This is a genomic window from Desulfovibrio sp. SGI.230, from assembly GCF_050313065.1.
Taxonomy (GTDB): domain Bacteria; phylum Desulfobacterota; class Desulfovibrionia; order Desulfovibrionales; family Desulfovibrionaceae; genus Desulfovibrio.
This window is the reverse complement of sequence record NZ_JBNPKS010000007.1, coordinates 1-105,116: the sequence shown is the minus strand read 5'-3', so window position 1 is coordinate 105,116 and position 105,116 is coordinate 1. Positions and strand designations below refer to the sequence as shown.

The window sequence follows — 105,116 nt, the reverse complement described above, 5'->3', positions numbered from 1 at the left end:
GACCATGTAGCTGAGGCATACAGCAACGAAGCTGATCAGGCAGGCACCCACAAAGAAACCAAGCAGGGTACCCACAGGACCGGCCTGGGGCAGGAACATATCACCGGGAAGCACAAAGCAACCCCAACCGACAATGGAGCCCAGAGCCAGTGCGCACATCTGCAATGGCGAGAGGGACTTTTCCAACTTGACCTGTTCCGACATACCATTTTCTCCGTTATGAATTTGATACCGCTGCGGATTGCTTGTTATGGCTGCCATACATGCACATGAAGCCTGGTCGTTACACCCTTTGGCGAACTCCCGGGCGAAAACTATAGTCCCTCCCTGCACAGCAATAAGCGTGCCATATGTGAAAAACTTCCCTATGTCGGACAATATCCCGTTTTCTCACGAAAAAAGGAATAATAACCATTATTTTAATTTAAAAAATGATAATTAAAATAAAAAAATTTTGATTTTTATATCAAAATTTATATTACATTCTGTAAAAAAAGACCTGCTTGTGATTATTTGGCTAACCATACCCTCCTGAGGCCCCTTCAGTCGGTCCCCCCTCCAGCACCTTGATTTATCTGCCTTATGCAGCCCATCCCTGCAGACAGACCCGCGACAGCGGCATCGGTCACCGGCCATGAATGCCCTGAGCCAAGGGCTCCCGGCCCGCAAGATAAAGGCAAAATAACCTTACGCAGCCAATATAATTGAAGATCGTTCAAATCACCCTGATGCGGCATGGAAATTGCTGCCCTCAGGCAAGCTTGTGCCTGACGGCACAGCCTTGTGACCCATATCACCGGCCTGTTCATGCGGACTGGCGAACGTCCTTACAGATGGAGTTGACGTACCATGAGCATCTCAGCGAGCCCCGGGCGGCTCTCCTGCGGCTCTTCCCTGCTGGCCGGCGGCCCTTTGTGCATCATCCTCGGCGCCCTGTGCTTCAGCACCACCGGCACCGTGCAGGCCCTGGCCCCGGATGGCAGCCATCCTCTGGGCATCGGGGCCCTGCGCATGCAGATCGGGGCGCTGGCCCTCTGGGCCTGGTGCGCCTGCCGGCATTCCCTGCCCGCGGGGCTGCGGCACTGGCAGTTGCGCTGGCTCATCCCCGCCACGCTGGGCCTGCTGGGCTTCCAGGTCTTTTTCTTCTGGGGCGTCCAGCAGGCGGGCGTCGCCGTGGGCACGGTGACGGCCATCGGCTTCTCTCCCGTCATGGCCGCCATCCTGGCCCGCATCATCCTGGGCGAACGCCCTGCCCGCATCTGGTACCCGGCCACGGGCCTGGCCCTGGCCGGGCTCGTGCTGCTCAATCTGGGCAGCAGCCAGGACACCAGCACGGCCGCCCTGCTCCTGCCCCTGCTGGCGGGGGCCTGCTACGGCGCCTACTTCGTCTTCAGCAAGCCTCTGGGCCGGACCCACGCGCCGGAGCACATCATGCTCCTGCTCTGCGCGGGCAGCGGGCTCCTGCTGCTGCCCGTCCATTTCTGCACGCCGCCGCTCTGGCTGCTGCACCCCCAAGGGATGGGGATGGCCCTGTATCTGGGCGTCGTGACCGCCGCCCTGGCCTTCAGCCTTACCCTGGCCGGGCTGCGCCGCACCCCCACGGCCATGGCCGCCACGCTGGCCCTGGTGGAGCCGCTGGGCGCCGCCTGCTGGGGCATCTTTTTGCTGCATGAGCCTGTCGGCGGGCAGGAGCTGGCAGGTATGGGACTGCTTTTCGGCGGTGTGGCCCTGCTGGCCCTGGGCAAGAAAACGGAGAACACGCCCCCGACGGAGGAACATGCCTCCTCCCGGCCCCTGAGCGGGGAAGGCGCCCCCCAGCACTGATAGACAGGCAAGATCCCGGAGACTGTCGGCTGCAGACGACAGCTCCCAAGGGTCCGGGAAGGATGTTCTCCGTGTCCTCCCGGGCCCTTGTTTTTTTACCGGCCTCCGTACCGGCCGCCTGGCTCCGAAACACCAACGGGCCGCCCCTTTCGGGACGGCCCGTTTCGTTATCCGCGGGACACAGGGGCCCCACAGACGCAAAAAGCCCCTGACGCTCTCGCATCAGGGGCTTGCATGCAATGGTGGGTCGTGCGGGGTTCGAACCTGCGACTCTCTGCTTAAAAGGCAGATACTCTACCTACTGAGTTAACGACCCGTTGAGACGTTTCAGATATACAAATCCCCACATGAAGTCAAGGATTATTTTCCACAAATCCGTTTTTCCGGCCGTTCCATGCCACAACGGCACGGCTTTGTCCCCCCCCTCATCGTGCGGGGCACCGCCACGGCCGGACACCCTAACGTCTTTTGCCGGGGCTAGGCGTTCTTCTTTTCCTGCTTGGCCCAGGAATCGCGCAGGCCCACGGTGCGGTTGAAGACCGGGCGCTCGTCGGTGCTGTCCTTGTCCTTGCAGAAGTAGCCCACGCGCTCGAACTGCACCTTGGCGCCCACTTCCTTGGCAGCCAGGGCCGGTTCCAGCATGGCGGTCACTTCGCGCAGGGAGTCGGGATTGATGGCATCCAGGAAGGTCTGGCCTTCGGGCATGGCATTGGGGTTCTCGGCCGAGAACAGATGCTCGTACAGGCGCACGGTGGCGGGCACGGCATGGCGCGCGGAGACCCAGTGGATGGTGCCCTTGACCTTGCGGCCGTCGGGGCTCTGGCCGCCGCGGCTCTCGGGATCGTAGGTGCAGCGCAGTTCCACCAGATTGCCGGCATCGTCGTACACGGCTTCGCGGCAGGTGATGAAATAGGCGTAACGCAGACGCACTTCCGCGCCGGGCGCCAGGCGGTGATACTTCTTGGGCGGATCCTGACGGAAGTCGTCGCGTTCGATCCACAGTTCACGCGAGAAGGGCACGGTGCGGCTGCCGTAGGCGGCATCTTCGGGATGCCAGGGCATCTCGAATTCTTCCACCTGGTCTTCGGGGTAGTTCTCGATGACCACCTTCACGGGATCCAGCACGGCCATGGCGCGCGGGGTGTGGGCGTTGAGGTATTCGCGGATGCAGAATTCCAGCACGGCGTAATCCACCATGGAGTCGGAGCGGGCGATGCCGATGCGGCTGCAGAACTCGCGCAGGGCCTCCGGCGGCACGCCGCGGCGGCGCAGGCCGCTCAGGGTGGGCATGCGCGGGTCGTCCCAGCCCTTGACGTAGCCTTCCTTCACCAGCTGGATGAGCTTGCGCTTGGACAGCACCGTGTGGGTGAGGTTGAGGCGCGCGAACTCGATCTGCTGGGGATGGTACACTTCCAGGGCGTCCAGCACCCAGTCATAGAGCTCGCGGTTGTTCTCGAACTCCAGCGTGCAGATGGAGTGGGTGATGCCTTCCAGCGAGTCCGACAGGCAGTGGGTGAAGTCGTACATGGGATAGATGCACCACTTGTTGCCCGTGCGGTGATGTTCGGCATGGCGGATGCGGTACAGGGTGGGGTCGCGCATGACCAGATTGGGCGAGGCCATGTCGATCTTGGCGCGCAGCACATGCTCGCCGTCGGCGAATTCCCCGGCGCGCATGCGGCGGAACAGGTCCAGGTTCTCTTCCACGCTGCGGTTGCGGCAGGGGCTCTCCTTGCCGGGACGGGTCAGGGTGCCGCGGTACTCGCGGATCTCGTCGGCGCTCAGGTCGTCCACATAGGCCTTGCCCTTGAGGATGAGCTGCTCGGCGTATTCGTAGAGCTTGTCGAAATAGTTGGACGCATAGAATTCGCGGTCGTCCCATTCACCGCCCAGCCACTTCACGTCCTCGCGGATGGAATCCACGTATTCGGTGTCTTCCTTGACGGGGTTGGTGTCGTCGAAGCGCAGGTTGCACATGCCGCCGAACTCGCGTGCCACGCCGAAGTTCAGGCAGATGGACTTGGCATGGCCCAGATGCAGGTAGCCGTTGGGTTCCGGAGGAAAGCGCGTGTGCACCTGACCCCCGAAACGACCCGACGCGTTGTCGTCCATGATGCGGGCGCGGATGAAGTCCACACCGGCTTTGGGATTGTCGTTGCTTTCCGCGGCAGCGGCCACGGTCTCGGCCTTGTTTTCGCTCATGGCGTTGTTCCTCCGTAAGATATTGAACGCAGCAGGATACGCCAAGCCGGTACGGGGGTCAACGCCGCCCGCCGGGCCTTCCCGGCAAAGACGAAGATTTTTTTGTGCCTTTACCGGATTTTCCCTTGACAAGTAGGCCCTTCCCGACTAATGTACAGCCTCACGCGGGAATGACGATGTCTTCCCTGAGCGGAGAGGTGTCCGAGTCGGCCGAAGGAGCTCGCCTGCTAAGCGAGTATACGGGCTTAAACCTGTATCGAGGGTTCAAATCCCTCCCTCTCCGCCACTAAGGCAGCAAAGCCGGTAGGTTACAGCATGTAGCTTACCGGCTTTTTTCGTGCCTGAAAAATGGCCTCCCCGGCGAAGATGTATACCAAGGAGTATACCGGCGTACCGAAACAGCCGTTTCCAGGGGGGCACGTAAACAGGCTGCCCAGCCTTGCTTATGGCGGCCTTTTTGAGCGTGGGAAACGCTTCGGCTGGTGGTACGGTGTGCGAAGCCGACAAAAAAGGCCGGAGATTGTCTCCCCGGCCTTTCGGTTGTCTGGTTGTTAGCTGGCCTTCAAGGGCTGGTTCATTTCTTCAATCACCCCCGCCAAGTGATCTACTGGGGGGCACAAGCTGTGCAAGTAGGTGTCCGTGGTGGTGGCGCGCTGGTGGCCCAGCATGTGCTGAATGTCGCACAGCGTCACCTTGTTCGTGCTTACGAGCATGGAGGCGAAGTAGTGCCGCAGCGCATGAAAACCGAACTCCCTGACACCAGCTTCACGGCACAGCCGTTTCAGCATGCGGCATATGGAGGGCTGATTCCGTCTGTACGGCCCATGCGTAGCGGGATTGACGAAAACATACGGGCTGCCCTCTGATAGCGGGTGAAGCCGCGTCAACACGTCACGCAGCGTATGGCCGACAGGAACCAGACGGGCAGTCTTGGAGCCATTCCGGCTTTTGTGCGTCCACAGCCTGATGGAGCCGTCCAAAACGTCTTCCCATTTCAGGTTGAGCACTTCGCTGAGGCGTGCCCCCGTGTAGCTGATGACCGTCAATATATCTCTTTCCTGCTGCGTAGCAGCGGCGAAGACTTTCTCAACGTCATCCTTTGAAGGGACGTACTTGACGAACTCCTCTTCCGGGAAGGGCTTGACCGCCTGCCAAGGATTGCCGTTGAGCTCTGATTTGTGCCAGTTCCAAAGGGCCTTGAGCGTACGTATACGCCTGTTGGCCGTTTTGGCACCGCTACGGGCCATGACGCCGTTGCTAAAGGCACGCGCCATGCTCAAGGTAACGTCATCCATAGCGCAGTCCTGCAAGCGGCAGTCTTTCCTGATGTAGCTGGCGAACTCCCGCAGGTGCTTCTTCTTCTCCCTAAGGGTGTTGGAAGCTATACGCAGCTCGCAGTCAGCTATGTACTGGCTACAGGCCAGCGAATACATCAAACGGGGCTGTGCTACCATTGCTGGGGCTTGCCTCATTGCCAACTCCCATATCTTTGCTTCTTGGAGCGTCAGAAAGCGCTTCTTGCGTATTACACCACCTACTTTGACGCTTGCCTCGTACCGACTGCACGTCTTCATCTCTATCTTGTTGATAGCCATAATAGCTGTACCTTCCTTGTTTTGTGTAGTTCAAGACTTCCACAGGGTCAAAACGGACGCTTCTGAGGTCTCTACCATGCGTTACAAAGTAGTGGGGGAACTCGCGCCACGTCTTTCTGAAGGTAGCTGGGGAGATTTGTAAAATTTCTGCTATCTCTCTATATCTCTTTAACTGCAGATCCATCACGCGCCGCCTCGCAAGCTTTTCTAATGGCTTCAACAAGAATCTTATTATCAGCATAGCATATCGATGCGGTCTTTTTATTCTTAATATCATCAAGGTATCTTGTATTTCAATTTACGTAAGAAAATTGAGCAGGCCCTTTCACTAACCTTAGCGGTAGTCTTTGGCGCAAATTTGATATTATTTTTCCCGATGCATCCCCACATGTGCGATTTGCCAGACATCTTGATGAATCCTATATCGTAAGACCATTTTTCAGGCTTTGTGATATAGCCAACATGCTTGTCAAATTCACATGGCTTGATGCAACAGGCCGTTGTCGTGTCTGGAGCTGTACGTATTTTGGCTGATGCGAGTGACGCATCCCACAGCTCTTCGACGAACTGATGCTCTTCTTGAGAGAAGTTGAGGCTGCTTTTCTTGAACAGGTTCCCTAGCATGTGAAAGTGGAATCCTACGTTTTTCTTCCACTCGCACTTGTAGATGAACCAGCTTTTTTTGAAGTGGTACTTCAATTTCTTCGTAAAAGAATTGAGGACCTTCCGATAGGTGGGGTAGTCGAATGGCTGGCGGCCATTATTAGGAATGATAAGCGTGATGAATAGCTTTGGCGGGACTGCCAAGGAGCAAAGTGTACGGCGTAAACCGGCAAGACGCTGTTGCCTTGCCTTACCGAGGGTGTATTGGTTGCGATACTGGCCGTTACGCCGAATAGGGGTGCGCTTTCCTTCTTCCGTCGTGATGCTGCAATACTTTCCAGCAATGCTGAGGCATTTCATAGGTCGTCCTTTTTTTCATGGTTTTATACTCCTAAACAGTAAATATTATTAAAAACTTTCTATTATACCCAGGCATAAGGCCAACTTCATGCCCACTACGGCGGGTTAAGGCAGGAAACGTATTCCATATCAGTTCTCCTTTCTTGGCATATTTTTTGCTTGCTAGGCATCAGCTTGTGCCAGTAGGGCTAGCGAACAAAAATCGCCTTACCATACCACAGATTCCAAGGGATAACTAACATAAATAATGTTATATTTTGCCAATAACACACCGTAAAAATGTACTTTTTATCTTTTTTTGCCTTTTTTCAAAAAAATTTTCTCCTGTATAAACAGGTAGTTAGACGAGCTGATTAAGCCATTTTTCCCTAGTCTACCCACCTCCCCACAGGAAACTTCGCTGAAAGCTGCATCCTTGCGCCTCAACTTTCCCCCTTGGTCAAACGCGACCTTCAGGAACTTGACACGGGCCTCAGCTCTCCCCTTTCTGCGACCAGCCAAGACGTATCCCGTTCGCGCGGCTTGAAGACCCGCTTCCTTGACACGTGCCTTTTACTCGTGGAGCTCCCCAGCTACCTTCTTTCTTATAGGGAAGAGAAGAGCTAAAAGACTCAGCCCTTTCCCCTTCTGATGCATCAAGTTCAGCGTTTAGACGGTTAACAAACGAATTGGCATATAACCCTCCTTAAAGTAGTTCTTTTTCATATAAAAGTAATATTGTCGTATAGTTATACGTATACTACTACAGACAGTCTCCTTGGCACGTTTGCCGTTTTGCGAAGACAAGCCCTTAATCTTTCCCCTTAACCACGCCTCTTGAGCGTTCTTTGGGCAGGAAAGAAGAAAAGGAGGCGTGTAAAACGACACGCCCCCCTTTTTCCTCTACTACTGCTTCGGCGGGTAAACGGCCTTCACGAGCTTGTCAAACTCCGGTTTCAGCTCGAACAGCTTCTCAAGCACGGCCTTCATGGGAGCCAGCGACATTTTGAGGTCGGGGAACTCCTTTTTGACTTCGCCGGGAACCAGCGTGAACGGCATGAAAATGGATCCTCGTTGGTGCAGCTTGAAGCCAGCCTCCTTGAGCCGGGCGTTCTGCTCGTAGAACTCCTTCATGGCCTTCTTTACCTTATATAAGGAAGGCCCGCCGGTCTTACCGACCATCCTGAACTCGAAGCACATGGAGCCGCCGTTCACACCAAGCGCCTGGGACAGCCAGTAACCGTTGTCGCCTTCGTTCTCCCACAGCCGAAAGCACACAAGGGGATCACCGTTAGCTTTGTACGGCCAGTGAGCGCAGGCAAACCACGTTTCTTCGTGCTCCTCGTCGTCGCCGGTCACAAGCGCGTACTGGCCGCGCCACGGCGTTCTGTCGCCAACACGCATGGATATGGCCTTATTCATGGCTTGGAAGACCTGCCGCTCAACGCTCTCGGTAAGCGATTCGGCTTCAATGTTGCCGGGGTTGTCGAGAAGGTACAGACACATTTCTTTCGTGTAAGACATAAATAACTCCTATCTTATAATAAATGAAAAGCCCCCTGCGGGAATGCAGAGGGCTTTAGCCGAAAGCCATTTTCGGCTTTTTACTATTATATCATATTTTATAAAAAAGTCAATATAGAATCAATATTAAACCTTAGAGCGTGTTTGGAAACTTCAGCTTTTATAGTTACAAGAAGGCATGTGGACAAAAAAAGACTGTGCGCGGCAGCAAAAACTCGCGAAGACTGTCAAACGGTACCCCAGCGATCTGACGGACAAAGAATGGGCGCTTGTACGTCCTCTCCTGCCCCCTGCTTCTGGAGAAGGTCGGAGGCGCAAAACAGACCTGCGTGAGATCATCAATGCGTTGCGCTATCTTATACGTTCTGGATGTTCGTGGAGGATGCTCCCGCAAGAATTCGGGCCGTGGCAAACTGTCTACTGGTGGTTTCGACGACTGATGAGGCGTTTCCTCTTTGCAACGATACTCGATATTTGTACCATGCTCGACCGGCATCGCCAGAAAAAGACTCTCGCCCCTTCTCTTGCAGTCCTGGACAGCCAGTCAGTGAAGGCCCCACATGCTTCGGATCGTGGGATCGATGCCCACAAGAAGATCGTTGGTAGAAAACGGCATGTAGCAGTGGATTCCGACGGTCGTCTCCTGCTCGTCAATATGACCCCGGCCAACGTGGCAGATAGTACAGGAGCGCAAATGATCCTGGATGCAATGTATCGCAAGTGGCCATCAGTAAAACATTTTTTTGCAGACGGGGCCTATGAGCGCAAGTCATTGATGGACAAGGCCACCTATCTTGGATTTGTTGTGGAAGTCGTGAAACGCACACCAGGGCAGACAGGCTTTCAGCCAGTGGCGAAGCGTTGGGTAGTTGAACGAACATTCGGCTGGCTGGTTCGCTGGAGGCGTCTTGTGCGGGATTACGAGCGACGCCTTGATGTGTCTGAGTCCATGACTCAAATAGCCATGGCAAGCATACTGTTGAAACGTTTCATTATTGATAAATGAGTTTCCAAACACGCTCTAAGAACATAACTTGAAAGTTAGGATCTTCTCTCTTTTTCTGAAAGTATCGTGCCATTTTATACTATTTGCATAGGGTGTACGCATCGTTTTACCTATCTAATCCGTAGCTGTTCAGAGGAGTGGAGTACCGGAGTCATCCAATTTTGATGTTGGGGTGTAATGTTGGTTTTGTCTGACTAAAAATCTCAATAGTTGTGGAGGGGAAAATGCATAATCTTATTATATTATTTGTATTTATTTTTTTTATCAACACATCATTATGCCAAGCTGGATCTGACAAAATGACATTCTTTGATTTAAAGTTTGGAATGTCTATTGAAGAAGTAAAAAATATTACAGAAAATTTTAAGCACAGCTTTACAAAGCATTCTCCATCTGAGGGGGTAGTTAGATGCAATTCTATGTTATTAAAATGGGGAGAACAAAACCCTAGGTGGGACTATATTTTTATTGATAACAATCTATCTAGAGTGATTGTAGAAGTAAAACAACATCCTGATGTTGTAATGAAAAAGCTTGAAGACATATATGGAGGATATGCACAAATAAGTTATTCTATAGATAATTTCAAAAAAAGAAAGACAGAACACTACATATGGAAAGGAAAATTTAATGATTTAGATGACACAATAAAAAAGATGAAAACAGTGTCATATCTAAAAGTAAAATCAGTAGATTTTATATCTAAATGCGATAGCTATGATATTAAATATCATAAAAAAGGAACAGGATTTGTATTTCCAGGAATACTTTACTATTCGGTAAAAAGCTATGATGAAAAAATAAATACAGCAAAAATTAAGGATAAAAAACAAAAAGAAAAAATGAAAGAGAAACAATTACAGGAGCAATACGATAAATTAAAACTGTAATTGAATATCTGCTGTGTCTTTCGTAAAGAAAAGAGAAGCGAGAGTTTGCGCCGTACCGAACGCATGGGAAGAAAGCCATGTAACGGAGGACATCTTATCTTTTTAACGGGGCTACCTGCAAGCACTGCTCTGGAGCTGAAGGCTCATGCAAGGCACACGGCTTGCAATCTCTTGAAAGAATGCTTATAAAAAAGGTGCCGGGAGAATGCTACCAACACTCCCCCGGCAGGTACGACGCATGAGCGTCCCTTTGATGTTACGTGGTTAACTGCTTGTTTCAGCCCTCGCCCGGTGCCCGCCGGACGGGGGCCTTTGTTTTATCTACAGCCGGGACGAGGCCCGGAGCATCAGACAAAGGAGCGTCAGCAGCGCCAAGAGCACAAGGCGTCTCATGCGGCTAACCTCCCTTACCCGGCAAACGGGAGTTTGCGCCGTACCGAACGCATGGGAAGAAGCCACGTAACGGGGGACATCTTAGCTTTTTAGGCCGAGAGAATCAATATAAATGCAGCTTACTGGTATACCACTCAAAAAGGAGTACCTTTATGCTAGAGCTGCAAAATGATGATATTTACGAACTCGTTATAGATAATTCTTACTTCATTTTCATTGGCAATGATAGTTTCAACGAAGAAATAGGCTATTTTAGTGAACTCAGAGTCCAGCAGCCTTTCAGCATCATCACAGATTCCGACAACAAATACTCAAAGTTTGGTGAAGTATTACTGTCGGCTGATACAAAGTCAAACAAAGATGCCTTTATTAATGACGTTATAGAAAGAATATCAAAAGTAGACAATGTTTTTATATTCTCTGATATGAGTACCGATGAAGTAGCTAAAGAGACAGCAAATATATGTGAGTTATCAAAAGATAAGCAGACAATACTCATAATCAAGCCAAATGCTATCCTAGACGAAAATACCGCCACAAACATCTCCGAACATGCCAATATAACCATACTTTCACAGGTTAGAGATAAATCTTTCAACATCTTCAAAGTAACTTACTTAGCTATCAGCCATATTCTAAACAGCCTTCGCGATACCGAAGAAGAGCATATTTTCGGAATCCTCAGCTATGGTAGCGCAAATGGCGATCTCAGCGGCATAAAGTCATGCGTTCAAGCTACCGAAGGACTGGAATCAAGCTACCGTGAAAAAATACAGGAGCTCAGTCTTATGCTTTCCGTTGGCGATGATGTATCATTTAAAGAGGTAGAGAACGCTTTCAAGTTCCCGGCAAACATGCTTGAATGTAATGGCAGTATAATAATCGACGCTGAAAAGAACCCGCAAAGTGCTAGCCTGGATGTGTTGGCGCTTGCTTTTGTGGGCTGATTGTCTAACGTATTTTTTCAAGTTTTATGGTACGTATGGCGTAGCGCAGCGCCATAACGCGCAGAACGTGTTGAAATTGAAAAATAAATACCAAGTATTCTAGATAGTTAAAAACAAAATCAATCGACTGCTAAGCGAGTATACGGGCTTAAACCTGTATCGAGGGTTCAAATCCCTCCCTCTCCGCCACTAAGGCAGCAAAGCCGGTAGGTTACAGCATGTAGCTTACCGGCTTTTTCGTGCCTGAAAAATAGCCTCCCCGGCGAAGATGTATACCAAGGAGTATACCGGCGTGCCGAAACAGCCGTTTCCAGGGGGATATGTAAACAGGTTGCCCAGCCTTGCCTGTAAAACGCTTCGGCCGGTACACGGTGTGCGAAACCAACAAAAAAGGCCGGAGATCGTCTCCCCGGCCTTTCGGTTGTCTGGTTGCTAGCTGGCCTTTGGGCTGGTTCATTTCTTCAATCACCACCGCCAAGTGATCTACCGGGGGGCACAAGCTGTGCAAGTAGGTGTCCGTGGTAGTGGCGCGCTGGTGGCCCAGCATGTGTTGAATGTCGCACAGCGTCACCTTGTTCGTGCTTACGAGCATGGAGGCGAAGTAGTGCTGCAGCGCATGAAAACCGAACTCCCTGACACCAGCTCCACGACACAGCCTTTTCAGCATGCGGCATATGGAGGGCTGATTCCGTCTGTACGGCCCATGCGTAGCGGGATTGACGAAAACATACGGGCTGCCCTCTGATAGAGGGTAAAGCCGCGTCAACACGTCACGCAGCGTTTGGCCGACAGGAACCAGACGGGACGTCTTGGAGCCATTCCGGCTTTTGCGCGTCCACAATTCGTATGAAAATACTTTGCAATATTTTCTGCAATGGAGTTGCATGAAAACTATTGCAAGTTATTTTAATAAACTTATCTGTATTGAAATACCGCTTTTATCGGAGATATTATTCCATATAAATGTAAATATGAGGATACATGTATGCTCATCAGAGATGCTATATCCTGTCTCAGGGATCAAACAGGACTATCCAGAAAAGAATGTAAATTTATCCTAAAACAAGAAGGAAAAATTCGCTCTGGAGGAAATACTACGAATGGCTTGCTGGCTAGCGGCAAGGGCGGGGCTAGCCTGCTCATCAATACATACCTTGCCCAGGAGCAAGGCATCTACTTTAAAGAATTAAAGCAAGAAATCGAGCGGATAAAAGCGACATCTCCCTATAGGCCAGTTGTCCATGTACATAAAAAAATAGCTGACCACTTACGCAACTGTCAGGAGTATGCACGTCCCCACCGGCTGGCGGCATGCGACCTCAAAAACGTCCTTGCCAGCCTGAACCTTTTAACTCCCGACGGAGAAACTGTCCCCGCTGTTTGCCTAAATGGCATCCCAGTACGGCCCATCACTCCCAGCATGGTTCTTTCCTGGCCAGAGGATACGATCCTCACGTCTCCCCTGCTGGCAGCCATCGCTGCCTACAAGACGGAAAACCAGGCTCCACGCTGGGTACAAAAATACCTGCCCCGTTCCGTTTAGGTCCCCCCAAGCCATCCCAATCCATTGGGATGGCTTTCTTTTTTTTGGCGATCCAGCTGTCCACGAAAGACTTTCCAAGACCCCCATTCCGAACACCATCATGCGACTTTGAAAAGCTGGTAATCTCCCCGGAATGCCCCGACCGCGGCGTTACAGCCCGCACTCCTTCATCCGGCGCCACAAGGTCGTTCGTGAGATGCCCAGAGCCTCGGCAGCCTGGGTCTTGTTGTATCTGTATTTTTGCAGCACGGCTTCCAGGCGGGCGCACGACGCCGTCTCTCCCCTGCCGGCGGAAGGCGTTTCCGGTTCTTCCTTATCCAGGATATCCGCATCGAAGAGGATGTCCGAGGCCTGGATCACAGGCTGCCGGGCCAGAGCGATGGCCCTGTCCACCACATGGAGCAGCTCCCGGACATTGCCGGGCCAGTCATGCTGTTCCAGCTTTTCGATGGCCTCGTCCGAGATCGAGAGCTTTTTGTAGCCTTCCCCGCGCAGCCTGCGCAGATAGGCAAGGACGATGGGACCGATATCTTCCCTGCGTGCTTCGAGCAACGGGATCTTGAGCAGCAGGGTATTGATCCTGTAGAACAGGTCCTGCCGGAACTGCCCCTGCCTGGCCATGGCAAAAAGGTTCCTGTTCGTCGCACAGATGATGCGCACGTTCACCTGCACGAAACGGGTGCTCCCCAGACGGGTCACGACCTTGTCCTGCAGGACCCGCAACAGGCGGGCCTGCAAGCGCAAGGGCATCTCCCCTATCTCGTCAAGGAACAGGGTCCCCCCATGCGCCAGCTCCACCAGCCCCGTCTTGCCCCCGCGTCTGGCCCCGGTAAAAGCGCCTTCTTCATAGCCAAAAAGTTCGCTTTCCAGCAGGCTTTCGGGCACGGCCGCACAGTTGACGGAAACAAAGGCCGCCTCCTGCCGCCGGCTGTGCGCATGGATGGCCTGGGCGAACATTTCCTTGCCTGTGCCCGTGTCTCCGATCAGCAGCACGGGCCCGTCACTGTCCGCGAAACGCTGCCCTATGAACTTCGCCTGACTGATGGCGGCACTGTCGCCGATAATGTCGTTGAACATGAAGTAACGGCGCTTCCCTTTCTGGTAGATATTTTGCCGCACCTGCCGTTCATTCTTCTGGATATCGACGGTATTGTTCAGGCTTAGGACATAGCCGTCAAAATTCCCCTTGAGCTTGATATCGACGATGGTGAAGAGGAACTCACGCTTTATCATGTCTTTCAGGATAAAGGAGTCCGATGCACCTTTCCTTTCTCCCATGATGCGTGAGAAATCCGTCCTGGGGAATATCCTGCCCAGATCCATGCCGATGATCTGCTCCGATATGACGCCAAAGACCCCCTGGGCTTTGTCATTCGCGTAGCGTATCGTATAGTTTTTATCTACGACTATGATGATATTCGGATTGATATTCAAAACAGTATTTATGAAATCTCGTCTCTGTATATTCAGAGCATCCATTTCTATGATGTGTTTTGCCTCCAAAAACACCTTGTAGACAGCTTCCTGATTTTCAGAAAGCAGGGGAATGGCGTGGAATCCTTCCTCTCTTGCCTTGCTTATCAGGCCAAATCCCCCCACAAGCAGAGATATGTTTTCCTCCCTGACCTTCTTCAGAGCCGCTTCGATATTGTTCCTGTCCTCGACTTCCAGCCTGTAGCCCCGCAGACCGAGCAGCTGTGCTATCCGCATGAATTTGAGCCCCTGGCCGGGAAAGCAGAGATGGCCCACACGCATGTTGCTGTTCTGAAAAGGCAGGAGGGTCTCGAAAAAATTCTCGGCCGAGTATTCGATGGAAAGGATGGGGATGGAGGTGGAATTCCTGAGGATGTGGAGCGCATGCCCGCGTGTGGCCAGCAGTTTGATCTTTTCCGTATTGAGGAGGTGCAGGGCGACCTCTACGTCATTGTCGAACTTCGATACCGCGATGCAGGTCCGCATGTTGAGCTGATGGGCCGTCTCCTCGGCATACTTGGCCAGCGTCTTGAACGGAGTGACGACACAAAAATCCGCAGGCTGCTCACCTACATGGATGATGGACTCACAAAATCCGGGGTGCATGGAGACTCCTTTTGTGAAAGGACGGCGGATCCCGCCTGCCCATCCGGCAGGATGGACATTGCGTTTCAAATGTTTCAAAAATAATATAAAATAATTTCAATAGATTGTCTAAGATTATCTGCAACATTATGTTTATTTTGTTATTTCCGTTTTAATAAAATACTGATTTTAATAATCTTTTTAAAATGGCACGCTTATTGATGTTAGTGAAAAAAAGAGCGTTCTACCGAAAGAAAAAATAAAACCAATCTTGTCGGTATATTATAATGGAGGTCATCATGGTCCAAGGTAACTGGTGGAAGTGGGCTCTCAGCCTGGGCTTGCCCCTGATCGTATTCTTTACCGTTCCGGAAATGGAGATCGCCAGCCCGAAGACGCCGCTTTTCCTGGCGATCACCCTGTGGGCCGTCATCGCCTGGGCCGTGGAGATCCTGCCCTCCGCGATCGTCGCGGCCATCCTCACGTTCCTGTATGCGCTTTTTGTCACCAAGCCTGCCGTCGCCTTCTCCAGCTGGTGCACCTTCCTGCCGTGGATGTGCTTCTCCGCCCTCATCATCGCCCAGGTGCTCAACCGTACGGGCCTCGGCAAGCGCATCGCCCTGCACAGCATGATCCTGATGGGCTCCTCCTTCACCAAGACCATGATAGGTCTCATGGGGGCCGGCATCATCCTGACCCTGCTCGTCCCCTCCGGTCTGGCCCGCACGGTCATCTTCGTCGCCATCGCCCAGGGCCTGATTCAGGCCCTCAACGTGGACACCCGCTCCCGCATGTCCTCGGCCTTGATCATGGGCGGTTATCTGGCGGCCATCGCCCCCGGCCTGTTCTGCATCACCGGTACGGAGATGAACCTTCTTGCCCTTCAGGTCGTCACCAACACCACCGGTGTTCCCGTGGAGTATGTCGACTTCATCATCCAGATGGCGCCCTTCTCCATCTTCTACATGGCCTGTTCCATCATGATGGTCTTCATCATCCGCGGCAAGGAGCGGCTCCAGAACGAAGAATCCCTCAAGACCGTCCTTGAGGAACGCCTGAAGGAGATGGGGCCCGTCTCCGCTGATGAAATCAAGATCTTCCTGGTGCTGTCCATCGGCTTCATCGCCTTCGTGACCGAACAGTGGCACCATCTCCCCGGCGCGTTCGTCTTTGCCCTGGTGGGCATGGCCTGCTTCATGCCCGGCATGAACCTGGCTACCGAGCAGGATCTGCGCAAGGTCAACCTTTCGTTCCTCATCTTCCTGGCGGCCTGCATGTCCATCGGTGCCGTGGCGCAGGACCTGAACATCCCCAAGTGGATCTCGGCCCACATGTCTTCCCTGTTCGAAGGACGCGGCGCGGTCATGGCCATCAGCTTCTCCTATGTGCTGGGCGTGATCGTGAACTTCCTGATGACCCCCATGGCGGCCGTCGGGGCCCTGGGCAGCCCGCTGGCCCAGCTGGCCGTCAGCCTGGGCATGGACCCCTATACCCTTGTCTACGCCCTGCTGTACGGTCTGGACCAGCTGCTCTTCCCCTATGAGATCGGCTACCTGCTGTACACCTTCATGAGCGGCGCCGTCACCCTGCGCCACATCATGGGCGCTTTCGCCATCCGAATGGTGGCCTTCGCGTTCTTCATCCCCCTGATACTCGTGCCCTACTGGAAGATGATCGGTTTCCTCAAGTAAAGAGAAATGGCCATGAACATCATCGATTGCAGATACAGACCCAATACGCCCGAATGGATGGCGACCTTTACCCGCAACCCGGTCTACGCGGAGTATGTCGAACTCACGCACTTCGACCGGAAGCCCACCCAGTCCCTTGCGGCCTGTGCGGCCCAGCTGGCCTCGCTTGGCATCAGCAAGGCCCTTGTCTCGGGCAGGGATATCGAAAGCACCTATGCCAGCCCTTCCTCCAATGGGCTTGTGGATGCCTGCGTAGCGGCCTTCCCCGACCTTTTCATCGGCATCTACGGCTATGATCCGCACAAGGGGATGCGGGCCTACAAGGCCATGCGGCAAGCTTTTGCCGAAGGGCGCAGCCTGGGGGCATCCATCGAACCGGCCATGGCCCATTGCGCTCTGGACGATGCCCGCTACTATCCGCTGTACGCCCTGTGCTGCGACCATGACCTGCCGCTCCTCGTCACCGCGGGCCTGTCGCCCCACATGCCCGGCGTCCTGCTGAGCCCCACATCGCCTGCGGCCCTGGACAAGGTCGCCACCGATTTCCCGGACCTGCGCATCCTGGTCAGCCATGGCGGCTATCCCTGGGCCGGCGAGACCATCGCCGTCTGCCTGCGGCACCGCAACATCTACCTGGACTTTTCTTCGTCCATCAACAAACCGGGTGGCGAGCTTTATGTCAAAGCCGCCAATGACTGCCTTGCCGACCGCTTCGTCTTTTCCAGCGCCAATCCTTTCGTGGATGTGGACAAGGCCCTGGAGCAGATCGGCCGCCTCGGGCTCTCGGACGAAGCCCGGGACAACATGCTCCACAAGAACGCCCTGCACCTCATCGGCCATTCCCTGCACAACGCCTAAGGAGCCTTGCCATGTCATCCCGTACCATCTATGCCCTCACCGCCGGCCAGAAGCCTGTCGTCATCACCAACCATTTCTACATGCGTCCCGACATCAAGGAATCCCTGTGCACCCAGTTCTTCTTCTGGTGCATCCTGGACGAGAAGGAAGGCCCCATCCTGGTCGACCAGTCGTTCACCCAGCGATGCCTTGACGAGATGAAGATCCCCTATCAGGTCAAGGAAGGCCCCCTTGAGCTGCTCGACCGTATCAATGTCCGTCCCGAGGACGTGCGCCATGTCATCCTGTCGCACCTGCACTGGGACCACTACGCAGGCGACGAGTTCTATCCCAATGCCCGCTATCATGTGCACCAGAAGGAACTGGAATATGTGACCGGCCCCCTGATGCGCTTTACGACCTATGCGCAGCACTACAACTTCAAGGCCATCGAGCATCTGCTCCACCTGCATTTTTCCGGACGGGTCCATCTGGTCCAGGATGAACGCGAGGAGATCTGCGAAGGCATCACCTGCCTGAGGACGGGCGGCCATACGCCCGGCCTGATGTCCGTGGCGGTGGAGACCGAAGGCGGGACGAAGATCATCTGCAGCGATGTCGTCCCGCGTTACCGGAACATCAGCGAGATGACCCCCTGCGGCATCCACTATGATGTCACCGAAGCCCTCCAGGCCCTCGAGACCGTCAGCCGGATGACCCGATCCGCGGACGACATCCTGCCCGGACACGACCCGGCCATCACGGAACGCCATCCCCAGGTGGCCCCCGGCGTCTACCGCATCATCTGACATCCGGGGCATGACCGGCCATATAGTCAAGGAACGAACATGACATATACGACATTGCTCCCGGCCCGCATGGGACGGCTGGAACTGCGCAACCGCATCGTCTTCCCCGCCATGGTGACGAACTACTGTTCCACCCGGGGCGAAGTGACCGACAGGCTGGTGGCCTACCACCAGGAAAGGGCCAAAGGCGGTGCCGGTCTCCTGATCACGGAAGCCACCTACATCAGCCCCGACGGCAAGAGCTTCCCGCATCAGCTCGGTATCGATGACGATGGCCTGCTGCCCGGCCTTAGACGTCTGGTGGAGTCCGTCCACGCGGCGGGGGCCCGCATCGCCGTCCAGCTGTGCCATGCCGGCAGACAGACCTCCCGGGCCGTGACCGGCCTGCCGCTCCTTTCGCCCTCGGTGACCCGTTTCGGCAATGACGAGACCAGCGCCATGCGGCAGGAAGATATCGACAGGGTCCTGCGTGACTATGCCGGCGCGGCCCTGCGGGCCCAGAAAGCGGGCTTCGACGCCGTGGAGCTGCATGCGGGCAACGGCTATTTGCCCCAGCAGTTCCTTTCGCCCTTCACCAATGCCCGGCAGGACGGTTACGGAGGCAGCCTGAAGAATCGCGTCCGCTTCACCGTGGAGGCCATCCGGGCCGTCAGGGCGGCTGTCGGACCGGACTTTCCCATCATCCTGCGCCTCGGTGTGGCGGAACCCGTCAGCGGAGGCCTGACTCTGGAAGACGGCGTGGCCGCAGCACGCATCCTGGCCCGGGAGGACATCGACGCCTTCGACGTGACGGCCGGCATGCGGGAAGGCGGCATGTGGGTGACGCCGCCCCTGGCCCTGCCCCAGGGCACGCATATCGAAAAGGCGGCAGCCGTACGGCAGGCCATCCAGGCCTCCAGGCCCGTCATCGGCATCGGCAGGATCACGTCCGCTTCCCTGGCCGACAGCTTCATCGCGGCCGGAAAGGTCGATTTCGTGGTCATGGGGCGCGCCCTGCTGGCTGATCCCGAACTGCCGCTCAAGACATTGCAGGGCAGGGAGGAAGACATCCGTCCCTGCATAGGCTGCAACGAGGCTGCATCGGCCGCCTGTCCCGCGGGCTCGACATCTGCTGTGCCGTCAATCCCCGTGTGGGCAATGAATACCGCCCCCTGCCGCGCCGGGTCGCCAGCCCGCGGCATGTCCTCATCGTCGGTGCCGGTCCGGCCGGGCTCGTGGCTGCCTGTACGGCACTCCGGCGGGGCCACCGGGTCACGGTCCTGGAAAAAGAGGCCGCCTGCGGCGGCAAGATCCCTCTTGCGGCCCGGCCTCCGTTCAAGGAAGAGCTGGCAGGCTACGCCGTCTGGCTGGAACGGCAGGCCCGGGATCTGGGCGCCGACATCCGCTGCTCCACCAAGGCCACGCCCTCACTGGTGTCCGAACTGGCACCGGACGTCGTGCTGCTGGCTGTCGGCTCCGAGCCCGTCATCCCGCCCATCCCCGGGCTTGCACCGGAACGTTTCCTTCTTGCGGAACAGGTCCTGCAGCAGGGGCCCACCCCCGGACAGGACGTCCTCATCATCGGCGGCGGACTGGTCGGCTGCGAGACGGCGCTCTTCCTTGCCCGAAACGGCTGCCATCCTCTGGTGGCAGAGATGCGCGAAGATCTCTGCATGGACATCGAGCCCCGTTCCCGGGCCGTCATGCTCCTGCATCTGAAGGAATACGGCATCAGGACGCTGATCTCCTGCCGGGTCGACCGCATCGGGGAAGGGGAAGCCGTCCTGTGCAGGGCGGGACATGCCGAAGAGCACCTGCCCTGCTCCCGCATCGTGCTGGCTACGGGCTACCGCCCCCGTACGGCGCTTGCCGAAGCCCTGCGCGGCATGGCCGTGCCTGTCCACAGTATCGGCGACTGTCACGGCGGGACGCGCATCTGTGATGCGGTCTGGCAGGCCACGGCCACAGCCGAAACCATCTAACCCATCGCCCGGGAAACACCGGGCCGGAAACGGTAATGAAACAGTTCGTCTGCAAACCGACCATCCACATGTTCCCCACCTGCAAGGACTTCCTGGCAGGCTTCGACATCGGTGAGGAAGACCTCGTCCTCAGCAACGCGTATATCTTCAAACCTTTTTTTGACGGTCTCGACTGCCGTGCCAAGGCGCTTTTTCTGGAAGATTACGGCCAGGGAGAGCCCAGCGACACCATGGTGGACGCGTTGCTGGCAGCGGCCTCCCGCTATGATTTCCGCCGCATCATCGCCATCGGCGGCGGTTCCGTCATCGACGTGGCCAAAGTCCTGGCGGTGGCTCCGGCCGGCAGTGATACCAGTGCCGTTTTTGACTGCAAGGAACTGAAGCAGGAAAAGGAACTCATCATCCTGCCCACCACCTGCGGTACGGGCAGCGAGGTCACCAATATCTCCATCATCAACCGCACCTGCCTCGGGATCAAGGTGGGTCTCGTCCACGACAGCCTGTACGCACGTCATGCCGTCCTGGTGCCCGAGCTGCTGGAGAAATTGCCCTATCCCGTCTTTGCCACCAGTTCGCTCGATGCCCTGGTCCATGCCGTGGAGTCCTACCTGTCCACCGCGGCAAGCCCCTTTACCCGCATGTTTTCCGCGGAAGCCATCCGGCTCATCCTGACCGGCTACACGGACGTGGCCCTGCACGGCAGGGACAGCCTGCGTCCCCGCCTTGGCGACTTCCTGCTGGCGAGCACCTATGCCGGGCTTGCCTTTGGTACGGCAGGATGCGCCACCGTGCATGCCATGAGCTATCCGCTGGGCTCCACGTTCCATATCCCGCACGGGGAGTCCAACTACGCCGTCTTTGCCGGTGTGCTGCGGCATTACGAACAGCAGCAGGTCCCGGGCCTGGCAGACCTGCAGGAGCTTCTGGGCCGGGAGCTGGGCTGCCCCGCCTCCGGCGCCATGGACAGCCTCGATGCCCTGCTGCAAAAGATCCTCCCGCTCAAGAGACTGTCCGCCTACGGCATGGAGCCTTCCCAGGCCCAGCCTTTCGCAGAGGCCGTCCTGCGGACCCAGCAACGCCTGCTGGCCCACAGCCCCAAGGAAATGACGGTAGCCGACATGAGCGGCATCTATACAGCCCTGCTGTAGCATCCATCTCCAGGCCGGAGGCATCCTTTCGTCCCTGATCCGTCATCCGGCCTGGCGTCCTCCTTCCGGTGGGGGGGCGGCCTGATCTCCCACCCCTACAGGTCGTCCCCCTCTTCAGGCAGCCTTTCCAGAAGCACGAGGCATGCCCCGGATACATCCCCTGCCCCACCGCGCCAACGGTGGGAGCAGGGGTGTGTTTTCCATAACAGCCATGATTTCATGGATATTCGTGATGCCCTTGCGAATGCGGGCATGATGATTACTCTGTGGATATGCTGCAGACCAGCAGGCAGCTCCCGGCAGCCGTCCAGGGAAGGGGCGGTTGCTGTTTCCCGGACATGCCGCGTGCAAGGGGGCCATCGTGAAAACTTCGGATGTCGTCAAACGGTATGGTTGTCTTTCCGTCTCGCTGTTCTTCAACGCCCTGGGCATTGCCCTGATCACCCAGGCCCACCTGGGCACCACCCCCATCACGACCCTGCCTTATACCCTGGCCGCCATCTTTGGCCTGACCCTGGGCACCACGACCTTTGCCTGCAACCTGCTCTTCCTGCTGCTCCAGCGCATCCTGCTCCGGCGCAGGCTGGGCATCGCGGAGCTCTTGCAGATCCCGGCCGTGCTCATCTTCAGCGTGTTCATCGACTTCTGGATGCACCTCACCGGCGCGCTGGTCACGGACATCTATGTCTGGCAGATCGTCATGTGCATCGTGGGCAGTGCCGTGCTGGGCGCGGGCATCAGTCTTGAGATCATGAGCAATGCCACGGTCATCCCCGGCGAAGGCCTGGTCATCGTCATCGCGGCACGTTCCCGCAAGAACTTCGGCAACATCAAGGTCCTGTTCGACTGCTCGCTGGTCCTGGCCTCGTGCCTTCTCGGGCTTGCCGTGCTGGGCAGCATCGTGGGCCTGCGCGAAGGCACCGTGCTCTCGGCCGTCCTGGTGGGCATGTTCGCCCGCCTGACCTCTCCCTGGACACGCAAGCTGAAGCCCCTGCTCTGGTCCCCGGAACAGCGCCGGCTCCTGCGTCAAATCAAGGCCGAGATGCCGCCCCGGCAAAAGTAAGCCTCTTGCCGAAAGGCTGCCGCCCCTGTCTGCCGGCGCCGGCAGCACGGGACAGGCCTTCCAGAACCACCAATTACCGGGGCAGCTCCAAACGCACCGTCACCGCGAACCAGGACACTTTTCCCCAGTCTTCCCGCTGTGGTGCGAACGTCCCCTGCTGCGGGACCTCTCCCATGCTTACCGTGCAGGACGGCCCCTCCTTTGGAGCGCTGTCCGCAAGGGCCGCCGTCCCCTCCTTAGCTGCGGCACCCGGTACAGCGGCCGGGCTCCCCTCTGCGACGCTTCCGGCAGCTCCGGCCATCCCGTCATCCTGTGCCGCAGGGACCGAGCGCCCGGCAGACGGGAGCGTGCCGGCGTCGCTGCCGGTGGCGCCATCCCCGGAAAGACCGTCCCTCAGCCCCTGGACCGAAAAAAACGTGCCCGCCATTTGTCCGCCGGGCCTGCCCTCCCCTGCGCTCTGCCGCAGGACGAACCGACCTTCCCCGCCTTCCGGCAGCTGCCAGATACCCATCTGGCGTTCCAGAGCGGCCATGCCGGTGCGCTCCCGCAAGGCCGTCTCCACGGCGGCGGCCTGCGGCCCCGGCACACGATAGCGGGCCGTGAGGGTCCGGCGTCCTGTACGCGGTTCCGTAGCAGGACGGCAAAAAAGATATTCCAGCCCTTCCGGCCTGAGGCCCGCCTCTTCCAGAAAATCGGCACAGCGGTAGCCCGGCGCCGCTTCCGCCGTCGGGCCGGACAGCCCCGGCAGGAGCAGGACCGGCCCGCCGTCGGCCGCCCGCGCGGGCACGACCAGATACAGGCCCAGCAGCAGGGCCATCATCACGCGCATGATGCGTCTCCTTCCTTCTTATTTGCCGGCGTCCCGCCTTTCGGGGACGCGGCCGTGTCTACCACGGCCAGAGTACGTTCCTTGTCTTGTGCCGCACTGTACGCAGGCCATCCGGCATGTCCCGCCCTGCAACACAGAGCTTCCTCCGCCTGTCCGCCGCAGCGCCCCCTCCGGCCTTGCGGACAAACCGGCAGCAGGGAAGACGGGCCCTCCGCAGACGGCCGGACATCACGGGTATCGAAGCAACAGCAGCACAGTACCCCATCCGCCAGGGATGACCGGCAGGACGAAAAAAGGGGAAGGACGCAGGATGCTTCCTTCCCCCAATACAAGTCAGGATTATGCCGCGAGCGGGCCGTTACGCACGGCCTTCCCAGGCCTGGACGGTGTTCTTCAACAGCATGGCGATGGTCATGGGGCCCACGCCGCCGGGCACAGGCGTGATGGCCGCGGCCTTCTTGCTCACGGATTCGAAGTCCGCGTCGCCGCACAGGCCGTCGTCCGTACGGTTGATGCCCACATCGATGATCACCGCGCCTTCGCGGACCATGTCGCCCGTGATCATGCGCGGGCGGCCGATGGCCAGGAAGAGGAAATCCGCGCTGCGGCATTCCGCCGCCAGATCGGGCGTGCGGGAGTGGCACAGGGTCACCGTGGCATCGCCGAATTCGCCGGGACGGGCCAGCAGCAGGGCCAGGGGCTTGCCCACGATGTCCGAACGGCCCAGCACCACGGCCTTCTTGCCGCGGGTGGGCAGGTTGTAGCGGCGCAGCAGCTCGATGACGCCCGCCGGCGTGCACGAGACCATGCCGGGCAGGTTGAGGGAAAGGCGCCCCACGTTCTCGGGATGGAAGCCGTCCACGTCCTTGGCCGGGTCGATGGCCAGCAGGCAGGCGGAGGCGGAAAGATGTTTGGGCAGGGGCAGCTGCAGAAGGATGCCGTCCACGTCGTCACGGCCGTTGAGCTCGGCGATGAGGGCCAGCAGGGCCTCCTGCGTGGTATCGGCAGGCAGACGGTAGGGGAAGGAAAGGATGCCCGCCTCGGCGCAGGCACGTTCCTTGTTGCGCACGTAGACCTGCGATGCGGGATCTTCTCCCACCAGGATCACGGCCAGGCCGGGAGCGCGGCGGCCGGCCGACACAGCGGCCTCCACCTGGGCCTTGAGTTCCGCGCGGATGTCGCGGGCAGTCTGCTTTCCATCAATAAGGATCATGGCGACCTCGTGGCTGACGTTGGCGCCGGGGCCGGCGCGTGGAAGGGGCGGAGTATACTCCGGGAGCGCGGCAAGCTCAAGTCCGCGATATCCCTGACCCATAGGCCCCGCAGCGTCTTGCGCTCCGAGCATGATGCGTTGTACATTCATACTTTGAACGGCCCTTCCCGTCCCCGGGAAGTCCCTGCCGTGATGCCATGTCTCCGATGCGGCGGCATGATGTGAGAACGTACCATGCTCCGAACTTTGCTGCTTTTCCTGCTTTGCCTGCTCCTGCCCGTTCCCCAGGGAGCTCTCGCCGCCGCCTCCGGGAAAACCCCGGTCCAGGCGGAAACGAGCCTGCCCCTGAACAGGACGACTTTCCATTTTTTCTCTCCCGAAGACATCGCCGCCAATTATAAAGCATCCAAGATCATCCGTGTAGGCTATTTCGACCAGCACGGCGTTTTCGAAGGTGAAGGGGAACACCTTTCCGGCTATGCCGTGGCCCTGCTCACGGCCATCTCGCGCTATACGGGATGGGAATACAAGTGGGTCAAGATCCGCTTCGACGAGCTGGCCCAGCGCCTGGACGACGGCACCATCGACCTTTCCTGCGGCATCAGCTTCACGCCCGAGCGTTCCCGGCTCTACAGCTTTTCCAAACTGCGTGCCGGATACGAGAACACCTGTCTGCATGTCTCCAGCATGAGCGACATGCATTACATGGATCTGGAAGCCTTCAACGGCATGCGCATCGGCTTTTTCACCGACTCCCTCCAGTATGACGTGATGAAGCGCTTTGCCGCCCAGAACGGTTTTTCCTTCGAGTCGTTCTTCTTCGAGGAAAGCAACGAGATGTCCCAGGCCCTGGCCGAAGGCCGCATCGACGGCTATGTGGACGGCGTCCTCCAGGGCAAGGGCACCAAGGTGGTGGCCACCATCTCCACGGACCCCTTCTTCTTCGTCACCCGCAAGGATGACAGTGCGATCATGGACCCGCTCAACGAGGCCATGCGCCAGATCCTGCTGAACCACCCCACCTATCTGGCCCGCCTGTACGACAGTTATCTCAACATCTCCTCGGACGTGCCCGTGGTCTTCACCCGGTCCGAATGCCGGTGGCTGGCCACCAAGCCCGCCATCCGCGTGGCCTACAGCCGCGAACAGGACATGATGGACCCCGAACACGGGGGCAATTTCCTCTATGCCTTCCTGAAGATGCTGGAACGCCAGAGCGGCATCCGTTTCGAATTCCTTCCCCTGCCCTCCTATGACGCCTGCCTCAAGGCGCTGGCCGACGGTACGGCGGACATCATGCCCGACGTCTATCCCCAGCTTTCCTTCCTGCGCAGCCAGAACATTTTTTCGGGCAGGACCTTCTATAACGCGCCCATCACGGTGGTGGGCCGGCTCCATGACAAAAATATCCCCGGCCAGTCCTGCACGGTGGGCTTCACCCGCGAGATGCGCAGCGTGATGCTGGCCTACCAGAGCGCCTACCCCGAGGACATCCCCAAGATCTTCCCCAATATCGACGCCTGCCGCAAAGCTTTTGAGAAGGGGGAAGTGGACGTTTACCTCTGGCCCTACCCTGCGGCCTCCCTCCAGGACGATCCGCCCAAGGACGGGCTGCTGCTCCCCACCCGGGCCATGTATCCCATGGCGCTGGGCATCTCGCCCCATGCCTCGCCCTTCGTGACTTCCGTGCTGGACAAGGTCATCACCTCCACCACCACGGCCACCATCGACGCCCTGCTCCTTTCCGCCGCGCCGGATTCCCTGCTGGACGTCATCCGCCGTTTCCTGCGCCGGAACCTGGTGGAGACGCTCTGCGGCCTGGGCCTGCTGCTGGGCCTGATCATGCTCCTCGTCATGCGCCACAACAGGCGGCGTCTGGCCGATCTCCGCGCGGCGGCGCTCACCGATCCCGTGACGCAGGGCCCCAACCGGGCCAGGTTCCTTATAGATGCGGCCAAGATCCTGCAAAAGGACCCGCGGCGTTACTATCTGTCCACCATCAACATCCGCAAGCTCAAGCTCATCAACCGGGCCTGCGGCCTGCGCACCGGGGACAGCCTGATCCGCTTCTGCAACCGCGAGTTCGCCCTGCGCAGCCGCCAGGGGGAACTGGCCGCCTACAGCGGCTCGGGACAATATCTCCTGCTCTGGAGATGCCCTGACGAGACCACCTTCACCCAGCGCATGGAAGAGCTGTTCAGCGTCGCGGACATGGCCCGCAAGCTGTACCAGCGCCCGGTGAGCTTCTCCTGCGGCGTGTACGTCATTCGCAACGACGCCGACATGGAAGAACACGAACCGCAGCCCACGTCGGGGACGGGAAAAAACATCAACGAATCCGAGCGCTTCGTCTCCCGTTATCTGCTCTATGCCGAAACGGCGGAAGCCAGTATCGCTTCCGGCGGCTACCGCTCGCAGTTCCTGATTTACAACGAGCTCATCGGGGCCCGGCAGCTCAAGGCCAACGACATCGAAAACCGCATGGTCAACGCCCTGGAACACGGGGAGTTCACCGTCTTCATGCAGCCCCAGGTCTGCCTTGCGGACAGGAAACTGCTCGGGGCCGAGGCCCTCATCCGCTGGCAGGGCCCGGACGGAAAGATGGTCTATCCCGACGAATTCATCCCCTGTTCGAGCAGAACGGCTTCATCCGCGAACTGGACCTCTTTGTCCTGGATACGGTCTGCGCCTGGATACGCCGCCGCCTGGACGAAGGCAAAAAGGTGCCCCCCATCAGCATCAACCAGTCCAAGGCCCTGTTCTTCCACGACAACTATGTCGAGACCGTCCTCGGCATCGCGGCCCGCCACGATGTTCCCGCCCACCTGCTGCATGTGGAGGTCACGGAAAGCATGGCCTGGCTGGATGAAGAAGCCTTCATCCGCACCCTTGATGCCTTGCGCCGTGCGGGCATCGGCCTGAGCCTCGACGACTTCGGCAAGGGCTATTCCTCCATGGCCATGCTGCATTCCTTCGGCTTCGACACCATCAAGCTGGACCGGGCCTTCCTGGCCCCCGGGCAGGAAAAGCAACGCTCGGTCTGGATCATCATTTCCTCGCTCGTGGACATGGCCCGCCGCCTCGGCATCGAGATCCTCTGCGAGGGAGTGGAGACCGAAGACCAGCTGCAAAAGCTCCTTGCCTCGCACTGCAAGTACGGACAGGGCTATCTCTTCTCCCCGCCCATGGATCTGGAGACCTTCGACACCTACGTGGATGCCCACGAGCTGGAGCGGAAATAGCCACATGCTCCGGAGGCCTCTCCTCCGACGGAGAAGGGCTCCGTCTGATGCCCCTCCCCCAAATGCAAAGCGCCGCCTTCTCTTGATGAAGGCGGCGCTTTTGTCCGGCAAGCTTTCCCTGCCGCATAAAAAAGGGGGCCTTGCGGCCCCCTCGGGAATACGGATGACGGCAGGCCGTGCCTGCGTCCGCCGGATTAGTCTTCGCTCTCGTCCAGGGCGTAGTATTCCGCCAGCATGGGACCGAAGAATTCGGCGCCGTCGCCCAGTTCTTCTTCGATGCGCAGCAGCTGGTTGTACTTGGCCATGCGCTCGGAGCGGCACAGGGAGCCGGTCTTGATCTGGCCGGCGTTGACGCCCACGGCCAGGTCGGCGATGAAGCTGTCTTCGGTCTCGCCGGAACGGTGGGAGACCACCGTGGTGTAGGCGGCTTCCTTGGCCATCTCGATGGTGTCCAGGGTCTCGGTCACGGTGCCGATCTGGTTCAGCTTGATGAGGATGGAGTTGGCCACGCCTTCGGCGATGCCTTCAGCCAGGATGGAGGGGTTGGTCACGAACACGTCGTCGCCCACCAGCTGGGTGCGTTCGCCCAGGCTGGCGGTCAGCATGCCCCAACCGTCCCAGTCGCTTTCGGCCATGCCGTCTTCGATGGAGATCAGGGGGTACTTGCTGGTGAACTCGGCCAGCCACTGGGCCATTTCGGCATTGTTGAAGGTCTTGTTCTCACCCTTCAGCACGTACTTGCCGTCCTGATAGAATTCGGAAGCGGCGGCGTCGATGGCCAGGGCCACTTCACTACCGGGGATGTAACCGGCTTCTTCGATGGCCTTGACGATGTAGCTGAAAGCTTCGTCGTGGTTCTTCAGGTTGGGGGCAAAGCCGCCTTCGTCGCCCACGCTGGTCACGTGGCCGTCCTTTTCCAGCAGCTTTTTCAGCACGTGGAAGATCTCGGAACCCATGCGCAGGGCATCACGGAAGCTCTGGGCGCGCAGGGGCATGATCATGAATTCCTGGATGTCCAGGTTGTTGGGGGCGTGGGCGCCGCCGTTGATAATGTTCATCATGGGCGCGGGCAGCACCTTGGCGTTGACGCCGCCCAGGTACTTGTACAGGGGCAGGCCCAGGTATTCGCTGGCGGCACGGGCGCAGGCCATGGACACGCCCAGCATGGCGTTGGCGCCCAGACGGCTCTTGTTGTCGGTGCCGTCCAGGTCGATGAGGGTGTTGTCCAGCTGCACCTGCTGCAGGGCGTCCAGGCCCAGCAGGGCGTCAGCGATCTCGCTGTTGACGTTCTCCACGGCCTTGGTCACGCCCTTGCCGCCGTAACGCTTGCCGCCGTCACGCAGTTCCAGGGCCTCACGGCTGCCGGTGGAGGCGCCGGAAGGCACGGCCGCGCGGCCGCTGTGGCCGGACTCCAGAGAAACTTCCACTTCCACGGTCGGATTGCCGCGCGAATCCAGGATCTCGCGGGCATACACAGACGCAATGCTGCTGCTCATAATCGCTCCTTTGAAGGTTGATTCTTCCGCCGCGCGAAAGAGTCGTTTTCTCCGCTGCGCCCCCACGGGCGGTGGCGGGGCCATTGTCCGGCGGCAGGGAAGCCCTGCCGCAAAAATCTTTCTTCCCCACAAGGGGGCATCCGGGCCCTGCGCGCGACGGCAGGCCCGGGCCCACTGCCGCACGGGGCGGCACGGCCGGTACGGCCCTCAATAGGGGTGACGTTCGTAATACAGGCGGCGCAGGCCCTCCAGCAAGAGCGAGGGCAGCACGGCATCGAAGACGTCGGGGCTGATGCGCGCGATGGACGGGGCAAAGCCGCCCGTGGCCAGCACCAGGCAGTCACCGGGCAGGCCCTTTTTCAGACGCTGCGTCAGGCCTTCCACCATGCAGGCGAAGCCGAAGACCAGACCGTGCTGGATACTCACCGACGTGCTGCGGCCGGGCGCGGGCTCCAGGGCGTCCACGTCCAGGTTGACGCGGGGCAGCTGGGCCGTTTCGCGCGCCAGGGCCGAGATGGCCGTGCGCGGGCCGGGAAAGATCAGGCCGCCGAGGTAGGCATTGCCGCTGATGCAGTCAAAGGTGACGGCCGTGCCGAAGTCCACCACGATGAGGGATTCCGGGCCGGGATGCAGACGGCGCGCCTCATAGGCGCCCACCAGGCGGTCGGCGCCCACTTCCTGCGGGCGCTCGTAATGGTTCTGCAGGGGGATGGGCATGTCCTGCGGCACCATCCACAGGGGGCAGCCCAGATAGCGCTGGACGGCTTCACGTAACAGGGGATCGAAACCCGGCACCACCGACGAGGCCACACAGGCCGTGAAACGGGGCTCGGCACCGGCGTGGCGCAGCAGCTCCAGCAGGGTCAGGCCCAGACTGTCCGAGGTCTGGGCGGGGTCCGTGCGCAGATTGTAGGAGGTCATCACCCCCCGGGAGTCGGCCAGACCGACCTTGATGCAGGTATTGCCGATGTCGAAAAGAAGAAGCTCTGGCTGCATGTCATACTCCTTGGGGAACAGATGCCCCGCGCACAGGAATCCGCAGGCAGAAAGTATGCCAGAAAGCCCGCCCGTTCGCAAGGAAGGGCACGGCCCGTTGCCTGCCTGTCTGCGGGGCGGCCTGCCCCACATGGTATCTCCCCGATGGCCTGGCGCTCCCGCCCTGTTCGCCTTCCCCTTCCCGGAGACCGCGGTCACAGCACCATAGTTCCCAGCCCCTCAAAAAAACGTTCCTGTCCCCTACCCGCCAAACCACTCCGGCCGGGCCTCCGCGGCATCGGCGCGACAACCCTGCCAGAGACCGCGGGCGGCCAGGGCCCGGCGCAGGTCGGTGATGATGCCGCGTTTTTCCAGGGCCCAGGCAGGGGCCAGCAGCTCGCCCGGCGCGGGGTCGGCCTGGATGCGCTGCATGACCACGGTGGAGGGGATGCGCGGCAGGGCGGCGCACAGCATGTCCACATATTCGTCCCGGGCAAGGGGACGGTAGTCGCCCGCCCGCCACTGCCGGGCCAGTTCCGTGCCCTGCGGCACATAGACGTTGTGCAGCTTGAGGCCCTGCATGCCCAGCGAGACGGCCCAGTCCACACCGTCGAGGAAATCGTTCTCGTCCTCGCCGGGCAACCCGGCCATGAGGTGCCCGCAGACCAGCAGCCCGGCATCCAGCGCGGCGCGTACGGCCTCTTCGGCCTGACGCGCCGTGTGGCCGCGGTTGATACGGCGCAGGGTGTCGTCCCGGCAGGTCTGGAGGCCCAGCTCCAGCCAGACCTCGTCCAGCCCGCAGCCGGCCAGCAGGGCCAGCTTTTCCCCGTCCAGGCAGTCCGGCCGCGTGCCTACGGCGATGCCCCGGCAGCCGGGCAGGGCCGCCACCTGTTCCAGCAGATGCGCCAGCCGGGAGGCCGGGCCGTAGGTATTGGAAAAGGATTGCAGATAGGCCATGAACAGGCGGTCGCTGTCCGTGGTGGTGTACTTGGTGTACCAGGCGTCCCACTGGGCGCGCAGGTCGAGACCGCGCAGGCCCATGCCGGAACCGGAGCCGCTGTCGTTGCAGAAGATGCAGCCCCGCGCGGAGAGCGTGCCGTCCCGGTTGGGGCAGGTGGCGCCCGCATCCAGTGGAATTTTTTGCACCCGGACGCCGTATTTGCGCCGGAAATAGGTGGCCAGGGTATGCCAAAGCAGCATGATTCACGCCTTTTTAGCGGATTTTTCAGGGCCGCGGACAGGAGAAAAAATTTGTACTGTGTCCGCAACAGCTTGACTTCAAGCCCATTTTAGCCGAACAAGTTTTGTCTGCTGCCGTGCGCTTTTCGCCTTCAAGGCCATGGTTCCCGCGGGAACCGGCCCGGAGCCTTACGGCATCCCCCACAGGTTCCGCCCTCCCTTCTCCGCACGACCGGCAGCAACATACGCATACCAGTAGAACGAGGCAAGCTAGCGTAATGTCCAAAATTGTGGATTTCTTCTTGGGAATGTTCTCCAATGACCTGGCCATCGACCTGGGCACGGCCAACACCTGTGTCTATGTCAAGGGTCAGGGCATCGTCCTGCGTGAACCGTCCGTGGTGGCGGTCAAGAAAGATTCGCGCGGCAACACCGTGGTCCTGGCCGTGGGCGCCGACGCCAAGCGCATGCTGGGCAAGACCCCCGGCAACATCAAGGCCATCCGTCCCATGAAGGACGGCGTCATCGCCGACTTCGAGGTGACCGAGGCCATGCTGCGCCACTTCATCACCAAGGTGCACAATTCCCGTCATCTGGTTCGCCCCCGCATCATGGTCTGTGTGCCCACCGGCATCACGCAGGTGGAAAAGCGTGCGGTCAAGGAATCGGCCCAGTCCGCCGGTGCCCGTGAGGTCTACCTCATCGAGGAGCCCATGGCCGCCGCCATCGGCGCCGACCTGCCCATCCAGGAGCCTACCTCCAACATGGTGGTGGACATCGGCGGCGGTACCACGGAAGTGGCCGTCATCTCCCTGGCCGGCATCGTCTATGCCCGCTCCGTGCGCGTGGGCGGCGACAAGATGGACGAAGCCATCATGACGCATGTCAAACGCAAGTATAACATGCTCATCGGCGAAGCCTCGGCGGAAGAGATCAAGATCAAGATCGCCTCGGCCTATCCCATGGATCCCGAACAGCAGATCGAGGTCAAGGGCCGCGACCTGGTGACGGGCATCCCGCAGAACATCATCATCACCTCCGAGGAAGTGCGCAAAGCCATCTCCGAACAGGTGGAAAGCATCGTGCAGGCCGTGCGCATCGCCCTGGAACAGACGCCCCCGGAACTGGCCGCCGACATCGTGGACCGCGGTATCGTGCTGACCGGCGGCGGCGCGCTGCTCAAGGGCCTCGACCAGCTGCTGCGCGAGCAGACCTCCCTGCCCATCACCGTGGTGGACGACCCCCTGTCCACCGTCGTCATGGGTACGGGCCGGGCCCTGGACAACATCCACGTGCTCAAAGACGTCTGCATCGACTAATCTTTGCAAGTGCAGGACGGCCCGTCGCCTTTTTCCGGCACGGCCGTCCTTTTTTTTCCTGCTGCTCTCACGGGTGCCACTGTGACATTCCGACGCTTTCTCCTCATGGCGGGCGGCCTTCTGGTGCTGTTTCTGGGCATGTATTCCTGGAACCAGCGCACGCACACGCTCGATGACATCGCCGCCAACGTCGGCCTGGAGATGAGCGGCACGGTGCTGGGCACCTTCGATTCCGTCAAGGGCAGCGTCATGGACGCCTGGCGGCGCTATGTGGATCTGGTGGGCGTGCGCGAAGAGAACGAGCGCCTGCGCGCCCAGGTGGCCGAACTGCAGGCCCGCATCGTCTCCCACGGCGAGGATCTGGCGGAACTGGCCCGGCTGCGCGAGCTGGTGCAGCTGCCCGTGGACAGCGCCTGGAAGCCCGTGGGCGCCCGCATCCTGGCCGGACGCATGGGCCCCAACGCCATCCAGGACAGCATCACCATCAACCGGGGCTACACCTCGGGCGCCCGCCCCGGCACCCCCATCGTCACCAACATGGGCCTTGTGGGCCGCGTGCTGCGGGCCAGCCCCCATGCCGCCACGGTCCTGCTCATCACCGACCCGGGCAGCCGCATCGCCGTGTTCGCCCAGCAGAGCCGCTCGGCCGGCATCCTGAGCGGACAGGGCCTGGAACAGCCGCTGGAAGTGGGCTTTGTGGAACGCGACGCCCCGGTGACCGCCGGGGAGATCCTCATCACCTCCGGTCTGGACGGCAAATATCCCAAGGGCATCCCCGTGGCCACCGTGGACAGCGTGGCCCCCTCGGACTCCACCCAGTTTCTGGCCGTCACGGCCCGGCCCCTGGTGGACGTGCGCCGTCTGGAAGAGGTGCTGCTGCTGGAGCCCAGCGGCATCAACCGGCCCCTGCGCCCCAGCGAGCCCGCCCCGGACTTCGTGGGCCCGCCCCGGCCCCCCAAAAGGGAGCGCTAGCCCATGCAGGCCGTGCGCAACATCTTCTGGTGGCTGTGCTTCGTGGCCCTGGGCATCTGCGTGCAAAGCCTCGTCCCCTGCCTCGATGCCCTGGTGGTGGGGCTGGTCATCCTGTTGCAGGAAAGGGACTACAAAAACCTTTGCTGGCTGCTGCCGCTCTTCGTCCTGCTGCAGGAAGGCATCGGCACCAGCCCCTTCGGGGCCACCATCGTCTGGTACGCGCTGGTCTGCCTGATCTACCGCCTGCTGCGCTGGCTGCTGGGCCTGGGGAACTTCTTCCTCGTGCTGCTGCTCTCCATCTGCCTGGGCGGGGCCTGCTTCGGCCTGGGCTGGCTGTTCTCCCCGCTCTATGCCGTGCATTTCGATCCGCAGGAATTTTTGGACAGGAGCCTGATCCAGGCCCTTTACCTGCCCGTGGCCTGGTTGCTTCTGACGGCCACGCGGCCCCTGGCATGTTCGCATGACGAAGAATAGGCGTATCTTCCCCTCTGCCGCTCCGGAACCGGCCTCTCCCCTGACGGAGGCCCCCCGCCGCAAGCGCAAGAACTGGCGTTCCTGGCTGACCATACAGGTGGAAAGCGAACGCTACCAGCCGCCGCGCAGCGGCATCCTGCTCCTGCAGGTGCTGGTGGGCATCTTCTTTTTCGTCTTCGTCACCCGCTTCTGGTACCTCCAGCTCCATCTGGGGCCGGAGATGACCACCCAGGCCCAGAAAAACCGCCTGCGCACGGAGCGCATCTTCGCCCCGCGCGGCCGCATCTTCGACGATCACGGCAATATCCTGGCCGACAACCGCACGGCCTACGGCCTGGCCATCATCCGCGAGGACTGCCCGGACATCCCCGCCACCCTGGCCCAGATCAGCCAGTGGACGGACACGCCGCTGGAGCAGCTCCAGAACCGCTACAACCAGGACCGCTTCAAGACCAAGCCCTTCGAGGCCCTGCCGCTGGTCTCCGGCCTGGATTTCGGCCAGGTAGCCCGCATCGAGGCCGAGCTGGTCAACTGGCCCGGCCTGGAGATCATGGTCCGCACCAACCGCTACTATCCCGAAAAAGACCTTTTCGCCCACGTGCTCGGCTATGTGGCCGAAGCCAACAGCGCCGAGATGGAAAAGGATCCCGATCTGGCCATGGGCGATCTGGTGGGCAAGGCCGGTCTGGAACTGGAGCTGGAAAAGCGCCTGCGCGGCCACAAGGGCCTGTACCAGATGGAAGTGGACGCCCACGGGCGCATGCTGGCCAAGAGCCTGAGCGAGGCCCCCAGCGCCGGACAGGAGCTGGCCCTTTCGCTGGACCGCGACCTGCAGCAGGCCGCCTGGGACGCCCTTGCCGGCGAGGCGGGCTGCGTGGTGGTCATGGAGCCGGACACCGGCAAGCTGCGCGCGCTGGTGACCTCCCCGGCCTACGACAACAATTTGTTCGCCGCGGGCATCTCCCGCCGCGACTGGGAAGCCCTGCGCACCAGCAAGCGCTATCCCCTGCAGAACCGCGTCATCCAGAGCGTCTACCCGCCGGGATCGGTCTGGAAGCTGCTCATGGCCGTGTTCTTCCTCGAGAACGGCGTGGATCCCCGCGAGACCGTCTTCTGCGGCGGCCAGACCAAGCTGGGCAACCAGATCTTCCGCTGCTGGCGGCGCGGCGGGCACGGCAGCCAGACGCTGGAGCAGTCGCTCATCAACTCCTGCGACGTGTACTATTACATCATGGCCGAACGCCTGGGCATCGACAAGATCTCGGCCTTTGCCAAGCAATGCGGCTTCGGCCGCCCCACCGGGGTGGACCTGCCCCACGAGCGTTCGGGCCTGGTGCCCTCGCGTGACTGGAAGCAGCGCTACCGCAAGCAGGTCTGGGTGCGCGGCGATACGTTCAATACCTCCATCGGTCAGGGCTTCACCCTGGTCACGCCCATCCAGATGGCCGTCTATGTGTCGGCCATGCTCAACGGCGGCGACCTGCTCAAGCCCCAGCTGCTGGAAGATGCCCCCCGCGAGGTGCGCGGCCGCATCCCCGCCGAGCTGGGCCATCTGCGCTTCGTGGTCCAGGCCATGCGCCGCACGGCCGGGGGCGGCACCGCCAAGGTGGTGGGCCGCCACGATGCCGACATGGGCGGCAAGACCGGTACGGCCCAGGTGACCAAACTGAAGATGACCGCCAACGACCGCCGCCTGCGCACCGCGGAGCTGGCCTACCTGCACCGCGACCATGCCTGGATCGCCACCTGGGGCAGCAAGAACGGCAAGACCTATGTGGTCATCGTCATGGTGGAACACGGTGGCGGCGGTTCCAGCGTGGCCGGCCCCGTGGCCAAAAAAGTCTACGAATATCTTTTCGGGCCGGATACCGCCGCGCCCGGCTACAGGGCTCCGGAAGCGCCCCAGCCCGCCGGCAGGATGCTGGGCACCGTATCAGGCCCCCTGCCGGGCATGACCAACGACAGCAACGATCCCCCCAAGCGCCGTCGCCGCTGACGACAACAGGAACGCCCCATGGACAAGCGCCTTCTCGGCTATATCAACTGGGCACTGCTGGCCTGCATGCTGCTGCTCTACTTCACGGGCGTGGCCAACCTCTATTCCGCCAGCGGCACCCGCGTGGAGACCGGTTTCGCCTTCGAGAGCTTCTACCAGCGCCAGCTGGTCTGGGGCCTGTGCGGCCTGGGCTGCATGCTGCTGGCCACGCTGTTCGACTACCGGCAGCTGCGCAATCTGGCCTGGCCCGCCTATCTGATTTTCCTGGTGCTGCTGATGCTGGTGCCCCTGGTCGGTTCCACCTTCTACGGCGCCAAGCGCTGGATCTCCTTCGGCCTGTTCACCATCCAGCCTTCGGAACCCATCAAGATCGCCGTGCTCATCCTGGTGGCGCGCCTGCTGGCCCGCGACAGCCAGCCCCTGGGCTGGAAGAACTTCTTTTCCGTCCTGGCCGTGGGGCTGGTGCCCGTGGTCTTCATCCTCAAGCAGCCCGACCTCGGCACGGCCATGATGGTGCTGCTCATCATGGGCGGCATGATCCTGTTCCACGGCCTGCGCCGCTATGTGCTGGGCACCTGCCTGCTGGCCGTGCCCGGCGTGGCCGCCCTCATGTGGTGCGTGCTCATGCACGATTACCAGAAGCAGCGCGTGCTCACCTTCCTCAATCCCGGCGACGACCCCCTGGGCGCGGGCTACCACATCCTGCAGTCGCGCATCGCCATCGGTTCCGGCGAGCTGTGGGGCAAGGGTTACATGGAAGGCATGATGAACAAGCTCAACTTCCTGCCCGAGCGCCACTCGGACTTTGCCCTGGCCGTATTCGGCGAGGAATGGGGCTTTGTGGGCTGCGTGGCCCTGGTGACGCTGTTCTGCCTGTTCCTGCTGTCCATCTTCTCCACGGTGGTCCAGGCCAAGGACCGTTTCGGCAGCATGCTGGCCGTGGGGGTCTTCTTTTACTTTTTCTGGCAGATATGTATCAATATGGGCATGGTCATCGGGCTCATGCCCGTGGTGGGCATCCCCCTGCCCTTCATCAGCTACGGCGGCAGTGCCACGGTAGTGAACTTCACATTACTGGGCATCGTGCTTAATGTTTCTATGCGGCGCTTCATGTTCAAGAGCTGAGCCTGAGGCATGCCTGCCTGGACAGGCATGCCGGACAGGAGACCTCCCACCTCCTTTCCCGGGGCACAGCCGGGAACCCGCCGCATGTCCCATCCGGATATCCCGTTGCCGGGCGACCGGCCGACGACTATCCCATCCCCGCCGTCCCGCGCGCGTCCGTCATCCCCGGTAACGCGCCTGCGCCCGGGGCGGCCAACGGCAATCACCGACGCCTGCCGGGGAAGGCGTCACCCCATCCAAAGGAGGTCTTCCATGCCCCAGGATTATTTCCGCGCCCTGCGTGATGTGGCCCTGGCCATCAATGCCAGCCTTGATCCCAAGGACGTGCTGCACAAGATCAGCGAGCACACGGCACAGACCATGAACTGCAAGGCTTGCACCATCCGCCTGCTGGACAGCACCGGGCACTTCCTGCTGCCCAGCGCCGCTTACGGCCTCTCCGCCACCTACATGCGCAAAGGCCCCGTGGAAGTGAAACGCAGCGGCCTGGACAGCGAAGTGCTGTCCGGCAAGGCCATCCACCTGAAGGACGCCACCTCTGACGGCCGCTTCCAGTATCCCGAATCCGCCAAGGCTGAGGGCCTGGTCTCCGTGCTTTCCGCACCCCTGAGCGTGGGCGGCAAGGTCATCGGCCTGATCCGCGTCTACTCCTCCGAAGAACGCGAGTTCACCGACGACGAAGACAGCTTCATGATGGCCGTGGCCGCCATCTCCGCCGTGGCCATCGAAAATGCCCGTCTGCATGACGCCCTGCGCAACAACTACGAGCTGATGGCCAAACACGCCTACTCGGTCTACGAAGACTAGCCGGCCCTGCCGCACGTCCCGATCCGCCGGGCCAGGCGGCATGCGCCCCGGCATGACGGCATCAGGGGCCCTGCCCGCCGCCGTGCCGCTCCGCCCCCATCAAGACAGTATGCCCGCAAGGGCAAAGGTGAATACAATGAAAAAAGTTCGTGTCGGTATCAATGGTTTCGGCCGCATCGGCCGCCAGGTGTTCCGCGCCCTGCGCCAGAGCTACGCTGATCGCGTGGAAGTGGTGGCCATCAACGACCTCTTCGACGCCACCACCAACTTCCAGCTGCTGGAATACGACTCCGTCTACGGCCGCGCCTTCCTGGACGCCCAGGTGGACGGTCAGGAAGTGAAGGTCGGTGACTGGAACATCCACTGCTTCGCCGAGCGCGATCCCCATCAGCTGGCCTGGGGCCAGTATGACGTGGACGTGGTGGTGGAAAGCACCGGTATCTTCCGCAAGGCCTCCCAGGCGTCCGTGCACATGGACAACGGCGCCAAAAAGGTCATCATCACCGCTCCGGCCAAGGAAGAAGACATCACCATCGTCATGGGCGTGAACCACGACCAGTACGATCCCGAAAAGCACCACATCGTGTCCAACGCCTCGTGCACCACCAACTGCCTGGCGCCCGTGGCCCTGGTGCTGCAGCGCAACTTCGGCATCAAGCTGGGCAACATGACCACCATCCACTCCTACACCAACGACCAGCGCATCCTCGACATGGCCCACAAGGACCCGCGTCGTGCCCGCGCCGCCGCTTGCAACATCATCCCCACCTCCACCGGGGCGGCCCAGGCCGTGGCCAAGGTCATCCCCGAACTGGCCGGCAAATTCACCGGCTACTCCCTGCGCGTGCCCACCCCCACGGTCTCCGTGGTGGACTTCAACGGCATCCTGGAAAAGGAGACCGATACCGAGACCCTGCTGGCCGCCCTCAAGGACGCCAGCGAGACCTACCTCAAGGGCATCCTGGGCTATAACACCCTGCCCCTGGTCTCCATGGACTTCAAGGGCGACCCGCATTCCTCCATCCTGGAAGCGCCCTACACCACCGTGCAGAACGGCAATCTGGTGAAGGTCGTGGCCTGGTACGACAACGAATGGGGCTACTCCAACCGCGTCTGCGACCTGGTCTGCCTGATGCAGGAAAAGGGCCTGTAAAAAATCCCCCGGAGCGGGCCTGCCCTGCTCCGGCATCCCCATGAACACAAAAGGCCACCCGCTCGGGTGGCCTTTTGCATATATTTCAAGCCCGTCAGCCTCAAAAAGCGGACGCTATCCGAACTGCCCGCTCCCCTGCCTTTCTTTCCATCCCAAGACGTCCGCGCCATCCTCCCCGCCCCGCTCCCGTCCTGCCTGCCCCATCCTGTGGTATCTGTCCCCGGCCCATCCTTCCCCCCCGCTCCGTCCACCGGGCACAAAAAAAGTCCCCCGCACTACCGGGGGACCATCAAACACGGTACGGACAGGGGCGCCACGCTCCCCGCCCAATGACCGGAACAGCGTTTTTTGAAGGGAAAGGGGGAGCTTGAGGGGGAGAGGGGAACTTTTACCCAAAAAAGTTCCCCTCTCCCCCTCAACACGGCATCACTCTACCCCAGGGCCTCGCGGGCCAGCTCGGAAACGGTCTTTTCCACTACCTTCTCGCCGTCGAAGACCTCGCAGATTTCCTCATGTCCGGCTTCGGCCAGACGGCGCAGGGCCGGGGCATCCATGAAGTCGCGGGGCAGCTGGGCAAGGGCCCAGGCGGCCATGCCGCGGCAGGGAATGTCCTCGTCCTCCAGCCCCTTGAGCAGCCAGGGCCGGGCGATGACGGCCAGGTCCCGCCGGGCCTGCGCCAGACGGCCGATGGCCCAGAAGCAGGAGCGGCGCAGCGGGCCGTAATCGCAGAAGTTGTCGTCCCGGCCCAGGTCGATGACATAGGAGATGAGCACCCGGTGGAACTCCTTGGCCGCGCGGGGACAGGCGGCCAGCACTTCGCCGAAGGCTTCGGGGATGCCCCAGCCGATGTTGCCGGACTCCTCGTTCATGTGCCACATGAGACGGCGCATGATGTTGTGCATGTCTTCGGCGCTGCCCTCTTCCAGACCGGCCACCACCTGCCCCAGGGCCAGGGCGGCCTTGTGGCGCATGAGCGGTTCCAGCAGCAGGAAGGAGAAGAGCGGCCCCACGGCGGGCTGGCCCATGGAGCGCAGTTCGGGCAGATGGTCACGCCAGTCGGGCGCGGAAAGCAGATCTTTCAGTTGCTGTTTGACGGCACGCATACGGGCCATGGCGCAGCTCCTTGCGTTACAGGGTACAGAAGAAAGTCACCCAGAAAGGCACGCTGAAATCCAGGATCATGGCGTGCACGATGGAAACGAACACCCACTGCTTGCCCGCGAAGCGGGTGATGACCGGCAGGGTGGAATCCATGGTGGAGGCGCCGCCGCACGAGATGGCGGCCAGCGGGCTGATCCAGCGTACCATGAGCGGCGTGAAAAGCAATGTGGCCAGCTCGCGCATGATGTTGGCCAGCAGGGCCACGGTGCCCAGCTCCGCGCCCTTGTACTGGGTGATGAAGATGGACGAAAGGGAATAATAGGCAAAGCCGGAACCCACGGCCAGGCATTCGCTGAGGGAATAGGCCAGCGTGATGCTGGCCAGGGCCGCCCCGGCAAAGGTGCCCACGGTGGTGGCCAGGGGCAGCAGCAGCACCCGGGGCCGCAGGGTGCGCAATATCTCGCCCAGACGGCGGTCGTGCCCGATGGAGATGCCCACCAGGAACATCAGCACATAGAGCACGTAGAGCGTGCCGTCGTGCTCCAGAAAATAGTCCGGTATCCAGCCCAGCCAGGCCAGCAGCACGCCCAGCACGAAACAGCCCAGGATCATCAGGCTCCCGCTCATGCCCGGCCCTCCCCGTCTTCCCGGTCACGGCGCACGCTCATGGCCGCGCCCGCGTCCTCGCTGTCGGCCCCAGCGGCCGCATGGCGCCGGGGCCCGGCATCGGGAAAGAAACGGCGAACGGCCACGATGCAGATGAGGCTGCCCGCCACACAGGCCACGGTGAGGATCAGGGCCTTGCCGCCCAGTACGGGCAGGTTGGTCATCAGGGTCTCGTTGCCGCCCACGGCCACGCCGAGGGCGAAGAGCATGAGCATGATGGTGGGAGAGATGGCGCGGCCCAGCAGTTCGGGCCACTGGAAAGAGCGCAGGGCAAAGCCCAGAGCGATGCCCGTGAGCATCAGTCCGATAGCAGTGAACATGGCGTTGTTTTCAGCGTCTGGAGATCTGTTGCAGCGCCCGGCGCACAAAGGCCAGCATGGCCGCGTAGCGCTGCGGTTCATCAAGAAGGAATTCCACGTCCCAGAGCACCCAGACCAGCGTGCCGCGATGCCGCAACTGCTGGAGGGGACGCACCCCGGCGGGCAGCCCCAGGGCGCGGGCCGCCACGGAGCCCATGACCACCACGGCACGGGCATGCAGGGCCTGCACGCCGGACCAAAACACGTCGGCATTGGGCTGGTAGCGGGGCCTGTCCTCCCCCTCGGCCGGGGCCGGGGAGGCGGGCATGGCGTCAGGATCGGGCAGACAGGCGGGCCAGAAGGTGCTGGTGCCCGCCGGATAGGCCAGATCCTGCATGAGACGGCGGAAAAAGGCGCTGCGCTGCGCCTTGCCCGGGGCCTGCGCTTCGCAAAGGTCCGGGCCGAGGTTCCAGTAGGTCCAGACCACCCGTCCCTGCCGGGTGCGCGAAAGGCGCTCCTGCCAGACGGCGGGCCAGACGTGGGGCGGCAGGGGCCGCCAGCTCCTGACCGGTGCGGCGGTCTCCGGGGCCTGTTCCGCGGCTTGCGGCCGGGCCGGACGCCGCTGTTCCGGGGCGGGCGCTGCGGGAGCGGGAGAAGCCACGGGGGCACCGCCCTGCCTCACGGCCTGTGCCGGTGCGGCGGGCGCACTGCCCTGGCCTTCCTGCTGCAGCTGGGAAGGCAAAGGACGCACGGGACGGGGCGCCCGCGGGGCCGCAGGCTGCGGACGGCGCACGGGCGCGGCCGGGACGGCGTCCGGCATGACGCACAGGGAGAGCTCCGGAGGCAGATCCTCGGGCATGAGCAGCCAGTCGAGGCCGCGTGCCTGCCAGGGGGCCGCCAGCGGGTTTACAGGCGCAAAAGCCACGAACAAAGATCCCAGGCCACGTCGGCCTTGCTCTGGTTGGGCCAGATCTCTTCATGGCCGGTACGGTCCACCACGGCCATGCTGTTGGTGGCCGCGCCGAAGCCGCTGTCGCCGCTGTTGACGCGGTTGCCCGCCAGCAGATCGGCGTCCTTGCGGGCACGCTTGCCGCGGGCCAGCTCCAGCAGGCTGTCCATGTCGGGCGTGGTCTCGGCCGCGAAGCCCAGCACTTTCTGCCCTTCCCGCCGCTGGTGCGACAGGGTCCGCAAGATGTCGGGATTGGCCGTGAAGCGGATGCTGAAGCCGTCCTGCCGCCCTTCTTTCTTGAACTTCTGCGGGCCCAGCGGTTCGGGCGAAAAGTCCGCCACAGCGGCGCAGAACAGGCCCATGTCCATGCGGGGCCAGCAGTCGGACGCGGCCTCGAACATCTCGCGGGCACTGCCCACGCCGATGCGCTCCACCCCGGCGGGCAGGTCGGGGCAGCCGGGCCCGCACACGGCCGTGACCTCGGCCCCGCGCAGCCAGGCGGAGGTGGCCAGCGCCGCACCCATGGTGCCGCTGCTGGGATTGGTCCAGTAGCGCACGCCGTCCCACTTTTCGCGGGTGGGGCCCATGGTCAGCATGACGCGCTGTCCCGCCATGTCCTGCGGCGAAAGGGCACGCAGGGCGGCCAGAAAAAGATCCTCCACCGGGGCCAGACGGCCCTGACCGGTATCGCCGCAGGCCGTGCCGCCGCAGCCGGGCACGACGACCCGGGCCCCGCGCCGCCGCAGGGTGGCCACATTGTCCTGGGTGGCCGGGTGCCGCCACATGCGCGGGTTCATGGCCGGGGCCACCACCAGCGGCCCGTCAAAGGCCAGTGCCTGCGCCGAGAGCATGTCCGACGCCGCTCCGGCCGCCAGACGCGACAGGGCGTCGGCCGAGGCCGGGGCCACCAGCATGGCCTGGGCCCGCTGGCCCGGCTCCAGATGATCGAAGACCTCGTCGCCCTCGAACATGCGGCCATAGACCGGCATGGCGCCCAGGGCCTCGAAAAGCAGGGGCGTCACGAAACGGCGCGCGCCGTCGGTGAGGGTGACGGAAACGTGGATGTCCAGGGCGTGCAGGGCGCGCAGCAGATCCAGCGCCTTGTAGCAGGCGATGGAGCCGCACACGCCCAGATGCAGACGCTTGCCCGCGAAACGGCGGCTGTTGTGGAAGGGCGACGCGCTCACAGCAGACGCTCCTGCAGACCGCTGCCGCTGCTGCTGCCGCCCGAAGAGGAGCCCCAGCCCCCGCTGTTGCCCACCGGAGGCGGCGTGCTGCCGCCGTCGGGCGTCTCGAAACCGCCGCCCGTGGCGGGGCCGTTGCTTTCGAAGCCGCCGCCGGAAGCACCGTCGGAGCTGCCGCCAAAGCCGCCGAAACCGCCGCTGTTCTGGCCGCCCTCACCGCGCAGGGGCAGGAGGTTCAGGGAGGAACCGTCGGCCATCTTTTCCGAGACCCAGATCTCGGCCACGCAGCTGTAGACCGTCTGCGAATACAGGCTGATCACGGCAAGACGGTTGCCGTTCTCAAAGGCCAGCATGATGCGGTCGGCCTTGCGCAGGCTCATGCGCACGTTCCAGCCCGCCCCCTGCATGTTGTTGAACAGGCTCTGCGCCACCTGCATCCGGTCGGCCTGACCGTACGCGGTCTCCATGCCCTGGGGCTGGCCGTCGCTGCCGGTGGTGCGGGCGCAGTGCTGCGTGGAAAGTTCCATGCCCGCAGGCAAACTGATGCCCAAAAGCTGGCTGTTTGCGGCGGTCGGCGTGGATTCAAAGGGGTTGCTGATGCCCAGGTCCGCGCAACCGGCGGCGCTGGCCAGGAAGACCCCAAGGATCAAGGTGACAAGTAGGCGTCGCATTGGCTATACTCCTTCAACTGTCGTCCGGAAGGCCGGACAGCCCGAAAAGGATAGCCTCTCCGGCACGGACTGACAAGCGTCTCTCCGGCTGCCCGGCTGCCCCTCCCCCTGCGGGACGGGCATGGAAAACGGCATCGCCCGGCCCTGTCCGACGGCAGATGTTGCGGCCGCCACGCGGCCCGAAGAGAAGTGAAGGAAAAGACCCATGCCGCCTGTTTTCGTTTCCGAAGATGATTTTCTGCTGCAAAACTATACCTACGAGCTGCCCCAGGAGCAGATCGCCCAGTATCCGCCGGAGCAGCGGGGCACGTCGCGCCTGCTGACCATGCGCCGCAACGGCGCCCTTGACCTGGAGCACCACATGTTCAGCGACCTGCCGGACTGCCTGCCCGAAGGCGCCCTGCTGGTGGCCAACAACTCCCGAGTGCTGCAGGCCCGCCTGCTGGGCAGCCGCAGTACCGGCGGCAAGGTGGAATTCCTGCTGCTGACGCCCCTGCCGCTGGTGCGGGCCGCCGCCACGCCCGTCAAGGGCCGTGAGGACACCTGGAGCGCCGAGGTCAACGGCCTGGTCCGTTCCGGGGGCAGCGTGCGCGAAGGCGAGACCCTGCACTTCGGCGCGGGCATCAGCGTGACCATCCTTGAATGCGGCACCTTCGGCCACCGGCGTGTGCGCATGTGCTGGAAGGGCGACGTGGCCGACGCCTTTGCCGCCACCGGGCACATCCCCCTGCCGCCCTACATCAAGCGTTCCGACGCCGAAGAAGATTTCAGCCGTTACCAGACCATCTACTCCCGCGAGGAGAAGACCGGTTCCGTGGCCGCGCCCACGGCGGGCCTGCACTTTACCGACGAGCTGCGCGAGACCCTGCGCCAGCGCGGCTTCCAGTGGGCCGAAGTGACGCTCTATGTGGGCTACGGCACCTTCAGCCCCGTGCGCTGCGAAGACATCCGCAACCACCAGATGCACCGGGAATACGTGGAACTGCCCGAAGAGACGGCCAACGCCATCGCCGAGGCCAAGGCCCAGCACCGGCCCGTCATCGCCGTGGGCACCACCTCGGTACGCACGCTGGAAGGCGTGGCCCAGGTCTGCGGCCGTGCCCAGCCCTTTGCCGGCTGGACGGACATCTTCCTCTACCCCGGCCGTCCCTTCCGCGTGGTGGACGGGATCATCACCAATTTCCACCTGCCCGAGTCCTCCCTGCTGATGCTGGTCTCGGCCTTCGCGGGCCGCAAACGCATCCTGGAAGCCTATCAGGAGGCCGTGAAGGAAGGCTACCGCTTCTTCTCCTACGGGGATGCCATGCTCATCCGGTAGGCGTTTTTTGCGGCTGCCCGGCTTTCCGGTACGGACGGAGCCGGACGCATCCGCAACCGGCCCTTCGGGGCATGATAAGTGTCAACACCGCATGGTGCGGCACCCTGTGGCAGGATGCCGCGCCATGTGCAATCTGTATCGATCAGGGGAACAGCATGTCGCGAATTGTTTTTCTGGAAGAACGCTGCAAAGGCTGCGGCCTGTGTGTAGCGGTCTGCCCGGCGCACATCATTCGCCCCTCGGGACGGTTCAACCGCCAGGGCTATGAGGTGATGGAAACCGAAGGCCGCTGTACGGGCTGCGCCTCCTGTGCGCTCATGTGCCCGGACGTGGCCATCCGTGTCTTCAAATCCAAAAAAACGGAGAAGACCGCATGAGTCACGACCGCATTCTCATCAAGGGCAATGAAGCTGTGGCCTTTGGCGCCCTGGACGCCGGCTGCCGCTGCTATTTCGGCTATCCCATCACGCCGCAGAACGAGATCCCCGAGACCATGTCCCTCCGGCTGCCCGAATGCGGCGGCCAGTTCGTGCAGGCCGAAAGCGAAGTGGCCGCCATCAACATGCTGCTGGGCGCCGGCGCCTGCGGCATCCCGGCCATGACCTCTTCGTCCAGCTGCGGCATCTCGCTGATGCAGGAAGGCATCTCCTACATGGCGGGCAGCCATATCCCGGCCGTCATCGTCAATATGGAACGCGGCGGCCCGGGCCTGGGCGATATCGGCCCCTCGCAGGGCGACTACTTCCAGGCCGTCAAGGGCGGCGGTCACGGCGACCACCGCAACCTGGTGCTGGCCCCCTCCACCGCGCAGGAATGCTACGACATGATGTTCCGCGCCTTCGCTCTGGCCTTCAAGTACGCCAACCCGGTCATGCTGCTGGGTGACGCCATCGTGGCCCAGATCAAGGAGCCCGTGCGCCGTCAGCCCCCGGCCGACGCCCTGAGCCCCGAGGCCCTGGCCGAACTGGCCGCGCCCTGGCGCATGGAAGGCTACGGCAAGCGCGGCCCCGGCGCCAAGCCCCGTCTGCTCAAGTCCGTGTACCTGGCCGAAGGCGCCCTGGCCGCCCGCAACCGCCTGCTCATGGAAAAGTACGCCGCCATGCAGGCCGAAGCCTGCGCCGAATGCTGGAACACCGACGACGCCGAACTCGTGGTGGTGGCCTTCGGCTCCATGGCCCGCATCGCCCGCAGCGCCATCCGCAAGCTGCGCGAAGAAGGCCTCAAGGCGGGCCTGTTCCGTCCCAAGACGCTCTATCCCTTCCCGGCCGACGCCCTGCGCGCCCTGGCTCCGGGCCGCCGCTTCCTGGTCATCGAACAGAACACCGGCCAGATGGTGGAAGACGTGCGCCTGTCCCTGATGGGCGAGAACGCCAAGGTGGACTGGCACGGCGTCATGCCCGGCCTGTTCATCGGCGCCGATGCCCTGGAAGATCCCATCCGTCAGGCCTGCAAGGAGAACTAAGATGCACGCGCACGAACTTGAACAGGCCCTTGTGCCCCAGGATGGCGAGACCCTGGTCTTCGACACCAATCCCGTGCTCAACGAGCGCGTGACCCACTACTGCCCCGGCTGCCACCACGGCATCGCCCACCGCCTGGTGAGCGAGGTGCTGCACGAGCTGGGCGTGGCCGACAGGACCATCCTGGTGGCCTCCGTGGGCTGCGCCACCTTCACTTACGACTACTTCAACGTGGACGGCCTCGAAGCCCCCCACGGCCGTGCCTGCGCCGTGGCCACCGGCGTGCGCCGTGCCCGCCCCGAAAGCGTTGTCTTCACCTATCAGGGCGACGGCGACATGGGCGCCATCGGTCTGGCCGAGTCCATCCACGCGGCCAACCGCGGCGAGCTCATCACCGGCATCTTCATCAACAACACCGTCTACGGCATGACCGGCGGCCAGATGGCCCCCACCACCCTGCTGGGCCAGAAAACCACCACCAGCCCCCGCGGCCGCGACATGGCCCGCCACGAAGGCGGCCCCATCCGCATGGCCGAGCTCATGGCCCAGCTCTCCGGCGTGGCCTATTCCGAACGCTGCGCCCTGGACAGCGTCAAGCATGTGCGCGCGGCCAAGAAGGCCCTGCGCAAGGCCTTCGAAGTGCAGCTGCAGGGCCTGGGCTTCGGCTTCGTGGAGCTGCTCTCCGGCTGCCCCACCAACTGGCATATGGACCCCGTCAGCGCCAACAAGCGCATCAGCGAGGCCATGATCCCTGTATTCCCTCTGGGCGTGTACAAAGACGTGACCGCCCCGGCCGAAAGCGAGGTGCAGCATGGCTAAGTATCAGGACGTCATCATCGCCGGTTTCGGCGGCCAGGGCGTCATGCTCATCGGCAACCTGCTGGCCCAGGCCGGTATGGAACACGGCCTCGAAGTGAGCTTCATCCCGGTCTACGGCGCCGAGATGCGCGGCGGTACCGCCAACTGCACCGTGGTGCTGGACGAGCATCCCGTGGGTTCGCCCCTGGTCAACACGCCCCGCTCCATCATCGTGCTCAACGAGCCCTCGCTGGCCAAGTTCCAGCCCCGGCTGCATCCCGACGGCGTGCAGATCGTCAACGCCTCGCTCATCTCCGAAGGCCTGCTGGACGGCAAGCACCGCACGGTCTACATCCCGGTCAACGACATCGCCCACGAACTGGGCAATGTGAAACTGGCGAACATGGTGGCCCTGGGCGCCTGGATCAAGGCCACCGGCGCCCTGCCCCTGGAAGCCGTGCAGGAAGCCCTCAACCGCGTGGTCAGCGCCCACTACGCCAAGCTGATCCCGGTCAACGCCAAGGCCCTGCAGGCCGGCTACGACTTCGCGTAACGAACTGGACGGGGGAAGGGGACCCCTCTGCTCCGCGAGAGGTGTCCCCTTCCCCCGTACCCCCATCCCTCCCCAGCGCGCTTTATCAGGGCCCACGCCCCGCCATCTGGCGGGACGCGGGCCTTTTTTGATGACAGGCAAAAAAGCCGATGCGCAAGATGACGGATGGCCGCTCATGGGGCCGCCCGGCCATTGCGGATATGAGGGGCTCGCACAAAGATGCGGGGCCTCTTTAGGGCCGCCCCGTGCGCCATGAAAAAAGCGGAGCCCGAGGGCTCCGCTTCATCATGTAAATCGAAGAGGAAAAGATGGTTAGTCTTCCTTGGCCGTTTCTTCCTCGTCCGCAGCGACGGCGGCCTTCACGCACGGCGCCGGACCGTACTTGTTAGGGCCTTCCTGACCGCTGGCGAAGCAGAGGAAAAGCAGCAAGGTACCGGTGACGAACAGCCAAGCATAGTGCAGATAGAGCATGTAGTCCGACAAATGCCCTTCATTGTTCATGTAGTTGGAAAGGCCGAACATGGGCAGGATGACGGTGATGGTCAGCCAGACCGTCCAGATGCCGCCGGGCAGGTTCAGGTCGTGCAGACGGCGGATGCCCACGGAGCTGAGCGGGATCATCAGCAGGGCCCAGAGCATGCCCACAATCATGGGCGAGGTGAACCACACGGCCAGCGCCCCCAGCACCAGGAAGAACAGCAGGAACCAGATGAACTCGGCCCGGCAGCTGCGACCGTAGCAGCGGGCGAATTTGCCGAAGCAGGCGGCGATGGCCGCACCGGGTTTCATGACAGTTGTTTTGCCGGACATGGTCCCTCCTTGATGACAGAGAGCAGTGGATTGCAGGATGCCTCCATGCCCTGCCTGCTGGGGCAGCGCACGGGAAAAAAGACTTCATTATCCCGCAACGGCATCGGCCTTGGGCGCTGCCGTATGCAGGAGCCGCCGTATCATTTCGATATCCAGGGCATAGTCTTTGTCCATCAGAATGTACTTATAGGAATGCAGGATGCACTGCCGCAAATTGCGCCGATTTCCCTCAAGCAGGCTCTCAGGCGCAGGACATGCTTCCTTCCTGTTTTCGATCACGCTTTCATACCTGGCTATATCCGCATATCGTTCTTTGATGTAGCCCTCGCTGAACACGAGGCAGACATAGGCGATTTCTTTTCTGTACTCGTCCGGGAAATCATCTTCCCAGCCAAAGGGGATATAGCATCCCTCGATGATCATGTTCTGGCGGTTCTCTATGCATGTCTTGATCATCTCCCTGACGATGGGCCATAGGTAGCGTGTGAGCTCGGCATCATCGCTTTCAGGAGACAGCGCGCACTGGCCGCTCCTGATGAGCCCCATCTTCAGGTGATCCAGCGACAGGCAGGGATAGCGGTATGCCTCCAGCAGCTTCTGCGCCAGCAGGGTCTTTCCCGTATGGGTCTCCCCTGCGATCAATATGACCATCGCTCACCAACTCCTAAGGATCTGCCCGGCTTTCGGGCTCCTCCGCCCAAGGAGGGAAGCCGCTCCGGCTCCCGCCGTCGGGCCAAGCCCCGCTCTTCAGCGCTGCATTCCCTACGGATACGCCCTGCCGCCCGGCAAACGCCGCTGCCTAGATGGCGGCATCCATGAGCAGGTTGTCGCGATGGATGACCTCGGGATAGTGGGCATCGCCCAGGATGGCGGCCACCTCATGACGACGCAGGCCCATGATCTTGCGCAAATCCGCCGCACTGTAATTAGACAGGCCCACGCCCAGACTGGCGTGGCTGTCGCTTTCGCCCAGACGGGCCACACGCACCAGCGCGCCCTTCTGGAAATTGCCCAGCACCTGACGCACACCGCCGGGCAGCAGGCTGCTGCCCTTGCTGAGCAGGGCCTCGGCCGCACCGGCATCCACCAGCACCGTGCCCGCCGGATCGGACTGGTAGGCCAGCCAGAACTTGCGCCGCGGGATGGCGTGTTCCTCGGGACGGACCCAGGTGCCCACGGCCTCACCGGCAAAGGCGCGCGCCAGCACGTCCGCTTCGCGACCGGGCAGGATGAGGGTGGGCACGCCCAGCTGGGCGGCGCGGCGCGCGGCCTGCAGCTTGGAGTACATGCCGCCGGTGCCCACGCTGGTCTTGCCGCCGCACATGCGGCCCAGATCGAGGCCCGCCACGTCCTCCACGCATTCCAGGATGCCCGCGTCGGGCACTTCCTGCGGATTGGCCGCGTAGACGCCCGGGGCCGAGGTCAGGTTGATGTAGAGGTCGGCGCCGATGAGGTTGACCAGCAGGCTGGCCAGACAGTCGTTGTCGCCGAATTTCAGCTCGCTGACCGAGACCGTGTCGTTTTCGTTGACGATGGGCAGCACGCCCCAGTCCATGAGCTCGGCGAAGGTGTTGCGGGCATTGAGGAAACGCTGGCGGGCGCGCAGGTCGTCACGGGTGAGCAGCACCTGCGAGGTGGGGAAATCATAGGCGCGGAAGACTTCGTCCCAGGCGCGCATGAGCTGCCCCTGTCCCACGGCGGCAGCCGCCTGACGGGCGGACAGGCCGGAGGTCTCGCCGCTGTGGCCGTGGGCGCGCAGGACGGCGCGACCGGCCGCCACGGCCCCGGAAGAGACCAGCACCAGACGGCGCTCATGCCCGTCCGGCGCGGTGCGCAGGGCGGCCATCTGACGGGCCAGGCTTTCCAGCACGGGCGTGCTCAGCCCCTGGGCATCGGTCAATACCGCACTGCCCACCTTGATGACCACCACACGGGCACGGGCCAGCGCCTGTGCTTTTTCCTGTCGCCAATCGGCCTGTCTTTCCATGATCGCTCCTAACAAGGGCTCTAAAAAATTCCTGTCCGCCTCCGGCGGACGCCGCCTGACCATAGCCCAAAGCACGACAAACAGCCAGCACCCTGCGGCCGCGCCAGCGAAGAAGGCACCTATAGCGGCTGCCGGTATCCGCAGTGTCCTGCCTCCAGCGGGCGCTGCCCCGGAGGGGCCGCCATTTGCCGGCGCGCGAGGGAGGCCTTCCTATGCCCTTAGCGGCGCATGTCCTTCGGAAGCATCCCATCCGGCAGCCTGCGAGACTTTTCCCGGCACAGGGGAGCACAGGAGCTATGCATCCCCCTGTTCGATGGCTGCTGAAGGCAGCACGGAAGACAGAAGGCCGGGGGCCCTGCCGTTTCCCGTCTTCCTCACAGGGATTCGGACAACATTTTTGAAGGGCTGAGAAGGCATGAAGGCGGAGGGACTTTTCTGCAGAGCGGCCGAAAGGCGGCCCGGAGGGCCGTGCCCGTTACCGTACGACGTTACGGGCAGCGACAGCAGAACAAAGTCCCCCCGCCCTCATAAAAACACTGGGGGTACGGGACTACTTGTAGAACTCCAGCGAGTCCACGATGCCCTGCAGGGCGGGATGGCCGGTACGGCCCACGATGCTGGCCACGCCGTGCATGCCGTCGAAGGTCCAGAGGCAGACCTCCAGCGGCAGATCGCCCGCCATGCCCTTGAGGCCGTAATAGTTGCCGTTTTGCGCCACACGGGCGGCGTGCAGCTTCTGCTCGTAATCGGCCGCCAGCTGTTCCGGCGTCATGGTCCCGCTGGCGGCAGTGACGATGGTGACGCTCACGGATTTGTCCGGGGCCACCAGCACCACGCCTTCGCTCACGTCCGGCACGGCGGTCACGGTCCAGCCCTCGGGGGCGACCACGCGGAAGGTCTGCTTCTCCACAGGGGCGGCCAGAGCGGTGGCGCACAGGGCCAGCAGCAGGAGGCAGGACAGAAGGATATGTTTCATGCTTCTCCTCCTGAGTGACGAAAAACGGGGCAGGAACGCGGCCTGCCAAGCGGCGGTCCCGCATCCCTGCCCCGCACGCATCACTCGCGGGTGTAGATGACTTCGATGTCCTCGAATTCCTCTTCGTCCACGTTCTCGGCTTCCACGAAGTGGTGCAGGGGCTCGTGCACCTGCACTTCATCGCGCAGCTTCCAGAGCGCGGCCACCAGATCCTCGATGCCGATGCCGTCACGGGCCGAGATGAAGAAGACCTCGCGGCCGTCGGCGCGGGCGCGGGCCCGCAGCTCTTCCAGACGCTCCTCGTCCACCAGGTCGATCTTGTTGACCACCTCGATCTGGCGACGTTCGGCCAGTTCGGGGTCGAAGCGGCGCAGCTCCTCGTTGATGAGCTCGAAACCGGCCCAGGGATTGTCGTCGCTCACGTCCTCGATGCTGAGGATGTGCACCAGGAAGCGGGTGCGCTCCACATGCTTGAGGAAGCGGTGGCCCAGGCCCTGGCCTTCGTGGGCGCCCTCGATGAGGCCGGGGATGTCGGCGATGACCATGCGGCGGTCAGGATCGTATTCGTCGATCATGACGCCCAGATTGGGGGTCAGCGTGGTGAAGGGATAAGCCGCGATCTTGGGCCGCGCCGCCGAGACCTGCGAGATGAAGGTGGACTTGCCCGCATTGGGCAGGCCCAGCAGGCCGGCGTCGGCCAGGATCTTCAGTTCCAGGCGCAGTTCGCGTTCCTCGCCGGGCTCGCCGGGCTGGGCGAAACGCGGGGCGCGCATGGTGGACGTCTTGAAATGCTCGTTGCCCATGCCGCCGCGACCGCCCTGGGCGGCCACCACTTCCATGTCGGGCTCGCGCAGGTCGGCCAGCAGGTATTCCTCGCCCATCTCGTCGCGGGCATAGACCAGGGTGCCCACGGGCAGGCCCAAGATGAGGTCATCGCCCTTGCGGCCGTTGCACTGGCTGCCCATGCCGGGCTGGCCGTTGCGGGCCTCGTACTGGCGCTTGAGGCGGAAGTCATAAAGGGAAAGCAGGCGGCTGTCCGCCTTGAGGATGACGGAACCGCCCTTGCCGCCGTCACCGCCGTCCGGCCCGCCGCGGGGCACGAACTTTTCACGCCGGAAAGACACGCAGCCGTGGCCGCCCTTGCCGGCCCGGACCTGGATAGTAGCTTCGTCCACAAAACGCATGAAAAATCTCCCGGGTGTCACCACCCTGATCTTCGGGACGCCTTGCGGGCGTACCGCAGGCCGCAGGGGCCTGAAAAAAGCAAAAAAGGGAAGAAGCCCTGCGGCCTCTTCCCTTCAAAAATCACGCCTTGCCGCGCCGTTATTCGGCAACGGGGGCTTCCACATGCACGCGGGTGAGCACGCGACGCTTGCGGATGTACTTTTCAAAACGCACCACGCCGTCAACCTTGGCGAACAGGGTGTAGTCCCTGCCCATGCCCACGTTGGTGCCGGGATAGATCTTGGTGCCGAGCTGACGCACGATGATGTTGCCAGCCAGCACGTTCTGGCCGCCAAAGCGCTTCACGCCGCGTCTTTGGCCCGCACTGTCGCGGCCGTTACGCGAAGAGCCGCCTGCTTTCTTATGAGCCATGGTATACTCCTTACAAGGCAGATTGCCGTGCGTCCCCGCAGGGACACGCCGTCAAGCTAGCCGTTAATGCTTTTGACGCGGATGGTGGTGCAGTCCTGACGATGACCGCGCAGCTTGCGCGAGTCGTTACGACGCCAGCGCTTGAACACCATGACCTTGGCGCCGCGGCCCTGTTCCACCACTTCGGCGGTCACGGCAGCGTTTTCCACATAGGGAGCGCCCACTTTCACGTCGGCGCCGCCAAGCATCAGCACCTTGTCCAGCTTGATTTCGCTGCCGGCTTCGCCAGCGAGCTTTTCCACAACGATCTTGGAACCTTCTTCGACGCGGTACTGTTTGCCGCCCGTTTCAATAATAGCGTACATGCTCTTAAACCTCCGAAAAGAGAGAGGCCTGTTTGCCTCATGCTACAAGAAAAGTCAAGTGATTTTTGTTCTTGGCCGCGCCACAGGCTACGCATCCTGTGGTGGGACGCGCGGTAGTCGGGGCCAGACAGAGGCGTAGGCCAGTTGCGTTGCATAGCACAGGAAGCGCCGGGAGGCAATGCTTTTTTGCCTTCCGCCGCTTTTTTTCCGCGCCGGACGCGCTTTTCCCGCCGCAGGGGGACGGCTGTCCCCCTTTGCTCCGCCCTGCCGCGCATTGCCAGCCCGGGGCAAAGCCGCTACAAGAAAGATCATCGTGCCGCAGGCCTCTCCGGCCTGTTCCCCGCCACTCCAACCCCCTGTTCCGCCATGACCGATGAGATCGTTTGCCGTATCGACGCCCTGAGCCACGACGGCCGCGGCCTGCACCGCCCCGAGGACGGCGGGCCTGTCATTTTCGTCGCGGGCTCCCTGCCCGGCCAGACGGTACGGGCCCGCATCATCCGCCGCCAGAAACGCTTCTGGGAGGCCCAGCGTACGGCGGTGCTGGAGGACGTGGCCCTGGCGGAGGACATCTGTCCCCACGGCGAGGATTGCGGCGGCTGTCCCTGGCAGCGCCTGCCCTATGCGGCCCAGCTACGCTGGAAAGGCCAGCTGGTGCGCGATGCCCTGGAGCGCATCGGCGGTCTGGGCCGTGATGCGGCCCTGCCCCTGCGGCCCGCTCTGGGCTCCCCGGAACAGCGGGCCTTCCGCAACAAGATGGAATTCGCCTTCGGCCCTGCCGACGGCAGCGGCCTGTGCCTGGGCCTGCGCCGACGCGGCGGCCTGCGGGTGCTGCCGGTGCCCGGCTGCGCCCTGCCGCCCGGCGAGGGGCTGGAGCTGGTCAGGGCCTGCGCCGACCTGGCCGCCCGCAGCGGCCTGCCCGCCTATGTGCCGCCGCGCAGCGCCGCCGAGGAAGGCCGTCTGCGGCCCCGGACGGAAAAGAATCGCGGGCGCCGCCCCCGGCGGGAACGTCCGGCTACGGAAGACTGCGGTTTCTGGCGCTTCCTGGTGGTGCGCTACGGCTGGCCCGATCCCGCTCCGGCACAGGCCGCCGCGGACGATGCTCCGGGACGCCGCTGGTGGCTCACCTGCGTCACCAGCCCGGGCACGGCGGAACAGCGCCGTACCGTGGCCCGCATGGGCCGGGAACTGCTGGACGCCTTCCCGCACATCCAGGCCTTCGTCCATGAGGAACGTGCCACCCCTGACGCTCTGGTGGCCGGAGAGACGCGCGTGCTCTGCCTCGACCGCCGGGGCGAGGCCCTGCCGGACGACGGAGCGCCGCTGTATCTGCCCCTGGGCGGCCGCTGGTTCGGTATCGATCCCGCATCCTTTTTCCAGGTCAACAGCCGGGCCGCCGAATTGCTGGCCGCCACGGCCGTGGATCTGCTCCTCTCCCCCCAGGCGGGCGTGACGCCCCGCCGTCTGCTGGATGTCTATTGCGGTGCGGGGGCTCCTGGCCTGCTGGCCGCGGGACATTTCGACGAGGTGCTGGGCATGGAATACGACCGCCGCGCCGTGCTCCTGGCGGAGCGCAATGCCCGCCGTTTCGGCTTCGGCCATTGCCGCTACGAGGCCGGGGACGCCGCCCGCCTGCTGACGGCCCTGGCCCGCAAGCACGGCCCCGGGCACTGGGATCATGCCCTGCTGGACCCGCCGCGCGGCGGTGTGGCCCCGGAAGCCCTGGAGGCCCTGCTCCATCTGGCTCCGGAGCGTCTGGTCTACATCTCGTGCAACCCGGCCACCCTGGCCCGCGATGCCCGGATGCTGTCCGCCGATTATGAGCTGGTGCAGGTGACGCCCCTGGACCTCTTCCCCCACAGCCCGCATGTGGAAAGCGTGAGCTGCTGGCAGCGTCGCGCCTGAGACGGCCCCCTTTTGCCGGTGTCGCACGGTACGGATTTTTGACGCTTCCGGGGTTTTCGATCCTTTTTATAAAATATGTCAGATAGTTAAAAAACAATTTATTTTTCAATAAGATAGCGCAACACTTCACAAGGTCTTCCGGACGGGGAGCCGGTGCAAATCCACAAATTGCATTGACGCAGCGATGCCATTGTGATAATTTGTACATTGACACGGCTTCAGGGGGTCCAAAGGATTTTGCGATCCTCACCCGCCCGTCATCACAGCCGAAGGCAGGAGAAAACGTGTCACTGAAGGACATTTTCAAACAGCAGAGCAAGGGCATGGAATCCCTTGCCACCACGGGCACCATCGGCATGCATATGGTGAGCGGCCCGCTGGTGGGTTTCGCCATAGGCTACGGACTCGACGCCTGGCTGGAGACGGGTCCCTGGCTGAAGCTGGTCTTCCTGGTCATCGGGATCATCGCCGGTTTCATGAACGTCTATGAGGATACCCAGCGCCTGCTGCGCAAGATGTCCCGCGAAGAAGAACAAAAACGTGCCGAAGCCCTGGCCGACAGGCCGGAGCGCGTCACGGTGAAGAAAAAAACGGTCGTCCCGGACAGCATCGCCCGGGCCTGTGCGGCGGAAACCGCCGCCGTCAGCCGGGAAACCGGCGGCAGGGCCCCCACGGCGCAGCTGCGCACCGGCACGACCAGCCCGGAAGCCCCCGAGGGCGAAGGCACGAAGACCGGCGGTCACGACCGCAATGACGGATAATGTTGGGACCCTTGCTGAAAGATATTGACAACTGGCTCTGGCGTCGGGGTATAAGTCATCCGGTCATTCTGCCGCTGGTGCGGAATTTGATTTTGTTTACCGGCATTTGCCTTGGGATGGGCGGCGTCGGTTATGCGCACATGCCCGGCCTGTTCTGGTTTGGCGTGGGCGCGGCAATGATTACTTGGACTTTTTGGGGATTGGCCCGCTTTTTCTTGCGGCAGCCCCTTGGTGAATACAGTACGGCGTTCCTGCGCGTGGTGCTCTTGCGCTGGGGAGGCAGACTGGCCGTACTGGCCGTGGTGACCTATGTGGCCCTTGCAGTGTGCGGGGCGCCGCTGACGGCCCTGCTGGGAGGGTTGGCCGCCGCCACGGCATTGGCGCTCATTACCTACGCGTGGGCAAGCCGCGCGGCCGGAAAGCGCTAGCGCCGGATTTTTCACCTTAACCGAGCAGGAGGCATGTCTCATGGCTGGTGGTTTGCCGCATCCGGTATTACTCTCCACGTTCTGCAACATGGACCAGATCACGATCGGCGGACAGGTGGTGGAATTCAAACATGTCTTCTACTCCTGGGTCTGTATGGCCGTGCTCTTCGTGGTGGCCTATCTCGTGCGCCGTCGCCTGACCCTGGTGCCCGGAGGCATGCAGAACTTCTTTGAAGCTCTCATCGACACCATCGAGAACTTCATCTGCAACACGATGGGCGAGGCCGGCCGCCGTTTCGTGCCGCTGCTGGCCGGTATGTTCATCTACATTTTCGGCATGAACCTGCTGGGCCTGATCCCCGGCTTCGACGCCCCCACGGCCAACCTGAACACCACCGTGAGCATGGCCCTGTTCGTGCTCGTGTTCTACAACGCCCTGGGCATCATCCGCTGGAAGGCGCACTACGTGCACCACTTCACCGGGCCCTCCAAGTTCCTCATCCCGCTGATGTTCCCCCTGGAGATCGTGTCGCACCTGTCGCGTCCCGTCTCTCTGTCTCTCCGTCTTTTCGGTAACATCCGCGGTGAAGAAATCGTTATGGTGCTCTTCTTCATCATGGCTCCCATCCTGGGCACCATCCCGATCTACGCCCTGTTCCTGCTGGGCAAGACCATGCAGGCCTTTGTGTTCTTCATGCTGACCATGTTCTACATCAAGGGCGCCATCGAGGCCCCGGAACATTAATCAGCCCGCTGCCCTTGCGGCAGCCCCGAATATGTGGGGAATGGTCGGAAACGACCCAACTTATACAAACTGTTGAAGGAGTGTCACATGCGCAAACTTCTGATGATCGCCCTGAACACCGTGGCCCTGCTGGGTATGGCTTCCATGGCTTTCGCCGCCAACCAGCTTGATTCCGCTTCCCTGGGTTACACCTGCCTGGCCGCCGCTCTCGGCATCGGCATCGCCGCTTTCGGTTGCGGTATCGGTATGGGTCTGGGCCTGAAGGGCGCCTGCGAAGGTATCGCCCGCAACCCTGACGTGAGCGGCAAAGTGACCGGTACCATGATCCTGGCCTTCGCCTTCATCGAATCCCTGGCCATTTACGCCCTGGTTATCAGCTTCATCCTGCTGTACGCCAACCCCTATGCGTAGGCCGTCCAGGCAGTAATGCTGCAACGGGGGGACTTCGGTCCCCCCTTTTTTTTGGTCCTGCGCAGGCCGTGGTTGTTCGCCCCTTCACGGAATTATTTCATAATGTAACAAAATGTCTTTTTTCCTGCGGACCGGCCTCAACCCCGGGTGCTGAAAGGACATCCCTAAACTTTTAAAAATATTTTCTAAAATCCAACTTTTTTCCTTTTCCCCCATTCACACCGCCAGCAGACTGATTATATTGGCATATCATTTCGCCAGCCCGGGCATGCAAGGAATAAAGGTTGTATTTCCGGTGCTTGCGGATTCTTTTTTTTTCCAGTAAATTGAAAAGACTAAATTTCACAAAAGCATCACAAGCTTGAGCAGGTATTGATTATGCCCACGGAACCCAAAAGCAAACACATCCCCCGCGCCACGATCCAGCGCCTGGCCACCTATGTGCAGGTGCTGGAAAATTTTGCGCGCGACGGCGTTGAAGTCATCTCCTCCAACCCCCTGGCCGAAGCCTGCGGGGTCAACGGCTCCCAGGTTCGCAAGGACCTGGCTTACTTCGGCGAATTCGGCATCCGCGGCGTGGGCTATCACATAACCTCCCTGATTGCGGCCATCACCTCCTCCCTGGGGGTCGACCGCGAATGGCGCATGGCGCTCGTGGGCGTCGGCAACCTGGGCAAAGCCATCCTGAACCACGGTGAATTCCGCGCCCGCGGCTTCAACATCGTGGGCATCTTCGACTGCGACCCCTTCAAGATCGGTGAGATCGTCCACGGTCTGGAAGTCCATTGCACCAAGGACCTCAAGGCCATGGTGGCCGAGCAGAACATCGAGATCGGCATCATCACCACGCCGCCCGAACGCGCCCAGCGTGCGGCCCAGCACCTGATGGATGCGGGCATCACCTCCATCCTCAATTTTGCCCCGGCGCGCATCAAGACCCCGGACCATGTGCATGTGGAGTATGTGGACTTTTTCCACCATCTCTACGCCCTGGCCTTCGATCACACGAGCCAGCACCGCTAGGCCAGGCCGCCATGATTTTTCAGGGGGGACGCCCACAGGCGTCTCCCCTTTCTTGTCTTTGACCGCCCGCAGCAGCCCATACGCCCAGGCCTCTGCATGGCGCCGTGCCCGAGAGCGCGGACGGCACGATGGCTCCCCTACGGCCCTGCGCAGGCGACTTCCGCGGCCCCGTGTGCGTGACTGCCGGTCTGTTCGTCCTGCCCGCCAGCATTTCCCGGCCGTGCCGCCACATCGCATCCCGACCATGCCTTCCGCTTCGCCGCAGCCGCTCTGCCCACGGTAGACGCGTGCTCCGGCAGGTGCTATTTTTTTCTCCTCCCCGCCGGGCGATCCCGGCGATCCCTTCTCACCTGCGGAGCCCATATGGATTTCAAGCAACTGGCACTGGCGGCCCGTACCTGCCGCCGTTTCGAAGAAGAGCGTCCGCTGCAGATGGCGGATCTGGAATGGCTGGTGGACTGCGCCCGCCTGACCCCCTGCGCCCGTAACGCCCAGCAACTGCGTTACAGCCTCGTGGGCCCCGGCGAAACCTGCCAGCGTCTGTTCGGCATGACCAAATGGGCGGCGGCCCTCAAGGACTGGGGTGGGCCCTTCCCCGGTGAGCGCCCCACGGGCTTCATCGTCATGAGCATGCCCAAGAACGCGGGCGACCTGGTCTGGCTGGATACCGGCATCGCGGCCCAGACCATCCAGCTGGCGGCCTCCAGCCGTGAGTGGGGCTGCTGCATGATCGCCTCGTTCGACCATAGCGGCGTGAGCGAGCTGGTCCAGCTTCCCGACGAGCTGCGCCCCACGCTGGTCCTGGGCCTTGGCGTGGCCAAGGAAGTGCGCCGCGTGGCCGACGTACCCGAAAGCGGCGCCCTGGGCTACTGGCGTGACGCCGAGCAGGTGCACTATGTGCCCAAGCTGGCCCTGGACAAGCTCATCCTGAACCGTTTTTAGGAACGCACAAGACACACTGGGGGAGCCCCATATCTCTGCTGCCGGGCCCCGCAAGACGCCTGCATCAACCATGGGCAGGCCCTTCGGGCTGCCTCCGGTCACCGCTCCCTTCCCGCATCCTCCGTTCCCCCACAGCAAAAAAGGCAGCGTTCCCGGAGCCAATATTCCGGGAACGCTGCCTTTTCCATCTCATCAACACCAGACAGGCCGCTATCCGTTGATCGTACCCGCCGCAGCCCTGTCAGCAGGCCCGCCATATCCTGCGACGCCTCCTGATAAAAGTTTTTGGAAGGGAAAGGGGGGAGCATGAGGGGGGAGAGGGAGAACCTTTTTCCAAAAAGGTGTCCCTCTCCCCCCTCATAAAAACCTTTTCTATCCCCCAGTCCGTTCCTGGCGGTAGCAACGGGCCAGCTCCACGAAACGGGGGGCCCATCCGGGCACTGCCGGGGCAAAGATATGACAATAGGCGGCCCAGACCCGGCCGCTCACTAGACCATCCCGGCCGTGGCCCTCGGCATCGCGGCCCATGCCCGTGCCCTTGCGCAGGCGCAGGGCATGATCCAGACGGCCGCTGACGGCGGCAGGCTCGTGGCAGAGGGAGTAGTGGAACTCATGTCCGCGCAGGACAGAGCCCTGGGGGAAATAGGGATTGGGCAACACCACGTCGGCCCGCACATAGCCCAGGCCCTGCGGCTTGGGGCAGAAGCGGGTCTCCACGGGAAAGATGCCGCTCATGGGCCAGCGCTGTCCGTCGCGCTCCAGAGCCGAAGCCAGGACCATGAAGCCGCCGCATTCGGCGTAGATGGGCAAGCCCTTGGCGGCCAGTGTACCCAGCCGGGCCAGATGCGGCGAAGCGGACAGCTCCCGGGCCCAGTCTTCGGGGAAACCGCCGCCCAGATACAGGCCGTCCAGCTCCGGCCACGCCGCGTCATCCAGCAGGGAAAGGCGTACCAGCTCCGCACCGGCCCGGCGCAGGGCTTCGAGGTTCTCCTCATAATAGAACCACAGGGCCCGGTCGCGCACATAGCCGATGCGCGGGGCATCCGCCCGGGGGGACGTCCCAGCCCCGGCAGCGGGGGCCGGGGCCTCGGAGCAGACCACAGGCTGCCCTTCGCCGGAAGAGGCCACAGCGCCCTCGCCGGCCCAGGCGGCCTCGTCCCAGAAATCCGGCTCTTCGGGCAGAGCGGGCAGGTCGTCGGCGATGGACAACACGCGGTCCATATCCACATGGTCGCGCACCACATCGGCCAGTTTTTCCAATATCTCCTGGGCCTGCGGGCTCAGATCGTCACCGCACAGCGAGGCGAGCCCCATGTGCCGTTCCGGCAGGGGGTTCTCGCGCAGGCGGGGAATAGCCCCCAGCACGGGCACGTCCGTGTAGGTGGTGATGGCCTCACGCAAAATGCCTTCATGCCGGGCCGAGGCCACCTGATTGAGCACCACGCCCGCCAGACGCAGGCCGGGCTCGAAATTCCGTACCCCGGCCACCAGAGCAGCGGCCGTACGGGTCATCTTGGTACAATCCAGACTGAGCAGCACCGGGCAGTCCAGCGTGCGGGCCAGTTCGGCCGTGGCGCAGGAGCCGCGCACGTCCATGCCGTCGAAAAGGCCGCGGTTGCCTTCCAGCAGGGCCAGCCGGGCCCCGCTGCGTCCCATCACATGACGGAACAGGGCCCGCAGACGCGCGGGGGACAGGAAATAGGGGTCCAGATTGCTGGCCTGCCGTCCGGCCGCCAGAGAGAGCCAGGCCGCGTCGATATAGTCCGGGCCTTTCTTGAAGGGCTGGACGGCCAGCCCCTGCCGGGAAAAGGCCCGCGCCAGGCCCAGCGAGAGCAGGGTCTTGCCGCCGCCCCCAGACAGGGCGGAGATGCAGATACGGGCGGACGAGGCCCCTGCGCGGGGCGTGCGGGGATGGGAAGACACGGCGGGCATCCTTGGCTGACGGGAAGGCGGCAGGGCCGCGGGTATGAAAAAAGGGCACGACACCGGCCGGTGTCGTGCCCTGCGGGAGACTAGTGCTTGAAGGAACGCTGACCGGTGAAGACCATGGCCACCTGCGGGCTGGCTTCGTTGCAGGCCGCGATGACTTCGGTGTCACGCATGGAGCCGCCGGGCTGGCCGATGGCGGTGACGCCCTGGGCCATGGCGGCGTCCACGCCGTCACGGAAGGGGAAGAAGCCGTCGGAGATCAGCACCGTGCCGGGCAGACCGCCGCGGGCTTCCTGGGTACGGGCCTGGATGTCGTCCAGAGCGGCCTTGAGGGCGGCGTCGGTGGCGGCCTTCTGCTTGAGCTCGTAGAAGGAGAGGTTGTGCTCGCGGAAGGCCAGGGTATCTGCGTACTTGGTATAGGCCTTGTGGATGGCCAGTTCCACGCAGCCCACGCGGTCCTGTTCACCGGTGCCGATGGCCACGGTGGCGCCGTTGCGGGCAAAGATGACCGAGTTGGAGGTCACGCCGGCTTCCACGGCCCAGGCAAAGCGCAGGTCGGCCATTTCCTGGGCGTTGGGCTTGCGGGCGGTGACGGTGACGCCGTTCTTGTCCGTGGCTTCGGCGGGCAGGAAGTCGGCATCCGTGAGGATGCGGTTCACGAAAGATTTCTGCACCACGATGCCGCCGTCGGCCAGGCTCTTGATGTCCAGGAAGGCGGACTGCGTCAGCTCGTCCAGGCGGCCCAGGCCGGGCAGTTCCATGATGCGCAGGTTCTTGCGGCCCTTGAGGATCTCCACGGCGCCTTCTTCATAGGCAGGAGCGGCCACCACTTCGAAGTAGCTGGCGGCCACCATCTCGGCGGCCTCGCGGGTGAAGGGACGGTTGACCACCACCGCGCCGCCGAAAGCGGCGATGCGGTCGCACCAGAAGGCCTTGTCCAGGGCAGCGGCCACGCCGCCGTCGTCCCAGGCAGCGCCGCAGGGGTTGTTGTGCTTGAGGATGATGGCCGCGGGACGCTCGCTGAGGTACTGCAGGATGTTGGCGCCGTTGTCCACGTCGGTGAGGTTGGTCTTGCCGGGATGCTTGCCGGCCTGGATCATCTGGGCTTCGGTCATGGCCGACACGATGCCCTGACCGGGGCCACGCCAGCGCAGGCCGCCGCAGGTGATGCCACCTTCACGCAGTTCATACAGGGCAGCGGGCTGGTCGGGGTTTTCGCCGTAGCGCAGACCTTTTTCCTCGTTGTCCAGGGTCCAGACGCGCTTGTGGTACACAAGCTTTTCGTCACCCAGCAAAATGGTCATGGTCTCGGGAAAAGCGTCCTTGTGGACTTTCTTGTACATGGCCTTCAGGTCGGTCGTCATGATGCCTCCAGGTATGCCTAGCAAAAAAGGTGAAAGCGCTTCGCGGCGCGGCAATGGTGTAGCACAAAACGCCCCTCTCCACCAGTGCGTCCCCCGGGGGGGGAGGAAGGCCCGCCGGCAGGCGCCTTCCCGGCCCGGAGGGGCGCCGGATTTGACGCAGGCCCGCAAATGGGCCATAACGACGGCGCGATATACGCGCTTCTGCCGGAGGAAACCATGGAAAAACTGCTCACCCGCCTTGCCCGCCAGCTGGACGCCCTCGACGAGGCGTCGCTCATGTCGCTGTGGAGCAAGTACGCCACCATCGCCAGCCGTTTCGAACCGACCCAGCGCTGGGAAGAGGCCGTCCTGGTCTTTTCCATGATCCAGGCCAAACGCTACAAGAACCAGCTGTTCAACTATTATTGGGCACAGCAGGCCCAGCCGCATGAAGACGGCCCCGCCCCCGCGGCCCAGCCCCTGGCCCCCGACTTCGACCTGATGCAGGGCCAGGCGGAAGCTCCCGCGCCGCACCGCTGCCGCGTCCTTTCGTTCCGCCCCGCGCCGGGAGATACGGCCCCCTCCCGCAAGGACGACTGAGCCGGGCCCTTCCCGCGCTGCATCCCGCTCACAAAAAACTAACGCTTCGCCTTGTACAGCATGGGCCGGGCCGTCTTCCGCACCTCCCGGCCTGCCCCGTCCGGCGACAACCGCCAGACAGCCCTTGCCTTTTTTTGCGTGTCGTGAGAAACCTCCGCACCCCGGATACGGCATCCGGGATCGCGAACCCCGGGGGATAAGGTTTTCCTGCGCAAGCGCAGTCCCCCTCACCAGCATCGGGGATGTCCGTCACATCCCTGCACAACGCACAGGAGTGGTTCCCATGCGTGCCAACATTCTTTGTGCCGGCTTCGGGACGCGTCTGCGCCCCTTCACCTATCTGAAGCCCAAGCCCCTGCTCAACATCGGCGGATATCCGCTGGTGGAACGTACCATCCGCCAGCTCCATGCCGACGGCGTCACCGACATCGCCCTGGTGGTCGGTTACAAGCACGAATGCTTCAACTATCTTGTGGACAAATACGGCGTCCAGCTCATCATCTCGGCGCAGTATGCCACGGCCAACAACTATTCCTCCCTCCAGCTGGTGGCCCACCGCCTGGGCGACAGCCTGGTCATCGACGGTGACACCTATATCCGCCGTCCGGTGGTGCCCCTGGTGCGTCCCGGGGTCTCGCAGTTCATCTGCCAGCAGACCCAGCAGGGCCATGAATGGGAACTGATCACCGATGCCGACGACCGCGTGGTCTCCGTGCGCAAGGATTCGCCCTCGGGCTACTGCATGTCCGGCGTCTCCTACTGGACCGAGGAGGCCGCGGCCCTCATCCGCGAGGAACTGGACAGGAGCGGCCCGGACGACTACTGGGAAGACTCCGTCATCCGCATCCTGGACCGCGTGCCCGTCTACGCCACGCGGGTGAAGATGCTGCTCTGCGAGATCGACAGCCTGAGCGACGCCCTTTCCCTGGGCCTGCTGACGCCCGACGAACTGGCCGACCAGTGCTCCGAGACCCAGATGGCCGAAAAGCTCAAGGGCCTGACCAACGACACCTATCACATCCAGCTGGACGGCAAGGGCCTTGTGCTGCGCATCCCCGGCCAGGGCACCGACCAGATCATCGACCGCAGCGTGGAAGCGGCCATGCTGGAGATGGTGAAGGATCTGGACATCACGCCCGAGTGCCACTTTTACGCGGGCGGCATCAAGACCACGGACTTTCTGGAAGGCTACCGCATCCTGAACCACGACACCCTGGACCGGTTCGAGGTGCGCGGGGTGGTGGACATCATGCGCCGCCTGCATGACATCCGTATGCCCGAAGGCTTCCGCGAAAAGTACGGCCCCAGCGCCGTGCTCTCCGTGCTTTCCGAGGTCAAGCTCTACGAACGCCAGAGCGGCGTCAACCTGCTGGCCGACCATGAGCGCAGCCTGTTCTACGATTTTGCCCGCGAGATGGACAGCGACGAGAAGCGCTTCTGCCATCGCGACTTCGTGCTGGAGAACATCCTGCGCAAGGGCGACGACATCAAGCTCATCGACTTCGAGTACGCCTGCTTCTGCTCGCCCTACTGGGACTACGCCAGCTTCGTCACCGAGACCCGTCTTTCCGGCCCCCTGCTGGACGCCTTTATCGAAGCCAGCGGCGCGGACCGCACCCGCCTGCTCAAGGCCATGATCATCGTGGATTACATCTGGGGCCTGTGGGGCTTCTACCGCGAGTGCATCGACTACGGTCGTGGCCGCATCGCGGAAATGGACCGCAACCTGAAACTGCTGCAACGCGGAGAACAACTGGCATGAAGCGCGGTTTTCTGATTTCCGTGGGCGCCTATCTGGGGCTCTGGCTGGTGCTGGAAGCCCTGTTCCCCGCGCCCTCCTACGCCTACCTCGACCCCGGCACGGGCAACGTGCTGGTCTACCTGGCCATCAGCCTGGTGGGTACGGTGCTCTATTTCGTCAAGAACATCGTCTACGCCATCATGGGCAGGGCCAAGGGTGAGCGCCGTCCCGAAAAGCAGCTGCACCACGAGCGCATCCTCATGTTCTCCGAAGGCCGCAGCTACTATTACACCTTCAAGCCCGTCATCGACGCCTTCCTGCGCCGCGGCGTGCCCTTCTCCTACATCACCATGGATGTGGAAGACCCGGCCCTGACCATCGAGAACGACCTCATGAACTCGCGCTACATCGGCACGGGTTCCGCGGCCTTTGCCCGCGCCGCCGGTCGTCGCGCCGACATCATGCTCTCCACCACGCCCAACATCGGCACGCCCGGCTTCCCCATGCCGCGTCCGCGCCGCGTGACCAACCTGGCCCATATCTGCCACGGCGTGGGCGACATCGCCATGTACCAGAAAGGCTCCCTGGACCATTACGACGCCGTCCTGATGGTGGGCGACTTCATGCTGCCCAGCATCCGCAAGGTGGAAGAGCTGCGCGGCCTGCCGCCCAAGGAATGCGTCTCCCTGGGCCTGCCCTATCTGGACGAGCTGGCCGCCAAAGCCCGCAAGAAGGAAGGCCGGAGCACCCCGCCCGTGGTGCTGGTGGCACCCTCGTGGGGCAACAAGGGCTGCCTCAACATCTGCGGCCCCAACTTCCTGCTGGATCTGGCCAAGGCCGGCTATGACGTGATCCTGCGCCCGCATCCCCAGTCCCTCAAGGTGGAGACCGAGATGCTGGACACCATCCACGAGATGCTGCGCGACTACCCCAACGTCAGCTTCGATACCGAGATGGACGCCACCGCCTCCATGAGCCGGGCCGACGTCATGATCTCGGACAAGTCCTGCGTGCGCTTCGACTTCGCCTTCCTTTACGAGAAGCCCGTCATCACCCTGGACATCCCCGTGCGCAACCCCGAACTCTACGAGGTGGCGGACCTGGGCGTCATCTGGGAAGACACCGTGGCCGCCCGTCTGGGCGAAGTGGTCTCGCCCGAGGACTTCAACAACATCGTGCCCGTGGTGGAACGCGCCCTCAAGACGCCTTCCTCCGCCATCGCCGCCTTCCGCGAGGAATCCGTGGCCTGCTGGGGCCGGAGCGGTGAAGCCATCGCCCAGTGGACCGTGGACACCCTGGCCCGCATGGACGCCGAACACGCGGCCGAAGCTGCCGCCACCAAAACGAAATAGCACGGCCCTTGCCGGATATGCTTTCAAGGAAACGCCATGTCGCTTCTGTATGAAATATTCATCCTGCCCATCGAGATCATCTACCGGGCCATCTATCTCGGCAGCCTCCAGTTCACCCACAACTACGGCCTGAGCATCCTCGTCCTGTCCTGCATCAGCGCCGTGGCCTTCATCCCCCTGGGACGTCTGGCCGTGGGCACCCAGGCCCGGGAAAAGAAACTCCAGATGATCATGGCCCCGCAGCTGGCCCGCATCCGCAAGGAATCCAAGGGGGCCGAGCGCCAGCGCCGCATCAACAACCTCTACAAGCGCTACGCCTACCATCCGCTGCTGGCCGTCCGTTCGGCCTTCGGCGTGGCCCTGCAGATCCCCTTCCTGACCGGCGCGTACTACATGATCCTGGGGCTCACCCAGCTGCAGGGCCAGCCCTGCCTGATGATCCCCGACCTTTCGCAGCCCGACGGCCTGCTCTGGGGCGTCAACGCCCTGCCCATCGTCATGACCGTGGTCAACATCATCGCCACGCTGACCACCCCGGGCCTGACGCGCAAGGACACCCTGCAGGCCATCATCATCGCCTTCTTCTTCCTGGCGCTGCTGTACAACGCGGCCTCGGCCCTGCTCATCTTCTGGACCATGAACAACGTCTTCTTCCTGCTCCAGAACCTGCGCCTGCCCATCCGCCTGCCCCGTTTCCGCAAGCCCGGCTTTGCCCAGGGCGGCATGAACACCGTCATGGCCGCCACCATGCGCTCGGTCTACAGCCTGTCCTGCGCCGGTCTGGCCATCCTGATCTTCCTGTACGTGCCCTTCCAGTCCTACGCCAGCGACCCCAACTTCTTCGCCGCCGGTCCCCTGGACGTGCTGCTGGGCATGGTGCGCTACCTTTCGCTGACCTTCTTCGTGGTCTTCGTGCTCTGGCTCTGGTTCCCGGCCAAGGCCAAGACCATCCCGGCCTTCGTGGCCTTCTGGGCCCTGAGCCTCGCCTTCGTGAACCTTTTCGTGCTGCCCGGCCACTTCGGCGCCCTGGACGGCATCCGCTTCCTGCGTGAGGCCGCCCTCACCGGCCCCATGAGCACCTTCAAGGACGGCCTGCTGCCCGTGCTGGTGGCCCTGGGCCTGACGGCCCTGCTGTTCGCCTTCCCCAAGGTGCGCCTGCAGCTGCCGCGCGTGCTCTCCATCGCCGTGTTCTCCCTGGTGGCCCTCACGGCCTGGAACGCCCTGACCGCCGAAGAGCCCGAACAGGCCAAGACCAGCTTCACCCCGCCCGCCTATGTGGCTGACATGCAGTCCTATTCCAAGGACGGCGAAAACGTCATCGTCATCGTCATGGACATGTTCACCGGCGGCCATATCGAACGGATGCTGGACGACCCCTGGTTCACCAACGGCTTCCGCAAGGGCATGGACGGCTTCGTCTGGTACCCCGACACCATCTCCATGGCCGACGCCACGGTCATGAGCCTGCCCAGCATCTACGGCGGCCACGCCTACAGCCCGGCGGCCGTCAACGCCCGCCGCGACGTGACCCTGGAAGAGAATATCAACAGCGCCTTTGCCGTGATGCCCCGCAACTTCGCGGCCCACGGCTACGACGTCTGCATGCTCAACGGCCTGGAGTTCTTCAACCAGGACTTCTATGAGCGTCACCTCGGCAAGGTGGAGAACGTCACCACCGTGCCCCAGGTCAAGGACGACTTCCAGCTCAAGTACCACCAGGGCACCAGCCTGCGGGACTTCAGCAGCTTCTTCGCCATGCTGGGCCTGTTCCAGGCCTCGCCCAACATCATCAAGCAGAAGATCTACGACGACGGCAACTGGCATGACGCCGGCGACGGCATCCTGGTGGCCAGCATGGACGCCTGCCGCGCGGGCGACGCCTTCTTCCGCTTCGCCTTCACCTCGGGCATCACCACCGATGCCCCGCGCAGCACGGCCAAGGTCTTCTACACCATGCTGTCCCACTACATGTGGCACTACGCCCCCGACCTCAAGGACGGCCAGCCCGAGATCGTGGCCGACCCCTATCCGGCCACCGAGGGCCAGCTCTTCTTCGTCGACGGCCTGCTGCCCGAACACTACTACGCCGAACGCCACCTGCTGCGCTACCTGATGATCTTCTTCGACCAGCTCAAGGAAGCCGGCATCTACGACAACACGCGCATCATCCTGGTCTCCGACCACGGCGAGAGCGACAGCCCCATGGTGGAGCGTACCTACAACGACGGCAAGGAATTCCCCGACGGCACCGTCTTCCAGACCGCGCCCTACGCTCCCGGCCGTCCCCACGCCCTCCTGATGGTCAAGGAACCCCATCAGCGCGGCGAGCTGCGCATCAGCGATGCCTTCATGTCCAGCGCCGACGTGCCCACCCTGGCCCTGCAGGGCGTCGGCACCTCCGACGAGTTCGAGATGCGTGACCCGGCCGCCCTGCCCAAGCCGCGCATCCTCACCCATGCCCGCGGCGGCGCGCGCTGGAGCGAACACAAGGAGAACGCCTACATCTTCGAACAGTACCGCATGGAAGGTACCCTGTTCGATGCCTCCAAGTGCACGCGTGAAGGCGCCTACCAATAACGGTCCCGCTGCTCCGGCAGCGTCATGAAAGGGGGGAAGGAGCATCCCGGCAGGGATGTCCCTTCCCCCCTTTTTTCGCGGCCCCGGCCCTGCCGGGACACGGATCTCATAAAATTTTACCCATTTTTCTCCCCCGGCGGCCCCGGCATTTGACTTGTCCGCTGTTAGCGGCTAGAAAAAACTAAGGCATTGCGGCCAACGTTGTTCCCCTTAGTCGTCAGGCTACGGGGTTTTCGCGTGTGGACGACAAAACTTCAGCCTTGGCCCGCGCCATGCGGGCAGTGCAGGTGGATATATGGCAAATACGGTCATTATCGGCGCCCAGTGGGGCGACGAGGGCAAGGGAAAGATTGTGGACATGCTCAGCGCGCAGAGCGGGCTGATCGTGCGTTTCCAGGGCGGCAACAACGCCGGCCACACCATCAAGGTCCAGGGCAAGGAGACCATCCTGCACCTGATCCCCTCGGGCATCCTGCACGAGGGCAAAAACTGCCTGATCGGCAACGGTGTGGTGCTGGACCCCTTCGTCTTCCTCAAGGAAGTGGACGAACTGGCGGCCAAGGGCATCGACGTGTCCCCCAGCCGTCTGGGCATCAGCAAAAAGACCCACCTGATCATGCCCTACCACAAGAGCCTGGACAATGCCCGCGAAGCCAAGCGTGCCGGCAAGAAGATCGGCACCACCGGCCGCGGCATCGGCCCCTGCTATGAGGACAAGGCTTCCCGCGTGGGCCTGCGTGCCGGTGACCTCACCAACCCGCAGCTGGTGCGCGAAAAAGTGCATCACGCCCTGCTGGAAAAGAACGTCCTGCTGCGCGAGCTCTACAAGTACGACACCCTGGACGAGAACCAGGTCTGCGAAGAGCTGCTGGCCATCGCCCCGCGCATCACGCCCTATCTGAAGGACGCCTCCTCCGAGATCCAGAAGGCCCAGGCCGCCGGTCAGGACATCCTGTTCGAAGGCGCCCAGGGCATCCACCTGGACATCGACCACGGCACCTATCCCTTCGTGACCTCCTCCAGCACCGTGGCCAGCTCCGCCGCCGCCGGCAGCGGTGTGGGCCCCTCCGCCCTGGAGCGCGTGGTGGGCATCGTCAAGGCCTACACCACCCGCGTGGGCTCCGGCCCCTTCCCCACCGAGCTGGAAGACGACACCGGCCGCTACATCCAGACCAACGGTCATGAGTTCGGCGCCACCACCGGCCGTCCGCGCCGCTGCGGCTGGCTGGACGTGGTCATCCTGCGCGAGACCGTGCGCCTGTGCGGCCTTACCGACATCGCCCTGACCAAGCTGGACGTGCTCCAGAACCTGCCCGCCCTGCAGATCTGCGTGGCTTACGAACTGGACGGCCAGCGTCTGGAATACCCCCCGCAGGAAGAAGGCGCCCTGGGCCGCGTGAAGCCCATCTATGAAGAAATGCCCGGCTTCGAGGACGACATCAGCCAGTGCACCAGCGTCGAGCAGCTGCCCGACAACGTGCGCGCCTACATCGCCCGCATCGAAGAGCTCACCGGCGTGCGCGTCTCCTTCATCTCCGTGGGTGCCGACCGCGCCCAGACCATCGTCCGTTAAGCGTTCGCGCTTGAGATAGATCCTGCGAGGGGGGAGAGGGAAACCTTTTTGAAAAAAGGTTCTCCCTCTCCCCCCTCGCGCTCCCCCCTCTCTTTTCCAAAAACTTTTATCAGGGGGAGCTTGGACCATGACGGCCGGCGGCGTATGCCGCCCTGTCCGGCCGGTCCTTTTCCTTCCAACCATCTTTGGTGGAGCCTGAGGCGCATCAGGGCAGCCCTGCCATGTGCGTGACCGTCACGCTCCCGCACCGCGAGGGATGCCATGCCGCTTTTCCAGGACATCAGCACGCCGGACTTCGACCGCATCCGCGAGGTGCTCCACCGCCTGGCCGCCAACCCGCCGCAGGTCCTGCTGCTGGAAGGCGGCACCGAGCCCCAGCGCCTGGCCACGGCCCGTTACTGGGCCGCCTGCGTCAACTGCCAGCAGCCGGGCGGCGAGGGCGGGCCCTGCCTCATCTGCCCCACCTGCATGCAGATCGATGCCGGTGAGCATCTGGACGTGCTGGCCTACGACGGCCGCATCAGCAATGCCGACGACGAGGCCCATCCCGGCCCCATCCGCGCCCTGAACATGGACAACATCCGCGAGCTCAAGCAAAAGCTGCGCGACGCTCCCCACGGTCAGGGCCGCCGCGTGGTGCTGCTCATGGGCGTGGAACAGAACCGCAGCAATGCGGCCAATGCCCTGCTCAAGGCGCTGGAAGAACCCTCGCCCTCCTCCTGCTTCGTCCTGCTGGCCGCCCAGCGCGAACAGCTCCTGCCCACGCTGGTCTCGCGCTCCCTCTGCCTGACCCTGCCCTGGCCCGACAGCCTCTCCCGTGATCCGGCCCTCCAGCCCTGGGAAGAGGCCCTGGCCCTGTTCATCACCAGCGGTCGCGGCCTGTTCGAGCGCACCGGCGCCCGCAACGCCCTGGACGCCCGTCTGGCCGGGCAGATACTGCTGGCCTGCCAGAAATCCATGAGCCGGGTCATGTCCGGCAATGACGACGCCCTCTGCCCCCTGGACACGGCCCTGGCCCTGCTGCCCCGCGAGAAGCGCGTCCAGTGCTGCTTCTGGTTCAACGAGGCGCAGGAGGCCCTGGGCTTCAACGTCACGCCCGCCCGCGTGCTGGAGGCCCTGGCCGCCCGCCTGCACGTCACCCGCATGGGGAACTGACCTTTTCCCCCTCCGCTCCCTGCGTCTGTCCCGGCCTGCCCCATGACGGCACGGCTGCTTGCAGCTCATCCGGCCGCCCGTCATGACGGATATCCGCGTCCTGTGCGGAGCACTGGACGCCATGAGCGCGTTTTGGAGAGGAAGGGGGAGCACGAGGGGGAAGGAGGCCCTTTTGTCGCGCCAGCCAAAAGGGCCTCCTTCCCCCTCGCCAACACATCTTCCCGCGTGCATGTCCTGCCATGCAAAAAGCCGCCGTCCCACAAGGGGACAGCGGCTTTTCCAACAGCGCAGAGCGACCTTTTCCCAGAAAAAACTACTTCCAGAGGTTGCTGTACTTGACCGAGAGACCGTCGGTGCGCTCCACCAGCCGGTTGACCAGGGCGTCGATCTCCTCATAGGTCAGGGTGCCCACTTCGCGGGCCAGCAGATAGCCCAGGTAGCCTTCGCCCTGGGTGAAGGTCCAGCAGATGGAGTATACGGAGCCCACGCCCGGACGGCCGGGGAATTCGGACTGCGTGCTCACCAGCAGGCGCATCTTGGGCATGTCCTTGTCCGTGAGGCTGAAGAGGTTGCTGCCGTTGAAGGCTTCCTTGAGGCGCATGCCCAGGCGGGCACCGATGCTGTCCGTCCCTTCCAGCTCCACCCAGACGGGCGTGCTGCGGGCATCGACTTTGGCGGGCTTGTCGGCCTTGGGCGCTCCGGCCTGGGGGGTGGCCGCCTGGATCACGGGGGCCGTCAGGGCCAGCATCAGGACGCACAGGGCCAGCGTGGCGATCTTTTTCATGTCCGAGTCTCCTTGTTTCATGACTGCCGGGGATGGAGGGCAGTCCCATCCCTCCATCTAAGCACGTTCCTGCCCAAAAACCAAGCGCCATCCCCCGGCACCGCCCCGGCTCCCGGCCTTGAAGGGCGCCGTCTTTGCCGTTATAGTAACGTGTTGGGGTGCGTTCCGCTCACAGGACCGCGTCCCCTGTCCCGAACATACGGCAAGAGCCTTATCCATACACATTCTACCTTTTTGCGACACAAGGAGTCGTCATGCAACGCACCCTTATCGTCAATGCCCTGGCCTCCGAGGCCCCGCAGCGCCAGATCACCGTCTGCGGCTGGATCCGCACCCGCCGCGATGCCAAGGACTTCAGCTTCGTGGAGATCAACGACGGTTCCTGCCTGACCAACATGCAGTGCATCGTGGATGCGGGCACCGCCGCCCACGAAGGCCTGGGCGATGCCAACACCGGCGCTTCCGTGGCCGTCACCGGCGAGCTGGTGGCCTCCCCCGGCAAGGGACAGAAGTGGGAAGTGCGTGCCGAGAGCATCCGCGTGTTCGGCCTGGCCGATCCCGAATCCTTCCCCCTGCAGAAGAAGCGCCACTCCGACGAGTTCCTGCGCGGCATCGCCCACCTGCGCATGCGCACCAACAAGTACGGCGCGGCCTTCCGCATCCGCTCCGAAGCGGCGCGCGCCGTGCATGACTACTTCCACAGCCAGCACTTTTCCTGGGTGCATACGCCCATCCTCACCGGTTCCGACTGCGAGGGCGCGGGCGAGATGTTCCGCGTGACCGCCCTGCCCGCCGGTGAAAAGGATCTTTCCAAGGACTTCTTCGGCCGTCAGGCCAACCTGACCGTGTCCGGCCAGCTGGAAGCCGAAGCCCTAGCCCTGGGCCTGGGCCGCGTCTACACCTTCGGCCCCACCTTCCGCGCCGAGAACTCCAACACCCCGCGCCACGCCGCCGAGTTCTGGATGATCGAGCCCGAGATGGCCTTTGCCGAACTGGAAGACATCATGGAGCTGGGCGAAGGCCTGACCCGCCATGTGGTGGACCATGCCCTGACCCGCTGCGAGAGCGACCTCAAGCTCTTCGACAACTTCGTGGACAAGGGCCTCATCGACCGCCTGAAGGGCATGCTGGCCCAGCCCTTTGCCCGCGTGTCCTACCGGGAAGCCATCCACATCCTGGAAGACAGCGGCAAGGAGTTCACCTTCCCCGTGGCCTTCGGCGTGGACCTGCAGACCGAGCACGAGCGCTTCCTGGCCGAAGAACACTTCCGCCGTCCCGTCATCGTCTATGACTATCCCAAGGAGATCAAAGCCTTCTACATGCGCGGCAATGACGACGGCGAGACCGTGGCGGCCATGGACGTGCTGGTGCCCCGCATCGGCGAGCTCATCGGCGGTTCCCAGCGTGAAGAGCGCCTGGACAAGCTGCTGGCCCGCATCGCCGAGATGGGCCAGAAGCCCGAGGACTACTGGTGGTATCTGGATCTGCGCCGCTTCGGCAGCGTGCCCCACGCCGGTTTCGGCATGGGCTTCGAACGCCTGCTGATGATGCTCACCGGCATCACCAATATCCGCGACGTCATCCCCTTCCCCCGCACTCCCGGCAGCCTGGAATTCTAGGCAAGGCCCCTGCGGCGGCAGGCATGGTTTGAGGGGAGCCCCCTCAAACTCCCTCTCTCCAGCGCACTTTCGCCGGGAGGGACGTGTCCCCCGCCATCCTGATGGCGCCCGGGTCCACAGCATCGCAACACCTAAAAACGGCCGGCATCCTGCAAAGGATGCCGGCCGTTTTTATCGGGACGATGTCTGCCTTCGACGCTATCTGCAGCGTATTTTAGAAATATCCCGCCCCCCTCCACCTGCCGCAGTCCTTTCGGGAGACCAACGCCAACGGCTGCCCGGGGCGCTCCCGGCATCGTCCAGAGACCGGAGCAAAGGTTTTGGGAAGGGAGAGGGGAGCACGAGGGGAGAGGGAGCACCCTTTTCCAAAAGGGTGTCCCTCTCCCCTCGCCCGCCCAACAGATCTCTTTACATCCCCAGCTCGTCCAGACGCTCGAACAGATCGGCCACCACGGCATTGGAGACCAGCAGGCCCTGCGGTGTGAGCGCCAGCCTGTCCCCGTCCAGACGGGCCAGCCCGGCGGCGACCAGCTCGCGGCACCAGTCGCCGTGGTCGGCCATGAAATCCCGGTCGCTGAGGGACGTGTATTCCGCCAGCCCGAAGCCCGCGCAGGTGCGCAGGGAAAGCATGAGCCGCTCCTCCAGCCGGATGCGCGGCGTGATGGCCTCGGCATCATGGTCGGGACGTCCGGCGTCGATGTCGGCCTGCCAGCGCGCCTGATCGGGCGTATCGGTCCAGCGGCGGCCCTCCAGGGTGGACGTGGCCGCCGGGCCCAGGCCCAGATAGTCGGCACCCGTCCAGTAGCCCATATTATGGCGGCTGAAAAAGCCGGGGCGGGCGTAGTTGGAGATCTCGTACTGTTCCAGGCCGTGTGCGGCCAGCAGGCGGATGCCTTCCAGATACATGCGTTCCTGCTCGTCATCTTCGGGCAGGGAAAGACGCCCGGCGCTCCAGTCGCGCTCCAGCGGCGTGCCTTCTTCCAGCGTCAGGCCATAGGCCGAGACATGCTCCGGCTCCAGGGCAAGGGCATCTTCCAGCGTGGCCAGCCAGTGGGCCGCATCCTGTCCCGGCAGGCCCCACATGAGGTCCAGCCCCAGATTGCGGCAGCCCGCGGCCCGCAGATGCTCCACGGCCCGCAGCACGTCGGTACGCCGGTGCGGCCGCCCCAGCAGGGAAAGGAAACTGTCGTCCATGCTCTGCACGCCCATGGAGATGCGGTTGATGCCCGCGGCCAGATAGCCGTCCACGGCCCGGCGGGCCAGCAGGGATTCGGGATTGGCCTCCATGCTGATCTCGGCCCCGGCCGCCAGATGGAAATGCCGGTCGATGCGCTCCAGCACGGCGGCCTGGAAGTCGGGCGGCAGCAGGCTGGGCGTCCCGCCGCCGAAAAAGACGCTCTCCACCGGCCGCCTGCCCAGACGCGCGGTCCAAAGATCCAGCTCGCGCAGCAGGCTGTCCCGGTAGGCCGCCACCCGGGGCGAACTGTCGGGCGAGGCAGGGCCCAGCGGCAGGGAGTGGAAGGCGCAGTAGCGGCAGCGGGAGCGGCAGAACGGGACGTGAATGTAGACGAGCATGACGAAAGGGGATGCGGATGGGCAGGGATGACGGCACAGGCCGGAGAGGAAAGGGCCCCGGGACGGCAAAGCGCCTCGCGGCTTGGCAAAAACGACGGCACAGCGTATATTCTGCTCCTCGCGATGGCAACCCGCCGTCGCCGTCCCGCGCTGCGGGACGCCCGTTCATCTCGATGCTTCGGAGAAATTTATGGACATCCGTTTTCAATGCCTCGGCCCCGACCAGTGGAAGGCCGAGATTCTCATAGTGCCTGTCTGCCAGGGCGAGAACATGCTGGAAGCCTGCCCCGCGCTGGACAATCTGGCTCCCTGGCTGGCCATCGCGCCCGCCATGCGCGACTTCCAGGGCAAGAAGGGCCAGCAGGCCCTGCTGCACGGCCATCCCGAACTGCGCGTGCCGCGCGTGCTGGCCATCGGCCTGGGCGCCCGTGAAGACCTGACCACGGACGACATCCGCACGGCCGTGGCCACCGGTGTGCAGCGTGCCCACGAACTGGGCCTGGAATCCATCCTGCTGCTGGAACCCCAGCTGGCCACCCTGCCCGGCGGCCGTGAGCGCCTGGTGGAAGAAAGCGTCTACGCCGCCTGCCTGGCCCTGTACAAATACGATCTCAAAAAGCCCGCCAAGGACGCCCCCGCGGCTCCCCAGTGGCTGGCCGTGGCCTTTGAGGGCGATTTCGTGCCCGACGGCGGCCAGCAGGCCGCCCGCCGCGGCGAACGCGCGGCCGAGGCCGTGTGCCTGGCCCGCCGTTTGGACAACACGCCGTCCAACCTGCTCTCTCCCGCCCTGCTGGCCGAAGAAGCGCAGAAGCTGGCCGCCGATGCCGGTCTCAAGTGCACCGTGCTGGACGAGAAGGATCTGGCCGAAGCCGGCATGAACTGCCTGCTGGCCGTGGGCCAGGGCTCTGCCCGTCCGCCGCGCCTCATCGTGCTGGAGCATGCTCCCGAGGGCCATGAGCAGGAAAAGCCCCTGGTGCTGGTGGGCAAGGGCATCACCTTCGATACCGGCGGCATCTGCCTCAAGCCCGCTGCCAACATGCACGCCATGAAGGGCGACATGAGCGGGGCCGCCGCCGTGCTGGCCACGCTGGTGGCCTGCGCCGGGGACGAGCTGCCCCGCCGCGTGGTGGGCATCATGGCCTGCGCCGAGAACATGCCCGGCGGCAATGCCATGCGCCCCGGCGACGTGGTGCGCGCCGCTTCCGGCGATACCGTGGAGATCCAGAACACCGACGCCGAAGGCCGTCTGGCCCTGTGCGACGCCCTGGATTACGCCCAGAAGCAGTGGACGCCCGCGGCCGTTGTGGACATCGCCACCCTGACCGGCGCCTGCGCCGTGGCCCTGGGCACGCAGGTGGCGGGCCTGTTCTGCGATGACGACGCCCTGGCCGAGCACATCCGTGCCGCCGGTGCCGTGGGCGGTGAGAATTACTGGCCCCTGCCCCTGTGGAAGGGCTACGAAGACAACCTCAAGAGCGAGGTGGCGGACATCTGCCACATGGGCCCGCGCGAAGGCGGGGCCATCCACGCGGCGCTCTTCCTCAAGCATTTCGTGCGTGAGGGCGTGCGCTGGGCGCATCTGGACATCGCCGGCGTGGACTGGGCAACCAAGAAGACGGCGCTCTGCCCCGTGGGTTCCACGGGCTTCGGCGCCCGCACCTTGCTGGAACTGGCGCGTGGAGGCGTATAAATGAAGGTCTATCTTATCGGAGCCGGTCCCGGCGATGCCGGGCTGCTGACCCTGAAGGGCCGTGACGCGCTGGCCTGCGCGGACGTGGTGGTCTATGACGCACTGGCCAACGACTCGCTGCTGGGCCATGCCCGCCCCGATGCGGAGCGCATCTACGTGGGCAAGGTGGCGGGCAACCATGCCCTGCCCCAGCACGAGATCAACGCCCTGCTGGTGCGCAAGGCCAAGGAAGGCAAGGTGGTGGCCCGCCTCAAGGGCGGCGACCCCTACATCTTCGGCCGCGGCGGCGAAGAAGCCGAAGAACTGCTGGCCGCCGGCGTGCCCTTTGAGGAAGTGCCCGGCATCAGCAGCACCATCGCGGCCCCGGCCTATGCGGGCATCCCGCTGACCCACCGCAACTTCGCCTCGTCGGTGACCATCATCACCGGCCACGAGAACCCGGACAAGCCCGGTTCCGTGCACAACTGGAAGGCCCTGGCCGCCAGCGCCTCCACCCTGGTCTTCGTCATGGGCATGAAGAACCTGCCCGACATCGCCCGGCATCTGCTGGACGCGGGCATGGATCCCGATACCCCGGCCGCTCTGGTCTACCGCGGCACCACGCCCTACCAGCGCAGCCTGGTGGCCACCATCTCCACCCTGCCCCAGGCCGCCGTGGACAACAAATTCAGCAATCCCTCGGTCATCGTGGTGGGCAAGGTCTGCTCCCTGCACGACCAGCTGGGCTGGTTCGAACAGCGCCCGCTGTACGGCCGCAGCATCGTGGTCACCCGCGCCCGCGAACAGGCCAGCGGCCTGGCCCAAAGCCTGACCGAACTGGGCGCCAACGTCATCCAGTGCCCCACCATCGAGATCAGCCCCCTGGCCGACTACAGCGAGCTGGACGCCGCCGTGGCCCGTCTGGCCGAATACGGCTGGATCATCTTCACCTCGGTCAACGGCGTGCGCCACTTCTGGAAGCGCCTGGCCGCCTGCGGCCGTGACAGCCGCGCCATCGGCCAGTGCAAGGTGGCGGCCATCGGCCCCGCCACGGCCGACGCCCTGCGCGAGCGCGGCATCGAGCCCGACTTCATCCCGGCCCGCTATGTGGCCGAGGGCGTGGTGGAAGGCCTGCTGGCCATGGGCCCCGTGGCCGGCGTCAAGATGCTCCTGCCCCGCGCCGCCAAGGCCCGCGAGGTGCTGCCCGACGAGCTGCGCAAGGCCGGGGCGCAGGTGGACGTCATCGCCGCCTACGAGACCGTGCCCGCCGCCGCCCGCAAGGACGAAGTGCTGGCCGCCATGCAGAACGGCACCCTGGACTGCGTGACCTTCGGCTCTTCCTCCACGGTGGAGAACTTCCTCTCCCTGATCCCGGCGGACGAGCTGCGCGCCCATCCTGAAGTGAAGCTGGCCGCCATCGGCCCGGTCACGGCCAAGACCCTGGCCGACAACGGCCTGCCCTGCCACATCCAGCCCGAGGCCTACACCATCCCCGCACTGGTGGAGGCCCTGAAAGCCCACTACAGCCCGCAGAGGTAAACCATGGCCCTGAAAATCGCCATCCTAGCTTCCGGCAGCGGTACCAACGCCCAGTCCATGATCGACAAGGCCGCCCAGGGCGTGCTGGACATCGACATCCGCCTCATCGCGGGCAACCGTCCCGGCGCCAAGGTCTTCGAACGCGCCGAAAAGGCCGGCATCCCGCATGTCTGCATCGACCACAAGGCCTTTGCCGACCGCGAGAGCTTCGACCGCGATATGGTGGCCGCCATCAAGGCGTCCGGCGCGGAATATGTGGTGCTGGCGGGCTATATGCGCCTGCTGACCAGCACCTTCCTCCAGGCCTTCCCCGGCCGGGTCATCAACATCCACCCCGCCATCCTGCCCAGCTTCCCGGGCGCCCACGGCGGTCCCGATGCCCAGGCCTACGGCGTGAAGATCACGGGCTGCACCGTGCACTTCGTGGAAGAGCTGGTGGACAGCGGCCCGGTCATCATCCAGGCCGCCGTGCCTGCCAATGCCGGCGAGGAACTGGACGACCTCATGAACCGCATCCATCCGCTGGAGCACCGCATCTACCCGCAGGCCCTGCAATGGCTGGCCGAAGGCCGCCTGCGCGTGGAAGGCCGCCAGGTCTTCCTGGCCCCGGCCGACCGCAAGACCGTGACGCCCGACGGCCCCTGGCTGGTCTGGCCGCCGCTGGAAGAAGGCTTCTAGCCATCCTGTCCATATCAGGGCGGGGGAAGGACATGCGTCCTTTCCCCGCCTTTTCTTTTCCTACCCGGGCCACGGCCCGTTTTTCCCGGGCGGTCATGCCCCGCCCGCAGCAAGGGAGCACTGCCATGAAACAGACCGCCGTCACCTTCCGCCAGGCCAAGGGGCAACGCAAACTGGCCATGCTCACGGCCTATGACGCCACCGTCGCCCGGCTCATGGACGATCATGTGGATGCCGTGCTGGTGGGGGATTCCCTGGGCATGGTCATGCTGGGGCAGCCCGATACCCTGAGCGTGACCATGGAGCAGATGATCCATCACTGCGCCGCCGTGTCCCGGGGCCTGACCAAGCCCCTGCTGGTCTGCGACATGCCCTTCATGTCCTACCACCTGTCGCCGCAGCAGGCCTGCGCCAATGCCGGACGCCTGGTGCAGGAAGGCCGGGCCCAGGCCGTGAAGCTGGAAGGCGGCCGCCATTTCTGCCCGCAGGTGGAAGCCATCGTGCGGGCGTCCATCCCGGTCATGGGGCATCTGGGCCTCACGCCGCAATCCCTGCACAGCATGGGCGGCTACAAGGTCCAGGGCCGGGGCCGTGAAGCCGCACAGACCCTGCTGGACGATGCCCGGGCACTGGAACAGGCGGGGGTCTTCGCCATCGTGCTGGAATGCGTGCCCGCACCGCTGGCCGCGCTGGTCAGCCGCAGCGTCAGCGTGCCCACCATCGGTATCGGCGCGGGCCCGGACTGCGACGGCCAGGTGCTGGTCTGGCAGGACATGCTGGGCATGGTAGACGGTCTCTCGCCCAAATTCGTCAAACATTATGCCGAGCTGGGCGCGGCCATGCGCCAGGCTTTCCAGACCTATGCCGACGAGGTGCGCGCAGGGACCTTCCCGGCGACGGAACATACCTACGGCATGGATGAGAAGGATCTGGAAAAACTGTATTGAACCGCCATCACTGCGGACTGCCCATAGGCCGATGCGTAACGGCTGCCGGGGGAAGGGCCCCCTTTCCCACGGGACCGGCTAAAAAAGACGAAAGCCCCGGCATTGCCGGGGCTTTTTATGTTTGTTTCGTTGAGACCTTTCTACCTCACAGCGCTTCCCGAGGGGGTGCTGCGTCCAGTCCGGGAACCCGGGCGGCCAGATGCGGCCGTCATACCGGCAGCGGCTCCACGGGAACGGGAGCTGCCGTCCGCCTAATAGCCGCAGGCCAGGCCGTCGCCGCGCGGGTCCGTACCGCCCTGCAGCACGCCTGTCTGCGGATCGATGCGGATGGCGCCCGCATGGCCCATGGTATCGGTATAGTCCTCCACCCGGCGCACGGGGTGCCCGCGCCGGGCCAGCTCGTCGGCCACGTCAGCGGAGATGCGGCCCTCCAGCTTGAGGTCGTTGCTGGACTTGCCCCAGGTGCGGCCGTACAGCCAGCGGGGCGCGTCGATGGCTTCCTGCGGGGTCATGCCGTAATCCAGCACGCGGGTGGCGATGGCGGCCTGCGTCTGGGGCTGGCCCTCGCCGCCCATGGTGCCGTAAACGAGGAAAGGCTTGCCGTTCCTGGTCAGCATGGCCGGGTTCAGGGTGTGGAAGGTACGCTTGCCGGGCTCAAGGCGGTTGACGTGCGCAGGGTCGAGGGAGAAGAAGCTGCCCCGGTTCTGGAGCAGCACGCCCGTGCCCCGGGGCACGATGCCGGAGCCGAAGTCATGGTAGATGCTCTGGATCAGGGAGACGGCATTGCCCTGCCCGTCCACCACGCCCAGCCAGATGGTGTCGCCCTTGGGGTCCAGCGGCGCAAGGCTGGTGGCGGCCCTGTCCATGCGGATGCGGGCGGCCTGCCGCTTGCCGTGCCCGTCCGAGAGCAGGCGTTCCAGCGGGATGTCCACGAAGGCCGGGTCGGAAAGGTAGGTATCGCGGTCGAGGAAGGCCTCCTTGGTGGCCTCGATGATGAGGTGGTAATAGTCCGCGCTGCCTTCCCGTATCTGCGACAGGTCGAAGTTGTTGAGGATGTTCAGGATCTCCAGCGAGGCCATGCCCTGGGTGTTGGGCGGCAGGTTCCAGGCCCGGCAGTCGCGGTACGGCACGGAGATGGGCTCCACCCAGTCGGCCGTATGCCGGGCAAAGTCCCGCACGGTGAGCAGGCCGCCGTTCTCTTCCAGATCCGCCGCTATGGCCGCGGCGATGGAGCCCTTGTAGAACTCGTCCGCGCCCTTGTCCGCCAGCAGGGCCAGCGTGGCCGCCAGCTCGGGCAGGCGCATGACCTCGCCCAGCCCGTAGGGCTTGCCATCCCTGAGATAGGTGGCCGCAAAGCCCGGATAGCGCTGCAGATCGCGGAATTCCTGATCCGTGGGGTCGGTGTCCACCCCGCTCCAGTACGCCAGTGACGTGCTGACCGGGAAGCCCCGCTCCGCCAGCTCGCGCGCCGTGTCCAGCAGGGAGGCGAAGGAAAGCTGCGAGCCCAGGGCCGACCGGCTGTACTTCCAGGCCTCGTCCCAGCCCGAGACCACGCCCGGTACGGTATTGGCGGCCAGATAGCCGCGCGCCGGCACCTTGCTCAGCCCCCGGCTGCGGTAAAAGTCGATGCTGGCCTTTTCCCCGGCGCGGCCGCTGGCATTGAGGCCCTTCATCTTGCCCGTGCGGGCATCATGGATGAGCCAGAAATTGTCGCCGCCCAGCGTGCACATCTGCGGATAGACCACGGCCAGGGTGGCGGCCGTGGCCACAGCCGCATCGATGGCCGTGCCGCCGCGCCGCAGGATGTCCAGCCCGGCCTGGCTGGCCAGATAGTGCGGCGACGTGACCATGCCGTTGCAGCTCATGGGGTTCTGTCTCTGGGAAGGTGTCATGGGCGCGCTCCCTTCCCTGCGTGCTGTCGTAGTGGCGGCGGCGCTGCTCCGCGCGGCCGGGATGGCCGCCAGCGAGGCTGCGGCCAGTGCCGAATACAGGAACCTTCGTCTTTCCATCGTGCATCTCCTGCTCTGCCCGACGCCTTTGCCGGATGGCGGCGTCCGGGATGCCGGACATGATGCAGAAGGCATGCCGTAAAGATTTTTCCTGTTATCTCAAGCTATTGACAGAACAGACAGCAGCAGGGGCTGTTATTTTTCGACCCGAATGTGGAAAACAGCATTTTTCCACAGGCCCTGCCGATGAGGGCAGGGGCTCCATCAAAAAATTATCCTGCGCATACAGGTAATTATAAAAAATATTCCCAAATGTAGAAAAATCAGGGCAGCTGCGCGCCACGTGGCGGCATCCCCCGATCCCGCAGGCCTGCGGGGCCTTTTCACGTCGCCGCGACGGCATCTTCCGAACGGTCGCTTTTCCCGCAAGCCCGCCAGAGGCGGCCTTCCGTATGGACGGCCACGTCCTAGCCGGCCAGCTCCCGGCAGATCTTTTCCAGCCAGCGCACACCGGGCCAGAGCACGGCTTCGTCGAAATCGAAGCCCGGCTGATGGTGCCCGGCCGCCAGATCGGCCCCCAGGAAGGCATAGGCCGCCAGCCCGCCCTCTGCCTGCACGGCCCGCATCAGGGTCGTGGCGTCATCGCTGGCGCCCATATCGCCCTGCTCGCGGATCCGGGGCAGCGGGAAGCAGCCCCCGCCCCGGGCATCGGGCGGCAGTTCCCGGGCACAGCGGGCCAGCAGATCTGCGAAGGCCGCATCGCTCGCCGCCGAAGGCGCACCACCCACCACATCGAGCTGCCATTCCAGCCCGTGCATGGCGGCCGCGCCCGCGATGACGTCCCGAGCACGCCGCAGCATGTCGTCGTTGACCTCGCTGTTGTTGCCGCGCGTCTCGCAGGCCATGAAGGCCGAGGCAGGCACGGTATTGCGGCTGCTGCCGCCTTCCAGACGTCCCACACAGATGCGGCTGGTGCCGTGGCCATGACGCGGCAGGGCGTGCAGGCCCAGCAGGGCCGACGCCGCGCCCTTGAGGGCATCCCGTCCCTGTTCGGGGGCAGCGCCCGCATGGGCCGCCCGGCCCGTGAAGCGGACATCGAATTTGCTGGTAGCCAGAAAAGCGCCCACGCCGGTGACCAGATCGCCGCTGTGCGGGGCTCCCAGACCGATATGCACGGCCAGGAAATGCCGCGCCCCCGCCACATGGGAGACCATGGACGCCGCACCGCGCACGCCTTCCTCGGCAGGCTGGAACAGCAGACGCACACGCCGCCGCAGGGGGGCCGCGCCCGGAGCCGTCAGCAGGGCCGCCAGCCCCAGGCCCAGAGCCATATGGCCGTCATGGGCACAGGCATGGCACAGGCCTTCATGCCGGGAGACGAAGCCCTCGCGCACGGGCCGGTGGGAAGCCTCCTGCGCTTCCATAAGCGGCAGGGCGTCCATGTCGCAGCGCAGCACCAGCGCCAGCGGCGCGTCCGCCGGGCCCACATCGGCCACCAGGCCCGTGGTCCGGCCCATGCGCTCCAGCCAGTATGGCTCCAGCCCTTCCGCCAGCGCCCGCTGCCGGGCCCGGGCTTCGACCTCGGGCGCGGGCAGGCCCATGCGTGCGGCAGGGTCGATGACCTCCTGCCCCACACGCGGGGCAAGGCCCATGTCCGCCAGCTGCCGGGCCACGAAGCCCGTGGTCCAGAATTCCGTCCAACCTTCTTCCGGGTGCCGGTGCAGCTCCCGCCGCCATTGGATGATCTTTTCCGCCGTCTCCATCGTCACTGCCTGAAATCCACGGGCACGCGCACACGCTGCCCGGCCTTGTTGGTGAAAAGCAACCAGCCGTGTTCCAGCCCGAAAAGGTAGAGCCGCCGCGTCAGGTCCACGTCCTTGCGGCAGTAGGCGGCGATGTCGTCCAGCCGCCCTTCCTGCCACCAGCGCAGGGCCTGCAGGCCGTCGGCGCTCTTGGGCTCGTCCAGGGTCGCCTGCCCCAGATTGTCCAGGGACACGCGGTACTTGAGACTGTCCTGCACCCGGCGCAAGAGGTCAAGGCCCGGCAGGGCCCGCAGCTCGAAGGGCGCGAAGGCCGAGAGCACCGCGTAATCGAAGCGGAAGGAGTTGAAGCCCACCACCAGCTGCGCGGCCCGCATGCGGGCAAAGAGCTCCGGCAGGGCCTCCTGCGTATAGGTGAAGAAATCGTCGGCCCGGCTGTCATAGGCCACGGCGATGCTCACGCCCATGCGGTCGGCCCTGTTCCAGCCGCCCACCTCGGCGGCGCTGCGCCGGGTCTCCACGTCGAAGACCAGATAATGTTCCGGCGGCCTGCCCACCGCGCCCACACCGGGCTCGGGACGGACACGGACGTTGCCCACATCACCGACAGCTACGGCGGGAGCCATGAGCCCCGGCTTTTGCATAATCGACGGGGTGGCTGTTGCCGCCGTGGCCCCGCCGGTCTTCCGTCCTGCCACCGGGGATGACGGGGGCGGAAGGGCCACCTGTTTGCCGGAAGGCTTCCCGGCTGCGGCGGATGCGCTGGTCTGCGGGCTCGTACCGGCCACAAAGACCTCTCCTCCGCGGCCCTCGATACGCTCCTCCTGCGAAAGAACGCCTTCCGAAGCCACCGTCCCGGCTCCTCCGGCTCCAGCGGCGCTTGTCCGGGCACCCGGCCCGGCCTGTCCCGCAGCTCCCGCCGGGGCCGTGGTGGGGGCCTGTCCGGCCCAGGCCGCCATGATGGCCGCCATGTCCGGCACGGGCGGCGGCACCGGGGCCGCGGGCTCGTCCACAGGCCGGGGAGGCAGCAGTTCCGGCGGCGGGCTGATGCGCAGGTCGGCGCACAGGGCCTCGCCCTCGGCATCCGTACCAGGCGCCAGCAGATCGCGGATCAGGCGCAGGGCCCCGGCCTTGCTGATGGGCCGGTTGCCCGAGCCGCACTTGGGCGAATGCACGCAGGAAGGACAGCCGTCCTCGCAGGGGCAGGCCTCGATGACCGCCGCACAGACCTCCAGCAGCTCGCGGGCATGGCCGAACGCCTGACGCGTCAGGCCCGCGCCGCCGGGCAGGCCGTCGTAGATGAAGACGCAGGCCAGGCCGGTCTGGGGATGGAGCGGGATGGAGATGCCGCCGAAGTCGTTACGGTCGGCCATGACCAGCAGGGGCAGCATGCCGATGGCCGTATGTTCGCAGGCATGGATGGAGCCCATGAAGTGCACGAAATCCTCTTCCAGACGCTGGCGGCAGCTCTCGGGGATGACGTACCACAGGCCCTCGGTCTCAAAGATCTGCGGTGGCGCTTCCAGCGGCACGATGGTCAGCAGGCGGTTGTCGCGCGTGCTGCGCTTCTCGTAGCCGGTGATGGTGTCGATGATGCGCAGACGTCCCCGGCAGACCACGCCGCGCCCCAGGGGACGGCGCTCCAGCTCCTCAAGGATGTCCGTGCTCTTGTGGCCGCGCACCCGCGTGAACCAGTCCACTTTGGCCTGACGGGCCCGCACCCGGCCCGCTGCCGGGTCCATCTCCTCGATGACATAGCTGCGGCCCCGGTGCAGGTAGACCGCGCCCACATGGGTCTCGCGCCAGGCCCGGAAGCCGTCCACGGAACCGATGACCGTGCCCTCGCTGTCCTCGATGACGAAGCTCCGGCCCGCCCCGCGCAAGTCCACCAGCCGCTGCGGCCGCTTGCGGGCGGCCAGCCACTGGCTGCCGTCGGCGGAGAGCAGCAGGAGCCCCTGGGCCGCCAGATCGCGCAGGGCCTCCTGCGCCGGGGCCGGGACCAGCCAGGGATCGCGGGCGGACAGGGGCAGCTCGGCGGCCGCGCACTCCAGATGCCGGGCCAGGATGACCTCGTTCCAGGGGTTGACCACGGCCTTTTCCGCCGGACGGCTGAAAAAGTCTTCGGGATGGCTCATGAAATACTGGTCCAGCGCGTCCTCGCCCGCCACCAGCACCACGGCCGACTCCTGCTGCGCCCGGCCCACGCGCCCGCCCCGCTGCAGGGTGGACATGATGGTGCCCGGATAGCCCACCAAAATGCAGACATCCAGCCCGCCGATGTCGATGCCCAGCTCCAGGGCGCTGGTGCTGACCACGGCCAGCAGCTCGCCCGAGGCCATGCGGGCCTCGATCTGGCGGCGTTCCTCGGGCAGGAATCCCGCACGATAGGCGGAGATGCGGTCCGCCCACGGCCCGGAAAGGCTCCCGGCCCACAGGCTGACCAGCTCGGTCATGCGGCGGGAACGGCAGTAGACGATGGTGCGCAGCTTGCGTGCCAGCGCGGCCCGCAACAGATCGATGGCCGCCGTGGCCGGGCTCTGGTCGGGATCGAGGAAGACGTAATGCCGTGCGCCCTGCGGCGCGCCGGACTGGTCCACCACCACGGGCGACTGGCGGCCGGGCAGCAGGTCGAGGCCGGAGAGCGACGCGGCCAGCTCGCCGGGATTGCCCACCGTGGCCGTGCAAAAAACATAGGACGGCGTAGCGCCGTAATGGGCGGCCAGCCGGTTGAGGCGGCGGAACACGCCCGCCATGTGCGCCCCGAACACGCCGCGGTAGGTGTGGGCCTCGTCCACCACGATATGGGACAGCCCGGCCAGGAAGGGGGCCCACTGCTCATGGTGCGGCAGCAGGGCCAGGTGCAGCATCTCGGGATTGCTGATGAGCACCGTGGGCGGGTCGCGGCGGATCTTGCGCCGGAAATGGTCGCTGGTGTCGCCGTCATAGAGGGCGGCCGTGGGCCGGGCCTCCTCGGGCCAGCCGGAGACCAGGCGCTGCAGCCCGGCCAGCTGGTCCTGGGCCAGGGCCTTGAGCGGGAAAAGATAGAGGGCGCGGGCCTCGCTGTCGCGCAGATGGCGCTCCAGCACCGGCAGATTGTAGATGAGGCTCTTGCCGCTGGCCGTGGGCGTGGCCACCACCACGGAATGCCCGGCGCGGATATGGTCCGTGGCCAGGGCCTGATGGCTGTAAAGGCCGCTCAGGCCGCGCTCCTCCAGCGTGCGCCGGATGGCCGCGGGCCAGGGCAGGCGGCTTTCCGCATAGACGGCCGCCCGTGCGGGCTCGCAGCGGTGATGCCGTACCTGCGGCCCCAGCTTGTCCGAGGCCAGCAGGGCCCGGACATATTCAGCGACGCCCATGACGGGCCTCCCTGACGATCATGGCCCCGGCCGCCGTACAGCCTGCCGTCAAACAAGGCCGGGCATGGAGGCTCCGGCGCATGCACAGCCGGGGAAAGGCTGCCGGTGCTCCGGACAAATCCCCGGCCCTGTGCGAGCGCAGCGGTCTCCGGGCGGGGAAGAAGGCAAAGACAGGGAGGGGCGCCGCCCCTCCCCGCCATGATCTTTCTGGAGCAGCCAAGGCTATTTGCTGTCCTTGAGGGCTTCACGGATGCGGCACACGCCGCACATGTCGCCGGACGAGGTGGGATAGCCGCAGCTGGTGCAGGGCGCCAGTTCCACGCCCTCTTCGGCCTCGCGCCGGGCGAACACCGGCCGGGCGCGGGCCAGGAAGCCCTGATAGAAGTCCAGTTTGCGGCCGGGCATGGCCGCTTCCAGACGCTGCAACAGGGCCTTGAGCGTGCTGAAGCTGGCGCCGGGGCTGTAGGGGCAGGGGGCATAGTGGTGCTCGATGCCCATGAGGAAGGCGTAGTTGGCGGTCTCGAACTCCGTCAGGCGCCACAGGGGCTTGACCTTGCGGGCAAAGCCGTCTTCGCCGTCCAGGCGCGGGCCCTGGTCCGAAAGATAGGCCGTGTCCCAGCGCAGGGTATTGCTGAACAGGCGCGCCACCTCGTCATCCAGGTTGTGGCCCGTGGCCAGGGCGTCGAAACCTTCGTCCAGGGCCACCTTGTTGAAGAAATGCCGTTTGATCTTGCCGCAGGCCGAGCAGACGGGACGGTTGAGGCGCTCCTTGACCAGCGGGATGGCCAGGCCCTCGGCGGCCAGTTCCTTGACCATGAGCTTCAGGCCGTGCTTGGCGCAAAAGCGCTCCACCACGCCGCGGGCCACGGGCGAGGATTCCGGGATGCCCAGGTCGATATGCAGGCCGGTGACGTCATAGCCCTGCCGGGAAAGCTCCAGCATCAGGGCCAGCGAATCCTTGCCGCCCGAAAGGGCCACCAGGATGCGTTCGTCACGGGTGAAGAGCTTTTGGCCTTCGATGCCCTTTTCCACCTGACGGGCAAAGAACTTGAGGTAACAGTCGGGGCAGAAGGCGGCGTTGTGGCTGCGCAGGGCCACCACGGCCGTCGCCTTGCAGATCTTGCATTTCAATGGCGTCTTCCTTGGAAAGAGTGGATGCCCCGGCGTGCTCCGGCGGCATGTCATGGCAAAAACAGGAAAAAAGCCCGCACGGGGCCTTTCCTGTATAAAAAACATCCCGCCCGGCGTCCAGACAAGAGCAAAAGCCCCTTGTTCTCCCTCCTCTGCTCTCCAAAGAAGCACACCAGCTGACGCGAGTATCTCAAAAAAGATACCGGTGAACATTATAACGGCAAGTTATAATGCTCTTGCCCATTATGAATAATTACCATTTGATTTCGAACAAATCATAAACGTATATTTATTGTATACATGTCATATGCTTCATAGTTCAGGAGGATATCATGTCAACAAATCACGGTGCAAGTGTGAACAGGGTATCACTGATAAAGTGGATCATAACCATACTTATTCCTTTAATTTTGCTGATAATACCTTCAAATGAACTATATACCGATACGGTAAAGAAGTTTTCTGTTATCACTATATTCTTTTTACTTGTTATCGCATTTGAATTTTTTGACAATATCATACCAGCCATACTTATGCCGGCATGCTGGGCCTTTTTTGGTGTGGCAAATTTCAACACAGCATTTTCCGGCTTTACCAATACGACGGTCTTCATGGTGTTCGGCGCCTTTGTTTTCGCCAATGCCCTTGAAGAAGTGGGACTGCTGCGCAGGATCGCCTATTACTGCATCTACCGTGTCGGAGGCAGTTTCAAGGGACTCATGATAGGCAGTTTCATCGCCGGTGTGATCCTGAGCTTCATCACCTTCGGCTTCGCGTATGTCATCATGGGGACGCTCATCTTCGGCATTTGCAACGCCCTGAATCTGGAGAAGGGCAAGACGAGCTCTGCCCTGATGATGTCGGTCATCCTCGGCACTTTGGCGGTGCGCACCTTCATCTACAATCCGGCAGCGTTCGCCATGATCTCGTCACAGGCGCGCATCGTCGTGCCCGGCTTCGACATCACCATGGTGGATGCCCTCCTGCATCAATGGCCCGTAGCCCTGTTCTGCATCATCCTGCTCCTGCTTTTCATCAAGATGTACAAGCCCAGTGACGAGCTCAGCGGCGGCAGCGAGTACGCACTGGCCCGGCTGCAGGAGCTGGGCCCCATCACCGTCAAGGAAAAGAAGGCCATCGTCGTCCTCTTCCTCCTGCTCGCCTATCTGCTCACGTCTCCTCTGCACGGTATGGCGACCTACTGGGGCTTCCTGTTCTTCCCCTGGCTTTTCTTCATGCCCGGCATCAATGTCAGCACAGCCAAGGGCAGCATAAAGAAGGTCAATTACAGCATGATCTTCTTTATGGCCTCCTGCATCAGCATCGGCACCGTGGCCACATCGCTGAATATCGGCAAGCTCATTGCCGGACTTTCCCTGCCCGTTTTCAACTCCATGGAGACATTTTCCCAGCTGGGATTCATCTATCTGCTCACCTTCCTGCTGAATTTCGTCATGACGCCCCTGGCCATCATGTCGACCCTCACCGTCCCGCTCTGCGAGATCGCGGCCGGCATAGGCACCGATCCCCGCGTTTTCGTCTATACCATCCTGCACGGCATCGAGGCACTGGTCTTCCCGTATGAATACGTTGCCTATCTGGTGGTCTACTCGTTCGGCATGATGACCATGAAGGAATTCATCAAGATGAACGTCATCCGTACCGTGCTGTGCTTCCTTGGACTCATGTTCATCTGCATTCCTTACTGGATGCTTATCGGTCTCATGTAAACCAGGAGCCCGTTATGGATACCTGCTGTTATTCGGCCCAGGAAGCATGGCACGCCGAAGGGACGATCCCCCGCCGGCACCGCCCGCGGACCTGGCGCATCCATGAACGCCTCAGGTCTCAGCCTGTCGTCATGGACATCCACAGAGGGCTGCTTTTTACGCAGTCCTTCCGGCAGACCGAGGGCATGTTCCTGCCCTTGCGCTGGGCCCTGGCCTTGCTGCATGTGGCGCAGAACATCCCGGTGGTCATCGGCCCGGATGACCTCATCGTAGGCAGGATGACCGGACAGGACGGACGCCGCAGCATCCTCTATCCTGAGCTGGAAGCTTCGGCCCTGCCCGACCTTAAAGATGCCCATCTGCGCAAGGCCAGCCCCTTCAGCGTGCCCCCGGATGACTACAAGATCATCATGGAAGAGATCTATCCTTTCTGGAAGGAAAGGAACTACGCCAAGGCCTTCGTAACGGCCCTGCCGCACGAGACACGCCGCTTCATCTATGGAGAAGACGAGACAAATTATACCAGGCAGCAATTCATCCTTGCGACGACGACAACGGCCCGCTCCAGTCTCAACTACAGTCATGACTATGCGACCATCCTGCGACGCGGACTGGACAGCTTTTACCGCGAGGCCCGGGAAAAACGCGACCTTTGCTCCGCAGATCCGGCCCAGCTGGTGACCCGAGGTCTCTTCTGGGACAGCATGCTTGTCGTGATACAGGCCTTGCAGACCATCATGGAACGTTACGGCAGGGAATGCGAGCGGCTGGCGCAGCAGGAGAGCGATCCTGTCCGCAGGACCGAGCTGGCGACCATTGCCGCCAATTGCCTGCACCTGCGCCATGATCCCCCGGAAACGTTCTGGCAGGCCCTGCAGCTGCAATGGTTCGTCATCATGTTCGCCCGTCTCGAGCAGGATTGCGGCACCTCCCTCAGCAGCGGCCGCATGGACCAGAACCTGCACCCCTATTACAAGCGCGACCTGGAGGCCGGCCGTCTGGACAGGGACCAGGCACGGGAACTTCTGGAATGTTACTGGCTCAATTTTGCCTGCTGCCCCAACGTGAAGACCGATGCCACATCCGGCAAGGTCTATGAAGCCTATGCGCATTTCGAAGCCGTCACCATCGGCGGCCTGGGCAAAGACGGCAAGGACGGCACCAACGACCTGACCTGGCTGATCCTCGAGACCCGCCATGCCATGCCCTCCACCTATCCCGACCTTGCGGTACGCATCCACGCGGGAACGCCTCACGACCTCCTTGCGGCCTGCGCCGACCTTATCAAGGAAGGCCAGGGGTTCCCCAAGCTGTTCAACGATGAAGAGATCATCCCCTTGTATATGGCCAAGGGGGCCAGCAGGCAGCAGGCCCTCGACTATGCCTGTGCCGGCTGCGTCGAAGCCCGGGTAGAGGGAGAGACCTATGTCAACGGCTGCGGCAGGATCAACCTTGCGGCCCTGGTCGAGATGACCCTGCGGGATGGGCGGCTCAGGAAACTGGGAGACCGGCGTGTCGGCCCGTCCACCGGAGACCCGCTGGCTTTTCACAGCTTTCAGGAATTCTTTGCCGCCCTGCGTACCCAGTATGAACACGCCCTGCGCCACACGCTCATCCAGCAGATGATCGCCGACCAGGTGAAGCCCCGCTACCTGGCGGCCCCCTTCTGCTCTTTGCTCGTCCGTCCCTGCCGCGAGGCAGCCTGTGACATCCACCAATACGTCCCTGACAGCTTCCGCGAGATCTTCGTCGATCAGGTCGGATTCGCCACGCTGGTGGACTCCGTCACCGCCATCAAAAAGCTGGTGTTCGACAGCAGGGCCATCACCATGAAGGAGTTGCTGCAAGCCCTCGACGATGATTTCCAAGGGCACGAGGCCCTCCGGGAGGCACTCCGCAGCGCGCCCAAATTCGGACGTAATGATGCCTATGCCGACGCCGTCGGCAAGGAACTGGACGAGATCATCTGCGCCTACCTCCACCAGCACAAGGGGCTGCATGGCGAGTCCTTTTCCAGCCGGCTGGTGCCCATCACCAGCCATGTGCCCTCAGGCGCCGTCATCGGCGCCACTCCCGACGGCCGCAAGGCAGGCGTCTACCTTTCCGAAGGGACGAGTCCCGCCCACGGCCAGGGGAACAACGGTCCTACGGCGGTCCTGCTGTCCAACAAGGCTGCCAAGAATGAAGGCTACAGTGAAAGGGCCGCCTGGCTGCTCAACATCAAGCTCACGCCGGCCCTGGTCAAGGGAGAGGAAGGCACGGAAAGACTGATCGCCTTCATCCGCAGCTGGTGTGACCTGCGGCTGTGGCATGTCCAGTTCAATGTCATCAACCAAAAGACCCTCATCGCCGCACGGGACGATCCCGACAGCTACAGGGACATCATCGTCCGTGTTGCCGGCTACAGCGCCTATTTCACGGAGCTGACCCCCATGCTGCAAAACGAGATCATCGAACGCACAGAATTTTCATAAGCCATCCTTCAGGGGAGGTACCATGCGATTTGAGAACAGAGTCGCCCTTGTGACAGGAGGAAGTACGGGTATCGGCGCAGGCATCGTGGAATGCTTTCTGCGCGAGGGAGGCAAGGTCGCTTTCTGCGGCCGGGATCCGGACAAGATCGCCCAGGCCCAGGCCCGGTTCCGCCAGATCAGCCGGCATGTGCTGGGCGTGCAGTGCGACGTGGCGGACAGCTCCCAGGTCAAGGCCATGTTCCGCCAGGTCCTGGAGACCTTCGGGACGCTGGACATCCTCGTCAATAATGCCGGGATGCCCAGACGCGTGCCCGCCGACAGGGATCGCTACCTTGCCATGTGGACCAATCCCGGCCCCAAGGAATCTCTGGGGATCACGCGCAACATGTCGGACGAGGAATGGGAGGCCAGTATCCGGACCAACCTGAACAGCGTGTTCTACTGCTGTCGGGAAGCCCTGAACATCATGGAAGACAAGGGCTACGGACGCATCGTCAATGTCGCTTCCTCAGCAGGTGTCAGCAACCGCAGTCCGCACAGTCCCAACTACAGCGCCGGCAAGGGCGGCGTCGTGGCATTTTCGCGCAGCCTGGCCGCCGAAGTGGCGCCGGCGGGTGTCGTGGTCAACAGTGTCTCACCCGGATCCGTAGCCACACAATATATGAGCGGTTTCGCCGCCAAAAACCAGGATACGGCAGCCCGCATGGTGATGGGGATCGCCCTCAACCGCATGTCTACCGTCGAAGAACAGGTAGCTGTCATCAGCTTCCTGGCTTCGGAGGAATGCAGCTATATCGTCGGGCAGAATATAAATGTGAACGGTGGTATGTTCTAAAGATATATGGCAGGTCGCCTTACGGCAGCCTGCCATATATCTTATTGCCGCATCATGTCTTTGATGACGGAAACGAGCCTGCTGATTTGCTCAGCATTCCTGCAATTTTTGTTATAAAGAGCAAAAAATTTACTTTTTACATTTTTTATTGGAATAACGATATATTCATTATCTCCAGAAAAATTCTTTTTTGCCAGTATATTATTTGCTATATGAACTGCGTTTTTATTCCTTGAAAGCTCATCCTTTATCGTACTTACATTATTGGTATACATAAGAACATCTATTGGCTTTGTACGGCCAACCGTCTTCATATAATGCTCTGTCTGTCCAAATTTATTGTAGGGGAATATTTGCTGATAATCAAGAACATCCTCTATATTCACTATTTTATTCGTTGCCAGAGGAGATCTTTTACCCACAACTACAGACCGTTTATCACTGAAAAGAATATCACAGTTCATTCCAGAAGCAGCTATCATGCCATCCATTTCATTATTCGTATTCACATAAATGATAACGCCCTCACATGTCGACAAATTCATGGAAAGCAGTTCTTCTTTCCCTGTCAATTCAAGACAGATGTCTGTCTTTGGATAAAGTGTCGTAAACTTTTTGAGCCCTGCATACAAAAAAGTGTCCATGATCGTCGGGCCGGAATAGACGATGATCCGTCCTTCCTGCTGGGGGCCGCACTGCCGGGCACTCAGGAGGCCTGCTTTTTTGTGCAGGGTCGCCACACTCCCCATGACATCCTGGATCAAGGGGAGCAGTTCCCGTCCCTCTGGAGTAAGGGCTGCGCCTCCCGCAACGCGGGAAAAAAGACGCACCCCCAGCTCTCCTTCAAGCAGTTTGATCGCTTTGCTCAACGCAGGCTGGCTGACATGCAGGTTTTCCGCTCCCATGCTGAAGGACCCGAAACGCACTATTGCCAAAAAAAATTCAAGCTGCTCCAAGCGCATAAGCTTTCTGTGTCCCTCCTAAAGATCGGCGGCCCTCCGGTGCCCCCTAGAACGGCGTGCCGGTAGCCAGCATGTGTTCCAGCAGGGCGTCACGCAGCCAGCGGGCCACGGGGCCGGGACGGCCGGCGTCAGGGCCCTGGCCAATGGGACGGCCCTCGAAGTGGCTGATGCCCACGCACAGGCTGGCGCTGGTAAAGAGCAGCATCTCGCGGGCCGTGAAGATCTCTTCGCGGCGGATGGGGCGTTCCACCACGGGCAGGCGCTGCGGCGCGATCTTGCGGGCGGCCAGCATGGAGGTGCCGGGCAGGATGCGGCGCCCTTCGGGACAGCACAGGCGGCCTTCGGCATCCACGATGCCCACATTGGCGATGGCAGCCTCGCCCAGATGGCCGTCCTCGTCAAAGGTCACGGCCACGTCCATGCCCCGCTGCCGGGCCTCGGCGGCCATAAAGACGTTGGGCAGATAGTTGGTGCTCTTGATGCGGGCCAGATATTCCTGCTTGGGCGGGATGGCGCTGGCAAAGGCCGTGAGGCCCTTCTCGTAAAAGGCTTCCGTGGGCAGGGCCTTGCGCAGGGCCACGATGTAGAGGCTGGACTGCGGGCACTCCTCGGGCGAGACGCCGAAACCGCCGGGCCCGCGGCCCACCAGCACGCGGATGTCGCCATGATCGGTGCCCGAAGCGCGGGCCACGTCCAGGATGCGGGCACGCAGTTCGTCCCACGAACAGGGCGGCAGAAGGGAAAGGGCGCGGCTGCCGTCGCGCAGGCGGGCCAGGTGTTCCTCAAGGGCAAAGATGCGGCCCTCGCGGTAGCACAGGCTCTCGAACAGGGCATCGCCCCGGTGGCACATGTGGTCGTCCAGGGGCAGGAGCAGACAGCGCGCGTCACGGCAGACGGCGTCCACACGCGCATCGTAAAAGGCCAGGATCTTGTCGGCCCCGGGCCGGGCCGCGGCCATCAGGGCCGCCATCCAGGCATCGGCATCCAGAATCTTCATGGCATCCCCGCGAAAGGCCCTCCCGCGCGGGAGCGGCCTGTTGTGGTTGCTGATCGGGGGCAGGGCCCCTGCCGGCGGCTGTCGCCGGTGAAACGTCTTTTTCTAGCACGAACGGCAGCGGCGGGGAATACCTTGCCCCGCTGCCGGGGATCACGCCCGCGCCTGCGCGCCGCAGGGCAAAAAGCAGGGGGAAGGACCTGCCCCGCCACGGCGGGAACGGGCCCCTCCCCCTCTGCTGTCCGTATCCTGTCGCTGCGGACTAGGACATGAAAACGTTCTTGTCGGGCACGCGCACCAGATCGCGCTTGAGCAGTTCCTCGGCGATCTGCACGGCATTGAGGGCCGCGCCCTTGCGCACGTTGTCGGCCACGATCCAGAGGTTCAGGCCGTTCTCGATGGTCTCGTCCTCGCGGATGCGGCCCACATAGGTCTCGTCGTCGCCCACGCAGTAGGCGGGCATGGGGTACATCTTTTCGCGCGGGTTGTCGAAGACGCGCACGCCGGGGGCCTGCGAGAGCAGGATGCGGCATTCCTTGGCGGTCATCTTCTTGCGGGTCTCGATGTTCACGGACTCGGCATGGCAGTAGAACACGGGCACGCGCACGCAGGTGGCGGTCACCTTGACCGTGGGATCGTTGAAGATCTTCACGGTCTCGTTGACCATCTTCATTTCTTCCTTGGTGTAGTCGTTCTCCAGGAAGACGTCGATGTGCGGCAGCACGTTGAAGGCGATGCGGTAAGGATAGACCTTGTTTTCGGGCTCGCGCATGTTGAACAGGTCGCGGGTCTGGCGTTCCAGTTCTTCCAGGCCCTTCTGGCCGGTACCGGACACGGCCTGATAGGTGGAGACCACGATGCGCTTGATGCCCACGGCGTCATGGATGGGCTTGAGGGCCACCAGCATCTGGATGGTGGAGCAGTTGGGGTTGGCGATGATGCCCTGATGGCCTTCCAGGTGTTCGGGGTTCACTTCGGGGACGACCAGGGGGCAGCGGTCGTCCATGCGCCACTGGGAGGAGTTGTCCACCACCACACAGCCGGCATGGGCGGCATGGGGAGCGAATTTTTCGGAAGTGCTGCCGCCGGCGGAGAAGATGGCGATGTCGATACCTTCGAAGACATCTTCCTTCAGTTCCTGCACCACCAGCTCGTCATCGCCGAAAGGCACCTTGGTCCCGGCGGAACGGGCCGAGGCGAAAGCACGCACTTCCGTGGCCGGGAACTGGCGATCGTGCAGGGTTTTCAGCATTTCACGGCCCACGGCGCCCGTGGCGCCCACAACGGCAACAGTCAACTTCTTGCTCATGCTCAATTCTCCATGCAGGGCAAATCAAAGGCTATACGGGGTCTGCAGCAGCATCATTCCGGCCCGGCCCCAAAAGAAACCTGACTATAGCGGGCATCATGGCAAAAGGGAAGATGTGACGGCGCGTCTGTACTGACAATTTTCGTGTGAAAAATTACACAGTTATCCTGCAGTGCTCCGGCAGTGCAGCGCCCTTTTTGCCGACCGTGCGGCATGGTGCGTCGCAACACGCTGAAATCGAAACGATTTTCCGCACCCTTCCCACACCGCCGCCGGGACGGATATGCAAAGCATCCCGCAGCCCGGACGCCCGCCGTCCGCCCCCCTGACGCAGGCTCTCCCCGGGGCATGACCGAGCCTTTTTGCCTGCGCTTTTCCCGGCTTGCGGCGCAGGCAGAAAAAAACGCCTTCCGGCCGCTTCTGACGGGCCCGGAATGTTGACCGCTCCGGCACAAGCTCCTATACTTGCGCGATGACACAACCTAGCTCCTGCCTACTTACGGTGCTGGATCTGGTCCCCTTCGGCCAGACCGGCCAGGAAAGCCGCTTCTTCGCCCTGCGCCTCACCCGCCCCGACTGGCCGTCGTGGCGTCCCGGCCAGTTCGTGATGGTGCGGCCCACGTCGTTCGGTCTCGAGATGCCCTGGGCCCGTCCCTTCGGCATCTGCCACATGACTTCCCGCCACCTGATCTGCTTCTTCCAGGTCGTGGGGCGCGGCACCCGTCGCATGGCCGAACTCAAGGCCGGCGACACCGTGCGCGTCTGGGGGCCCCTGGGCAACGGCTTCGCCATGGAGCCCGACACCCCCACCCTGCTGCTGGCCGGCGGCATGGGCATCGTGCCCTTCGTGGGCTATGTGAGCGAGCACCCCAAGCCGTGGAACGTGACCATGCTCTTTGGCCATCGCGAGCCGCTGAGCTGCTACCCCGTGGACAGCATCAACGAGCATGTGCCCCTGGACAGCCTGCGCGAGACCGTGCCCGGCGACCTGGACAACTTCATCTTCACCATCCAGGAACGCATGCGCGAATACGCCGAGCAGAAAGGCCTGATCCTGGCCTGCGGCCCCCTGCCTTTCCTCAAGACCGTGCACGGCTTCGCCCGTGAGCTCAACGCCCGCGTGCAGCTCTCGCTGGAAAACCGCATGGCCTGCGGCGTGGGCGCCTGCCTTGGCTGCGTGACCCGCACCACCGAGGAATGGCCCGTGGCCGACAAGCGCAACGGCCTTGTCCAGACCTGCAACCACGGCCCCGTGTTCTGGGCCAACCAGATCGAGCTCTAGGCCGGGGGACAGCATGAACCAGCACTCTATGGATCTTTCCGTCACCCTCAAGGGGCCCACGCAGAGCCTGCACCTCAAGAACCCGGTGCTCACGGCTTCCGGCACCTTCGGTTACGGCATGGAATTCGCCCCCTACGGCGACCTGACCAGCCTGGGCGGCATCATCGTCAAGGGCCTGTCCCTGCTGCCCCGCGACGGCAACCCCTGCCCGCGCATCGTGGAGACCACGGCCGGCATGCTCAATGCCGTGGGCCTGCAGAACGACGGCGTGGAAGCCTTCTGCAAGGAAAAGCTCCCCCGCCTGCCCTGGCAGCATCTGCCCGTCATCGCCAACCTTTACGCCACCTCCCCCGCCGAATTCGGCGAGCTGGCCGCCCGCCTCAATGAAGAGGAAGGCGTGGCCGCGCTGGAAGTGAACGTCTCCTGCCCCAACGTCAAGAGCGGCGGCATCCTCTTCGGGCAGGACCCCAAGCTGGCCGCGGCCGTCACCCGCGCCGCCCGTGACGCGGCCCCCAACAAGCCGCTCATCATCAAGCTTTCGCCCAATGTCACGGACATCGCCCTCATGGCCCGCAGCGTGCAGGACGCCGGTGCGGACATGATCTCGTGCATCAACACCCTTTCGGGCATGGCCGTAGACGTGGCCCGGCGCAAGCCCCGCCTGGCCAATGTCATCGGCGGCCTGTCCGGCCCGGCCATCAAGCCCGTGGCCCTGCGCTGCGTGTGGCAGGTCTGCAAGGCCGTGGACATCCCCGTCATCGGCCTGGGCGGCATCTGCTCCGCCGAAGACGTACTGGAGTTCATCCTGGTGGGTGCCCATGCCGTCCAGATCGGCACGGCCAACTTCATCAGCCCCGACCGCGCCTTCGAGATCGTCAAGGAACTGCCCGCCGTCTGCCGCCAGCTGGGTGTGACCAGCCTGGACGAGCTGCGCGGCTCCCTGAAGACGGCCTAACGCACGTCCGCTCCTTTTCCCGTGCGGGAGGGTACCGTAAGGCGCTCTCCCGCGCGGTGTTTTTTGTCCGGGGCACTGCGCCCCGTCCCGGCCTTGCTCCCGCGCCCCGACGCCTGCCGGGACGGCCCGGCCAGCCCCGAAGATCCAACCGCAACAGGGTACGGCAGCCCCTGCAAGTCTGCTCCATGGAGGCCCGCGTGGCAGAACTGAGCATCATCCCCGTCAACACTGCGGAAGACCTGGACCGCTTCGTCGAACTGCCCTGGAGCATCTACACGCCGGATTCCCTCTGGGTGCCCAACCTGAAAAAGCAGGACCGCGAGCTGCTCTCGCCCGGCGAGCATCCCTTCTGGAAAACCGCCCGGCGCGAACTGTTCCTGGCCCTGCGCGACGGCCGCCCCGTGGGCCGCATCGCGGCCATCGTGGACGAAAAATACAACGCCTATGCCGGCGAACGCTGCGGGGCCTTCGGCTTCTTCGAATGCCAAGATGACCGCGAGGCCGCCCACGCCCTGCTGCAGGCCGCCCATGACTGGCTGCGCCGCCAGGGCATGGCCTTCATGCGCGGGCCCCTCAATCCGTCCACCAACTACACCTGCGCCATGCTGGTGGACGGCTTCGACGAGGCCCCCGCGCTCATGATGCCCTGGAACCCGCCCTACTATCCCGCCCTGCTGGAATCCTGGCACATGCGCAAGGAGCAGGACCTGTTCGCCTACCTCATCGAGCGCGACAAGCTGCGGGTGGAGGACTGGCTCAAGGACGAGATCCGTCACCTCAAGGAGCAGGAGCGCTTCACCTGCCGCGTCTCCTCCAAGGCCACCCTCACCGAGGACATCCGCATCATGCTGGACCTCTACCGCATCTCGTGGGCCGGCAACTGGGGCTTCGCGCCCCTTTCCGACGGCGAGGCCGACGTGCTGGTGAAGGAGCTCAAGGGCCTGCTCAACCCCGATTTCTTCGTCCTCTTCTTCCATGACGGCGAGCCCGCCGCGGGCATGGTGGCCCTGCCGGACTTCAATCCCCTGCTCAAGCGCCTCAACGGCAAGCTGGGCCTGAGCGCCCTGTGGCATTACTGGCAGGCGCGCGGCGAGATGCGCGGCAAGTACCGCATGATCCTCTTCGGCATCCGCGAAGAGTTCCGCCTGCTGGGCCTGCCCCTGCTCCTGCTGGACTACATGCTGGAACAGGCCCGCCGCCATCCCGAGTTCTGCCAGGTGGAAGGCTCGTGGGTTCTGGAGGACAACATGGCCGTCAATGACCTCATCGAAGACTTTTCCGGGCGGATCACAAAACGTTACCGCCTGTACCGCAAGGAGATCGTGTCATGAGCCATAGCGCCGATACTCCCCTGGGCATGCCCGCTCCCTGGCTGGACGGCAAAAAGGTCGTCGTCACCGGCGGCACCGGCTTCGTGGGCCGTCACCTGCTGCCCCAGCTGGTGGCTGCCGGGGCCCGCGTCACCTGCATCACCCGCGCCACGTCCCGCCGCGACCATCTGCCCGCCGGGGTGGAGGTTGTCCGCGCCGACCTGCGCAGCGGCGCCGGGCTGGAAGAAGCCCTGCGCGGCCAGGACATCTGCATCCACATGGCCGCCCTGCTCTTCGGTCTGGGCTGGCAGGACTATCTGCGCGCCAACAGCGAGGCCGCCCGCGCCCTGGCCACGGCCTGGCAGCGCCTCGACGCGCAGGGCCAGGCCCCGCAGCGCATGGTGCTGGTCTCCAGTCTGGCCGCCAGCGGCCCCTGCGACACGCCCGCCGGCAGGGGCGACGACGCCCCCGGCGCGCCCGTGTCCGCCTACGGCTGGTCCAAGCTCATGGTGGAACAGATCCTGGGCCGTGCCCTGGGCGAGCGCATGGTCACCCTGCGGCCGCCCATCATCTACGGCTCCGGCGACCGCGGCCTGCTGCCCGTGTTCCAGGGCCTGCGCTACGGCGTGGCCGTCACGCCCGGCATGTTCCGCCGCTTCCCGGTCTCGGCCGTGCATGGTCGCGACGTGGGCCGCGCCATCGTCTGCTGCTGCCGCCCCGAAGCGCACGGCGTCTATCACGTCAATGACGGCGGCTGCTACGCCATGGCCGACTTTTACCGCGCCATGGCCCGGGCCATGGGCAAAAAGGCCTGCATCCTGCGCCTGCCCCTCTGCTTCCTGGGCCTGACCGCGCTGCTGTCCACCCTGGGCGGCAGCCTGCTGGCCGCGCTGGGACGCAAGGGCCGCGCCCCCAACTGGAATCTGGACAAATACCGCGAAGCCCGCCAGTCCGGCTGGACCTGCGACGCGTCGCGCCTGCGCGAGGAACTCGGCTATGCCCCCGCCCTCACGCTCGACCAGGGCATGCAAGAAGCCGTGGAAGGCTACAGGCGCGAGGGCCTGCTGTGAAAATAACCATCCAGGAACTGTCCAAGTCCTTTGGCGGACGGGACATCTTCAACAATTTCTCGCTGGAAGTGGATTCCGGCGTGCGTCTGTGCGTCTGCGGCCCCAACGGGACCGGTAAATCCACCCTCCTCCGCCTGCTGGCCGGTGTGGAACCCGCCGACGGCGGCCGTGTCATCCTGCCCAGGGGCTGCCGCCTGGGCTTCGTGGAACAGGAGCTTTCCGAAGAGGCCCTGGACACGCCCCTGCTGACCTATGTGCTGGACGTGCTCCATGACTGGAACGAGTTCTGGGCCAAATGGGAAGAGGCCGCCCAGCAGAAGGACGAGGCGCGCCTGACCCAGCTCATGCACCGCCAGGCCGAGCTGGAAGCCACCCACGGCTACAATCCCGAGCACCGCGCCAAGGCCGTGCTCTCCGGTCTGGGCTTTGCCGAAAGCAAGTGGCTGCGCACCCTGCGCGAGCTCTCCGGCGGCTGGCGCGAACGCGCCAAGCTGGCCCGCGTGCTCACCGCCGGGGCCGACGTGCTGCTGCTGGACGAACCCACCAACCATCTGGACATGGAAGCCGTGGAATGGCTGGAGTCCTTCCTCATGGACTTCAAGGGCGCTCTGGTCTTCGTGGCCCACGACCGCGTGTTCATGGACCGCGTGGGCACGCACGTGCTCTATCTGGGCCTGTCCCGCCCGGTCTTCCGCAAGGCCACCTACACCCAGTTCCTCTCCCTTCAGGAAGAATACAACGCCCAGCGCGAACGCGAGGCCAAGGCCCTGCAGGACGAACTGGCCCGCAAGATGGCCTTTGTGGAACGCTTCCGCGCCAAGGCCACCAAGGCCCGTCAGGCCGGTTCGCGCCAGAAGATGGCCAAAAAGCTGGAAAAAGAGCTGGAAGATTACCGTCCCGAGCCCAAGCGCAAGGAACTGAACTTCACCTGGCCCGAAGCCCCGCACATGGAAAAGGTGGCCCTTGCCGCCGCCGATCTGGCCTTCCACTTCCCGGACGGCAAGCAGATGTGGCCGCCGCTGACCTTCACCCTGTACAACGGCCAGCGCGTGGCGCTGGTGGGCCACAACGGCTGCGGCAAGTCCACCCTGCTCAAGCTGCTGGCCGGGACCCTGGAACGCTGCGGCGGCAACGTGGTCACCGCGCCCCAGATGCGCCTGGGCTACTACACCCAGCACCAGATGGACACCCTGCGCCCGGACACCACCGTGCTGGGCGAGATCCGGCGTCTGTCCGACCCCCGCACCACCGAAGAAGAGCTCATGAGCGTGCTGGGCCTCTTCCTGCTGGGGCAGGAATACTTCGACCGGCAGGTGAGCAAGCTCTCCGGCGGTGAAAAGAGCCGCCTGGTGCTGGCCAGCCTGTTCCTCAAGCGCTGCAACTTCCTGCTGCTGGACGAACCCACCAACCATCTGGACCTCGAAAGCCGCGAGGCCCTGGGCACGGCCCTGCAGAAGTTCGACGGCACTCTGCTCATGGTGGCCCACGACCGCTGGCTGCTCTCGCAGGTGGGCGCCGAGGCCTGGGCCCTGGACGAGAAAGGCATCACCGTCTACCCCGACTTCGCCAGCTACGACACGGCCCGCCGTGCCGCGCTGGAAAGCGGCAGCGTCAGCCCCAGCCTCAACGCCTCCAACAAGGCCGAGAAGCCCGACAACGCGCCCCGCGCCAACCTCTCCCGCGAGGAGCAGAAGCGCCTCAAGCGCGAGCAGGCCGAGCGCCGCAACGCCCTGCACAAGGAGCTCAAGCCCCTGCAGCAGAAATACGCCGCGCTGGAAGGCGAGCTGGAAAAGGCCATGAACGAACAGTCCGACGTGGAGACCCAGCTGGCCGATCCGGCCGTCTACGCCGACGGCGCCCGCTCCACCGAGCTGCTCAAGCGCTTCAACGAGCTGCGCGACCTGACCGAACGCCTTATGGAAGACATGGCCGCCCTGGAAGAACAGATCGCCGCCATCGAAGCCAAGCGCGCCGACATCGACAGCATGGGGGATCTGGCATGACCTCCATCGTCGTGGCCGGCGGCATCATCTGGCAGGACGACCACCTGCTGGCCGCCCTGCGCCCGCAAGGCAAGCCCATGGCCGGTTACTGGGAGTTCCCCGGCGGCAAGCTCGAACCCGGCGAGACCGCCGAGCAGGCCCTTTGCCGCGAGCTGCGTGAGGAGCTGGGCATCAGCGTGCGCGCCTGCCGGCTCTGGCAGATCGTGGAGCACGACTACGCCGAGCGCGACCTGCACGTGCAGCTGCACTTCTTCCACGTCACCGCTTTCGACGGCACGCCCTGCGCCCAGGAACGTCAGGAGCTGCGCTGGGTCACGCCCGCCCAGGCCCGTGACCTGCCCTTCCTGCCCGCCGACGCCGATCTGGTGGCCAGCCTGCCCGACCGCGCGCCGCGGTAGCGCGTCAGGCTCTGCAAGAGTGATTTTGTTGAGGGGGGAAGGGAACCCCTTTGGCTAGCGCACAAAGGCGGTTCCCTTCCCCCCTCAAACTCCCCCCATCCTTCCCCAAACGCGCTTTCACGGCCTGTGTCCCTCCGGGGACACAGGCTTTCTTGTTTTTTAGGGGGAAGTTCATGGACCTTCCGGCAGGAAGAGCGGCCCCGGCATCCCTGCCGTATTTCCTTCCGCAAACCCGGCCATTGCGTCCGGGCCGGACGGCGGCTAAGATGCCACCTTGTCCCCAAAGCCTCGCCCGACGGCAGCGCACGATGCCATGCCCTGTGTCCGCCAGACGGGGACCTGCCATACCGGCCTGA

85 protein-coding genes, 2 tRNA genes and 4 pseudogenes are annotated in these 105,116 nt (G+C 63.2%); 53 read left to right on the top strand and 38 right to left on the bottom strand.

Going from position 1 to position 105,116, the window contains the following annotated elements; all coding sequences use genetic code 11:
- Positions 1-204, bottom strand: a pseudogene (locus ACQRAG_RS07740) (APC family permease); the annotation flags it as partial.
- 645 nt (positions 205-849) lie between these two features.
- Here ACQRAG_RS07740 and ACQRAG_RS07735 point away from each other — a divergent pair.
- The gene (locus tag ACQRAG_RS07735) at positions 850-1,824 is read left to right on the top strand and encodes a DMT family transporter (protein WP_300706423.1); all 975 of its coding nucleotides are present in this window, start codon (positions 850-852) and stop codon (positions 1,822-1,824) included.
- Positions 1,825-2,064: 240 nt separating this feature from the next.
- Here the strand turns inward: ACQRAG_RS07735 and ACQRAG_RS07730 are convergent.
- Both ACQRAG_RS07730 and ACQRAG_RS07725 read right to left on the bottom strand, forming a co-directional pair.
- A tRNA-Lys gene (locus tag ACQRAG_RS07730) sits at positions 2,065-2,140 on the bottom strand.
- 161 nt (positions 2,141-2,301) lie between these two features.
- The gene (locus tag ACQRAG_RS07725; protein ID WP_006007487.1) at positions 2,302-4,026 is read right to left on the bottom strand and encodes a glutamine--tRNA ligase/YqeY domain fusion protein; all 1,725 of its coding nucleotides are present in this window, start codon (positions 4,024-4,026) and stop codon (positions 2,302-2,304) included.
- A gap of 191 nt (positions 4,027-4,217) precedes the next feature.
- Here ACQRAG_RS07725 and ACQRAG_RS07720 point away from each other — a divergent pair.
- Positions 4,218-4,312 (top strand) — tRNA-Ser (locus tag ACQRAG_RS07720).
- A 265-nt stretch (positions 4,313-4,577) separates the two neighbouring features.
- Here ACQRAG_RS07720 and ACQRAG_RS07715 read toward each other — a convergent pair.
- From ACQRAG_RS07715 to ACQRAG_RS07705, 3 genes are all read right to left on the bottom strand, one after another.
- Entirely contained in the window at positions 4,578-5,621 is a 1,044-nt protein-coding gene (locus tag ACQRAG_RS07715; protein ID WP_427804181.1) for a tyrosine-type recombinase/integrase, read from the bottom strand.
- Positions 5,622-5,897: 276 nt separating this feature from the next.
- Complete coding sequence (locus tag ACQRAG_RS07710) at positions 5,898-6,584, bottom strand: hypothetical protein (RefSeq protein ID WP_427804182.1); 687 nt, start codon at positions 6,582-6,584, stop codon at positions 5,898-5,900.
- Between the two features lie 885 nt (positions 6,585-7,469).
- Positions 7,470-8,087 carry a hypothetical protein gene (locus ACQRAG_RS07705; protein ID WP_427804183.1) on the bottom strand — a complete coding sequence of 206 codons (618 nt, stop codon included), beginning with the start codon at positions 8,085-8,087 and terminating at the stop codon, positions 7,470-7,472.
- A 178-nt stretch (positions 8,088-8,265) separates the two neighbouring features.
- Between ACQRAG_RS07705 and ACQRAG_RS07700 the strand changes: the two genes are divergently transcribed.
- The 3 genes from ACQRAG_RS07700 to ACQRAG_RS07690 all read left to right on the top strand — a co-directional run bounded on the left by ACQRAG_RS07700 (position 8,266) and on the right by ACQRAG_RS07690 (position 11,323).
- Entirely contained in the window at positions 8,266-9,093 is an 828-nt protein-coding gene (locus ACQRAG_RS07700) for an IS5 family transposase (RefSeq protein WP_289616894.1), read from the top strand.
- 224 nt (positions 9,094-9,317) lie between these two features.
- A complete protein-coding gene (locus ACQRAG_RS07695; RefSeq protein ID WP_427799894.1) occupies positions 9,318-9,983 on the top strand; it encodes a hypothetical protein in 666 nt (221 codons plus the stop codon).
- Positions 9,984-10,528: 545 nt separating this feature from the next.
- Positions 10,529-11,323, top strand: coding sequence for a hypothetical protein (locus ACQRAG_RS07690; protein ID WP_427805308.1), 795 nt, complete (start codon positions 10,529-10,531; stop codon positions 11,321-11,323).
- A 211-nt stretch (positions 11,324-11,534) separates the two neighbouring features.
- Here the strand turns inward: ACQRAG_RS07690 and ACQRAG_RS07685 are convergent, their stop codons facing one another.
- The gene (locus ACQRAG_RS07685) at positions 11,535-12,209 is read right to left on the bottom strand and encodes a tyrosine-type recombinase/integrase (RefSeq protein WP_427803772.1); all 675 of its coding nucleotides are present in this window, start codon (positions 12,207-12,209) and stop codon (positions 11,535-11,537) included.
- Between the two features lie 99 nt (positions 12,210-12,308).
- Here ACQRAG_RS07685 and ACQRAG_RS07680 point away from each other — a divergent pair, with 99 nt between their 5' ends.
- The gene (locus ACQRAG_RS07680) at positions 12,309-12,866 is read left to right on the top strand and encodes a hypothetical protein (protein WP_427803773.1); all 558 of its coding nucleotides are present in this window, start codon (positions 12,309-12,311) and stop codon (positions 12,864-12,866) included.
- Between the two features lie 150 nt (positions 12,867-13,016).
- On the opposite strand, the gene ACQRAG_RS07675 is transcribed toward ACQRAG_RS07680, so the two are convergent.
- Positions 13,017-14,099 carry a sigma-54 interaction domain-containing protein gene (locus tag ACQRAG_RS07675; RefSeq protein ID WP_427803813.1) on the bottom strand — a complete coding sequence of 361 codons (1,083 nt, stop codon included), beginning with the start codon at positions 14,097-14,099 and terminating at the stop codon, positions 13,017-13,019.
- 54 nt (positions 14,100-14,153) lie between these two features.
- Positions 14,154-14,825, bottom strand: a pseudogene (locus tag ACQRAG_RS07670) (PrpR N-terminal domain-containing protein); the annotation flags it as partial.
- Between the two features lie 398 nt (positions 14,826-15,223).
- Between ACQRAG_RS07670 and ACQRAG_RS07665 the strand changes: the two are divergent.
- The 7 genes and pseudogenes from ACQRAG_RS07665 (at position 15,224) to ACQRAG_RS07635 (ending at position 22,433) form a co-directional block, all read left to right on the top strand.
- Positions 15,224-16,615 (top strand): SLC13 family permease, encoded by a 1,392-nt coding sequence (locus tag ACQRAG_RS07665; protein WP_240937630.1) that lies wholly within the window; start codon positions 15,224-15,226, stop codon positions 16,613-16,615.
- Between the two features lie 12 nt (positions 16,616-16,627).
- Positions 16,628-17,473, top strand: a complete 846-nt coding sequence (locus ACQRAG_RS07660) for an amidohydrolase family protein (RefSeq protein ID WP_168934812.1) — start codon at positions 16,628-16,630, stop codon at positions 17,471-17,473.
- Positions 17,474-17,484: 11 nt separating this feature from the next.
- A complete protein-coding gene (locus ACQRAG_RS07655; RefSeq protein ID WP_297159939.1) occupies positions 17,485-18,261 on the top strand; it encodes an N-acyl homoserine lactonase family protein in 777 nt (258 codons plus the stop codon).
- Between the two features lie 39 nt (positions 18,262-18,300).
- A pseudogene (locus tag ACQRAG_RS07650) lies at positions 18,301-19,293 on the top strand (NADH:flavin oxidoreductase); the annotation flags it as partial.
- Between the two features lie 98 nt (positions 19,294-19,391).
- A complete protein-coding gene (locus ACQRAG_RS07645) occupies positions 19,392-20,222 on the top strand; it encodes an NAD(P)/FAD-dependent oxidoreductase (RefSeq protein ID WP_427805307.1) in 831 nt (276 codons plus the stop codon).
- A gap of 35 nt (positions 20,223-20,257) precedes the next feature.
- Positions 20,258-21,370 (top strand): 4-hydroxybutyrate dehydrogenase, encoded by a 1,113-nt coding sequence (locus tag ACQRAG_RS07640; RefSeq protein ID WP_427803774.1) that lies wholly within the window; start codon positions 20,258-20,260, stop codon positions 21,368-21,370.
- A 361-nt stretch (positions 21,371-21,731) separates the two neighbouring features.
- Positions 21,732-22,433, top strand: a complete 702-nt coding sequence (locus ACQRAG_RS07635) for a YczE/YyaS/YitT family protein (protein WP_427803775.1) — start codon at positions 21,732-21,734, stop codon at positions 22,431-22,433.
- Between the two features lie 73 nt (positions 22,434-22,506).
- Here the strand turns inward: ACQRAG_RS07635 and ACQRAG_RS07630 are convergent, their stop codons facing one another.
- Positions 22,507-23,262, bottom strand: coding sequence for a DUF4952 domain-containing protein (locus ACQRAG_RS07630; RefSeq protein WP_427803776.1), 756 nt, complete (start codon positions 23,260-23,262; stop codon positions 22,507-22,509).
- 358 nt (positions 23,263-23,620) lie between these two features.
- Positions 23,621-24,475: a bifunctional methylenetetrahydrofolate dehydrogenase/methenyltetrahydrofolate cyclohydrolase FolD gene (gene folD / locus ACQRAG_RS07625; protein WP_204625912.1), complete on the bottom strand. Its 855-nt coding sequence runs from the start codon at positions 24,473-24,475 to the stop codon at positions 23,621-23,623.
- A gap of 234 nt (positions 24,476-24,709) precedes the next feature.
- On the opposite strand from folD, the pseudogene ACQRAG_RS07620 reads away from it, so the two are divergent.
- Positions 24,710-27,717: pseudogene (locus tag ACQRAG_RS07620) on the top strand (EAL domain-containing protein).
- 194 nt (positions 27,718-27,911) lie between these two features.
- Here ACQRAG_RS07620 and eno read toward each other — a convergent pair.
- The 3 genes from eno to ACQRAG_RS07605 all read right to left on the bottom strand — a co-directional run bounded on the left by eno (position 27,912) and on the right by ACQRAG_RS07605 (position 31,388).
- A complete protein-coding gene (gene eno / locus ACQRAG_RS07615) occupies positions 27,912-29,213 on the bottom strand; it encodes a phosphopyruvate hydratase (protein ID WP_006007454.1) in 1,302 nt (433 codons plus the stop codon).
- Between the two features lie 207 nt (positions 29,214-29,420).
- The gene (locus ACQRAG_RS07610) at positions 29,421-30,209 is read right to left on the bottom strand and encodes a type III pantothenate kinase (protein WP_040369738.1); all 789 of its coding nucleotides are present in this window, start codon (positions 30,207-30,209) and stop codon (positions 29,421-29,423) included.
- Between the two features lie 240 nt (positions 30,210-30,449).
- On the bottom strand, positions 30,450-31,388 hold the full coding sequence (locus ACQRAG_RS07605; protein ID WP_304020163.1) for a TIGR01212 family radical SAM protein: 939 nt from the start codon (positions 31,386-31,388) through the stop codon (positions 30,450-30,452).
- A gap of 257 nt (positions 31,389-31,645) precedes the next feature.
- On the opposite strand from ACQRAG_RS07605, the gene ACQRAG_RS07600 reads away from it, so the two are divergent.
- The 7 genes from ACQRAG_RS07600 to gap all read left to right on the top strand — a co-directional run bounded on the left by ACQRAG_RS07600 (position 31,646) and on the right by gap (position 39,213).
- Entirely contained in the window at positions 31,646-32,686 is a 1,041-nt protein-coding gene (locus tag ACQRAG_RS07600) for a rod shape-determining protein (protein ID WP_006007445.1), read from the top strand.
- Between the two features lie 81 nt (positions 32,687-32,767).
- On the top strand, positions 32,768-33,658 hold the full coding sequence (gene mreC, locus ACQRAG_RS07595; protein ID WP_297140025.1) for a rod shape-determining protein MreC: 891 nt from the start codon (positions 32,768-32,770) through the stop codon (positions 33,656-33,658).
- Positions 33,659-33,661: 3 nt separating this feature from the next.
- Positions 33,662-34,132, top strand: a complete 471-nt coding sequence (locus ACQRAG_RS07590) for a hypothetical protein (protein ID WP_006007430.1) — start codon at positions 33,662-33,664, stop codon at positions 34,130-34,132.
- Entirely contained in the window at positions 34,119-36,128 is a 2,010-nt protein-coding gene (gene mrdA / locus ACQRAG_RS07585; protein WP_303740329.1) for a penicillin-binding protein 2, read from the top strand. Before ACQRAG_RS07590 ends, mrdA begins: the two co-directional genes overlap by 14 nt.
- A gap of 18 nt (positions 36,129-36,146) precedes the next feature.
- Positions 36,147-37,253 (top strand): rod shape-determining protein RodA, encoded by a 1,107-nt coding sequence (rodA, locus tag ACQRAG_RS07580; protein WP_168934802.1) that lies wholly within the window; start codon positions 36,147-36,149, stop codon positions 37,251-37,253.
- Between the two features lie 252 nt (positions 37,254-37,505).
- A complete protein-coding gene (locus tag ACQRAG_RS07575) occupies positions 37,506-38,060 on the top strand; it encodes a GAF domain-containing protein (RefSeq protein WP_168934801.1) in 555 nt (184 codons plus the stop codon).
- Positions 38,061-38,196: 136 nt separating this feature from the next.
- A complete protein-coding gene (gap, locus tag ACQRAG_RS07570; RefSeq protein WP_168934800.1) occupies positions 38,197-39,213 on the top strand; it encodes a type I glyceraldehyde-3-phosphate dehydrogenase in 1,017 nt (338 codons plus the stop codon).
- A 431-nt stretch (positions 39,214-39,644) separates the two neighbouring features.
- Here the strand turns inward: gap and ACQRAG_RS07565 are convergent, their stop codons facing one another.
- From ACQRAG_RS07565 to ACQRAG_RS07540, 6 genes are read right to left on the bottom strand one after another with little or no spacing between them, the layout of a single operon-like run.
- Positions 39,645-40,325, bottom strand: a complete 681-nt coding sequence (locus ACQRAG_RS07565; protein ID WP_427803777.1) for a DVU0298 family protein — start codon at positions 40,323-40,325, stop codon at positions 39,645-39,647.
- A gap of 16 nt (positions 40,326-40,341) precedes the next feature.
- Positions 40,342-40,941, bottom strand: a complete 600-nt coding sequence (locus tag ACQRAG_RS07560) for a lysine exporter LysO family protein (RefSeq protein ID WP_006007419.1) — start codon at positions 40,939-40,941, stop codon at positions 40,342-40,344.
- The gene (locus ACQRAG_RS07555; protein ID WP_168934798.1) at positions 40,938-41,300 is read right to left on the bottom strand and encodes a LysO family transporter; all 363 of its coding nucleotides are present in this window, start codon (positions 41,298-41,300) and stop codon (positions 40,938-40,940) included. Before ACQRAG_RS07555 ends, ACQRAG_RS07560 begins: the two co-directional genes overlap by 4 nt.
- A 10-nt stretch (positions 41,301-41,310) precedes the next feature.
- On the bottom strand, positions 41,311-42,204 hold the full coding sequence (locus tag ACQRAG_RS07550; protein WP_337464324.1) for a hypothetical protein: 894 nt from the start codon (positions 42,202-42,204) through the stop codon (positions 41,311-41,313).
- Positions 42,186-43,415 carry a bifunctional phosphopantothenoylcysteine decarboxylase/phosphopantothenate--cysteine ligase CoaBC gene (coaBC, locus tag ACQRAG_RS07545; protein WP_204674047.1) on the bottom strand — a complete coding sequence of 410 codons (1,230 nt, stop codon included), beginning with the start codon at positions 43,413-43,415 and terminating at the stop codon, positions 42,186-42,188. The genes ACQRAG_RS07550 and coaBC overlap by 19 nt, the downstream gene beginning before the upstream one ends.
- A complete protein-coding gene (locus ACQRAG_RS07540; protein WP_303898288.1) occupies positions 43,412-44,083 on the bottom strand; it encodes a hypothetical protein in 672 nt (223 codons plus the stop codon). The genes coaBC and ACQRAG_RS07540 overlap by 4 nt, the downstream gene beginning before the upstream one ends.
- A gap of 205 nt (positions 44,084-44,288) precedes the next feature.
- Between ACQRAG_RS07540 and queA the strand changes: the two genes are divergently transcribed.
- From queA to ACQRAG_RS07515, 5 genes are all read left to right on the top strand, one after another.
- On the top strand, positions 44,289-45,401 hold the full coding sequence (queA, locus tag ACQRAG_RS07535; protein ID WP_303875968.1) for a tRNA preQ1(34) S-adenosylmethionine ribosyltransferase-isomerase QueA: 1,113 nt from the start codon (positions 44,289-44,291) through the stop codon (positions 45,399-45,401).
- 155 nt (positions 45,402-45,556) lie between these two features.
- Positions 45,557-45,778 (top strand): 4Fe-4S dicluster domain-containing protein, encoded by a 222-nt coding sequence (locus tag ACQRAG_RS07530; RefSeq protein WP_168934793.1) that lies wholly within the window; start codon positions 45,557-45,559, stop codon positions 45,776-45,778.
- Positions 45,775-46,863, top strand: a complete 1,089-nt coding sequence (gene vorB, locus ACQRAG_RS07525) for a 3-methyl-2-oxobutanoate dehydrogenase subunit VorB (protein WP_204626452.1) — start codon at positions 45,775-45,777, stop codon at positions 46,861-46,863. Before ACQRAG_RS07530 ends, vorB begins: the two co-directional genes overlap by 4 nt.
- 1 nt (position 46,864) lies before the next feature.
- The gene (locus ACQRAG_RS07520; protein ID WP_204626451.1) at positions 46,865-47,680 is read left to right on the top strand and encodes a thiamine pyrophosphate-dependent enzyme; all 816 of its coding nucleotides are present in this window, start codon (positions 46,865-46,867) and stop codon (positions 47,678-47,680) included.
- Entirely contained in the window at positions 47,673-48,212 is a 540-nt protein-coding gene (locus tag ACQRAG_RS07515; protein WP_204674043.1) for a 2-oxoacid:acceptor oxidoreductase family protein, read from the top strand. The genes ACQRAG_RS07520 and ACQRAG_RS07515 overlap by 8 nt, the downstream gene beginning before the upstream one ends.
- Positions 48,213-48,524: 312 nt before the next feature.
- Here ACQRAG_RS07515 and ACQRAG_RS07510 read toward each other — a convergent pair whose 3' ends face one another.
- The 7 genes from ACQRAG_RS07510 to rplU form a co-directional block, all read right to left on the bottom strand.
- On the bottom strand, positions 48,525-49,022 hold the full coding sequence (locus ACQRAG_RS07510) for a DUF805 domain-containing protein (protein ID WP_303740323.1): 498 nt from the start codon (positions 49,020-49,022) through the stop codon (positions 48,525-48,527).
- 87 nt (positions 49,023-49,109) lie between these two features.
- Positions 49,110-49,673: an adenylate kinase gene (locus tag ACQRAG_RS07505; RefSeq protein WP_304023475.1), complete on the bottom strand. Its 564-nt coding sequence runs from the start codon at positions 49,671-49,673 to the stop codon at positions 49,110-49,112.
- A gap of 148 nt (positions 49,674-49,821) precedes the next feature.
- Positions 49,822-51,009, bottom strand: coding sequence for a glutamate 5-kinase (gene proB, locus ACQRAG_RS07500; RefSeq protein ID WP_168934788.1), 1,188 nt, complete (start codon positions 51,007-51,009; stop codon positions 49,822-49,824).
- A gap of 550 nt (positions 51,010-51,559) precedes the next feature.
- Positions 51,560-51,985, bottom strand: a complete 426-nt coding sequence (locus ACQRAG_RS07495) for a hypothetical protein (protein ID WP_289616301.1) — start codon at positions 51,983-51,985, stop codon at positions 51,560-51,562.
- An 80-nt stretch (positions 51,986-52,065) separates the two neighbouring features.
- Positions 52,066-53,169, bottom strand: a complete 1,104-nt coding sequence (obgE, locus tag ACQRAG_RS07490) for a GTPase ObgE (protein ID WP_204674038.1) — start codon at positions 53,167-53,169, stop codon at positions 52,066-52,068.
- 139 nt (positions 53,170-53,308) lie between these two features.
- Positions 53,309-53,581, bottom strand: coding sequence for a 50S ribosomal protein L27 (gene rpmA, locus ACQRAG_RS07485; protein ID WP_040369732.1), 273 nt, complete (start codon positions 53,579-53,581; stop codon positions 53,309-53,311).
- Positions 53,582-53,637: 56 nt separating this feature from the next.
- A complete protein-coding gene (gene rplU, locus ACQRAG_RS07480) occupies positions 53,638-53,946 on the bottom strand; it encodes a 50S ribosomal protein L21 (protein ID WP_006007380.1) in 309 nt (102 codons plus the stop codon).
- A 366-nt stretch (positions 53,947-54,312) separates the two neighbouring features.
- Between rplU and ACQRAG_RS07475 the strand changes: the two genes are divergently transcribed.
- The 7 genes from ACQRAG_RS07475 to ACQRAG_RS07445 all read left to right on the top strand — a co-directional run bounded on the left by ACQRAG_RS07475 (position 54,313) and on the right by ACQRAG_RS07445 (position 60,161).
- Positions 54,313-55,851: a class I SAM-dependent RNA methyltransferase gene (locus tag ACQRAG_RS07475; protein WP_427803778.1), complete on the top strand. Its 1,539-nt coding sequence runs from the start codon at positions 54,313-54,315 to the stop codon at positions 55,849-55,851.
- Between the two features lie 284 nt (positions 55,852-56,135).
- Positions 56,136-56,612: an AtpZ/AtpI family protein gene (locus tag ACQRAG_RS07470; protein ID WP_168934782.1), complete on the top strand. Its 477-nt coding sequence runs from the start codon at positions 56,136-56,138 to the stop codon at positions 56,610-56,612.
- A gap of 11 nt (positions 56,613-56,623) precedes the next feature.
- Positions 56,624-57,040 carry a hypothetical protein gene (locus ACQRAG_RS07465; protein ID WP_239463801.1) on the top strand — a complete coding sequence of 139 codons (417 nt, stop codon included), beginning with the start codon at positions 56,624-56,626 and terminating at the stop codon, positions 57,038-57,040.
- A 40-nt stretch (positions 57,041-57,080) separates the two neighbouring features.
- A complete protein-coding gene (atpB, locus tag ACQRAG_RS07460) occupies positions 57,081-57,785 on the top strand; it encodes a F0F1 ATP synthase subunit A (RefSeq protein ID WP_040369730.1) in 705 nt (234 codons plus the stop codon).
- Between the two features lie 87 nt (positions 57,786-57,872).
- Positions 57,873-58,196, top strand: a complete 324-nt coding sequence (gene atpE / locus ACQRAG_RS07455) for an ATP synthase F0 subunit C (protein ID WP_006007371.1) — start codon at positions 57,873-57,875, stop codon at positions 58,194-58,196.
- Positions 58,197-58,574: 378 nt separating this feature from the next.
- Complete coding sequence (locus ACQRAG_RS07450) at positions 58,575-59,219, top strand: redox-sensing transcriptional repressor Rex (protein WP_072336188.1); 645 nt, start codon at positions 58,575-58,577, stop codon at positions 59,217-59,219.
- A gap of 363 nt (positions 59,220-59,582) precedes the next feature.
- A complete protein-coding gene (locus ACQRAG_RS07445; RefSeq protein ID WP_427803779.1) occupies positions 59,583-60,161 on the top strand; it encodes a nitroreductase family protein in 579 nt (192 codons plus the stop codon).
- 372 nt (positions 60,162-60,533) lie between these two features.
- Here the strand turns inward: ACQRAG_RS07445 and ACQRAG_RS07440 are convergent, their stop codons facing one another.
- Positions 60,534-62,093: a cobyrinate a,c-diamide synthase gene (locus tag ACQRAG_RS07440; protein WP_427803780.1), complete on the bottom strand. Its 1,560-nt coding sequence runs from the start codon at positions 62,091-62,093 to the stop codon at positions 60,534-60,536.
- A gap of 80 nt (positions 62,094-62,173) precedes the next feature.
- On the bottom strand, positions 62,174-63,454 hold the full coding sequence (locus ACQRAG_RS07435) for an IMP cyclohydrolase (protein WP_278337909.1): 1,281 nt from the start codon (positions 63,452-63,454) through the stop codon (positions 62,174-62,176).
- Positions 63,455-63,670: 216 nt separating this feature from the next.
- Here ACQRAG_RS07435 and ACQRAG_RS07430 point away from each other — a divergent pair, with 216 nt between their 5' ends.
- The 6 genes from ACQRAG_RS07430 (at position 63,671) to ACQRAG_RS07405 (ending at position 72,431) form a co-directional block, all read left to right on the top strand.
- Positions 63,671-64,033 (top strand): hypothetical protein, encoded by a 363-nt coding sequence (locus ACQRAG_RS07430; RefSeq protein WP_204625674.1) that lies wholly within the window; start codon positions 63,671-63,673, stop codon positions 64,031-64,033.
- Positions 64,034-64,316: 283 nt separating this feature from the next.
- Entirely contained in the window at positions 64,317-65,795 is a 1,479-nt protein-coding gene (locus ACQRAG_RS07425) for a phosphotransferase (RefSeq protein ID WP_168934777.1), read from the top strand.
- Positions 65,792-67,126 (top strand): CDP-glycerol glycerophosphotransferase family protein, encoded by a 1,335-nt coding sequence (locus ACQRAG_RS07420; protein ID WP_204625672.1) that lies wholly within the window; start codon positions 65,792-65,794, stop codon positions 67,124-67,126. The genes ACQRAG_RS07425 and ACQRAG_RS07420 overlap by 4 nt, the downstream gene beginning before the upstream one ends.
- Positions 67,127-67,162: 36 nt before the next feature.
- Positions 67,163-69,703: a YidC/Oxa1 family membrane protein insertase gene (locus tag ACQRAG_RS07415; RefSeq protein WP_168934775.1), complete on the top strand. Its 2,541-nt coding sequence runs from the start codon at positions 67,163-67,165 to the stop codon at positions 69,701-69,703.
- Between the two features lie 295 nt (positions 69,704-69,998).
- Positions 69,999-71,276 carry an adenylosuccinate synthase gene (locus ACQRAG_RS07410; RefSeq protein ID WP_168934774.1) on the top strand — a complete coding sequence of 426 codons (1,278 nt, stop codon included), beginning with the start codon at positions 69,999-70,001 and terminating at the stop codon, positions 71,274-71,276.
- 261 nt (positions 71,277-71,537) lie between these two features.
- Positions 71,538-72,431 (top strand): DNA polymerase III subunit delta', encoded by an 894-nt coding sequence (locus tag ACQRAG_RS07405; protein ID WP_303740515.1) that lies wholly within the window; start codon positions 71,538-71,540, stop codon positions 72,429-72,431.
- A 313-nt stretch (positions 72,432-72,744) separates the two neighbouring features.
- Here the strand turns inward: ACQRAG_RS07405 and ACQRAG_RS07400 are convergent, their stop codons facing one another.
- On the bottom strand, positions 72,745-73,215 hold the full coding sequence (locus tag ACQRAG_RS07400; RefSeq protein WP_239465015.1) for a hypothetical protein: 471 nt from the start codon (positions 73,213-73,215) through the stop codon (positions 72,745-72,747).
- A gap of 254 nt (positions 73,216-73,469) precedes the next feature.
- Here ACQRAG_RS07400 and asnS point away from each other — a divergent pair, with 254 nt between their 5' ends.
- Positions 73,470-74,834 carry an asparagine--tRNA ligase gene (gene asnS / locus ACQRAG_RS07395; RefSeq protein ID WP_204625669.1) on the top strand — a complete coding sequence of 455 codons (1,365 nt, stop codon included), beginning with the start codon at positions 73,470-73,472 and terminating at the stop codon, positions 74,832-74,834.
- Between the two features lie 408 nt (positions 74,835-75,242).
- Here asnS and hemW read toward each other — a convergent pair whose 3' ends face one another.
- Positions 75,243-76,409 carry a radical SAM family heme chaperone HemW gene (hemW, locus tag ACQRAG_RS07390; protein ID WP_427803781.1) on the bottom strand — a complete coding sequence of 389 codons (1,167 nt, stop codon included), beginning with the start codon at positions 76,407-76,409 and terminating at the stop codon, positions 75,243-75,245.
- Positions 76,410-76,599: 190 nt separating this feature from the next.
- On the opposite strand from hemW, the gene ACQRAG_RS07385 reads away from it, so the two are divergent.
- From ACQRAG_RS07385 to panB, 4 genes are all read left to right on the top strand, one after another.
- Entirely contained in the window at positions 76,600-78,099 is a 1,500-nt protein-coding gene (locus ACQRAG_RS07385) for a leucyl aminopeptidase (RefSeq protein WP_040369722.1), read from the top strand.
- Positions 78,100-79,617, top strand: coding sequence for a uroporphyrinogen-III C-methyltransferase (gene cobA / locus ACQRAG_RS07380; RefSeq protein WP_303740517.1), 1,518 nt, complete (start codon positions 78,100-78,102; stop codon positions 79,615-79,617). It abuts the gene before it with no gap.
- 3 nt (positions 79,618-79,620) lie between these two features.
- The gene (gene purN, locus ACQRAG_RS07375; protein WP_427803782.1) at positions 79,621-80,295 is read left to right on the top strand and encodes a phosphoribosylglycinamide formyltransferase; all 675 of its coding nucleotides are present in this window, start codon (positions 79,621-79,623) and stop codon (positions 80,293-80,295) included.
- A 125-nt stretch (positions 80,296-80,420) separates the two neighbouring features.
- Positions 80,421-81,242: a 3-methyl-2-oxobutanoate hydroxymethyltransferase gene (gene panB, locus ACQRAG_RS07370; protein ID WP_304048352.1), complete on the top strand. Its 822-nt coding sequence runs from the start codon at positions 80,421-80,423 to the stop codon at positions 81,240-81,242.
- Positions 81,243-81,493: 251 nt separating this feature from the next.
- Here panB and ggt read toward each other — a convergent pair whose 3' ends face one another.
- The 4 genes from ggt to ACQRAG_RS07350 all read right to left on the bottom strand — a co-directional run bounded on the left by ggt (position 81,494) and on the right by ACQRAG_RS07350 (position 89,438).
- Entirely contained in the window at positions 81,494-83,251 is a 1,758-nt protein-coding gene (gene ggt, locus ACQRAG_RS07365) for a gamma-glutamyltransferase (RefSeq protein WP_427803783.1), read from the bottom strand.
- A gap of 407 nt (positions 83,252-83,658) precedes the next feature.
- Positions 83,659-84,954, bottom strand: a complete 1,296-nt coding sequence (locus ACQRAG_RS07360) for an amidohydrolase (RefSeq protein ID WP_427803815.1) — start codon at positions 84,952-84,954, stop codon at positions 83,659-83,661.
- A gap of 2 nt (positions 84,955-84,956) precedes the next feature.
- A complete protein-coding gene (locus ACQRAG_RS07355; RefSeq protein ID WP_427803784.1) occupies positions 84,957-88,307 on the bottom strand; it encodes a DEAD/DEAH box helicase in 3,351 nt (1,116 codons plus the stop codon).
- Positions 88,308-88,529: 222 nt separating this feature from the next.
- On the bottom strand, positions 88,530-89,438 hold the full coding sequence (locus ACQRAG_RS07350) for an ATP-binding protein (RefSeq protein WP_168934765.1): 909 nt from the start codon (positions 89,436-89,438) through the stop codon (positions 88,530-88,532).
- Positions 89,439-89,770: 332 nt separating this feature from the next.
- On the opposite strand from ACQRAG_RS07350, the gene ACQRAG_RS07345 reads away from it, so the two are divergent.
- From ACQRAG_RS07345 to ACQRAG_RS07335, 3 genes are read left to right on the top strand one after another with little or no spacing between them, the layout of a single operon-like run.
- Positions 89,771-91,168 (top strand): SLC13 family permease, encoded by a 1,398-nt coding sequence (locus tag ACQRAG_RS07345; protein ID WP_304025964.1) that lies wholly within the window; start codon positions 89,771-89,773, stop codon positions 91,166-91,168.
- Between the two features lie 14 nt (positions 91,169-91,182).
- On the top strand, positions 91,183-93,642 hold the full coding sequence (locus ACQRAG_RS07340) for a pyruvate formate lyase family protein (RefSeq protein ID WP_427803785.1): 2,460 nt from the start codon (positions 91,183-91,185) through the stop codon (positions 93,640-93,642).
- A 22-nt stretch (positions 93,643-93,664) separates the two neighbouring features.
- Entirely contained in the window at positions 93,665-94,477 is an 813-nt protein-coding gene (locus ACQRAG_RS07335) for an SDR family NAD(P)-dependent oxidoreductase (RefSeq protein WP_304025960.1), read from the top strand.
- Between the two features lie 41 nt (positions 94,478-94,518).
- Here the strand turns inward: ACQRAG_RS07335 and ACQRAG_RS07330 are convergent, their stop codons facing one another.
- The 3 genes from ACQRAG_RS07330 to ACQRAG_RS07320 form a co-directional block, all read right to left on the bottom strand.
- Entirely contained in the window at positions 94,519-95,439 is a 921-nt protein-coding gene (locus tag ACQRAG_RS07330; RefSeq protein ID WP_427803786.1) for a LysR family transcriptional regulator, read from the bottom strand.
- 46 nt (positions 95,440-95,485) lie between these two features.
- Positions 95,486-96,436 (bottom strand): aminotransferase class IV, encoded by a 951-nt coding sequence (locus ACQRAG_RS07325; protein ID WP_427803787.1) that lies wholly within the window; start codon positions 96,434-96,436, stop codon positions 95,486-95,488.
- A gap of 259 nt (positions 96,437-96,695) precedes the next feature.
- Positions 96,696-97,742, bottom strand: a complete 1,047-nt coding sequence (locus tag ACQRAG_RS07320; protein WP_418237606.1) for an aspartate-semialdehyde dehydrogenase — start codon at positions 97,740-97,742, stop codon at positions 96,696-96,698.
- 472 nt (positions 97,743-98,214) lie between these two features.
- On the opposite strand from ACQRAG_RS07320, the gene ACQRAG_RS07315 reads away from it, so the two are divergent.
- From ACQRAG_RS07315 to ACQRAG_RS07290, 6 genes are all read left to right on the top strand, one after another.
- Positions 98,215-99,024, top strand: coding sequence for a dihydroorotate dehydrogenase (locus tag ACQRAG_RS07315; RefSeq protein WP_006007298.1), 810 nt, complete (start codon positions 98,215-98,217; stop codon positions 99,022-99,024).
- Between the two features lie 28 nt (positions 99,025-99,052).
- Positions 99,053-99,979, top strand: coding sequence for a dihydroorotate dehydrogenase (locus tag ACQRAG_RS07310; RefSeq protein WP_168934816.1), 927 nt, complete (start codon positions 99,053-99,055; stop codon positions 99,977-99,979).
- 197 nt (positions 99,980-100,176) lie between these two features.
- Positions 100,177-101,310 (top strand): hypothetical protein, encoded by a 1,134-nt coding sequence (locus tag ACQRAG_RS07305; protein ID WP_289616840.1) that lies wholly within the window; start codon positions 100,177-100,179, stop codon positions 101,308-101,310.
- Positions 101,307-102,359 carry an NAD-dependent epimerase/dehydratase family protein gene (locus ACQRAG_RS07300; protein WP_418473833.1) on the top strand — a complete coding sequence of 351 codons (1,053 nt, stop codon included), beginning with the start codon at positions 101,307-101,309 and terminating at the stop codon, positions 102,357-102,359. Before ACQRAG_RS07305 ends, ACQRAG_RS07300 begins: the two co-directional genes overlap by 4 nt.
- The gene (locus ACQRAG_RS07295; RefSeq protein ID WP_427803788.1) at positions 102,356-104,362 is read left to right on the top strand and encodes an ABC-F family ATP-binding cassette domain-containing protein; all 2,007 of its coding nucleotides are present in this window, start codon (positions 102,356-102,358) and stop codon (positions 104,360-104,362) included. Before ACQRAG_RS07300 ends, ACQRAG_RS07295 begins: the two co-directional genes overlap by 4 nt.
- A complete protein-coding gene (locus ACQRAG_RS07290) occupies positions 104,359-104,760 on the top strand; it encodes a (deoxy)nucleoside triphosphate pyrophosphohydrolase (RefSeq protein WP_427803789.1) in 402 nt (133 codons plus the stop codon). The genes ACQRAG_RS07295 and ACQRAG_RS07290 overlap by 4 nt, the downstream gene beginning before the upstream one ends.
- Positions 104,761-105,116 lie beyond the last annotated feature (356 nt).

Coding starts and splice junctions, on each gene's coding strand:
- ACQRAG_RS07735 (WP_300706423.1), top strand. CDS start 850: ATGAGCATCTCAGCGAGCCCCGGGCGGCTCTCCTGCGGCTCTTCCCTG.
- ACQRAG_RS07725 (WP_006007487.1), bottom strand. CDS start 4,026: ATGAGCGAAAACAAGGCCGAGACCGTGGCCGCTGCCGCGGAAAGCAAC.
- ACQRAG_RS07715 (WP_427804181.1), bottom strand. CDS start 5,621: ATGGCTATCAACAAGATAGAGATGAAGACGTGCAGTCGGTACGAGGCA.
- ACQRAG_RS07710 (WP_427804182.1), bottom strand. CDS start 6,584: ATGAAATGCCTCAGCATTGCTGGAAAGTATTGCAGCATCACGACGGAA.
- ACQRAG_RS07705 (WP_427804183.1), bottom strand. CDS start 8,087: ATGTCTTACACGAAAGAAATGTGTCTGTACCTTCTCGACAACCCCGGC.
- ACQRAG_RS07700 (WP_289616894.1), top strand. CDS start 8,266: ATGTGGACAAAAAAAGACTGTGCGCGGCAGCAAAAACTCGCGAAGACT.
- ACQRAG_RS07695 (WP_427799894.1), top strand. CDS start 9,318: ATGCATAATCTTATTATATTATTTGTATTTATTTTTTTTATCAACACA.
- ACQRAG_RS07690 (WP_427805308.1), top strand. CDS start 10,529: ATGCTAGAGCTGCAAAATGATGATATTTACGAACTCGTTATAGATAAT.
- ACQRAG_RS07685 (WP_427803772.1), bottom strand. CDS start 12,209: ATGCAACTCCATTGCAGAAAATATTGCAAAGTATTTTCATACGAATTG.
- ACQRAG_RS07680 (WP_427803773.1), top strand. CDS start 12,309: ATGCTCATCAGAGATGCTATATCCTGTCTCAGGGATCAAACAGGACTA.
- ACQRAG_RS07675 (WP_427803813.1), bottom strand. CDS start 14,099: ATGATAAAGCGTGAGTTCCTCTTCACCATCGTCGATATCAAGCTCAAG.
- ACQRAG_RS07665 (WP_240937630.1), top strand. CDS start 15,224: ATGGTCCAAGGTAACTGGTGGAAGTGGGCTCTCAGCCTGGGCTTGCCC.
- ACQRAG_RS07660 (WP_168934812.1), top strand. CDS start 16,628: ATGAACATCATCGATTGCAGATACAGACCCAATACGCCCGAATGGATG.
- ACQRAG_RS07655 (WP_297159939.1), top strand. CDS start 17,485: ATGTCATCCCGTACCATCTATGCCCTCACCGCCGGCCAGAAGCCTGTC.
- ACQRAG_RS07640 (WP_427803774.1), top strand. CDS start 20,258: ATGAAACAGTTCGTCTGCAAACCGACCATCCACATGTTCCCCACCTGC.
- ACQRAG_RS07630 (WP_427803776.1), bottom strand. CDS start 23,262: ATGCGCGTGATGATGGCCCTGCTGCTGGGCCTGTATCTGGTCGTGCCC.
- folD (WP_204625912.1), bottom strand. CDS start 24,475: ATGATCCTTATTGATGGAAAGCAGACTGCCCGCGACATCCGCGCGGAA.
- eno (WP_006007454.1), bottom strand. CDS start 29,213: ATGAGCAGCAGCATTGCGTCTGTGTATGCCCGCGAGATCCTGGATTCG.
- ACQRAG_RS07610 (WP_040369738.1), bottom strand. CDS start 30,209: ATGCAGCCAGAGCTTCTTCTTTTCGACATCGGCAATACCTGCATCAAG.
- ACQRAG_RS07605 (WP_304020163.1), bottom strand. CDS start 31,388: ATGCTGCTTTGGCATACCCTGGCCACCTATTTCCGGCGCAAATACGGC.
- ACQRAG_RS07600 (WP_006007445.1), top strand. CDS start 31,646: ATGTCCAAAATTGTGGATTTCTTCTTGGGAATGTTCTCCAATGACCTG.
- ACQRAG_RS07590 (WP_006007430.1), top strand. CDS start 33,662: ATGCAGGCCGTGCGCAACATCTTCTGGTGGCTGTGCTTCGTGGCCCTG.
- mrdA (WP_303740329.1), top strand. CDS start 34,119: ATGACGAAGAATAGGCGTATCTTCCCCTCTGCCGCTCCGGAACCGGCC.
- rodA (WP_168934802.1), top strand. CDS start 36,147: ATGGACAAGCGCCTTCTCGGCTATATCAACTGGGCACTGCTGGCCTGC.
- ACQRAG_RS07575 (WP_168934801.1), top strand. CDS start 37,506: ATGCCCCAGGATTATTTCCGCGCCCTGCGTGATGTGGCCCTGGCCATC.
- gap (WP_168934800.1), top strand. CDS start 38,197: ATGAAAAAAGTTCGTGTCGGTATCAATGGTTTCGGCCGCATCGGCCGC.
- ACQRAG_RS07565 (WP_427803777.1), bottom strand. CDS start 40,325: ATGGCCCGTATGCGTGCCGTCAAACAGCAACTGAAAGATCTGCTTTCC.
- ACQRAG_RS07560 (WP_006007419.1), bottom strand. CDS start 40,941: ATGAGCGGGAGCCTGATGATCCTGGGCTGTTTCGTGCTGGGCGTGCTG.
- ACQRAG_RS07555 (WP_168934798.1), bottom strand. CDS start 41,300: ATGTTCACTGCTATCGGACTGATGCTCACGGGCATCGCTCTGGGCTTT.
- ACQRAG_RS07540 (WP_303898288.1), bottom strand. CDS start 44,083: ATGCGACGCCTACTTGTCACCTTGATCCTTGGGGTCTTCCTGGCCAGC.
- queA (WP_303875968.1), top strand. CDS start 44,289: ATGCCGCCTGTTTTCGTTTCCGAAGATGATTTTCTGCTGCAAAACTAT.
- ACQRAG_RS07530 (WP_168934793.1), top strand. CDS start 45,557: ATGTCGCGAATTGTTTTTCTGGAAGAACGCTGCAAAGGCTGCGGCCTG.
- vorB (WP_204626452.1), top strand. CDS start 45,775: ATGAGTCACGACCGCATTCTCATCAAGGGCAATGAAGCTGTGGCCTTT.
- ACQRAG_RS07520 (WP_204626451.1), top strand. CDS start 46,865: ATGCACGCGCACGAACTTGAACAGGCCCTTGTGCCCCAGGATGGCGAG.
- ACQRAG_RS07515 (WP_204674043.1), top strand. CDS start 47,673: ATGGCTAAGTATCAGGACGTCATCATCGCCGGTTTCGGCGGCCAGGGC.
- ACQRAG_RS07510 (WP_303740323.1), bottom strand. CDS start 49,022: ATGTCCGGCAAAACAACTGTCATGAAACCCGGTGCGGCCATCGCCGCC.
- ACQRAG_RS07505 (WP_304023475.1), bottom strand. CDS start 49,673: ATGGTCATATTGATCGCAGGGGAGACCCATACGGGAAAGACCCTGCTG.
- proB (WP_168934788.1), bottom strand. CDS start 51,009: ATGGAAAGACAGGCCGATTGGCGACAGGAAAAAGCACAGGCGCTGGCC.
- ACQRAG_RS07495 (WP_289616301.1), bottom strand. CDS start 51,985: ATGAAACATATCCTTCTGTCCTGCCTCCTGCTGCTGGCCCTGTGCGCC.
- obgE (WP_204674038.1), bottom strand. CDS start 53,169: ATGCGTTTTGTGGACGAAGCTACTATCCAGGTCCGGGCCGGCAAGGGC.
- rpmA (WP_040369732.1), bottom strand. CDS start 53,581: ATGGCTCATAAGAAAGCAGGCGGCTCTTCGCGTAACGGCCGCGACAGT.
- rplU (WP_006007380.1), bottom strand. CDS start 53,946: ATGTACGCTATTATTGAAACGGGCGGCAAACAGTACCGCGTCGAAGAA.
- ACQRAG_RS07475 (WP_427803778.1), top strand. CDS start 54,313: ATGACCGATGAGATCGTTTGCCGTATCGACGCCCTGAGCCACGACGGC.
- atpB (WP_040369730.1), top strand. CDS start 57,081: ATGGCTGGTGGTTTGCCGCATCCGGTATTACTCTCCACGTTCTGCAAC.
- atpE (WP_006007371.1), top strand. CDS start 57,873: ATGCGCAAACTTCTGATGATCGCCCTGAACACCGTGGCCCTGCTGGGT.
- ACQRAG_RS07450 (WP_072336188.1), top strand. CDS start 58,575: ATGCCCACGGAACCCAAAAGCAAACACATCCCCCGCGCCACGATCCAG.
- ACQRAG_RS07445 (WP_427803779.1), top strand. CDS start 59,583: ATGGATTTCAAGCAACTGGCACTGGCGGCCCGTACCTGCCGCCGTTTC.
- ACQRAG_RS07440 (WP_427803780.1), bottom strand. CDS start 62,093: ATGCCCGCCGTGTCTTCCCATCCCCGCACGCCCCGCGCAGGGGCCTCG.
- ACQRAG_RS07435 (WP_278337909.1), bottom strand. CDS start 63,454: ATGACGACCGACCTGAAGGCCATGTACAAGAAAGTCCACAAGGACGCT.
- ACQRAG_RS07430 (WP_204625674.1), top strand. CDS start 63,671: ATGGAAAAACTGCTCACCCGCCTTGCCCGCCAGCTGGACGCCCTCGAC.
- ACQRAG_RS07425 (WP_168934777.1), top strand. CDS start 64,317: ATGCGTGCCAACATTCTTTGTGCCGGCTTCGGGACGCGTCTGCGCCCC.
- ACQRAG_RS07420 (WP_204625672.1), top strand. CDS start 65,792: ATGAAGCGCGGTTTTCTGATTTCCGTGGGCGCCTATCTGGGGCTCTGG.
- ACQRAG_RS07415 (WP_168934775.1), top strand. CDS start 67,163: ATGTCGCTTCTGTATGAAATATTCATCCTGCCCATCGAGATCATCTAC.
- ACQRAG_RS07410 (WP_168934774.1), top strand. CDS start 69,999: ATGGCAAATACGGTCATTATCGGCGCCCAGTGGGGCGACGAGGGCAAG.
- ACQRAG_RS07405 (WP_303740515.1), top strand. CDS start 71,538: ATGCCGCTTTTCCAGGACATCAGCACGCCGGACTTCGACCGCATCCGC.
- ACQRAG_RS07400 (WP_239465015.1), bottom strand. CDS start 73,215: ATGAAAAAGATCGCCACGCTGGCCCTGTGCGTCCTGATGCTGGCCCTG.
- asnS (WP_204625669.1), top strand. CDS start 73,470: ATGCAACGCACCCTTATCGTCAATGCCCTGGCCTCCGAGGCCCCGCAG.
- hemW (WP_427803781.1), bottom strand. CDS start 76,409: ATGCTCGTCTACATTCACGTCCCGTTCTGCCGCTCCCGCTGCCGCTAC.
- ACQRAG_RS07385 (WP_040369722.1), top strand. CDS start 76,600: ATGGACATCCGTTTTCAATGCCTCGGCCCCGACCAGTGGAAGGCCGAG.
- cobA (WP_303740517.1), top strand. CDS start 78,100: ATGAAGGTCTATCTTATCGGAGCCGGTCCCGGCGATGCCGGGCTGCTG.
- purN (WP_427803782.1), top strand. CDS start 79,621: ATGGCCCTGAAAATCGCCATCCTAGCTTCCGGCAGCGGTACCAACGCC.
- panB (WP_304048352.1), top strand. CDS start 80,421: ATGAAACAGACCGCCGTCACCTTCCGCCAGGCCAAGGGGCAACGCAAA.
- ggt (WP_427803783.1), bottom strand. CDS start 83,251: ATGGAAAGACGAAGGTTCCTGTATTCGGCACTGGCCGCAGCCTCGCTG.
- ACQRAG_RS07360 (WP_427803815.1), bottom strand. CDS start 84,954: ATGGAGACGGCGGAAAAGATCATCCAATGGCGGCGGGAGCTGCACCGG.
- ACQRAG_RS07355 (WP_427803784.1), bottom strand. CDS start 88,307: ATGGGCGTCGCTGAATATGTCCGGGCCCTGCTGGCCTCGGACAAGCTG.
- ACQRAG_RS07345 (WP_304025964.1), top strand. CDS start 89,771: ATGTCAACAAATCACGGTGCAAGTGTGAACAGGGTATCACTGATAAAG.
- ACQRAG_RS07340 (WP_427803785.1), top strand. CDS start 91,183: ATGGATACCTGCTGTTATTCGGCCCAGGAAGCATGGCACGCCGAAGGG.
- ACQRAG_RS07335 (WP_304025960.1), top strand. CDS start 93,665: ATGCGATTTGAGAACAGAGTCGCCCTTGTGACAGGAGGAAGTACGGGT.
- ACQRAG_RS07330 (WP_427803786.1), bottom strand. CDS start 95,439: ATGCGCTTGGAGCAGCTTGAATTTTTTTTGGCAATAGTGCGTTTCGGG.
- ACQRAG_RS07325 (WP_427803787.1), bottom strand. CDS start 96,436: ATGAAGATTCTGGATGCCGATGCCTGGATGGCGGCCCTGATGGCCGCG.
- ACQRAG_RS07320 (WP_418237606.1), bottom strand. CDS start 97,742: ATGAGCAAGAAGTTGACTGTTGCCGTTGTGGGCGCCACGGGCGCCGTG.
- ACQRAG_RS07315 (WP_006007298.1), top strand. CDS start 98,215: ATGACACAACCTAGCTCCTGCCTACTTACGGTGCTGGATCTGGTCCCC.
- ACQRAG_RS07310 (WP_168934816.1), top strand. CDS start 99,053: ATGGATCTTTCCGTCACCCTCAAGGGGCCCACGCAGAGCCTGCACCTC.
- ACQRAG_RS07300 (WP_418473833.1), top strand. CDS start 101,307: ATGAGCCATAGCGCCGATACTCCCCTGGGCATGCCCGCTCCCTGGCTG.
- ACQRAG_RS07290 (WP_427803789.1), top strand. CDS start 104,359: ATGACCTCCATCGTCGTGGCCGGCGGCATCATCTGGCAGGACGACCAC.